The sequence below is a fragment of the Nonomuraea sp. NPDC049421 genome (assembly GCF_040677005.1).
GTDB lineage: Bacteria > Actinomycetota > Actinomycetes > Streptosporangiales > Streptosporangiaceae > Nonomuraea > Nonomuraea salmonea.
The window spans coordinates 56,296-144,483 of the sequence record NZ_JBFAQA010000031.1; the positions used below are offsets into that span (position 1 = coordinate 56,296).

Below are 88,188 nucleotides of genomic sequence, written 5' to 3' on the forward strand. Positions count from 1 at the left end.
CACCTCGATCGCCATCTTCCTCGGCCTCGCGTTCCTGGCCGTCGGCTGGGCGTACGGCAAGGCCGCCGGCACCGTCACCCGCAGCGGCGACATCCCCGGCTTCATGGTGCACGGCGTACGCGAGATGGCGCCGATCCTCGTGCTGTTCTTCGCGATCTCGCAGTTCCTCGCCTACTTCAAGTGGACCGGCATCGGCCAGATCCTCGCCATCGACGGCGCCGGGCTGCTGAAGTCGGCGGGGGTGAGCGGGCCGGTCGTCTTCCTCGGCATCCTGCTCGTGGTCACCGTGATCAACCTGGTGGTGACCAGCGGGTCGGCCCAGTGGGCGCTCGTCGGCCCGGTGTTCGTGCCGATGCTGATGCTGCTGGACATCCCGCCCGAGTACACCCAGGCCCTCTACCGCATCGCCGACTCCTGCACCAACGCGATCACCCCGATGAGCCCCTATTTCGTGATGGCGCTCGGCTTCCTGCAGCGTTACCGCCGCTCGGCCGGCATCGGCACGCTGGCCTCGATGACGATCCCGCTCGCGCTCACCCTGCTCGTCGTCTGGACGCTGCTGTTCTACGTCTTCTGGTGGCTGGGCGTGCCGCTCGGCCCCGGAGCCCCCGTCCCCTAGTACACCCGTTGGAAGGATTCTCGTGCTGATCACCGACTGGACCCGGCAGGCCCTGCCGGCCATGCTCGACGACCTCAGGGCCGTGGTGGAGCTGGAGACCAACAGCTACGACAAGGCCATGCTGGTCAAGGGGCTGCGGGCGATCAGGGCGCGGGTGGTCGGCCACCTGGGGACACCGGACGACGAGATCCTGCACGAGGGCGGCCAGCACGGCGACATCCTTGAGCTGTTCTACGAGGGCACCGCGCCCGGCACGATCCTCATGCTCAGCCACTATGACACGGTCTGGCCCACCGGCACGCTCAAGAGCTGGCCGTTCACCGTCGTCGAGGGCAAGGCCACCGGGCCCGGCGTGTTCGACATGAAGACCGGGCTCGTGCAGTCGATCTGGGCGCTGCGCGGCCTGCGCGAGCTGGGCCTGCCGCACCCGAGCGTGCGCTTCCTGTTCAACGGCGACGAGGAGATCGGCAGCCCGGCCTCCCGCGAGCACATCGAGGCGGCCAGCGAGGACGCGCTGGCCACCCTCGTCTTCGAGGCGTCGCTGGACGGGGCGCTCAAGACCGCGCGCAAGGGCGTCGGGCTGTTCAACGTGAGCGTCACCGGGGTGGAGGCGCACGCGGGGCTGGATCCGTACGCGGGGGCCAACGCCGTCCACGCGCTCGCCGAGCTGGTCACCACGCTCGCCGGGGCCGGCTCGCGCGAGCGCGGCACGACCGTGAACGTCGGCCTCATCAGCGGCGGCACCGGCCGCAACGTCACCGCGGGCCGCGCCACGTGCGGCATCGACGTCCGCGTGACCGACCCGGCCGAGATGGGCCGCATCGACGACGTGTTCGCCGGGCTGCGCGCCTCCGACTCGCGCGTCACGATCTCCGCCACCGGCGAGTGGAACCGGCCTCCGATGGTCCAGAACGCCGCCTCGCAGCGGCTGTTCAAGGAGGCGCAGGGGGTGGCGAACGGCTTCGGCTGGGCCCTCGACCAGGCGTCGGTGGGCGGGGCCAGCGACGGCAACTTCGTCTCGGCCCTGGGCCGCCCGGTCCTCGACGGCATGGGCGCGGTCGGCGACGGGGCCCACGCGCGGCACGAGCACGTCCTGGTCGAGCACATCCCGGAGCGCACCGCCCTCACCATGGGCCTGATCACCGCCCTGGCGTAGGTCCCCTCTTCGCGGCAGGTCCGCTGGAAGCCCCTGTGATACGCTCCCAAGCGAGCGCTTGGTTTTCCGTTGAGGGGCGGCCGCCGTATGAAGTTCTCGACCTTCCACCTCTTCCACCGCTTCGACGGGCAGAGCTTCAAGGACGTCTACGACTACCACCTGGAGCTCATCGAGCTGGCCGAGGAGCTGGGGTTCGACGGGGTGCGGCTGGCCGAGCACCACTTCCGCGACTACGGCGTGGCGCCCAACCTGTTCACCGTGCTCGCCCACGCCGCCGCCCGCACCGAGCGGCTGCGGCTCGGCACCGGGATCGTGGTGCTGCCGCTGCACAATCCCGTGCACGTCGCCGAGGAGGCGGCGCAGGTGGACGTGCTGTCCGGCGGCCGGCTCGAACTCGGGATCGGGCGGGGGTACCAGAGCTACGAGTTCGAAGGGTTCGGGGTCGACCTGGCGGAGGCGCGGGACCGGTTCAACGAGGCGCTGGAGGTCGTCGTCGGGCTCTGGACGCGGGAGTCGTACCAGCACGAGGGGAAGTTCTACCGGACCGGCACCGAGGTGTCGCTGGTGCCGCGCCCGCTGCAGGACCCGCACCCGCCGCTGCACGTGGCGGCCGTCTCTCCGGAGACCGTCACCATGTACGCCGAGCGCGGCCTGCCCATCCTGGCCGACCCCGCGGCCCCGTTCCGTAAGGTCGTCAAGGCGGCCGGGACCTGGCGGGAGACGGCCGCGCGGGCCGGGCATCCGGTGGCGGAGGCCGAGCTGGTGGTGGCGCGCAGCGTGTACGTCGCCCCCACCCTGGAGCAGGCCCGCGCCGACCAGGAGAGGTTCGAGGCGTCGTTCGACCGCTCGCGCATCTTCAATGAGCGCAGCGCCCCCATCGACCCGCGCACCGGACGGGCCGCGCAGGGCTTCGAGTACTACCAGGACCGCTACCTCAAGGGCGGCACCGTCTCGCCGGACTTCCGCTGGGAGCAGCTGGAGGTGATCGGCGACCCGGCCCGGGTGATCGAGCAGATCGCGCTGCTGCGCGACGCCGGGTTCGGCAACCTCCTGTGCGACTTCGGCAGCACCCGGCCGATGCCGCTGGAGGACATGAAGCGGGTCATGCGCTTCTTCGCGACCGAAGTCATGCCGGCCTTTGGAGGCGGACGATGATCCACAGCCTGACCCTGTCCGACGTCCTCGCCGAGCACGCCCGCAGCAGGCCGCAGGTCACGGCGGTGGTGGACGGCGAGGTCCGGCTCACCTACCCGGAGCTGGACGAGCGCGTCTCCCGGCTGGCGGCGGCGCTCGACGGTCTCGGCGTCGGGGCCGGTGACCGGGTGGTGTGGCTCGGGCAGAACGCGTACGCGGTGCTGGAGCTGCTGCTCGCCTGCTCCCGGCTGGGCGCGGTGCTGTGCCCGGCGAACTGGCGTCAGTCGCTCGACGAGCTGCGGTTCGTGCTCGGCGACCTGGCGGCGGCCGCGGTCGTGTGGGAGCCGTCGGACGTCACCACGGCGCTGCGCGACGAGGCGGGCGGCGCGTGGGTGCGCGCGGGCGAGGAGTACGAGCGGCTGATCGCGGGCGCCGAGCCGAGGGAGTTCGGGCAGGTCGGTGACACCGAGCCGGTCCTGGCCCTCTACACGGCGGCCTTCTCAGGACGTCCGAGCGCCGCCCTGCTCAGCAGCGCCGCGCTGCTCGCGCACGCCACCACCCTGCTCGTGGTCCGGCGGATGGAGCCCGGCTTCACCTTCCTCAACAACGGGCCGCTCTTCCACGTCGGGACGATGATGTTCTGCCTGGCCACGTTCCAGATCGGCGGCACGAACGTCTTCGCCCCCGCCTTCGACCCCGAGGAGGTGTGCCGGTTGGTCGACGCCGAGCGGGTGACGCAGGCGTTCCTGTTCGGGCCGATGATCGACGCCGTCGCGAAGGCGAACGCGGGCGGCAAGTACGACCTGTCCTCGCTGCGCTTCGTCGCGCACTCCGCCGAGTGGGACGACATGATCACCGTGGACGACTCGCCGTGGTGCCGGTCGAAGATGGGCGGGTACGGGCAGACCGAGGTGGGCGGGATGCTGACGTTCCTCGGGCTGGCGGAGGGCGGGGCCGGGCTCGCGGGGCGTCCTTCGCCGCTGGCGCAGGTGCGGATTTTGGCGCCGGACGGGAGCGAGGTGCCGGTCGGGGAGGTCGGGGAGATCTGCGCCCGCGGCAAGACCCTCTTTACCGGATATTTCGCCCGGCCCGACTTAAATGCGGAAAAGTCGCGGTACGGCTGGCACCACACCGGCGACCTCGGCCGCCGCGAACCCGACGGCACCCTCACCTTCATCGGCCCCAAGCTGCGCATGATCAAGTCGGGCGCCGAGAACATCTACCCCGCCGAGGTCGAACGCGCGCTAAAGACCCACCCCGCCGTGGCCGACGCCGCCGTCATCGGCGTCCCCGACCCCGACTGGCACCAGACGGTCAAGGCCGTCGTGTCCCTGAAGCCGGACGCCACCGCCACGGAGGACGACCTGATCGCGCACGTCAGGGGACTGCTGGCGGCGTACAAGCGCCCGCGCCATGTGGCGTTCGCGGACACGATCCCCAAACGCGGCTTCACCCCCGACTACGACACTCTGGACGAGGCACACGGCGGCGGCAACTACCCGGGCACCTGACGTTCACCCGGCGGGCCGGGGTAGCGGGAGGCCGGCTTCGAGGTGGGAGAGGGCGCGGTCGAGTTCGGTGGTCGCGTCCATGGAGGGGTCGTTGACCCACTCCAGCCAGACGCCCATGATGACCCCGACGATCGCGCCCGTGACGTCGCGCAGCTCGGGGTCGTCGGCGGGGCGGCCCTCGCGTTCCGCGAGCGCGTCGCGCAGCTTCTTGAGCACGCCGGTGACGTTGCCGAGGGTGGCCGCCCACAGCTCGGGCACGGTGAGCATGAGCCGCTCGCGTTCGAGGCCGTCGATGCGCTCCTCGGCCGTCTGCCCCTCCAGGACGGCCCGCATCGCCAGCCGTACGGCGGCCACCGGCCCGGCCTCCGGCGGCACCCCGCGCAGCGCCTCCATGAACGGCGGGAACTGGTCGACCATCACCAGCTCCTCCTTGGTGGCGAAGTAGCGGAAGACCGTGCTGGTCGCCACCTCGGCCGCCGCGGCGACCTGCTCGACGGTGGTCGCCGCGTAGCCCTGCTCGCGGAACAGCCGCAGCGCCTCCTTCTGGATGAGCGCCCGCGTCCTGGCCTTCTTCCGCTCGCGCAGCCCCGGTCGGTCGGTCATGACTCCGCATTCTCGACGATCTCGGCATCCCGCGTCCAATTGATAGCGAACTATCAAATGAGAGCGTACTCTCAAAATATGCGACTTCCCCTCGAACGAGACCCGCAGCACCCCTTCGACCCGCCCGCCGGGCTGCGCGGCCTGCCCCCGATGACCAGGCTGGAGCTGGCGGACGGCCACCTGGGCTGGCTGGCCACCACGCATGAGGCGGCCAGGACGGTGCTGGCCGACCCGCGCTTCAGCGCCCGCCAGGACCTGCGGCGCGCCGCTGTGAGAGCCACCATGCCCCCGGGAGCCACGCCGCCCCCGGGCTTCTTCGTGGCGATGGACCCGCCTGCGCACACCCGTTACCGCCGCCTGCTCACCGGCCGGTTCACCGTGCGCAGGATGCGGCTGCTGGAGCCGCGCATCGAGCGCATCGCCGCCGACCATCTGGACGCGATGGCCGCCGCGGGGCCGCCGGCCGACCTGGTGCCGGCGTACGCGCTGCCGATCCCGTCGCTGGTCATCTGCGAGCTGCTCGGGGTGCCGTACGCCGACCACGACTTCTTCCAGGACCGCAGCACCCGCATAGCGCTGCCGGACAGGGACGCGCAGGGCGCGATGGCCGACCTGGCCGCCTACCTCGCCGACCTGGTCGGCCGCAAGCGCAAGGAGCCGGGCGACGACCTGCTCAGCGAGCTGACCGGGGAGCTGACCGACGAGGAGCTGACGAACGTGGCGCTGATCCTGCTCGTCGCCGGACACGAGACCACCGCGAACATGATCGCCCTCGGCGTGTTCGCGCTGCTGCACGAGGGCCTGGCCTACGAGGAGGGCGCCGAGGAGGAGCTGCTGCGCTGGCTCTCGGTGGTGCACCTCGGCGCCCCGGCGCGCGCGGCGCTGGAGGACGTCGAGGTGGCCGGCGTGACCGTGCGGAAGGGCGAGACGGTCGCGCTGTCGCTGCCGGCGATCAACCGGGATCCTGCGATGTTCGAGGACCCGGAGGCGCTGCGGCTCGACCGGGCGCAGGCGCGGCGGCATCTGGCGTTCGGGCACGGGGTGCACCAGTGCCTGGGCCAGCAGCTCGCCAGGATCGAGATGCGGATCGGCTACCGGGCGCTGTTCGCGAGGTTCCCCGATCTGCGGCTGGCCGTGCCCGCCACCGAGGTGCCGCTGCGCACCGACGCGGCCGTGTACGGCGTCGCGAGCCTGCCCGTCACCTGGGTCACAGGATCGCCAGCGGGCTGAGCGGGCTGCCGGTGCCGCCCTCGATCCGCAGCGGCGCCGCGACGAACACGAAGTCCGTACGTCCCCTCGCCGCCAGCTCCTCCAGCCACACCATCTCGATCAGGTGGATGCCGTGCCGGTGCAGGAGCAGCAGGTGCAGGTCGTCCTCGACGGGCTCCTGCGACATGCCGCGCCCGTCGAGCCCGCCGACGGCGGCGTTGTCGCAGGCCACGGCGGCCACGTCGTGCCCGGCCAGCCAGCGGCCCGCCTCGGCGGACAAACCTGGCTGTCCCGACCAGTACTCCTCGCGCGACCGCTCCCACACCAGCGGCCACCCCGTACGCACCACCGCCACGTCACCGGGGCGCGGCGTGGCGATGGCGGCCAGTTCGGCGGCCGAGACGCGGTGCCCGGCGGGCAGGTGGCCCAGCCCGAGGTGACCGGGCACGTCGAAGAGCACGCCCCTCGCCACCACGCCGCCCGCGTGCTCGATGCCGCACCTCGTGGCGCCGTACGAGCGGACGCGGGCGGCCGGGTGGCCGTTGTAGAGCTCGTCGCCCGACCACATGTGGCACAGCGCGTCCATGTGGGTGGTCGTGCCGTGGTGGCTGACGAGCAGGGCGTCGTCGGCCACCCGCAGGCCGGGGCCGACGGGGCGGGCGCCGGCCGCGTAGTCGCCGCCGTCCACGCTCATGAAGTGCTGCGGCAGCGGGCGGCCCGGCAGGTGCGGGACGGTGCCGGGCGCGGGCGACGAGGTGGCGCCCCTGATGGGCAGGGCCAGGTTCAGCACCTCGCCGGTGGTGGCGCTGCGCAGGGCGTCGAGCACCACGGACGGGGTGAGCAGATTCAGGGTGCCGCGCTGATCGTCTGGGCCGAATCGTCCCCAATTGTTAGGCTCGTGGATCACGTAAGCACTCCCTTTCCCCGCTGGAGGTCCGATGTACTGCGACCCGCGCTTCGCCCGCGTACGCGAGGTGTTCGAGCGGCACTTCGCCGACGGCGAGGAGCTGGGCGCGGCCTTCGCCGTCTATCTGAACGGCGAGCCGGTGGTGGACCTGTGGGACGGCGTCGCCGACCGGCACACCGGGCGTCCCTGGGAGCGCGACACCCCCGTCTTCGCCTACTCCTGCACCAAGGCGGTCACCGCGGCCGTGCTGCTGCGGCTGGCCGAGCAGGGCCGCCTCGACCTGGCCGCGCCGGTCGCGGACGTGTGGCCCGGGTTCGCCGCCGAGGGCAAGGGGTCCGTGACGGTCGAGCACCTGCTCAGCCACCAGGCCGGGCTGCCGGTGGTGGAGGAGGAGGTGCCGGTGGAGGAGTTCGAGGACCAGCCGGCGATCGCGGCGCGGCTGGCCGGGCAGCGGCCGCTGTGGGAGCCGGGGACGGCGCACGGGTATCACGCGCTGACGTACGGGTTCCTGCTCGGCGAGGTGGTCGGGCGGGTGACGGGTGAGTCCGTGGGCGAGCTGGTGGCGGCCGAGATCGCGGGGCCGCTGGACCTGGAGCTGTGGGTGGGCGCGCCCGATGCGGTGATCGAGCGTACGGCGCGGCTCAAGGCCGGCGAACGCCCCCGCCGCGACCCCGCCGAGCAGCCCACTGAGCAGCCCACTGAGCGGCCCGCGCAGACCGGGCCTGCCGCACAGCCCGGGCCCAGGACCGGGATGCAGATCGTCGAGACCGGGAAACGGACGCAGGACGTGCTGGCCGAGGTGCAGCGGGCCGCGCTCGACCCCGCGAGCCTGATGAACAGGGCGCTCGGCAACCCCGCCATGCACCGGCTCAAGGGCGGCGCGAACCATCCGGTGATCCTGCGCGCGGGCTGGCCGGCGGCGGGGCTCGTCACGACCGCGCGGGGCCTGGCCGGGTTCTACCGGGGGCTGATCGCCGGTGACCTGCTGCGCCCCGAGACGCTGCGGGACGCGCTGCGCCCCCGCGTGCACGGCCCCGACAAGGTGCTGCTGCTGAACACGTCGTTCGGACTCGGGTTCATGCGGCCGTCGCTGACGTTCCTGATGCCGTCGAAGACCGCGTTCGGCCACTCCGGGATGGGCGGCGCGATCGGGCTCGGCGACCCCGAGCGCGGCCTCGCGATCGGCTACGTGATGAACAGGATGGCCGACGCCCTGACCGGCAACCTGCGCGGGATGCGGCTGGTGCAGGCCGTCTACGACGCGGTGTAGGCGCATGGCGGGGTCAGTGCATGGTCACGCCGCCGCTCACCGACAGGATCTGCCCGGTGATGTACGCGGCGCGTTCCGTGCACAGGTAGGCGACCAGCCCGGCGACGTCGGCGGGGGTGCCGAGGCGGCGCAGCGGGATGCCGCGGGCGATCTTGTCGACCAGGCCGGGCTCCGCCTCCGCCACCCGGCGCAGCATGGGGGTGTCGGTGGGGCCCGGGCAGACCACGTTGGAGGTGACGTTCGCCCTGGCGGCCTCCCTGGCCAGCGTCTTGGCCAGGCCGAACAGCCCGGCCTTGGTGGCCGCGTACGCGCCCTCGCCGCCCGAGCCGGCCCGCGCGCCGTCGGAGGAGACGAACACCAGCCGCCCCCATCCCCCCGCCGTCATGCCCGGCAGCAGCAGCCTGGTCAGCAGCATCGGGCCGCGCAGGTTGACCCGCCACATGAGCTCCCAGTCGGCGGGGTCGCTCTCGGTGAACGGCCGCACGATCGACACCCCGGCGTTGTGCACGAGGACGTGCACCTCCCCCACCGCCGCCGCGAACGCGGAGACCGACTCGGGCACGGCCAGGTCCACGCGGAGCGCCCGCGCGTCCGGCAGCCCGGCGGCCGCCTTCGACGCCCCCGGCAGGTCCACGTCGGCCAGCACCACGCGGGCGCCGAGCGCGGCCAGGTCGGCGCCGATGGCCGCGCCGATCGCCCCCGCCCCGCCGGTGACGACCGCGACCCGCCCGTCCAGCCGCAGCCCCTCCATCACGTCCACGCCTCGACCAGGTCGGCGGTCGTCGTCCGGGTGGCCAGCAGGCTGATCGTGTGCTTTAGCACCGCCCGCGCGTACTCCTCCGGGACGCCCGCGACCGCGTCGGTCACCACGCGCACCCGGTAGCCCAGGTTGACCGCCTCCAGCGCCAGCCCGGGGATGCCCAGGTTGAGCGAGACGCCGACCGCGACCACCTCGGAGACGCCCAGCGAGCGCAGCGTCATGTCCAGGGAGGTCCCGGTGAACGGGGAGAAGCCGTGGTGGCGGCGGCTCTCCAGGTCGCCGGGGTCGAGCAGCTCGGGCAGCACCTCGGTGGCGGGGGCGCCGTCCAGCATGTGGGCCGGGTCCTTGAGCAGGGAGACGATGAACGGGCAGTTGCCGGTGTGGGAGCCGGCCCGGTCGGGGCGGAACGCGGCGGTGCAGTGGATCACCGGCAAGCCGGCCCGGCGGGCCGTCTGGAGCAGGCGGGCGGCGTTGGCGATCACGTCGTGCCGGTCGCATGCCGCCACCAGGTCCGGAAATTTCGTGAGATCGCCGACGACGCCCCGCTGCATCTCCATCACCAGCACCGCCACGCGCTCCACCGGCGACCTCCACCTGTTGTTAGCCGAGCGCTTGCTTGGTACGCCGCTCAGCATAACACCGGCACATCCCTCCATCTCTGATTAACGCGGGGCGAAATATCTCCGGTCGTGACAACCCGAACCCCGGGTGAGACCGTCAAATCGAAGACGGCCGTCTGATGGGGGTAGGACTTGGTCCCTGGGTACCGCGAAGTACGGCAGCTCGGCGCCGGCCGCACCGGCCGCGTGTTCCTCGCCACCTATCAAGAGACCGGCGCGTACGTGGCCATCAAGTACCTGAACGCCACCCTGCGCAGGGACACCGCGTTCATGGACCGCTTCCGGTCGGACACCCACCGCCTCGTCGAGATCGACTCCCCCGACGTGGTGCGCCTGTACGAGTACGTCGAGACCGCCACCAGGGCCGCCCTCGTCATGGAGCTGGTGGACGGCGTGTCCCTGCGCACGCTGCTGGCCGAGCACGGCAGGATCACCCCCGAGGCGGCGCTGGCCGTGGTCAAGAGCACGCTGCTGGCCCTCGCCGCCGTCCACGAGCGCGGGGTGGCGCACCGGGACGTCACGCCGGGCAACATCCTGGTCCAGGCCGACGGCACGACCAAGCTGACCGACTTCGGCGTCGTGGTGCACGCCGAGGAGCCCGGGGTGCCCGCCGGCAGCCCGCCGTACATGGCGCCCGAGTTATGGACGCAGGGGCGCGACGGGCCGCCGGCCGACGTGTACGCGGCCGCGTGCGTGCTGTTCGAGGCGGTCAGGGGGCGGCCGCCGTACCGGGCGGAGAACGGCGACGGCGAGCAGGACGTGCCCGCGCTGCGCGACAGGCACCTCGTGGAGCCGGTGCCGGTGGAGGTCGCCCCCGACACGCTGCGCGACCTGCTCAGGCGCGGGATGGCCAAGGACCCGGCCGTCAGGTACGCCTCCGCCCGGCAGTTCGCGGCCGAGCTGGAGGAGGACGCCGCCGCCGGGTACGGCCCCGACTGGGAGAAACGCGGACGGCGGCACCTGGCGGAGCTGGCCACCCTGCTGGCGTTACGTTTCCCGCTGGCGCGCACCTCCCCCGCTCCCTCGAACGGCCTGCGGTCCCGGCTGCCCAGGCTGCCGCCCCAGCTCTGGATCGCGGGCGGCGCGGTGGTCGCGGCGGTGGTCGCGATCCTGGTGTCCGGCGGCGGGGTGCCACCCGGCCCGGGGACGATCCTGCTGCCGCCGCCCGAGGTCCGCGACGAGCCGGCTCCTGCCACCACGAGCCCCACGCCCACCCGGTCGAGCCCCGCGCCCCGGCGGACGGCCGCCTCTCCGGCCCCGTCCGCCGCCCGGACCGCCGCCCCTCCCTCCTCCCGTCCCACCCGCAGCGGGCAACCCGGCACGTCCGCGCCCATGGCCTCCGTGCGGGCGGCCACGATCCTGCGGTGGAACGGCACGGCAGGGACGATCGGGGTCTCGGCGGGCGGCAGGGGGGCGGTGCGGCTGCGGATCGCGTACACGAGGAGGGACGGCGACGGCGGGGCGGCGCGGACCGTCCGGCAGGAGAGCCGCACCCTGCGCGGCCGCACCTCCTACACCAGCGCCGTCACCCACGACCCTGGACGGGTGCCGTGCGGGGAGCAGGCGCACGTCGGGATCCTCGTGATGACCGAGCCGGCGGCGGGGAACGGGCCGCAGGTCAGCGAGGTCGCGCTGACCGGCCCCGACTGCCCCGCGCCACCCACCCCCACAGCCACCCGCCCGCCCCCGCCCACCACGGAGCCGCCACCCAGCCCCTCGGCCCCACCTGCCGCCCCACCCTCCAACGGCCCAAAGGCCCGCTCCTCAGCCGACCCACCCACGGTCGGCCCCGAGGCCCGCTCGCCCGCCGATCCGGAGGCCGGCCTCGCCACGCCGACCCTCTTCCGCAACGCGCCGGAGCCTGGTTTCGAGTCGCCGGCCGATGCCAGGGCGGGGGCTGAGCGGTACCGCTGATCGGGCCTTGCCGGGCAACCAAGCGTGCGCTAGCTTGGCAGGCACGATGAGCGGTGACACCTCTGCCTACCGGGCCGCCTGCGCGCGCGGCGAGCTGGTCATCCAGCGCTGTACGGCCTGCGACCGCCGCATCCACCTCCCCGAGCCGGTCTGCCCCTGGTGCGGCGGCCGGCAACTGGTGTTCGACCCCGTCTCGGGCGACGGCGTCGTGCACACCTACACGGTCGTGCACCGCTCCTTCTCCCCCGCCTACCAGGGCCGCGAGCCGTACGTGATGGCCTGGGTCGACCTGCCGGAGGGCGTGCGCGCGTTCGGGCACGTGATCGGCTGCGAGCCCGGGCAGGTGCGCATCGGCCTCCCCGTACGCGTGACCTTCCACGACGACCTGCCCCACTGGAGGCCCGCGTGAAGCTGGGCAACGTGCTGATCCCCGTCGCCGACCTCGACGCGGCGATCGCGTTCTACGGCCTGCCGGTGAAGTTCCGCGACGGCGACAAGTTCGCCGCGCTCGACGGCGGCGGGGTGACCGTGGCGCTGGCGGGGCCGGAGGAGCACGTCGCCGGGTCGGTCGCGGTGTCGTACAAGGTGGCGGACGTCGATCGCGAGGTGGGTGAGCTGGTCGCGCGCGGCGCCGAGGTGGTGCGGGAGCCCGAGGCAGGGCCGCACGAGAGGCGGGCCGTGCTGCGCGACCCCTCGGGCAACGTCTTCGTGCTTTATTCGCCCCTCTGAGATGGAGGCACCCCCCATGGCACGACCGGCACGATCGCCGTACGGCAACTACGGGCACGCGATCCTGACCGCGAGCGCGATGCGCACGCCCGACCAGGTGGCGCTGACGTACTGCGGGGAGCGCAGCTTCACCTACGACCAGCTCAACAGGAACGTCAACCGCCGCGCCAACGCCCTCATCGCCGCCGGGGTCACCCCGGGCACGCGGGTGGCGGCGCTGCTCAACGAGACGTTGCAGGTGGCCGAGGTCTATCTGGCGCAGGCGAAGATCGGGGCGGTGACGGCGGCGCTGAACCCGTACTGGCCGGTCGAGACGCTGCGCGACGTGGTGGCCGCCTCGGGGTGCACGGCCTTCGTGCACGACGCCACCGTGGCCCCCGTGGTCGAGGCCATCAGGCCGGAGCTGCCGCGGGTGACGACCTGGATCGACGTACGGGAGCTGCCGGAGGCGTCCGACGCGGAGCCGCCGCTCGGCGGGTCCTACGACGACCCGCTCGCGCTCTACTACACCTCGGGCACCACCGGCCTGCCCAAGGCGGTCGTGCACACCCACGCCTCGTCGCTGGCCACCGCCCAGATCTGGCTGGACGTGCCGCGCGGCCCCGACGCGGTGTTCGGCACCGGGGCGATCATCTGGGGCATCGGCTTCCCGGCCATCGTCGGCCCGGCCCTGTACGCGGGCATGCGTCTGGTGCTGGAGCAGGACTGGGGGCCGGAGAACTTCCTGCGCGTGGTCCCGCGCGAGCGCGTCACGCACGTGTCGCAGATCCCGTCGTTCTACGCGGCCCTGCTGGCCTCGCCCGCGCACGAGGAGGTGGACCTGTCGTCGATCCGGGTGATCATGCTGGGCGGTGAGCCGCTGACGGCGTCCATGCTCGACCGCATCAAGGCCAGGCTGCCGCAGGCGGGCATCTACTCCTATTACGGGCAGACCGAGGCGCCATACACGTGCATGGGGCGGGTGGACGACGGCTCCACGCCGCTCGGCTCGTCCGGCCGGGCCCGTACCGGGAACGCCGTGCGCGTCACCGGCCCCCAGGGCCACCGGGTGATCGACGAGGTCGGCGAGATCAACCTGGCCGGGCCGCACCGGATGGCCGGCTACGACGGGCTGCCCGACCGCACGGCGGAGGTGCTGCGCGGCGAGTGGTACGTCGGCGGTGACCTCGGCACGCTCTCCCCCGACGGCGTGCTGCGGGTGCTGGGGCGGCGCGAGGACTCCATACTCAAGGGTGGCGTCTGGACGCAGCCGACCGTCATCGAGGACGCCGCCTGCGCGCTGGACGGCGTGGCCGAGGCGGGCGCGGTGGGGACCCCTGAGGGGGCCGCCGAGCAGGAGGTGCTGCTGGCCGTGGTGCCGCGCGCCGGGCACACGCTGGACCCGTCCAAGCTGGCGCCGGCCCTGGCCGACGCGCTGCCCGCGCATCAGCGGCCCGACCGCATCGTGGTGACCGGCGAGCTGCCCCACACCCAGGACGCCTCCGGCGGGCCGGGCAAGCTGCTGCGCAGGAAGATCCGCGAGCTGCCCGGGCTGCGCGGGTAGAGCGTGGACGAGCACGAGGTCAAGGCGCTGATCCGGGAGGCCGGGGTGCCGGTGCCGCGCGGGGTCGTGGTGACCGGCGACGACTTCTCGGCGGCCGGGGAGCTGGCCGAGCCGCTGGTGCTGAAGGCGTTCGGTCCCGGGCTGACGCACAAGACCGAGGCGGGGGCGGTGGTGCTGGGCCTGCGCCACGCCGGCCTGGCCCCTGCGGCCCGCCGGCTGCGCGAACGGCTGCGGCCTGCCGGTTTCCTGGTCGAGGAGCAGGTCCCCGCCGGGGTCGAGCTGATCGTCGGGCTGGTGCGCGACCCCGCGTTCGGGCCCGTGCTGCTCGCCGGGCTCGGCGGGGTGTGGACGGAGGCGCTGCGCGACACCGCCGTACGGCTCTGCCCGATCTCCGAGGAGGACGCCCACCGCATGCCCGCCTCCCTGCGCGGCGCCGCCGTGCTCCGCGGCTGGCGCGGCGCCCCGCCCGTGGACGAGGACGCCGTCGTCAAGCTCCTCATGGCGGTGGGCGGGCCCGGCGGATTGTGGGAGCGGCTGGACCTGGGCGAGTTCGAGTTGAACCCGGTCATAGCAGGCCCGTCAGGCGTGGTGGCCGTCGATGCCCGCTACCTCCCCGTGTCCCCCGCCCCGCCGATCCCGGCAGCCCCCACGACCGACTTCCTGCCGCTCTTCGAGCCCAGGGCCGTGGCCGTGGTGGGGGCGTCCACGGGCAGGCCGAACTTCGGGAACATGTTCCTCGGGTTCTACCGGGGGACGGGCGTCCCGCTGGTCGCGGTGCATCCGAGCGCGGAGGAGGTCGCGGGAGTGCCGGCCGTGCCGTCGCTCGACCGCGCCGACGTGGACTACGCGCTGGTGGCGGTGCCCGCCGAGCGTTGTGCCGAGGTCGTGCGGCAGGCGGCGGGAGTCCCGTTCGTGCAGGTGATGAGCGGCGGGTTCGGCGAGGCGGGACGGCCTGAGCTGGAGGCCGAGCTGGTGGCGGCGGCGCGCGCGGCCGGCGCCCGGCTGCTCGGGCCGAACTGCATGGGCGTGTACTGCCCCCGAGGCGGTCAGACGTTCGTCGGCGGCGGCACGGGCCCGGCGGGCTCCGTCGCGCTCATCTCGCAGAGCGGCGGCCTGGCCGGCGAGGTGATCAAGGTCGGGGAGCGGCGCGGGCTGGCGTTCAGCCGGGTCGTCACGGCCGGGAACGCCGCCGACGTCACCCCGGCCGAGCTGCTGCGCTGGCTCGCCGAGGACCCCGAGACGCGGGCGGCGGGGCTGTACCTGGAGGACCCGAGGAACGGCCGCGAGCTGTACGAGGCGCTGCGCGACGCGGACCTGCCCGTGGTGCTGCTGGTCGGCGGACGTACCGGGCAGGGCAGGCAGGCCGCCGCCTCCCACACCGGCGGCCTGGTGAGCGACGAGCGGATCTGGGCGGCGGTGGCCGAGCAGGCGGGCGTGACGCTGGTGACGTCCCAGGAGGACCTGATCGGGGTGCTGGCGTTCTTCCAGGCGCACGGCGGTCGCGCGGTCGAGGGCGACAGGACCCTGGTGGTCGGGCCGAGCGGGGGCGCGAGCGTGCTCGCCGCGGACGCGTTCGACCGGGCCGGCGTCCGCCTCGAACCGCTGCCCGCCGACCGCCTGGCCGCGCTGCGCGGACTCGGGGTGGTGACGGCGGGCAACCCGCTCGAAGTGCCTGTGGGTCCGATGGGCAGGCCCGGTCTCGTGGCCGACGTGATCGACGCGCTCGCGGGGCCGTACCGGGACGTGGTGGCGCACGTGAACGTCACGGCCTTCTTCACGTACGGGGACGCCGCCGAACCCCTGTACGCCTACGCGCAGGCCCTGGCGGGGGCCCAGGCCGCGCACCCGCACACCAGGATCACGCTCGTCATCAGGAACGCCGAGTGCGCGCCTCCGGGCGTGACGGACGAGGTCGGGCGGATCGCGGCGGCGGCCGGGATCCCCGTCTACCGCACGATGGAGGCGGCCGCCGTGGCCGTCGCGGCAGGAGGACGCCATGGGGCTGCTTGACGGCAAGGTCGCGCTGATCACCGGCGGTGCGCGGGGCATGGGCGCGGCCCATGTGCGGCTGTTCCTGGCCGAGGGCGCGCGGGTGGTGTTCGGGGACGTGCTGGAGGAGGAGGGCAAGGCGCTGGCGGCGGAGACGGGCGCGGTGTACGTGCGGCACGACGTGACCCGTCCTGAGGAGTGGGAGGCGGCCGTGGGGGCGGCCTTGGAGGCGTACGGGCGGCTGGACGTGCTGGTGAACAACGCCGGGATTCTGAAATTTCGGCGTATCGCCGACATGTCGCTCGAAGACTTCGATCAGGTGATCGGCGTGAACCTCAGGGGCACCTGGCTCGGCATCAAGTCGGTCATCGAGCCCATGAAGGCCGCCGGGCGCGGCTCGATCGTGAACATCTCCTCCATCGAGGGGTACGTCGGCGCGGAGGGGCTGTCGGCGTACTCGGCCTCGAAGTTCGGCGTGCGCGGCGTGACGAAGTCGGCGGCGCGGGAGCTGGCGAAGTTCAAGATCAGGGTGAACTCGGTGCACCCTGGAGCGATCAACACCTCCATGGTCATGGACCCTGAGCTGGTCGGCGAGGTGGACGCGGAGGCGTTCGTCAAGTCCATGGTCATCAAGCGGTTCGCCAAGCCGGTGGAGGTCTCGCACGTGGTGGCGTTCCTGGCCTCGGACCGGGCCAGCTACTGCACGGGGAGCGAGTTCACCGTGGACGGCGGGCTGCTGACCGGCGCAGGATACTAAGATCTCACCACAAGGTAGATCTTTTAGTGTTAAACCACCTAGGGTCGGACATTTCTGGCAACGTTACTGACCTGCTGGTTTCTACCCCGTGAGGGCCCTTGCCCCCAGGGTGCGTGCTTGAGCTAAGGTCACGACACGATAACCTCACTCATCACGGAAGACGACAGGCCTCCGGTTTTGTCACACCAGTCCCGGGTTACCCCCTTTACCCATGGCTGGTGGGTCAAACCCGGTCTTGCCCGGAAGGTTCCCCCACACTTCCATGACGCCAGAGATCCAGAAGTTCATAGAACTGCTCGAGAGCCAGATCGGCTACTCCGAGAAGTCGGGCTCGTACACCAAGTTCGGCGCCTGGTACGGCAAGAACATCGAGTTCGACGCCGACTACAGTTCCGCGCCGTGGTGCGACATGTACCTCTCATGGGCCGCGCACAAGCTCGGCTACGAGGACTGGGTCGGCCAGTTCGCCTGGACCGTCGAGCACGCGAAGTGGTTCAAGAAGCAGGGCGCGTGGGGGAAGAAGCCCGAGGTCGGGGCGCTGGTCTTCTACGACTGGAGCGGCTCGGACGACATCGACAGGATCGACCACGTCGGGGTCGTGACCAAAGTCGCGGGCGGCCGGATCCACACCATCGAGGGCAACATCGACGGCGGCGTCGCCAAGCGCAAGGAACGCGACACGAGCAAGGTCGTCGGTTACGGCTACCCGCACCGGGTCAAGGAACGGCTCGACAAGAAGGCCAGGAAGAAGGCGCAGAAAGAGGCCCAGGAGGCGCTCAAGGAGGCCGGGAAACCGGGAAGCGAGGTTGGCACGATCCAGCTTCCCGAGCAGTCGCTCACCTCGCAGATCCCCCGGGGCGACGACGGCCGCTCCGCTCAGGTGCCGCTGTCCGGTGACCGCATCCAGTCCCTGACGCCGGGCCAGACCGACGAGGGAGCGACCGGCCAGACCGAGGGCCAGACCCCGGAGCAGGCCCAGTCCGACCCCCACGGCGCTCCGCGCTCCTCGTCCTCGTCCTCGGACGCGCACGCGGACGCCCCGGCGAAGACGTCCAAGTCCTCCTCGAAGGAGACGGCCAAGTCCCGTACGGGAACGGGCGACTCCGCCGCCCGCCCCGCCCCCACCGCGTCGGCCCCGGCCGAACCCCAGGTCGGCGCCTCCACCGGCGCCGCCAACGGAGCCCCCGCGAAGAAGGGCAAGCACGCCAAGCCCACCACGGCCGACACCGAGGCGGCGACCAGCGAGCCCCTCCCGTCCCACACCGACGCCTCCGCCACCGGGCCGCTGCCCGTCGTCAACACCCCGACGCTGGTCGGCTCGACGCTGATCGCCGCGCTGACACTGCTCGCCGTGGCCAAGACCCGCCGCCAGCGCTCGGCCGCCGCCGCGGCCGCCGCACCGGCCAGGCCGCCCCGCCCGTCCCGCGCGAAGGGCCGCCGCCGGCGCGGCAGGACGGCCCCCGTCCTGGCGACGGCCGACCGCCGCACCACCGTGGACCTCCGGGAGACCCCGGAACGCCTCGCCACCGCCGCCGCCCTCCGCACCCTCACCCCCGCAACGGCCTCCACCGCCACCCCGGCGACCGCAAGCGCGGCCTCGACCACGATGGCCTGGCCCCTCCCGGAATCCACCGACCCCACGGCCAGGCCGGCCACCGGCCGCGCCACCTTCGGTCCCCGGTCGATCTCCTTCGACGGCACCCCCTGGCCCGACGCTTTCGACGCCCCCTCCTCCGGCGTGCGCGCCGGCTTCGGCTCGGACGGCCACTCCGCGGACACCGGCCTGCACGGTGGTTCGGCGGCCGCCGGGGACGCGTGGGACGGTTCCCGCCGAACGGGGGCAAAGAACGCGGGGGACGGTTCCCGCCGTCCGGCCGGCAGGGACTCGGCCCGGCACGCCGCCTCCAGAGGCAGGGCCCGCCATGCGGCCTCCAGGAACGCCGCCCGCCACGCCGCAGCGAAGGACGCCGCCGCACGCGAGGCCGCCCACCACGCCGCCGCAAGAGAAGCGGCCGCCAAGGAAGCCGCCCAGCACGCCGCCGCCCGGGAAGCCGCCCGCCGCATCGCCGCACGCGAGGCCACCGCACGCGAGGCCACCGCAAACGAAACGGCCGGCCACGAGGCGACCGCCCACGAGCTGGACGCGCGTCAGGCCGGCGCACGTGAGGCCGGGGCACGTGAGGCCGGCGCACGCGAAGCAGCCGCACGTGAGGCCGGCGCACGCGAAGCAGCCGCACGTGAGGCTGCGGCCAGGGAAGCGGCCGTCCGTGAGGCTGCGGCCCGAGAAGCCGCCGCACGTGAGGCCGCGCAGCGGGCCGCCGCGAGGGAACTCGCCGCCCGGCAGGCCGCGCGCCACGCCGCTACCAAGGAGGCCGCCGCGCGGGAGGCCGCCCGCCATGCCGCCGCCAGGGAAGCCGCCGCGAGGGAGGCGGCCCGCGACACGCTGAGGCACGGCGCCCGCCACGCCAGGCACCGCAGGCTCCCCTTGGAGATCCGCCCCTTCGACCTGACCACCGACACCACCCCGCACGGCCCGGCCACCGCCCAGGGCTCCCACGACCACCGCGCCCCGACCGTCTGGGGAGCCGACGAGCCCCGTAGCGCCCCGCACGGGTTCCAGGACCGCCGCAACGCCGCCGCTTGGGGAGCCGACGAGCCCCGTAGCGCCCCGCACGGGTTCCAGGACCGCCGTGACGCCGCCGCTGCGGGGCCGCGCGAGTCCCGCAGCACCACCGGGTGGGGACCTTACGATCCCCACGGCACCGCAGCCCGCGAGTCCCACGACGCGGCCCCTTACGAGCCCGCCTTCCTGGCCCCGCCCTACGAGCCGGACTTCGACAGGTCCCGCTACCGGTTCACGGACGACACGGGTCCGCTGGAGGTCGTGCTCGACACCGGCCCCCTGGACCGGGTGGTCGACACGAGCCCGTTCGAGCGCATCGTCATCCCCGGCGCGACCAGCACGTTCGACGCCTTCGCGCCGCCCGCGCGGTCCGGCGGCCTGCTCACCGTCTCGGAGCCCGCGACCACCTACCGTGGCCGCCGCCGTCGCCGCTCATCGGACGAGCACCCGGCGTTCCCCTACACCGACGCCCCGCCCAGGGGCCGCCGCCACCGCCGCACCCGCCCGGAGGACGAGCTGACCGCCGGCACCGCCGGCCGTCACCGCGCCTGACCACCCCATGCGGGCGGTCAGGCCGAACCGACGGGCGCGTGAGGCCAAAGCTGGTGGCGGTCAGGTCGGGGGCGGCGGGCGTGTGAGGCCGTAGGCGGTGGCGAACCGCGTCAGGTGGGCAACCGCGTCGCGGCTGCGGGTCCAGGGACGTACGATGAGCCGCTCGACCCCGAGCCCCGCCCACTCGGCGACCTCGTCAGGAGACCCCAGCTCGTACGCATGAGCCGTCACCGGCACCCCTTCACGCAGCCGCGCGAGGGCGGCGAGGCGGGGCCGGATCGAGGCGGGCGTGTGCGGCATGCTGATCCACCCGTCGCACAGCAGCGCCGCCCGCCGCAAAGCAGCGTCCGACTCCCCGCCGGCGAGCACGGGCAGGCGCGGCTGCACGGGCTTGGGCTCGAAGGCGACCTCGGGAAAGGAGTAGAACCTCCCGCTATGGGCGACCACCGGCTCGCTCCACAACCGCCGTACGACCTCGATGGCCTCGTCCAGCCGCGCCCCCCTGCTCTCGAACGGCACCCCCGCCGCGTCCCACTCCCCCCGATACCAGCCCGCCCCGACCCCGCAGACGGCCCGCCCGGCGGAGACCACGTCCAAGGTGGCGAAGGCGCGGGCGGAGGCGAAGGGGTGGCGCAGGGCGAGCAGCTGCACGGCGGTGCCGAGCTTGACGTGCGAGGTGAGGGCGGCCAGCCAGCACAGGTACGCGGGCGCGTCGAACAGCGGCGTCCCCGGCTTGATCCCCGGCGAGGTGGCGCCCGGGTAGTGAGCGGTGGACAGGTCGGTGGTGAAGACGAGGTGCTCGGGCAGCCACACCGACTCGAACCCCAGCTCGTCGGCCGCCACCGCCACGTCCTTCCACGCGGCGGGATGCAGCAGCCCGAGCGGGACGCCGAACTTCACGGGTACCTCCGAGGGGAGCCGTCGACGATGGCGGCGCGCAGGCGTTCGCGGTGGTGGGCGGTGGTGCCGTACGCACTGGACAGGGACCACGCGCGGGCCAGCCAGAACCGCAGGTCCAGCTCGTCGGTGTAGCCGATCGCGCCGTGCACCTGCAGCGCCGTCCTGGCCGCGAGCGTGGCGGCCGCACCCGCGGCGGCCTTGGCGGCGCTCGCGTCCCGGTCCGCGCTCGGCAGCGCCTTGTCCGCCGTCACCGCCGCCCGCCACACCAGCGGTGCGGCGAACTCGACCGCCACCGCCACGTCGGCGAGCTGGTGCTTGACGGCCTGGAACGACCCGATCGGAGCCCCGAACTGGGTGCGGGCCCCGGCGTAGTCGACGGTGGTGGACAACAGATGCCTGGCCACCCCGACGAGCTGCGCGGCGGTCGCCACGACACCGGCACGCAGCGCCGCCCGCACGTCTCCGCCGAGCGGCTCACCCGGCGTCCCGGTGGTCACCTCGAACAGCGGCCGGCCCGGATCGGGCCCGGGACGTGGGCTGAGGCACACGGACGCGGCGGGAAACGACCGGGCCGCGCCGTCCCGCACGACCACGATCAGATCGGCGAGATCGGCATCAGCCGCGTAAGCCTGCCCGGGCGGCAGCACCGCCACGGTCACCGGCTCAGCGCCGCCCAGCAGGTACGCCCCCACCACGGCGGTCTCCACGACCGGCCCCGGCAGGCAGGCCCGCCCGGTCTCCTCAAGCGCGGGCACCACGTCGATCAGCCGCAGCCCCAGCCCGCCGGCCTCCTCGGGCGACAACACCTGGAAGAACCCCAGCCCGGCGAGCTGCTTCCACCCGGGCCGCCGCTCGCTGCGCAGCGCGGCGGGCGGGCAGTGCGCACGCAGCACATCCCGTACGTTCGCGGCCAGAGCGAGCTGATCGGCGCTGAAAGCGGCATCCATCATCTTCGAGGGAGTCCGAGGAGGCGTTCTGCGACGATCGTGCGCTGGATCTCGTTCGTGCCCGCGTAGATCGGCCCCGCCTGCGCGAACAGGAACCCGTCGAGCCACCCCTCCGCCCCCGCCCGGTCGCCGAGCAGGTCGAGTGCGAGGGCGTGCATGCGCAGGTCGAGCTCGGACCAGAAGAGCTTGCCCAGGCTGGCCTCGGCCCCGATCTCCTCTCCTGCCGCGATCCTGCGCGCGGTCGCGTACGTGTGCAGCCGGTACGCCTCCGCCTCCACCCAGCACCGCGCGGCCCTGTCGGCGAGCGCCGGGTCGGCGCCGGCGGCGAGGGCGACGAGCCGGTCGGCGGTGGCGAGGAAGCGGCCAGGGCTGCGCAGGGTGAGGCCGCGTTCCGACGAGGTGGTGGCCATGGCGATGCGCCAGCCGTCGCCTGGCCGGCCGAGCACGAGGGAGCCGGGCACGTACACGCCGTCGAAGTGCAGCTCGGCGAAGCCCGGCAGGCCGTCGAGCTGGGCGATGGGCCGGACGGCGACGTCGGGCAGGGGGAACAGGAAGTAGGTGAGGCCGCGGTGGCGTTCGCCCGAGGTGCGGAAGAGGCCGAACCCGTGGGTGGCGTACGCGGCGCGCGAGCTCCACGTCTTGTGTCCGTACAGGCGCCAGCCGCCGGGCACGGGCTCGGCCCTGGAGGTGAGCGCGGCCAGGTCGCTGCCCGCCTCGGGCTCCGACCACGCCTGGGCCCACACCTGCTCGCCGGAGGCCATGCCGGGCAGCCAGCGCCGCCGCTGCTCCCCGGTGCCGAACCGCATGAGCGAAGGGCCCAGGAGGAAGATGCCGTTCTGGGTGACGCGGGCGGGGGCGCCGGCGGCCCAGTACTCCTCCTCGAAGATCAGCCATTCGACGAGGGAGGCGCCCCTGCCGCCGTACTCCTCGGGCCAGGAGACGACGGACAGCCGGGCGGCGGCCAGCTCCGCCTCCCAGGCCCGGTGGGCGGCGAAGCCCTCGGGGGTGTCCATGGACGGGAGGCGATCGGGGACGTGCGCGCTCAGCCACTCGCGAACCTCGGCGCGGAAGTCCCGCTCGGCCGGGGAGAAGTCGAGATCCACGCTAACCAACCTAGCGCACGCTTGGTACACTGGCCAGGCTAGGCTGACGTCGTGCAGGGACTGCTGCTGCGCCTGTCCACGCTCGACGCCGACGCCGAGAGCGCGGTGCGCGTCATCAGGGGCGCGGCGGCGGCCCTGCACCCGCACCACAGCTCGCTGGCCGCCAGGGTGGCACGGGCGGAGAGCGTGCTGGGCTTCTCGCCCGCCGACCCGCCCGGCCGCCTGCGCGCCCACCTGGCCCTTGCCCTGGTCCGCCTGCTCGCCGACGCCGGAGCCGCCCCGGGCTGAGGCAGGCCGCTCAGTCCGGGATGAGCGCGTCCCTGGGACCGCCGTAGACGGGGTTCTTGTCCAGCCGGTGCTCGGTCACGAGCAGCCGGATCATCCCCTTGGCGTTCTCCTCGGCCTCCCAGACCACCCAGTCGTCGCCGACAGGCTCCTCCTGGGTGCGCACGATGCCGTACCCTCCGGGGTTCCCCGGCGGCACGGAGATGACCGCGAAGACGACCTTCTTGCCGCGCCTGCGCAGCTCGGGGAGGACCTCGCCGACGGTCTTCTCGTCCACGCGCAGGCCCTCCAGGGAGCGGCCCTTGTCGGTGGCGACGCGGAACTCCGGCTCCCTGTACGAGGGCGTGGGCGCGGGGACGGGCTCGCAGGGCGCGATCGGGCCCTCCATCAGGTACGTGGTGGTCGTGCCGCCCTTGCCGCTGATGCTCCACACGAGCGTCTGGCCTGGCCGGAACAGCTTCGTGTTGATCCGCATCTGCCAGCCCTCCCGCTCACCGGGGATGTTCTCCGGCAGGCTGTAGATGCCACGGGGGATGTTCTCCACGTACTTGCCACGCGGTTCCCGGCACATCATGCCCTGGGGGACGAAGTCCACCATCGCGGGCACGTCCAGCTCGCGCAACCGCCGCTCCAGACCGGCGGCGTCGTCGAAGTCGCGGATCTGGATCGTCACCATCCCGTCCTGCATGTCCACGGCGTACGAGCTGGGCGCACCACCGCGCAGCACGCTCGGCACCACGACGACACCCGCGGCGAGCGCGACGGCCGCCGCCAGGCCGAGCAACGGCCGCTTGAACGAGCGCGGGGGTCGCCGCACCGGGTCCGGCTCCCGCGCGGTGATCTCGGCCAGCAGCGCCCGCGCCCCCGCACCGGACGGCTCACCACCGAGGGCACCGGGTGCGACCCTGGCCAGCGGCTTGATCGCCTCGATCTCGTCGATGTTCCTCACAGCGCTCCTCCCTGCGACCGTTCCACCAGAGCGAGCCGGCCTTCCACGTGCACGCCGGCATCGGCGAGTGCCCGGGACAGCCGTTTGCGGGCCCGGTACACCCGGATCCGTACGGCGTTGCGGGACAGCCCCAGCGCCCGCGCGATCTCCTCGCGCTCCAGGCCCTCCCAGGCGACCAGGGCCAGCAGCTCCCTGTCGTCGTCTGGCAGGCTCCTGAAGGCCCGCCCGATCGCGTCCAGCTCGACCTCGGTGTCCGGGGAGTGCCCGTAGAGGTCGGCGAGCTCGGCGTCCAGCACGGCGGTGCGGGCCCGGCGGCGGTTGTCGCCGCGGAAGTGGTTGGCCAGCACCTTGCGCGCCACGCCGTACAGCCAGGGCACGACCTCGGGGCCGTCCGGCAGCTCCGACACCCGCCGCCAGGCGATGGTGAACGTCTCCGCCACGACGTCGGCGGCGTCCTGAGGGGAGTCGCAGCGGCGTACGGCGTAGGCGGTGATCTTGCCGTACGCCAGGTCATAGGCGGCCTCGAACCGGGCCAGCCGCTCGTCATCCACAGGCGGTCCCCATGGCAGATCTCCTCAGCAGACGATTGACACGGACACCTACCTCTATGTACGCCCAGCCACCATCATTTCCACACAAAGGGGCACCCGCCGGAAGACCAGGCAGGTGCCCCTTCAAGAAGACGTGGTCAGATACCGAAGGCGCGCTTGAGCGCCGCCCCCCTGGCCGCCCGCGCCCGCCGGCTCAGCTCGGCGTCCGGCACCATCATGTCGAACCCGTGGAAGGCCCCGGGAAACAGGTGGAACTCGGTCGAGACCCCGGCCTGGGCCAGCCGCTGCGCGTAGTCGATGCACTCGTCCCTGAACACCTCGAGCTCCCCCACGTCCACGAACGCCGGCGGCAGCCCGGACAGGTCGGTGGCGCGGGCGGGAGCGGCGTAAGGGGGCACGTCGTCGGTGCCCGCCCGGTCGCCGAGCAGCGCCTTCCAGCCGTACAGGTTGGCCGACCTGGGCCACACCACGGCGTCGGCGAAGGCGTGGCTGGACGGCGTGACGTTGCGGTCGTCGAGCATGGGGCAGATCAGCAGCTGGAAGGCGATGTCGGGGCCGCCGCGGTCCCTGGCCAGCAGCACGGTGGCGGCGGCCAGCCCGCCGCCCGCGCTGGCCCCGCCCACGGCCAGGCGGGCCGGGTCGATGCCCAGCTCGGCGGCGTTCTTGGCGGTCCAGGCGAGGCCCGCGTAGCAGTCCTCGACGGGCGCGGGGTGGGGGTGTTCGGGGGCGAGCCGGTAGTCGACGGAGACGGCGACCAGGCCGAGCCGTTCGACGTAGCGGACGATCATCTCGTCGTCCATCTCGGGCCTGCCGATGATCATGCCGCCGCCGTGGATCCAGTAGAGCGCGGGCCGGCTCTCGCCCGCCCCGGCGGGCCGGTAGACGCGCACTCGTACGTCCGGCGCTCCCGCGGGTCCCGGCACCATCCTGTCCTCGATGGAGACCTCCGTCTCCGGCCTCGGCGCCGCGGCCAGCATGGCGTTGAGCTCGGCCCGATGCTCGGCCAGCGCCTCGTACGTCAGCGAAGCGAAGTCGATCGACGGCATCTGCGCGGCCTGCTCGACCCCGGCACGCAGCTCGGCGTCCAGGTTGGGGTGATGCGCCATGGGCTGTTCCTTCCGCAGCGGTGCTGTCTCTGCTGACATCGTGGAATTCCCGGTCATCGTCGCACAACCGCCATGCGGCGGAGATTGCCCCCCGCGTCCCCGCCGTTCGGCGAACGGCCGCCCCGGGTGCGCGACGAAGCCGCCGCCGTCCGGCATGCTGATCATCATGTGCCACTCCACCGACAGCAGGCCGCCCGCCCCACCCGTGCGGGGCGAGGTGGCCGCGCACGAGCAGATCGAGCTGACCGCCGCCGACGGCAACCGCTTCCTCGCCTACCGGGCCGAACCCGCCGAGCCGAACGGCCGCGGCATGGTGATCCTGCCGGACATCCGCGGGCTGCACCCCTACTACCGGGACCTCACGGTCCGGTTCGCCGAGGCGGGGTTCCGGACGATCGCGATCGACTACTTCGGCCGCACGGCGGGCCTCGGCGACCGCGGCGACGACTTCACGTTCCGTCCCCACGTCGACCAGCTCACCAGCGACCACGTCAGGGCCGACGCGCTGGCGGCCACGCAGGCGCTGGACGGGCCGGTGTTCACCGTGGGGTTCTGTCTGGGCGGCGCGCAGTCGTTGCGGCAGGCCGCCGAGGGCAACGGACTGGCGGGCGGCATCGGCTTCTACCCCACCCTGCGCTTCGTGGAGCCGCCCGAGTCGGGGCCAGGCTCGCCGCTGCTCATGCTGCTGGGCGGCGCCGACCGGGCCACGTCGCGCGAGCAGTCCGCCGCGTACGAGGCCGCGCTCGACCGGACCGGCACCCCGTACGAGAAGCACGTCTATCCGGGCGCGCCGCACTCGTACTTCGACCGCTCGTACACGGAGTGGACCGAGGTCTGCCAGGACTCCTGGCGGCGCATCCTCGACTTCACCGAGCGCCACTCCTGAGTCATCCCAGGTAGGCCACCCGGACGACGGGGTCCTCGCGGATCTCGGCGGGCGGCCCAGCGGCGATGACCCGGCCGAGGTCGAGCACGACGATCCGGTCGCAGACGTCCATGACGAACCCCATGTCGTGCTCGACCAGCAGCACCGTGGTCTCCAGGCTCCTGACGACCTCGGCCAGGCGGGCGGTCTGGGCGGCGTCGAGCCCGGAGGTGGGCTCGTCGAGCAGCAGCAGCCTGGGCCGGTCGGCCAGCGCCCTGGCCAGCTCGACCAGGCGCCGCCCGCCGACGGGCAGCGCGGCGGCGTACGCGGCGCGCTGCCCGGCGAGCCCGCACAGCTCCAGCACCTCGGCGACGCGCTCGCGCCGGTCGCGTTCGAGCCGCCGCCGGGCCGGCAGGCCGACGAGGTCGGCGGCCAGCCCGCCACCGCCGCCGTGCCAGTCGAGCGCGGCCAGCACGTTGTCCTCGACCGTGAGCCGGCCGAACACCTGCGTGCGCTGGAACGTGCGGCGTACCCCCGCCCTGGCCCGCCGGACCGGCGGCAGCCCGGTCACGTCCCGCCCATCGACGCGGACCCGGCCCTCGACCGGCCTGCGCAGCCCGGACACGACGTCGAACAGGGTGGTCTTGCCGGCCCCGTTCGGCCCGATCACGCCGCACACGACCCCCTCGTCGACCTCGAACGACACCTGGTCCAGCGCCTTGACGCCGCCGAAGGCGACCGACACCCCGTCCACCGCCAGCATGATCAGCGCACCCCCAGGTAGGCGGCGGTGAGCCGCTCGCCGTCCACCTCGGCTCGCGGTCCCGACCAGGTGACGCGGCCGAGCCGCATGAACGCCACCCGGTCGGCGATCGCCAGCGCCTCGGTGGCCTTCTCCTCGACCAGCAGCAGCGCGACCCCGCGCGCCCGCAACTCGGCGAAGACCTCGAATACCTGCCGCACCACCATGGGCGCGAGCCCCAGCGACGGCTCGTCGGCGACGAGCACGCGCGGCGGCCTGATGAGCGCGGGAGCGAGCGTGAGCAGCTGCTGCTCGCCGCCGGACAGGGCGCCGGCCGGAACGTGGCGGCGCTCGCCGAGGTGCGGCAGCCGCGCGAAGACCGGCTCGGGGTCGGGCAGCCAGGTGCGCAGGTTCTCCTCCACGGTCAGCCCGGGGAAGACGCCCCTGCCCTCGGGCGCGAGCAGGATCCCCGCGCGGGCCCTGCGATGGGCGGGCCAGGCGGTGACGTCACGGCCGTCGAGCAGCACCCGGCCCGCGCTCACGGGCAGGTCGCCGGCCGCGACGGCGCAGGTGGTGGACTTGCCCGCGCCGTTCGCGCCGAGCAGCGCGACCACCTCGCCGGGTCCGACCGTCAGGTCCACGCCGCGCAGCACGGTGGTGTCGGCGTATCCGGCGACGACGCCTTCCAGCGTGAACAGCCGCCGCTTTCGCACGGCCGGCTCGGCCCGTATCGCGGGCTCGGGGCGCTCCCGTCTCCTGTGCCGCAGCCCGGCCATCTGGGTGAGCACGCCGTCGGGGTGCTTGGCCAGGATGACGCCGCCGAGCCCGAACAGGATCGCGCCGACGTGCGCGGACAGGTCCCAGACGGCCAGCAGCTCGGGCACGGCGACGGCGACGAGCCCGCCCAGCACGGCGCCGCCGATCCGCCGCACGCCCTGCAGGACGACGATGGCCAGCCAGACGAACCCGGAGAAGGCCGGCAGGTCGGTCGCCGTGATGGAGCCCTTGGAGATCGCGAACAGCACCCCGCCCAGCCCCGCGACCGCCGACGCCAGCACGAACAGCACGATCTTGGTACGCGGCGCCGACAGCCCCGACGTGACGGCCGCGGCGGGAGCCGAGCGCACGGCCAGGATCGCCCGCCCCGACGCCGACCGTTCGAGGTTGCGGACCAGCAGCGCCACGGCCCCGATGAGCGCGAGCAGCAGCACCACCCGCACGCGCGGATCCGAGGTGTCGGCGAAGCCGAACCCGAGCGCCGGCAGCGCCCAGCCGATCGTGCCGTTGCTGAACGCGTCCACCTGGAACAGCACCTGGTCGGCCAGCAGCGCCATGGCCAGCGTCGCCAGCGTCAGCACCCGGCCGCCGAGCCGCAGCGCGGGCAGCGCCACCAGCATCCCGGCCGCCGCCGCTGCCAGCACGCCGAGCACGATCGCGGCGGCGAACGGCAGCCCAGAGGTGAACGCCCAGCCGCAGGTCAGCGCGGCCATGGCGGCGAAGGCGGCCTGGGCCAGGCTCACCATGCCGCCGATGCCGGTGACGATCACGAACGAGCAGAAGATCAGCGCCAGCACCAGGCCCTGCGCGGCCACGCTCACGTAGTAGACGGGACCCGCGAAGGCGAAGACGGCCAGCGCGAGCGCGCCCAGCGCCCACGGCAGGCGGCGCCGCCACGGCGGCAGCCCGGCCAGGTGGTCGGGCGGCGGCGCGTCCTCGGCCGCGCTGCCCGCGACCCGGTCACGGGCCCTGTTGAGCAGCACGAGCCCGGCGAACAGCAGGATCACCGGCACCGCCGTACGCAGCCCGGTCACCTCTTCGAGGAAATCGGTGTAGCCGGCCACCAGGTTCTGGATCACGCCGAGAGCCAGCCCGGCCGCGAACGTCCACGGGATCGAACGCAGCCGCCCGAACACCGCCGCCGTCGCCGAGGCGAACAGCAGCACCGTGTACGCCGTCGCGTCCAGCCCCAGCACCGGCACCGCCAGCACCCCGGCCAGCCCGGCGAGCCCTGAGGAGAGCGTCCAAGCCAGCGTCGATGCCGCGCCGGCGTCGATGCCGCGCAGCGTGGCCAGCCGCCGCCGGTCCACGCAGGCGCGCATGCGCAGCCCGTACGGGGTGTGCCGCATGAACGCCCACAACCCGGCCGCCGCCAGCGCCGAGCACAGGAACGTGATGAGCTGGTCGCTGTCCAGCCGCACGGCGAACACCTCGACGTCCACGGCCGGGTGCGGCCCGACGCCGCGCGGCAGGGCGGTCGCGTCGGCGGAGGGCAGCCCGGCCACGTCCACCACCAGCAGGCCCGCCGCGGGCAAGGCGATCGTGAGGCCGATGGTGGCCACGATCTGCGCGGTCTCCCCCGCCTGGGCGAGACCCCTGAACATGGCCTTGTGCAGGGCGTATCCGAGCGCGGGCGCGAACAGCGCCACCGCCACCAGGGCCGACGGCAGCGCGGGCACGCCGGCCTGGGTCAGCTCGTAGAACAGCAGGGCGGTCAGGAAGCCGATGGCACCGTGGGCGAAGTTGAACACGCCGGTGGCGGCGTACGAGAGCGTCAGGCCCGCCCCCATGACCGCGAAGACCGCGCCGGTGACCAGGCCGCTGAGGACGTAGGCGATCATTTCAGCGGCACGTTGTCGAAGCAGCGCATGTTCCTCGCCACCTGGAAGGCGCCGCCCTCCAGCTTGACCAGGGCGCCGCAGCCGTTGGGCTCGCTGTGGTCCTTCGGATACTCGATGCGGCCGAAACCGGGGTTCTCGTAGACGTAGGAGCCGTTGGCGGTGGCGAGGAAGCGTTCCCTGGTCAGCTCCTTGCCGGTCTTGTCCAGCAGGTCGAGGAAGATGTCGGCGGCCCAGTAGCCGATGGCGAGGTGCTGGGTCAGCTCGGCGCCCGGCGCGACCTTCTCGACGTCCTGCCGGAGCCTTGCGACCTCGGGGGCGTCCGACTCGAAGGGCTCGAACATGGGCGCCGCGATCACGCCCTCCAGGGCCTTCGCGCTGGCGGGGTCCTTGAGTATGGCGGCGTCGTAGCTGGTGGCGTCGGTGAGCACGCCCTGGTAGCCGGCCCGCTTGAGCGCCGAGTACAGGCCGACGTTGAACTTGGTGCCGGCGATCACCGACACCACGACGTCGGGCGGCCCGCCGTCGTCCGAGGTCATGATCTTGTTGACGTACGGGAGCCAGTCGGGCGGGGGTGCGGCGGCCGGCAGGCCCGAGTTCACGCCGGCCAGCGCGAACCCGGCCGCGGTGAACGACTGGGAGATGGTCGTGCCGCCGTACTTGCTGCCGCTGGAGTCGGAGGTCTGGACGTACACGCTCTTGCCCTCGGCGCCGCCGAGCAGGTCGGCCATCTGGCGGCCCCACCACGTCTGGGAGCCCGCGCCCTGCTTGGGCGCCAGGCAGCCGTTGTAGCCGAATCCGGTCTTCGTGCCGCACCACTGCGGGCCCGTCGCCCAGCCGAACCACGGCACGCCCTGCCGCTCAAGGAAGGCGGCCCCGCCGAAGTTGGGCGCATGCACGGGAACGAGGGCGAACACCGAGTCCTTCTGCACGAGCTTTTTGGCCGCCGCGTCCCCCTTGGCGGCGTCCTGACCGTCGTCCTCCGCGCCGAGGAACTCGATCGTGCGGCCGTGCACCCCGCCCTCCGCGTTGGCCCGCTCGAACCTGGCCTTGGCGCCCAGCTCGGCGTCCTTGGTGGAGTACCCGCTGGCGCTGGTCTTGGTCAGCACGCCACCGACCGTGATCGTCGTGTCCGTCACACCGGCCGCGCCCCCGCCCGCGGCGCCGCCCTGCTGCTGGGCCGCACATCCGGTGGCGAACAGCACCAGCACCAGGGCTGCCGACCTCACTCGCACCATGAACGGCCTCCCACCGCGCCTCGGCCTAGCGCTCGCTTGGTTCCGTCCGAGCGTAGATTCGCCTTAGGGCGCCGTCAACGGACCTACCGAGCAACCGCTTGCTAACAGACGCGCGACGGTGGCCGTCACGGGGTGGCCGAGGCGCCGAAGACGCGGTCGCGGGCCAGGTCGAGTGCGGTCAGCACGGCGCCCTGGAGCACGGGGTTGCCCGTGACCGTGCTGGCGCGCACCTCGGTGGGGGCGGGCGCCAGGTCGCGCAGCCGGGCGGCCACCTCCTCGGCCAGCTCGGCGCCCCCTTCCATCCCGCACTCGCCGCCGAGCACGACGAGGCCGGGGTCGAGCAGCGTGACGAAGGCGGCGGCGCCCTTGGCGATGCGGGTGGCGAACTCCGTACGGGCCAGGCCGCGCGCGACGGACGAGGTCACCACGTTGCAGAACGCGGTCCCGTCCACCTCCAGGAACCCGATCTCGCCCGCGCCCCCCGACGCCCCCCGGCGCAACCGCCCGCCGAGCACGACCGCCGCCCCGACCCCGTCGCCCAGCCAGAGCAGGACGAAGTCCTCGGCGTCCTGCGCCACCCCGTCCCGCGACTCGGCGACGGCGGCCAGGTTCGCCTCGTTCTCCAGCACCACCGGGACGCCGCCGAGCCGCTCCCGCCAGGACGTCACCAGCCCGGGACGCCACCCCGGCACGTCGTTGGACGACACCAGCTCGCCGTTGCGCGGCGCGACCAGGCCCGGCGCCCCGACCACGACGGCGTCGAGGCTCCGCCGCCCCGCCGCCTCCGCCAGGACTCCTTCGACGAGATCCACCAGGTCACCGCCGACCGGCCGGGCGGCCGAGCCGACGGTACGGCCCGTGAGGTCGGCGACGGTGACGTGGACGGTGTCACGCCGCAGGTCGACCCCCGCGACGTGGGCCCGGCCGGCCACCAGCCCGTAGAGGCGCGCGTTGGGCCCGCGCCTGTCCTCGCCCGACTCTCCCGCGACCTCGATCAGCCCGCCGCCGATGAGGCGCTCGATCAGGTCGGACACGGTGGGCCTGGACAGCCCCGTCAGCGAGCGGAGCTGGGGAGCGCTCAGCGGGCCCCGTTCCAGCAGCAGGTCCAGCGCCAGCCGGTCGTTGATGGCTCGAGCCGTGGAAGGGGTCGCGGTCTTCATGCTCGCCATAATAATCAGGCACCCTACCTGAAAGCTCTTTTCATCAGGAACCCTGCCTGATAGTTTCCGATCCATGAGCCCTCATCGCGCCATCGCCTCGGTCTTCCTCATTCACGGAGCCGTGGCCGGCAGCCTGTCCACCCGCATCCCCTGGCTCCAGGAGCACTTCGGCCTCGACCCCCAAGTCCTCGGCCTGGTGCTCCTCTGCACGCCCATCGGCGCCTTCGTCGGCATGCCGATGGCCGGGCGCCTGGCCTACCGGATCGGCGCCCGCACCGCCACCCGCTTACTCATCGCCCTGTGGTGCGCGGCCCTCGCACTGCCCGCCCTCTCACCCTCCACCGCCTGCCTGTTCCTCGCGTTCCTGCTGTTCGGCGTCGCGGCGGGCATGTCCGACGTCACCATGAACGCCCACGCCGTCGTCCTCGAACGCCGCCTCGACCGGCCGATCATGTCCGGGCTGCACGGCATGTGGGCCGTCGGCAGCCTCGCCGCGGCCGGTCTCGGCGCCCTGGCCGCGCAGGCCGGCATCGACGCCCGCGCGCACCTCGCGACGGTCGCCGCCGCCCTGCTCCTGACCGGCGCCCGCACCGGCCGCGGTTTGCTCGCCGACGAGCGCGGTCCGGCCACCGGCCCCGCGCCGCGCCGCTTCGCGCTGCCCACCCGCGGGATCGCCCTCATCGGCGTCGTCGGCTTCTGCGCCACCTTCGCCGAGGGAGCCAGCGCGAACTGGTCGGCCGTCTACATCACCGCCGTCACCGGCGCGGGGCCGGGCATGGGCGCCGCCTCTTACATGGTCTTGATGTTCTGCATGGCCGGCACCCGCCTGCTCGGCGACCGCGTCATCCGTCTGCTCGGCCCGGTGCGGACGGTGCGGGCCGGCGGGGCGGTCGCCGCGCTCGGGGGCCTGATCGTGGTCCTGTCCCGCACGCCTGCCCTCGCCGTCACCGGCTTCGCGCTGCTCGGACTGGGCGTGGCGGTGATCGTGCCGCTGGCGATCGCGGCGGCGGGCAACAAGGGCGCGACGCCGGGCGAGGGCGTGGCCGGGGTGGCCACGATCACGTACCTCTCGGGGCTCGTCGCCCCGGCGGTGACGGGGTGGGTGGCGGGCGGGCTGTCCTATCCCGCGGCCTTCGCCGTGATCACCGGTGTGGTGGTGCTGCTGACGCTGCTCGCCCCGGCCGTGCGGCCATCCTCCCCGGCCACCGCCGGCACGCCCGCAGGGAACGGACGCCTCGCGCGTGCGCGGGACTGACGAGCCAGCCGAGCAACCGCTTGCTCGCATGACGGGGCGCGGCTACCGTGAGGCCCATGCGGATGCGCGCGGCCGTGCTGACCGAGTTCCACGCCCCCATGGAGCTGCGTGAGGTCGAGATCGCCGACCCTGGGCCCGGTGAGGTGCGGGTGCGGGTCAAGGCGTCCGGCGTGTGCGGCTCCGACCTCAAGGCCATCGACGGCAAGAGCCCGGTGGCGGGCCGCCTGCCGTTCATCCTCGGCCACGAGAGCGCCGGCGTGGTGGAGCGCACCGGTACGGGAGTCACCACCGTCGAGGAAGGCGACCCCGTCATCATCGCCATGAACGGCCCCTGCGCCCGCTGCCGTCCCTGCCAGGCCGGGCACTTCCACCTGTGCGCGAGCCCCGGCCGGCCGCCGATCATCATGGGCGGCCTCCCCCGCGTCACGTTGGACGGCGCCGAGGTGCGCAGGTTCATCGGCATCGGCTCGTTCGCCGAGTACGCCGTCGTCCCCGAGGCCATGTGCGTGAAGCTCGCCCCGGGGCTGCCGTTCGACGCGATGTCGCTGCTGGCCTGCGGCGTCGTCACCGGCGTCGGCGCGGTGCTGAACGTCGCGCGGGTGCGGCCGGGCGCGACGGTGCTGGTCGTCGGCTGCGGCGGCGTCGGGCTCAACGTCGTGCAGGGCGCGGTGCTGGCCGGCGCGACCACGATCGTGGCCGCCGACGTGGCCGAGGGCAAGCTCAAGCTCGCCGAGCGCTTCGGCGCCACGCATTCCCTGCTGGTCACCGACCTGCCCCGCCAGGTGGACGAACTGGTCAGGGGCGGCGTCGATCACGCCTTCGACGCGACGGGCGCGCCGGGCGTGCTGGCCAAGGCGTTCGCCGCGACCCGGCCAGGCGGCACCACCGTCATGGTCGGCAGCCCGCCCCAGGGCCATCCGATGGAGCTGGACACCGGCCTGCTGTTCGCCTCGCGCCGCCTCATGGGCACCCAGGGCGGCGACGCCGCGCCGCACCGCGACCTGCCCATGCTGGCCGAGCAGTACGTGCGCGGCCGCCTCGACCTCAACGGCCTGATCACCGAGCGGCTGCCGCTCGATCGCATCGACGAGGCCGTCGCCCACGTCCGCGCGGGCACGGTGGCGCGTACCGTCATCACGTTCTGACGCGCGGCGGAACTGGAAGCGGGTGCGCATCGGCTGCGCGGTGTTCGTCAGCGTGCAGCACCAGCCGCTCCAGCTCGCCAAGAGCCTGAGCACGCTCGACCAGCTCAGCCGGGGCCGCCTCGAGGTGGGCTTCGGGCTGGGCGGCAGGCGGGCGCTGGAATCGTTCGGGGTGCCGGGCGAGGGGCTGGTGACGCGGTTCACCGAGGGCATCGAGCTGATGAAGGCGTGCTGGACGGAGCAGAAGGTGTCGTTCCAGGGGCGGTTCTTCCAGGTGGAGGCGGCCATGGAGCCGAAGACGTACCAGAAGCCGCATCCGCCGATCTGACCTCGTGCTGATCGATCCGATGGTCGGCGAAGCCGGGCAGCTCGACTGGCTGGCGGAGGACATCCTTCCTGCGCTATTCTAAGGATCATTAGAACTCTAGAGGAGGCCCCCATGTCCTACCCCGAGCCCCGCTACCACGCCGAGCACGGCGAGCCGAGCGGCGTGTTCCACCTGGCCGGGCAGGCGCCCGACCTGAGCATGGGCGGCCCGGGCGGCACCCAGGTCCACTACCTCGCCACGGGCGGCAGCACGGGCGGCGCGTTCGGCCTCTACCGCTACGAGATGCCCGCCAAGCCGTCCGGCCCGAGCCCCCACTTCCACCGCACGATGACCGAGTCCTTCTACGTCCTCGACGGCACCATCCGGCTCTACAACGGCGACAAGTGGGCCGACGGCAAGCCGGGCGACTTCCTGTTCGTGCCCGAAGGCGGCATCCACGCCTTCCGCAACGAGTCGGGCGAGCCGGCCACGATGCTCATCCTGTTCACGCCGGGCGCGCCGCGCGAGGGCTACTTCGAGGAGCTGGCCGAGATCGCCGCCACCGGCCGGCAGCTCTCCCCCGACGAGTGGACCGAGCTCTACCTGCGCCACGACCAGTACATGGTCTGATGTTCGCGGAAGAGCCGATCTACGAGCAGCTCGCCCGCATCGGCAAGGCGCTGTCGGGCCCCGTCCGGCTGCGCCTGCTCGACGTGCTCGACCAGCGCGAGCGCACGGTCGAGGAGCTGGCGCGGGCGGCCGGCGTGCCGCTCAAGAACACCTCGGCGCAGCTCCAGCAGCTGCGCGCGGCCCACCTGGTGACCAGCCGCAGGGACGGCACCCGGGTCTACTACCGGCTGGCCGACGAGAGTGTGTCGCGCTTCCTCGGCGCGTTCCAGGCGTTCGCCGGCGAACGGCTCGCCGACCTGCGCGGCGCGGTCAGCGACCGGCTCGGCGACCTGGAGGGCGTGACGGCCGACGAGCTCGCCGCGCGGCTGGCCGACCCGTCCACGCTCGTGCTCGACGTGCGCTCGGCGGCCGACTACGCGGCCGGGCACGTGCCGGGCGCGGTCTCGGTGCCCATGGCCGAGCTGCGCGACCGGCTGGGCGAGCTGCCGGCGTCGGCGGAGATCGTGGCGTACTGCGGGGGGCCGTACTGCGTGGTCTCGCCCGAGGCCGTACGCGTGCTGCGCGCCCACGGCCGCTCCGCCCGCCCGCTCGACGGCGGCTACCTCGCCTGGCGGCGCGACGGCAAGCCGCTGGAACACTGAGCGACCATGCCACTACGCTGAGCGGCGTGCGCTTCGGACCGATGGCCCTGGCCGCGCTGCTCGCCGTGCCGGCGCTGAGCGCCAGGCCCGCCTACGACTTCGCGGCCCCCGGCGTCGCCATCCGGGCCGAGCCCGCGGCGGGGGCCCGGGTACACGGGTTCGGGCAGCCGGGCGAGGGGTTCGCGTCCAACCGGGAGGAGGAGCACGAGGCGTACGCGTGCGGCCCGTACGAGACCACGCTGTGGCACCACGGCCACAACGCGAGCACCGGCGTCATCGGCTGGGTGCCCGCCTGCGACCTGCTCGACTCCGACTGAGCCCTACCCGACGCGCTATCAGACGCCCGCGCCGACCGGTTCCCGCCGCTCGGCCACCGGCTCGTCCTCGTCCTCCTCGTGGCCCTCCACCGACAGGTTCGGCAGCAGCCGGTCGAGCCAGCGCGGGCACCACCAGTTGAGCCGTCCCAGCAGCACCATCGTGGCCGGCACCAGGAAGCCACGGATGATCGTGGCGTCCACCGCGATCGCCACCGCGAGCCCCACGCCGAACGTCTTGACCAGCGAGTCCGGGTAGGCGATGAACGCGGTGAACACCGCCACCATGATCAGCGCCGCCGACGTGATGACCCGCCCGGTCGAGCCGAGCCCCTCGGCCACCGCCCGCGCGTTGCGCCCGTGCCGCTGGTACGACTGCCGCACCGCCGTCAGCAGGAACACCTCGTAGTCCATCGACAGCCCGAACAGCACCGCGAACAGCATCAGCGGCACGTAACTCTCGATGGGCACCGAGAAGAAGATCGTCTGCACGTACGACGAACTGGCCGGCGGGTCCAGGCCGACCAGGCCGGTGCCGAGGCCGATCGAGAACACCAGCGCCAGCGCGCCGAACGCGGCGCCCAGCGACACCAGGTTCATCACCGCCGCCTTGATCGCCACGATCGGCGCGCGGAAGGCCAGCAGCAGGAGCAGCGCGCTGAGCAGCACCACGACGCCGATGACCAGCGGGGTGCGCTCGGCCATCCGGTCGCCTGCGTCGGTCAGCCCGGCGACCTTGCCGCCCACGTGCACCTGCACGCCCGGCAGCGCGATCGCCCTGACGTCCTCGACGACCTCGGCGGTGCGCTCGTCGCTCGGGGCGTACTCGGGGATGGCCTGCACCAGCACCGAGCGGCCGTCCTCGTTGACCTTGGGGTCGCTGACGTACTTGACGCCCTCGACGTCCTCCACCTCGCCGACCAGCTTCTTGACGAGCGGGTCCTTGGCGCCTGGCACCTTCTCGGGCAGCTCGGCGACCACGATGAGCGGGCCGTTGAAGCCGGGGCCGAAGCCGGTGGCCATCAGCTCGTACGCCCGGCGCGGCTCCGAGCCCTTGTCGCCGTACCCCTCGTCGATCGGCCCCAGCCTCAGCGCCAGCGCGGGCGCGGCGAGCGCGCCGAGCACGATCGTGCTGGCCAGCAGCACCCGCCACGGGCGGCGCGCCACCCACGAACCGAGCCCCGCCCAGCCGGTGCCGGACGAGCCCGAGCCGCGCAGGAACGGCACCTTGAGCGCGTTGACGCGGTGGCCGAGCAGCCCGAGCAGGGCGGGGACCAGCGTGACGGAGGTCAGCACGGCGGCCACGACCGAGATGCCGGTCACCCAGCCGAGCGTGGCCAGCAGCGGGAATCCGGCCAGCATCAGCGCGCTCAACGCGATGATCACCGTGCCGCCCGCGAACACCACCGCGCCGCCCGAGCTGGACACCGTCCTGCGCACCGACTCCACCACCGGCACGCCCTGCGCGAGCAGCCGCCGGTGCCGCGACAGCAGGAACAGCGCGTAGTCGATGCCGACGCCGAGCCCGATCATCGTGGCCATGATGCCGGCCTGCTTGGGCATGTCCACGACCCAGCCGAGCAGCCCGATCACGCCGAGCCCCGAGGCCACGCTGACCAGCGCGGCGAAGATCGCCACGATGGCGGCGACCAGCGTCCCGAACGCGAACACCAGCACCAGCAGCGCGCACACCACGCCGATGACCTCGCTGGGGCCGGTCTTGATCTCCTTGTCCGCGGGGTTCGAGCTGTCGGCGGGCACGACCTCGAGCCCGGCCTCGCGCGCCGGATCGGCGGCCTTGGACAGCTCCTGGGTGGTCTGGGCGATCTTGTCGGAGTCGTTGCCCTCCATCTTGATCGTGATGAGGCCGATCTGCAGGTTGGAGGAGATGCCGCCGACGCGGAACGGGGTGTCCACGGAGGTGACGTGCGGCATCGTCTCCAGCCGGTCCACGGCCCGCTCGACGGCCTGCTTGCGCTTCTCCTCCAGCAGCGGCCCGTCGGCGGAGTAGACGAGGAGCTGGACGGTGCCGCCCTGGGCGTACCCGGCGCCGAAGCCCTCCTTCATCAGGTCGTGGGCCCGCTGCGCGTCCGTGCCGGGGATGCTCGCGTCGTTGTTGGTGGGACTGGGGAAGGCGAGGCTGCCGCCCATCAGCGCCGCGGCGGCGATCACCCATGTGACGAGCACGATCCAGCCGTGCCGCGCGCACCAGCCGCCCAGCCGTCCCAGCAACCGCGTCATCGCTTCAGCCCCCACTCGACGACCGTCCTGTACGGTCGTACAGCGACATACGATAAAACGGAACATATGAGGAAGGCCGTCTCCACAGGGAAATGAGACGATGACCACATCCGGGACCACAGCCGGGACCACAGCCGGGACCACAGCCGACGACACCCGATCGCGGATCCTGGCCGCCGCCAGAGAGCTGTTCGCCGAACGCGGCTACGCGGCGACCTCGCTGGCCGACATCGCCGCCGCCGTCGGCCTCACCAAGACGGCCGTCGCCTACCACTTCCACCCCAAAGACCGCCTCGCCGCCGAGCTGCTCGACCCCGTCGCGGCCGACATGCTGACGCTGCTCGACACCGCGTACGACAGCCGCGACGCCTTCGTCGAGGCCCTCGTCGCGTTCGCGGTGCGCTACCGCTCGGTCATCCGGCTGTTCATGGAGGACCTCGCCGCCGACGACGCCGGCGCCGTGCCCGGCTCGGAGCGCGACACCATCAGGACCTTCAGGGACGAGATCTACGCCAAGCTCGCCGGGCCCGACCCCACCCCTGAGGCCAGGCTCAAGAGCTGGGCGCTGCTGGGGGCGTTGCAGTGGGGCGCGGTCAAGACCATGGACCTGCCGGAGGAGCAGGTACGCGCCGCCCTGCTCGAAGCGGCACGCGCGTACTGACCGCTTGTGCACAACGGCTCACGACGGCGGGCCTGAAGGGCGATACTGGGACGCCAGATCCCCTTTTTCGCACCGGCAGGGAGAACGGTCTTGCGTACCTGGTTCGAGCCGGAGGAGGCGGAGGAGTTCGAGGCGGCGAAGGCCGTGCTGCTGCGGCGCTGCCTCGCCTGGGCCGACGAGCACGGCCGCCCGGCGGACGATTTTCTCATCGGCGCCGCCATCGACGCCCGCCACCACAGCCGCGACGGCCGGCTCGCCTATTGGGACGAGCCGCAGATCCGCCGCTATCTGCTGGCCTGGATTCCCAAATACGTCGTCGCGCCGCGCGAGATCCTCGACATCGCCCCCGACATCCTGCGCACCTACCTCGCCTACCTCGCCGCGACGGGCCTGCGCGACCCGCGCGGCGCCACCTTGTCCGAGGCCGACGCCGCCATCGCCCGCGCCACCCCGGAGTTCAGGAAGTCCCTCGACGACCCGCACCTGCAGGGGCTGGCCAAGTTCTGGGCCCAGACCGCGCTCGACCACGGCGTCGACCTGACCGACCCCGGCGGGCTCGACGACTTCAAACAGGACCTCGACGCCGGCCGCGTCCACTACGACCAGGACATCCTCGACCACCTCACCCAGGCCCGCCTGCTGGGCGCGGAGCTGGACCTGGCGGAGGAACGCGCCCCCCTCCAACCCCCCATCGCCCTGCCCCCCGCCCCAGGCCTCACGACCGCCGCCATGGGAAGCCGGACGGTCCAACGCCTGACGGCCCTGGCGGCCTGGGCCGGCAAGGACGGCCGCCCCCTCACCGAGCTCGGCGCCTCGCCTGACACCGACGGGGACCCCGACCTCCTCCTGGCGTGGGCCAAGCGGGTGCGGCTGGTGCGGGTCGCCAAGGGCCGCGTCCATGCGGTGGCCAAGGCCGCCCCCTTGCTGCGCGACCCGGAAGCCCTGTGGCAGCGCGCCTTCGACGTCCTGCCCGAGCTGGGCCGCCCCATCACCGGCCGCACCGACGGCGCGCCCTTCACGCTCTTCTTCGACGAGCTGCTGCCCGACCTCCTCAACACCCTCTACGGCATGGACGACATGCCCGTGGCGCGGCTGGAGGAGACGGTGTGGCTGGCCTGCCACGAATACGAGGACTACTTCGCCGGGGACCGCCACACCTCCTCCACCCTGCTGCGACGCCGGCTCGGCGACGACCTCGTCCGTACCTTCGACGTCCTCGCCGACCTGGGTGCCGTCGAGCTGAGCCGCGGCCCGGCCGACGAGCTCTACCTCGCCGACCTCGATCACGAGGCCCAGGAGCTCCCGCCCGAGTCCGTCGAACGCCTCCGTACCCGCCTCGCCGAGCCCGACCTGCTCCTCGTCAGGCTCACCCCGCTCGGGCAGCGCGCCGTACGCGCCCGCCTGCTCGCCGAGGGCCGCGACGCCCCGCTCATCGGCGAACTCGCCGACGCCGACCCCGCCGAACTGCTCGGCGTCCTCACCCAGCACTACCCGCCGTACGACGCCGCCGCCGAGCTGCACGGCTGGCTCGCCCAGCCGGGCCACGGCATAGAGCCGCTGCTGGAGGCGGTACGCCGGTGCCCGTTCCGCACCCGGGCCGGCGCCATGCTCAACGTGCTCGCCGAAGCCCTGCCCGACGGCCGCGCCCTCCTCCACGGCCTGCGCCGCGACCCCGTGCTCGGCCCGGCCGCGCTGACGTACCTGGTGGACGTGGGCGAGCTCGACCCGTCCGCGATCGGCCAGGGCGAGCACCTGCTGCTGGCCGCCGAGAACTTCCTCACCCTGCTGGAGCTGGGCGGCCCTCAAACCCTGATCGAGCAGCTCAAGGCGATGGCGGGGCGGGAGGCGTACGAGCTGGTCGCCGCCGTCCTCGACGCCGGCCACCACGACACGGCCGGCCTGGAGGAGATCCGCACGCTGGTCGCCGAACCCCTCCGCACCACCCACCACCGCCCCCTGCGCCTCATCCCCGGCACCGGCCCCGGCACCCGCACCGCACGAAACAAACGCCACGAACGCTGACCCGAAGACGTCAGAATGTGACCATGCGACTACCCCGCGCGAAGTTCTTCAACACCACGGGCCCGTGCGACCCGACGCGCCACTACATGCTGCCCCCCACGCCACGCATCCCCGAGGCCCGCACCCTCGTCGAGATGGACCGCTACTTCGTCCTTCACGCCCCTCGCCAGACCGGCAAGACCACCGCGCTGCGCACCCTCGCCTCCGAACTGACCGCAGCAGGCGACGTCGCCGCCCTGATGTTCTCCTGCGAGCGCGCCAAGGCAGCCGGCCACGACTACGCCGCGGCGGAGTCGATGCTGCTGGGTTCCCTTCGTCAAGCCGTCTTGCGATCGGGATGGCCGAAGAAGCTCCTGCCACCTGACCCGTGGCCGCAGGCCGCCCCGGGCAGTCGCTTCTTCGATGCGCTGAGCGAGTGGTGCCGCCGATGTCCGCGCCGGGTGGTGCTCCTTTTCGACGAGTTCGACGCCCTGCAGGGCACCAGCATGAGCAGCATCCTCGGTCAGCTCCGCGACGGTCATAACGCGCGGCCGGAGGGCCAGCCGTTCCCCGCGTCCATCGTCCTGTGCGGATTGCGGGACGTGCGTGATTACAAGGTCGCGGTGGGCAGCGACCCGAATCGGTTCAACCCGGCGAGCCCGTTCAACATCATCGCCAAGTCGCTGCGCCTGGGTGACTTCACCATCGACCAGATCGCCGAGCTGTACGGCCAGCACACCGACGCGACCGGCCAGGAGTTCACCAAGGACGCGGTCGAGCGGGTCTTCGAGCTGACCCAGGGCCAGCCATGGCTGGTCAACGCTCTCGCCTACGAGATCACCCAGGAGATGGGGGTGACCGGCACCGTCTCCGTGGCGCGGGTGGAGGAAGCCAAGGAACGGCTGATCCGAACACACGCCATGCACCTGGAGTCACTGACGGCTCGGCTGCAGGAGCCCCGGGTGGCCCGGGTCATCGAACCGATCCTGGCGGGCACCTGGCCCGACATGGACATGGCCTTCAGCAGGGACGCCCGCTATGTCCATGACCTGGGCCTCATCCGCAGCACGAGAGACCTGGAAATCGCCAACCCGATCTACCGGGAGGTCCTGCTCCGGGTTCTGGGCGAGCAGGCCGAGGTCCGCGTCCGCGCCGACCCGCACAGCTTCGTACTGCCCGACGGCCGCTTCGACCTGACACGCCTCCTGGAGGAGTTCGTCGTCTTCTGGCGGGAACACGGCGAGGTCCTCATCCAGCAGGAGGGCTACCACGAGGCGGCCTGTCAGATCATCCTCATGGCCTTCCTGCACCGGCTCGTCAACGGCGGCGGCCGGCTCGACCGCGAGTACGCCGCCGGCACCAAGCGCCTCGACGTCCTGATGTGCTGGCCCTACCAGGGGCCGGACGGCGAACGGCTCGTCCAGCGCGAGGCCATGGAGCTCAAGGTGTGGCGCGCGGGCGAGAGCGACCCCGCGCCCCACGGCCTCGCCCAGCTCGACCGCTATCTCGACCGGCTCACCCTGTCCACCGGCAGACTCGTCATCTTCGACCGCCGCCCAGAAGCGCCGCCGTGGCAGGAACGCGGCGCGTTCGAGGAGGCCACCACCCCCTCTGGCCGCCCGGTCACCATCCTGCGCGTGTGACGACCGGCGACGGATCAGGGCTGGGCGGCCCTGACGTCCTCGTGTGTGGTGCTGGTGTGCTGGGGGACGTTGTGCTGGGCCTCGCGCTCGGCGCGGCGGCGCTTGCGGCGGCGGCCGAGGAACCAGCCGACGCCCAGGGCGGCTATCCCGAGGGGGGTGGTGGCCATCTTGCGGGCCACCAGAAGCTTCAGGAGTTTCTTCATACGCCCCCAACTGCCCCAGGACGGTAGGCACACGCATGAGCCCTACCGGACCTGGCGGTGGAGGTCGCTGCGCAACTCCTCTCGGATCCGGTGGGTGGGGTTACTCGGGTTCGGGCTCGTTGGTGGTGGGTTCGAGGGATTCGCCGGGGTCGGGACCCGTCTGGGCGGCCAGGCCGACGGTGATGGTGATCTGGGCGCCGGGTCTGGCGCAGGTGCCCGGGTCGATGCCTTGTGCCAGGACAGTGCCTGCCTGGGACTCGTCGTCCACCAACTGTTCCTTCGTTCCCACGGTGAAACCCGCCGCCGTCAGGGCTGTGCGGGCCGCCTCGCGGGAGCGGCCGACGACCGGGGGGACGGTGGCGCCGTTCCGGGACACGGTGAGTGCTACCGCTGTGCCGCCCTTCACGCGGCTGCCTGCCTTGGGGCGGGTGGACAGAACCTGGCCTGACGGCTCCTGGGAGCAGGCGCGGGTGATGGCGCCCACCTTGAGGTCCGCGCCGGTCAGGGCCGCTTCTGCGGGGCCGCGTCGCATGCCCGTCACCTCCGGTACGGGCAGGCCCGCCGACACTCGCAGGGACACCTTGGCTCCCCGGTCCACGGCGGTTCCCGCGGCGGGGGTGCTGGCGAGGACCTGGCCGATCGCGCGGGATGAGTCCTGCCGGGTGACGCGGCCGAGGGTGAGGCCGGCGCGTTCGACGGCCTTGGCGGCGGCTGCCTTGTCCAGGCCGGTCAGGGGCGGGATCGTCACCGTCGGCGGACGTACGATCGCGGGCGGGTCGTAGGCGGGGCGGCGGTCGTCCTGGGCCTGCCGGGCCTCCGCGGTCTTCGTGGGTGTCGCCTTGGCGGGCGACTCGCGGGTGGTCTCGGGTGCGGGCGTGACGGGCGGCGGTGAGGCGAGAGGTCCGCCCGCCTGGGGTCCCGCCTGCCCGGCCGGGCTCTGGGTGAGCGCCGGTACGACCACGGCCAGCAGCACCACGGCCGTCACCAGCAGCGCCGCACACACCGCGACCGCCGCCCGCGGCCACTGTCTCCGGTCCGTACGCCCTTCCCCGCCCGGGGCGGAATCCCCGGGTAACGCTCCCCCGCCATCCGCACCCCGCTGCGGCGCCCCGGCTGCCGGGTGGGCGGCCTGGGGGCCGGAGGTCCCGGGAGGGAGGTGGTAAGCGTCCATGGCTCCCATGCCCCCGGTGGCCTCGGGCTCGGCCAGCGGGGTGAACCAGAAGCCGGGCGAAGCATCGGCAGGTCCGGCTGGAACACCGGTGGGGCCGGAGTGGGCGTCCGGCGTGCGCTGGCCCGGTACAAGGGTTGTCGGCGGCGTGCGGAGGATGGGCGGCGGAGGTGAGCGCAGCACGTCCGCAGCACCCTCCCCAGAACCCGACGCAGGTGACTCTCCCAGCAGTTCGAACAGCAGCTCCCTGCTGCTCGGCCGGTTGCGGGCGTCCTTGTCCAGGCAGGCCGCGACCAGCGTACGCAGCCGCCCGTCGAGCAGCCCCAGCTCGGGCGGCGCCGTGAGGATGCGGTGCAGGACGGGCGCGACGGAGTCCTGGCCGAAGGGGGCGGTGGCGTTGGCCGCGAAGCACATGGTGGCGCCCCACGAGAACACGTCGGCGGCCCCTGTGACGGCCGAGGCGGTGATCTGCTCGGGCGCCATGTACGCCGGCGTCCCCACCCCCCGCCCGCTCACGGTGGCGGCCGCGTCGAGCGCCCGAGCCAGGCCGAAGTCGATGACGCGCGGCCCGTCGGAGCCGAGCAGCACGTTCTGGGGCTTGAAGTCGCGGTGCACGATCCCGGCCCGGTGGATGGCGACGAGCGCGGTGGCGGTGCCGACGGCGAGGCGTTCGAGCGCGCCGCCCCTGCGGGGCCCGGTGAGCGCGACCTCGCGGGCCAGGGAGTGCCCGTCGACGTACTCGCTGACGATGTACGGCCGCCCCTCGTCGAACCCGGCGTCGATCACCTGCGCCGTGCAGAACCTGGCGACGTGCTTGGCCAGCTCGACCTCCCGCAGGAACGCCGCCCGCTCGTCACCGACGGGCCCGTGCAGGAGCTTGACCGCGTACGTCTCTCCGCCCCTGGAACCGAGGAACACCGCGCCCTGGCCACCTTCACCCAGCCGCCCGGTGAGCTCGTAGTCGCCGAGTCGCCGAGGGTCCCCCGTTCTGAGCGGCTGTGCCGTTGGCACGGGGCGCCTCCCCTCGCCGCGCCACCCCTTCTGCCTCCTACTGAAGGCAAGGGGCCGCGAACAGTCAACGGTGCGCAGGGCAATCGCATCCGGACCGTGACACAGCCGGTCAGGACGTACGCGCAACCCTGCCGGAATACGTCACTTCGTCCTTACCTGCACGAGTGACCTTGATGTCCATCTGGTTCACATCGGAGGTGGGATACATGCGGAGCGTGCCCGGGTAGCACTCCTGCCCGCCGACGTCGCGGAGGGTGAAGACCATGCCGCCGCCGTCGCGCGAGAGCCGCCCGGTGCAGTGCAGGTCGGCTCCCCACCGCATGTGTCCCGAGCCTTCGTGGTCCAGGACGAGCTCGACGGGGAAGACGCGCTCGGCGGTGAAGTGCTCGGCGGAGCCGGTCCAGTCGCCGGCCAGCCCTTCGCCCTGGGCGCTCTGGAGGTAGAGCACGAACCCGGCGATGCCCATGAGCAGCCCGGCCAGCGCGACGCCGATCTGCCAGGGCCGCACCCGCCGCCGCCCGGCCCGCGCCACCTGGGTGCGGGTGATGGCGGGGAAGCTGGTGGTGGGGTCGGGGTCGGTGATGACGCCGGGCTCGGCCTCGGCGGCGCCGACTCCGACGACGGCGCCGGGAGCGCGGGTGACGGGCCTGCTCGGGCGGACGAGCGTGCCGATGCCGTTGCCGCCGACGGCGGCCATGGCGCCGGTCGTCAGCACGTCACCCCCGTCGCCCTCCTGGCCGAGCAGCAGGCGCAGCGCCTCTTCCGCGTCGGGCCGGTCGGCGGGCTCGGTCGCCAGGCAGGCTTCGACGATCTCGCGCAGCCGCCCGTCGAGGTCGCCGAGGTCGGGCGTGCCGTAGAGGACGCGGGCCAGCACCTCGTTGTGGGTCTCGGCGGTGTACGCGGGCCGCCCGTTGGCGGTGTAGGCCACGGTGAGCGCCCAGGCCCACATGTCGGCCGGCGGTCCGGCCGGCTCGCCCTTCATGCGTTCCGGCGCCATGTAGGCGGGCGTCCCCATGGGCATGTGGCTGGTGGTGACGGTGGTGTCGACGAGCCGGGACACGCCGAAGTCGATCACGCGGGGCCCGTCGATGCCGAGCAGCACGTTGCCGGGCTTGAAGTCGCGGTGCACGACCCCGGCGCGGTGGATCGCGCCCAGGGCGGTGGCGGTGCCGATGGCCAGGCGTTCGAGCGACCCGCCCGTACGCGGCCCCTCCTTCTCCACGTGCTCGCGCAGCGAGGGGCCGTGGACGTACTCGCTCACCAGGTAAGGACGGTCGCCTTCGAGGTCGGCGTCCAGGAGCTGGGCCGTGCAGAACGCGGCGACCCGGCGCACCGCCTCGACCTCGCCGAGGAAGCGGCGGCGGGCGTCGGCGGTGCCGGAGAGGCTGGCGTGCAGCAGCTTGATGGCGACCCTGCCGCGTTGCGGGGATTCGCCCAGGTAGACCACTCCCTGGCCACCCTGACCGAGCCTGCGTGTCAGCCGATAGGACCCCAACTGCCGGGGGTCGTCGGCACGTAGCTCGGACATATACCGCCATTATGCCTGGCCGGGGCAAGCGAGCGCCCAGAACAAGCTACGGGAGCAGCGCAGCGTACCGGTCGAGGACGGGCAGCACCTCGTCGGCGGGCCCGCTGGGCAGCGTCGCCACGGCCTCCTCGATGCCCAGCTCGGCGAAGTAGTCGAGCTTCTCCCTGGTGGCCAGCGTGGCGAACGGGATGACGCGGGCCATCGGCCGTCCCGCCTTCTCGCACGCCTCGCGCAGGGCGGGCAGCGCCGCCTTGATGCCGCGCCCGCCGATGGGCATCCAGCCGTCGGCGTACTCGGCGACGTGGGCGAACAGCTTCGGCCCCGCCGCCCCGCCGACATGGACGGGCGGCAGGTTGACCGGCTTGGGCCAGGACCAGGTCGGCTCGACGCCCTCGAAGGAGGCCACCTCGTCGCGCCACAGCGCCTGCATGGCCATGACGTGGTGCCGGGCGATCTCGCGGCGCCGCCCGTACGGGACCGCGTGGTTCTCGATCTCCTCGACGTTCCAGCCGAAGCCGACGCCGACCACCACGCGACCGCCCGACAGCAGGTCGAGCGAGGCGATGGCCTTGGCGGTGACGATGGGGTCGCGCTGGGCGGCGAGCAGGATGCCGGTGCCGAGCCGCAGGCGGGTGGTCGCGGCGGCGGCGAAGGACAGGGCGACGAGGGGGTCGAGCGTGCGCTTGTACTCCTCGGGCAGCTCGCCGTCCGCCGCCCCCGGGTACGGCGTGCGCCGCGAGACCGGGATGTGGGTGTGCTCGGGCAGGTAGAGCGAGTCGAGCCCGCGTTCCTCCGCCGCCTTCGCGAGCTCCTGCACGGGCATCGCCAGGTCGGTCGCGAACATCGTGACGCCGAGCCTCATCACACCCCCATACCGGCAAACCAAGCGATTGCTCGGTTAAGATTTCCAGAGTACCTTGCGAAGGACCGTCCCGCGGAGAGAGGTTCCCGGTGAAGTTTTCGATCTTCCTGAATCCGCAGATCCCAGGCTCGGGCTACGCGGCCGAGGAGAACGCCAGGGCGAAGCGCCCGATCGGCCGCGACACCGAGTCGTACCAGCGGCTGCTGCACGAGGTACGCGAGATCGCCGTGCACGCCGACCAGATCGGGTTCGACGCGCTGATGATGACCGAGCACCACTTCCACTCGGAAGGCATGGAGTTCTCGGTCAACCCGCTGATGTTCCTCACCGACCTCGCCGCGCGGACCGAGCGCATCCTGCTCGCCCCGCTCGGCCTCGTGCTGCCCGCCTGGGACCCGATCAGGGCGGCCGAGGACGTCGCGCTGCTCGACCAGTTCAGCAAGGGACGGCTGCGGCTGGGCGTGGCACGGGGCTACCAGAACCGCTGGATGAACGTGCTCGGCCAGCGCTGGCAGGCCGCCGCCGCCCGCTCCGACGGCTCGGCCACCGACACGCGGAACTTCGACGTCTTCGGCGAGGTGCTGAAGATCATGAAGCTGGCCTGGACGCAGGAGACGCTCCGCTACAAGTCGGACGTGCTGGACTACCAGGTGCCCTTCCCGTACGAGGGCATCGAGGGCTGGCCCGCCCAGGAGTGGACCCGCACGTTCGGCGCGCCCGGCGAGATCGACGACGACGGCGTGGTTCAGGCGGTGTCGGTCTGCCCGCGGCCGTACCAGAACCCGCATCCCGAGCTGTGGCAGCCGTTCACGATCTCCGACCGCTCGGTCATCAGGGCGGCGCAGGAGGACATCCTGCCGTGGATGTTCACCCCCAACCCCGACGACCACGCCCAGAAGGCCAGGCTCTACCAGGAGGAGTCGGCCAAGCACGGCCGCCACTACAAGCTGGGCGAGCACACCGGCATCCTCAAGATCGTCGGCATCGGCGACACCACCGAGCAGGCCATCGCCACCTTCGGCAGGAGCATCCCCAAGGACTTCGCCGCCTTCTTCGGCCCCTTCGGCTACCTGGAGGTGCTGCGCAAGAAGGAGGACGAGAAGCACAAGCCCATCTCACCGGAGAAGGGCGACGCCAAGCGCATGAGGGACGTCGAGATGGCGCTGTTCGGCACGCCCGACGACGTCAAGCGCGGCATCCAGCGCATGCTCGACAAGATGCCCGACCTGGAGTGGTTCGGCCTCTACATGCAGGGCCAGCAGGGCGTGCTGCCGCTCGACACGGTCAAGCGGAACCTGGAGCTGTTCGCCACCAAGGTCGCACCGGAGTTTCGATGAAGTTCTGGCTGGGCGCCTCTTTCTCCGACACCGATCAGTTCACCGAGCTGGCGCGGGCGGCCGAGCGGTGCGGGTTCGACACGCTGACGCTTTCCGACCACCTCTTCTACGCCGACTTCGCCTCGCCTTACCCGTACTCGCGGTCGGGGCGGCCGCGGTGGGACGCGCGTACGCACTGGCCCGACGTGTGGGTGACGATCGGGGCGATGGCCGCGGTCACCAGCACGCTGCGCTTCGCGCCGAACGTCTACATCGCGCCGGCCCGCGACCTGTTCACCGTGGCCAAGCAGGTGTCCACGGCGGCGGTGCTGTCGCGCGAGCGGGTCACGTTCGGGGTCGGGGTGGGCTGGTGCAAGGAGGAGTTCACGGCCACCGGCCAGGACTTCCACACCCGCGGCAAGCGCCTCGACGCGATGCTGCCCGCGCTGCGCGCGCTCTGGTCGGGCGAGACGGTCACCCTCGACGGCCTCCCGCCGCTGTCGATCTCCCCTGCCCCGTCAGGCCCGATCCCCGTGTACGTCGGCGGCGACAGCGAGGCGGCCCTGCGCCGCGCGGCCCGGCTCGGCGACGGCTGGATCGGCAACCGCATCTACACCGAAGAGCAGCTCGACGAGGTGCTCGACACCCTGCGCGGGCACCTGGAGGCCAACGGCAGGTCCATCGAGGAGTTCGAGATCATCGCGCCGCTGGCGGTGCTGCCCGAGGCGGAGACCTACCGCCACTTCGCCGCCAAGGGCGTGACGGGCACGCTGGCCGCCCCGTGGTGGCTGGCCACGCCGGAGGAGAAGTCCCGGTACGGCGAGGGCACCCTGGAGCTCAAGCTCGCCACCATGGAACGCTTCGCCGAAGAGGTGATCGCCAAGATGCCCGTGTGACGTCCTGAACGCCGCTTCCAGGGCGATAGCCTCATCTCGTGCTGGAAAAGATCGCAGCCACCCGTTACGTCACCCCGCTGCGGGAGGGCGGGTCGCTGCCCGGCGTGGTCGAGGCCGACGACCTCGGCACCTACGTCGTCAAGTTCCGCGAGGCCGGCCAGGGCCGGCGGGTGCTGGTCGCCGAGATCATCGCCGCCGAGCTGGGCCGGCGTCTCGGCTTCAGGACACCCGAGCTCAAGCTCATCGACCTCGACCCGCAGCTCGGCGTCAGGGAGCCGGACGAGGAGGTGCAGGACCTCCTCAAGGCCAGCACCGGGCTCAACCTGGCCGTCGACTTCCTGCCCGGCGCGCTCGGGTTCGACCCGCTGGCCTGGGTGCCCGACCCGGCGTTCGCCGCCAGGGTGGTGTGGTTCGACGGCCTGATCCACAACGTCGACCGCAGCTGGCGCAACCCCAACCTGCTCATCTGGCATCGCGACACGTGGCTGATCGACCACGGCGCCGCCCTGTGGTTCCACCACAACTGGCGCACCGCCGACCCGCAGCGGCCGTTCGACGCGGGCGACCACGTGCTGGCGCCGTTCGCGGGCGACGTGGGCCGCGCGGGCGCCGACCTGGCGGGGCGCATCGACCGCGAGCTGCTGGAGAGCGTGACCGCCTTGGTGCCCGACGAGTGGCTGGCGGACGAGCCGGGCTTCGACTCCCCCGCCGCCGTGCGGGCGGCGTACGTCGAGCATCTCCTGGAGCGGGCGCACGGCCCGCGCGGCTGGCTGGTGGCAGGCGAGCAGCAGGGCCGCAAGACGGCGGGCCCCGGCTCGGTCGGCGCGTTCTGGCGGGAGGGCGGGAGCCGATGAGCAGGGACGTCTACGAGTACGCGGTGATCCGCGTGGTGCCGAAGGTCGAGCGGGGCGAGCAGATCAACGCCGGCGTGCTGCTCTACTGCCAGCCGCGCGCCTACCTGTGCGCCAAGGTCGAGCTCGACCCCGGCCGGCTGCGGGCGCTCGACCCGGGGGCCGACGTCGAGGGGGTGCGGCGGGCGCTCGGCGCGTACGAGCTGGCCTGCGGCGACGAGCCTGGCCCGCTGGCCGGCGAGTCGCTCGGCGGGCGGTTCCGCTGGCTGACGGCGCCGCGCAGCACGATCGTCCAGGCGGGGCCGGTGCACGCGGGGCTGACCGCCGACCCGGGCACGGAGCTGGCCCGGCTCTTCGACAAGCTCGTACGCGTATAGCCGAGCCTGCGGTGATGGGGGTGGCTCCTGGGTAGGTTTCTCCGGGAGGAAGGAGATCGTCCATGAGCGTCCCGCACGGGCAGGCGCACGACCTCACCCTCGGGGGCGGGCGTCCTCTGAGGCTGCGCGACCTCAAGGACGCCGGCGCGTACGTGGTCGACGACCGCGGCCGAATCATCGAGGTCAACCCCAACGCCGAGCGCCTGCTCCTGCGGCGCGCCGGCGACCTGCTGGACCACGACGCCCACGACGCCCTGCACCGCGGCAGGCGCGGCGAGGCGCTGCCGCACAGCCGGTGCGTGATGCGCCACGCCCTCATCTCCGGCAGCACCGCCTCAGGCGACCAGGAGTGGATGGAGCGCGGCGACGGCACGCTGATCCGCGTGAGCTGGCTCGTCACCCCCTGCAGGGTCGACGAGTCCGCCACGGGCGCGCTGGTGATCTTCCACCCGGCCCCCGACACCGAGGACGGCGCCGCCGAGCCGCCCTGGCAGAACCCGTCGCTGTCGGAGCTCGAACGCCTGGCCCTGCTCGCCGAGACGACCGCCACGCTCACCTCCAGCCTCGACGTGGACGCGACGCTGCGCCACCTGGTGCGCCTGGTGGTGCCGCTGCTGGCCGACTGGGTGGTGGTCGACCTGCTCGACGAAGAAGGCACGATCTCCCGCGCCGTCGTGGTCCACTACGAGGACGGCACGCTGACCCACCGCGACGACCTGCAGCGGCAGCTGCCACCCGTCACCGAAGACTCCCCGATGCCGCTGTCGCGGGCGCTGCGCGGCGTCACCGCGACGCTCATCAGCCCGCAGAGCTACCAGATGCCGCCCGACACCGGCATCGCCGTCGCCCAGCAGGACCTGCTGGCGCAGACCGGCATCAAGTCCGCGTGCATCGCCCCGATCCGCGGCATCCGCGAGGTGATCGGCGCGCTGACCCTCGGGCGGTCCGAGCGGGCGCAACCGTACACCGCGGGCGACCTGCTGCTGGTCGAGGACATCGCCCGCCGTGCCGGGCTGGCGCTCGACAACGCCCGCCTGTACGAGCGTCAGCGCCGCGTCGCCGAGACCATGCAGCGCCATCTGCTGCCCCGCCTGCCGGTGGTGTCCGGCCTGGAGATGAGCGCCTGCTACGTGCCGGCCCCCGACGCCTCCCAGGTCGGCGGCGACTGGTACGACGCCTTCACCCAGGCGGGCGGCGCGCTGGGCCTGGTGATCGGCGACGTGGTGGGCCACGACCTCGACGCCGCCGCCGGCATGGCCCAGGTGTGCAACATGCTGCGGGCGTACGCGGGAGAGATGGACAGCCTGCCCAGCGCCGTCGTCGGCCGGCTCGACCAGGCGGTCTCGCGCATGGCCGAGGCCACGATGGCCACCGTCGTCTTCGCCCGCGCCGAGCCCGTGGACGGCGGCTGGCGGCTGCGCTGGACCAACGCGGGCCACCCGCCGCCGCTGCTCGTCGAGCGCGACGGCGCCACCCGGTTCCTGGAGGAAGGTGGGGGCCTGCTGCTCGGCACCGGCATCTGCGTGCCCCGCGAGGACGCGGTCGTCGACCTGCCGCCGCACTCGAGCGTGGTGTTCTACACCGACGGGCTCATCGAGTCACCCAGCCACAGCCTGGACGACGGCCTCGAACGGCTGCGCAGGGAGGCGTCGGCGCTCGGCGGGCACAAGCTCGACGGCTTCTGCGACCGGCTGCTGCGCAGGGTGCGCCCCGACGACAACGACGACGACGTGGCGCTGCTGACCCTGCGCGTGCCCGGCTAGAACAGCACCGACATGAACGTGTCCACCTCGTGGAAGCCCACCTTGCGGTAGACCGCGCGCGCCGAGTGGTTGTAGTCGTTGACGTAGAGGGTGACCACGGGGGCGAAGCAGCTCATCGCCGCCTCCACCACGGCCGCCATCCCGGCCACCGCGTGACCCTTGCCGCGCAGCTCGGGATCGACCCAGACGCCCTGGATCTGGCAGGCCTGCGGGGTGACCGCCCCGATCTCGGCCTTGAACACCACCCGGCCGCCGTCGATCCGCGCGTACGAGCGGCCGATCCTGATCAGCTCCGCCACCCGCGTACGGTAGAGCGCGCCGCCGTCACCGAGGTTGGGCGAGACGCCGACCTCTTCGGTGAACATGGCCACGCACGCCGGCAGCACGATGTCGAACTCCTCGGGCCGCACCCTGCGCACGAGCGGGTCGGCCGGCACCGGCGGCCTGCTGGAGATGGCCATGACCGGCTGCGCCCAGCGGATCGCCCGCGCCCGCCCCCAGTGCGGCTCCAGCCGCTCCCACAGCAGGCTGACCGCGTCGACCGGGCCCACGATGGACGAGCAGCGCCGCCCCTGCTTGCGGGCACGGTCGGCGAACGCGTGCACGGCCTCGGGACCGGCGTTGACCGGCACCATGTTGGCGCCGGCGTAACAGAGTGACACGAGGCCACCGCGCGTGCCGAAGCCCCACATCTGCCCGCCCAGCCGCGCCGGGTTGAGACCGACGGCCCGCACCCGCGAGGAGACGAAGACGTTGGCGACCGGATCGGCGTCGAGCAGGGCGAGGACCTCGTCCCGGTCGTTGTCGTCGAGCACGCGCGACGCCGATGTACGCAGCATCACAATGGTCAGACTACGCGAAGGGTTACCGAATAGCTCATCCGGAAATGCCCACGGTAACCCTTTCTTGACGTCCGACCTGTCCGCGGCCCGCCCGGTGCGTCAGCGGGCGCCCTTCAGCAGGTTCAGCGCCCCGAGGAGACCCAGCAGGTCAGGGGCGCGCGAGCTGCCCGACGCCATGTGCGCGGCCGGCTTCGGGTCCGCCGCCGCGGCGCAGGCCGCGCCGGTCCTCGGCAGCGTCCCGTCCCGCAGGTACGTCACCAGGTGCCGGTCCATGCAGGTGTTGCCCGACAGTGTCACCCCGTGGTTGCCGCCCTGGTCCACCACCAGCTTGGCGCGCGGGAACCGCTCGGCCATCTCCAGCGCCCCCTGGTACGGCGTCGCCGCGTCGTCCTTGGACTGCAGGATGAGGAACGGCGGCAGCTTCGGCGAGTCGTGCACCTGCACCGGCGTGCCGCCCCGCACCGGCCAGAACGCGCACGGGGCGTTGTACCAGGCGTTCGGCCAGGTCAGGAACGGCGCCTTGCGGTGCATCCTGGTCATGTCGGTCCGCCACTTGTCCCACTTGCGCGGCCAGCGCGCGTCGCTGCACTCCACGCCCAGGTAGACGGCGTAGCCGTTCTCGTCGGCCGCGTCGTTCTTGCCGTGCCTGGTGTAGACGTCGGTCAGGCCCGTGACGTCGCCGTCGCGCACGTACGACGACCACGCCTGCGCGAACGACGGCCACACCTTGTCCGTGTAACCGGCCAGCGTGAACGTGTCGTCCAGCTCGCTCGGGCCCACCACGCCGCCCGCCGGGTGCGAGCGCAGCCGGTCGCGCATCGCGTAGAAGGCGAACGACGTCTGCTTGACCGTGGAGCCCAGCTTGTAGACGTCGTTGTGGCGGGCCGTCCAGGCCAGGAACTGGCGGTGGCGGCGCTCGAACGAGCGGTCCTGCTTGAGGTTGGAGGCGTACCAGACACCGCCTGGATCGACCGTGCTGTCCATGACCAGGCGCTTGATCCGGCTCGGGAACAGGGTGGCGTAGACGGCGCCGAGGTAGGTGCCGTACGAATAGCCGAAGTAGCTGATCTTCTCCTCGCCGAGCGCGGCGCGGATACGGTCCATGTCCCTGGCGGAGTTCTCCGTCGTCAGGTGCGGCAGCAGCCACGACCACTGGTCGCCGCAGCGCTTCGCGTAGCCGGCGGCGCGGGCCAGCAGCGCCTTCTCGTGCGCCCTGTTGCGCGGGATCTGGTCGAGCCGCGGCGCCTTGTAGTACGTCTCGGCGTCCACGCAGTGCACGGCGGGCTCGCTGCCGCCGACGCCGCGCGGGTCGAATCCGACGATGTCGTAACGCTCGGACACCTCGGCGGGCAGGGACGTGGCGACGTACTCGGTCAGGGCCCGCCCCGGCGACCCTGGCCCGCCCGGGTTGATCAGGAGCGTCCCCAGATGACCGCCGCCCCTGGGCACCTTGGCCTTGATCCGGTTGAGCGCCAGCTTGATCGACTGACCCCTCGGCCGCTTGTGGTCGAGCGGCACGCGTACGGTGGCGCACTCCAGCGTCACCGACGCCGCCTTGCCCGCCACCTTGGGACAGGCCGCCCAGGCGACGGCCGCCTGCGCCTGCCTCACCCCGGCCGACGTCGTTTCCCCGGCCACCGCCCCCGCGGTCCCACTCGCACTCCCGACCCCGGCGACGAGCACCGCCACTCCGGCGACAACCCCAGCTACCCGCTTCACCCGGCCCCCTTCCTGTCATAGGCCCTGCGATGCTCCCGCGAGCGACCAGGCGACCACGAAGGGTATGGGGAAAAGCTTGCCAACCTGTAATGCCTCCATTGCCCCGCGTAACCGAGCAACCTCGGCCCTGACCGGCCCGCACTCAGCCGAGCAGGCCGGTCACACAGGGATGAGGGTCAGCTGACGGTGACGGTGGGACCGGTGGTGTCGTCGTCGAGGTCGACCTCGACGCCCATCTCCTCGGCGAGGCGCAGCGCCTCCTCGATGAGGGTCTCGACGATCTGCGACTCCGGCACCGTCTTGATGACCTCGCCCTTGACGAAGATCTGGCCCTTGCCGTTGCCGGAGGCGACGCCCAGGTCGGCCTCGCGGGCCTCGCCAGGGCCGTTGACGACGCAGCCCATGACGGCCACCCGCAGCGGCACCTTCATCCCCTCAAGGCCCGCCTGGACCTGGTCGGCGAGGGTGTAGACGTCGACCTGTGCCCGCCCGCACGACGGGCAGGAGACGATCTCCAGGCCGCGCTCGCGCAGCCCCAGCGACTCGAGGATCTGGGCGCCGACCTTGACCTCCTCGACGGGAGGAGCCGACAGGGAGACCCTGATGGTGTCGCCGATGCCCTCGGCGAGCAGCGCGCCGAAGGCCACGGCCGACTTGATCGTGCCCTGGAAGGCGGGCCCGGCCTCGGTGACACCGAGGTGGAGCGGGTAGTCGCACTGAGCGGCCAGCAGCCGGTACGCGTTGATCATCACGACCGGGTCGTTGTGCTTGACCGAGATCTTGATGTCGCGGAAGCCGTGCTCCTCGAACAGCGAGCACTCCCACAACGCGGACTCCACCAGCGCCTCCGGCGTCGCCTTGCCGTACTTCTGGAGCAGGCGGGGGTCGAGGGAGCCGGCGTTGACGCCGATGCGGATGGGCACGCCGGCGTCGGAGGCCGCGCGGGCGATCTCGCCCACCTTGTCGTCGAACTTCTTGATGTTGCCGGGGTTGACCCGGACGGCCGCGCACCCGGCGTCGATGGCGGCGAAGACGTATTTCGGCTGGAAGTGGATGTCGGCGATCACGGGGATCTGCGACTTCTTCGCGATCAGCGGCAGCGCGTCGGCGTCGTCCTGGGACGGCACCGCCACGCGGACGATCTGGCAGCCCGACGCCGTGAGCTCGGCGATCTGCTGGAGGGTGGCGTTGACGTCGGCGGTCACCGTCGTCGTCATCGACTGCACCGAGACGGGGGCGTCGCCGCCCACGGGCACGCTGCCGACCATGAGTTGCCGGGAGTGGCGGCGTTCGGCGAGCGGCTTGGGGCGGACCGTCGGGATGCCGAGAGCTACAGGAGACATTTCAACCCTTACTGTGACGACGCTTTCCAGTCTAGGTAGCTAGCGGGACTGCCCGGCTGTGAGTTCGGCCGCACGGGCCCGCGCCCAGGCGTCGGCGGCGAGCACCTCATCGACGGAGCCGGCCGGGGTGACCTGGTGTTCTTCGACGACCTTGGCCACGGTGTCGACGATGCCGAGGAACGGCAGATCGCCGCGCAGGAACGCGTCGAGGCACACTTCGTTGGCGGCGTTGTAGACGGCGGGCGCGGTGCCGCCCTCGCCGCCGACGTGCCTGGCCAGCGCGACCGCGGGAAAGGCCACGTCGTCGAGCGGCTCGAACGTCCAGGTGTGGGCCTTGGTCCAGTCGATGGGCCGCGCGGCGCCCGCGACGCGGCGGGGGTGGGCGAGCGCGAGCGCGATCGGCAGCCGCATGTCGGGCGGGCTGGCCTGGGCGATGGTGGAGCCGTCGACGTATTCGACCATGGAGTGGATGATCGACTGGGGGTGGACGACGACCTCGATGCGGTCGAACGGCAGGTCGAACAGCAGATGGGCCTCGATCACCTCAAGGCCCTTGTTGACCAGGGTGGCGGAGTTGATCGTGATGTAGGGGCCCATCGACCAGGTCGGGTGGGCCAGCGCCATCTCCGGCGTGACGTCGGCCATCTCCTCGCGCTTCATGCCGCGGAACGGCCCTCCGCTGGCCGTGACCACCAGTTGCTTGACGCGGGAGGGGTCGTGGCCGTCGGGACCCGCGGCCCACAGGCACTGCTGCAGGGCGGAGTGCTCGGAGTCGACGGGCAGGATCTGGCCCGGCGCGGCCAGCCGCTTGACCAGCGGCCCGCCGATGATCAGGGACTCTTTGTTGGCCAGCGCGAGCAGGCGGCCCGCCTTGAGGGCGACCAAGGTGGAGGCCAGGCCGAGCGCGCCGGTGATGCCGTTGAGCACCATGTCGCACTCCCAGCCCGCCACCTCGGCCACCCCGTCGGGGCCGCCGAGCACGACCGGCTTGACGCCGTGGGCCTCCAGCGCCTCGCGCAGCGCGGGCACGGCCGCCGGATCGGCCACCGCCACCGCCTCGACGCCGAACTCCGCCGCCTGCCTGGCCAGCAGGTCGACCCTGCCGCCTCCTGCCGCCAGCGCCGCGACGCGGAAACCGCCGGGGTTGGCGGCGATGACGTCGAGGGCCTGCGTGCCGACTGAACCGGTGGAGCCGAGGATGACGACGGAGCGGAGGGTCTCTGCATGCACAGACCCATTCTCCCCGCTGTGCCGGGCGCTCAGGCACGACGGGACGGCCGGGCCAAAATTCGCCGCCTTATGTGACACGAGATAACCCAGTTCATTTATGTCGGAATATCGTCATATCGGAATGCGCGAATCTTGAGAAATCCGGATATTGCGGCGGCTACGTTCCAACCCCGAGTCCGCTTTAGGGAGGTACGTAATGCACCGCAAAATCGCCCTGCTTTCCGCCGCCACGCTCACCGGCACCTTGCTCGCCACCGCACTCCCCGCCGTGGCGGCCCAGGCTGCGCCCTCAACCGGGCCCTCAACCGGGTCCTCAGCCGGGTCCTCAGCCGGGTCCTCAGCCGGGTCCTCGGCTGCGCCCCCGACCGGGTCCCAAGCCGGGTCCCGGATTGCGCGCCGCCCGAAGCCGGCGCAGCACGCCGCCGCCGGCACGGCGTCCGAGCGGCGGCAGGCCATGACGTACTGGACCGAGCGGCGCATGGAGGCCGCCCAGCCGCTGGACGTCCCCGACCCCAAGGTGGCGCCCAATGCGGCGGAACCCCGCCAGGGCACGGCGTGGACCGCTCCACCCACCCGCGGCGGGTCGGGCGCCACCACGCAGGCGGCGCGCAGCTCGGGCGCGGCGTGGACCAAGGGCGGCGCGGTCGCGCGTACGACCGGGCGGATCTTCTTCACCACCCAGGGACGCAACGCCTCCTGCTCGGGCACCGCCGTCACCAGCGCCAACAAGAGCGTGGTGCTGACCGCCGGCCACTGCGTGAAGATGTCCGGCGCCTTCCACACGAACTGGGTCTTCGTCCCCGGCTACGACAAAGGTCAGCGCCCCTTCGGCACCTGGCCCGCCACCCGGCTGCTCACCACCCCGCAGTGGAACTCGGGCGAGGACATCAACTTCGACGTGGCCGCCGCCGTGGTCGCGCCGGTGAACGGCAAGACGCTCGTCGACACCGTCGGCGGCCAGGGCGTGGCCTTCAACCAGCCGCGCAGGCAGCAGATGTACGCCTTCGGCTACCCGGCGGCGGCCCCGTACGACGGCTCGAAGCTCGTCTACTGCGGCGGCCGGACGTTCGACGACTTCCTGGCCAGCCGCGGCCTCGGCCTGACCTGCGACATGACCGGCGGTTCGAGCGGCGGTCCCTGGATGCTGAATTTCACCGAGTCGACCGGGCTGGGCACCCAGAATTCCGTCAACAGTTTCAAATACAACTTCGCCCCCAACTGGATGTTCGGCCCCTATTTCGGGACCGAGGCCCAGGCCGTCTACCAAGCGGCGCAAACCACCAACGCAGCCTGAGGAATTCACCGAAAGTAGTCACAAGAACACATCTCGTGGGGCACACTCGGGGGCCATGACCTTGAGCACCCCCCTGCTTGCGGCCGCCTCGCTCATGGCGGGGCTGATCGGCCCCGCGCTCGCCGGCGCGGCACCCGTCCGCCAGCAGGCCGACACCCAGGCCGGGACCCAGACCGGGACCCAGACCGGGACCCAGACCGGGACCCAGGCCGGGAACCAGGCCGTCGTCTCCGCGAGTTTCGCGGAGCACGGTGATATCCGCGGTGACATCCGCGGTGACATCCGCGGTGACATCCGCGGTGACATCCGCGGTGACATCCGCGGTGACATCCGCGGTGACATCCGCGGTGACATCGTCGAGCACGTGGCCGCCAGGACGGCCGCCGACCAGCGGCGCGTGCTCGCGTACTGGACGCCGGAACGCATGGCGAAGGCCCTGCCGATCGACGTGCTCGGCCTCGTCGAACGCGGCCTCACCGGCGGCCTGAGCGGCATCACGAAGGGCCTCACGAGCAGCGCGGCCCCCGCGAACAGCGGCCCCGCGAACGGGGAGTCGGCGTTGCCGTCGCCGCGTGAGCTCATGGCGGCCGCCCGCCCCCTCGCGCCGGCCAGGCCCGCGAAGCCGGCCACCAGCACGGTCGGGTCCCGCTGGATCACCGGCGGCCAGGTGGCGAGGACGACGGGCCGGGTGTTCCTGACCGTGGCGGGCGCCGACTTCGTCTGCTCGGCGAGCACGGTCAAGAGCGCCAACAGGGACGTCGTGGTCACCGCCGGCCACTGCGTGAAGGACGGCTCCGGCGAGTGGGCGGCGAACTGGACGTTCGTCCCGGGGTACGACACGGCCGACGAGCACCCGTACGGCCAGTACACCGCCCGCCGCATGTTCGTCGCCGGCCCTTGGTCGCGCAGCGGCGACGACGACTACGACGTCGGCATGGTCGCCCTGGCCACCTCAAGGGGCCGCCACGTGACGGACGTCGTCGGAGCCCAGAACATCGCCTTCAACACCGGCCGCGGCGGCCAGGCGTTCGGCTTCGGCTACCCGGCGGACCCGCCGTACGACGGCTCGCACCTGGTCTACTGCGCGGGCCGGCTCAAGAACGACCCGCACGGCCAGACCCGCGACCAGGGCCTCGGCTGCGACATGACGGCGGGCGCCAGCGGCGGCCCGTGGATGACGTCGTTCGACATCGCGACGGGCAGGGGCACGATAACGTCGCTGAGCAGCTTCAAGTACAGCGACGACCACCGCACCATGTACGGCCCGTACTTCGGCGACACGATCAAATCCCTCTTCCGCACGGCCGAACGCGCCTAGGAAGAGGGGATCAGGACGGGCGGGGTGACGGGCGCGCCGCGTCACCCCGCCGCGGGCCCTACAGCGACAGCCCGGTCAGGACCATGACCTTCTCGTACGTCAGGTCCTCCATGGCCGAGTGCAGCCCCTCGCGCCCGATGCCGGAGTCCTTGACCCCGCCGTACGGCATCTGGTCGGCCCGGTACGACGGCACGTCCCCGATGATCACACCGCCCACCTCCAGCTCCCGGTTGGCGCGGAAGGCGGCGTCGAGCGACCGGGTGAACACACCGGCCTGCAGCCCGTACTTGGAGTCGTTGACCATCGCGTAAGCCTCGTCGATGGACGCGGCCGGCTGCAGGATCATGACGGGCCCGAAGACCTCCTCGCAGGCGACCTTGGCGTCGTGGGGCACGCTGCCCAGCACGGTCGGCTCGACGGTGGCGCCGTCGCGCCCGCCGCCCGCGAGCAGGGTGGCGCCGGCGTCGACCGCCTCGCGCACCCACTGCTCGACCCGCTCGGCGGCGGCCTCGGAGACGAGCGGCCCGACCTGGGTCTTCTCGTCGGCGGGGTCGCCGGTGACGAGCGCGTTGACGGCGGGCAGCAGCCGCTCGGCGAACGCGTCGTAGACGGACTGCTCGACGATCACCCGCTGGACGGCGATGCAGCTCTGCCCGGCCTGGTAGTTGGAGTAGAGGGCGATGCGCTGGGCGGCCCAGTCGAGGTCGGCGTCGGCGAGCACGACGGCGGCGGCGTTGCCGCCCAGCTCCAGCGTCACGTGCTTGCGCGGCACCTGGTCGGCGATGGCGTAGCCGACGGGCGCCGAGCCGGTGAACGACACGACGGGCAGCCGGGAGTCGGTCACGAGGGCGGAGGCGCGCTCGTTCTCGATGGGCAGCACCGAGAACATGCCGGCGGGCAGGTCGGTCTCGGCCAGGATCTCACCGAGCAGCAGCGAGGACAGCGGGGTGGCGGGCGCGGGCTTGACGATGACGGGCGCGCCGACGGCGATGGCGGGGGCGACCTTGTGGGCGACCAGGTTCAGCGGGAAGTTGAACGGGGTGATCGCCAGCACGGGGCCCTTGGGCACGCGCGAGACGTAGGCGAGGCGCCCGGCCGCGGCGGGCTCGCTGTCGAGCCGCTGCACGCCGCCGGACCAGCGGCGGGTCTCCTCGGCGGCGAAGCGGAAGGTGGCGACGGCCCTGCTCACCTCGCCGCGCGCCCACATGATGGGCTTGCCGTTCTCGGCGGTGATGAGGTGGGCGATCTCGTCGGCCCGCTCGGCGAGGCGGCGCGAGACGTGGGCGAGCGCCTCGGCGCGTACGTGCACGGGCAGCGCGGCGGCCTGGCCGGCGACCGCGGCGGCGGCCTCGACGGCCTCCTCCACCTGGTCGTCGGTGGGCACCCAGTGCCGCGCGACCGCGCGGCCGTCGTGGGGGTTGGTGACAGTGAGCTCGGTCTCCCCGGTCGCGGCGCGGCCGGCCAGCCAGAAGGTACGCACGTCCATACCCCGACGTTATGCCACGCGTGCGCGGGGGATTTACACCACGATGCACAAGACTCACACGAGGGCTCACCGTTAAGTACAAGCCCTGTTGTATACCCATGATGTAACAGAAGTAGACCCAATTCGGGATGTTTACCATGCGGAGTGGTTTGAGGGATCTCCGCCATGGCTAAGTCATCGGGTGCGGGTCTCCAGCGCGGTGGGCCCCCGATCAGAAAGGCGTGGGCCCCGTGACCGAACGACGTGAGGTCACAAGGACGCATAGCTCCTTGGCCACAAGGGAGGTCTCATGACCTCGACGCCTCTGGGACTGCAGGGCGCCTACCTCCTGGGCGAGCGCGCCACCCACGACGAACTCCGCTCGCGTCTCCTCGACGTGGCCGTCAACCTGCTCCAGAGCGACGGGCCCGACAGCCTCACCATGCGCAGGATCGCCGCGGAAGCCGGCTGCACGACGACCGTCATCTACACGATGTTCGGCAACAGGGAAGGGCTGGCGGAGGCGCTCTATCTGGAGGGGTTCGAGCGCTTCCGCCGCTATCTGGAGGCCGTGCCGCAGCGGCGCAACCCGTACGAGCACCTGACCGCGCTCGGCCCCGCCTACCGGCAGGCGTGCCTGTCGGAGCCCGGCTACTACAGCCTCATGTTCGAGCGCGCGATCCCCGGCTTCGAGCCCAGCGAACGCGCCCGCACCCTCGCCCGCGCCGCCCTGAACATCCTCGACCGCGTCATCGCCGACTGCATCTCGGCCGGCTACCTCATCCCGACGCAGCCCCGCAAGATCGCCGACGCGCTCTGGGCGGCCGCTCAGGGCGCGATCAGCCTGGAGCGGGCCGGGCACCTGCGCGACGGGCGCACGTACGAGGCCGTGACGACCGCGATCATCTGCTGTTACCAGGTCGAGAAGCCGGAGTAGCGCGGCTGCGCAGCGGCGGGCGGCCGGCCGCCTCCAGGGCGAGCCACAGCTCCGCGCGCACGCCGGGGTCCTCCAGGTCGCGGCCCAGCAGCTCCGCGACGCGTCTCATGCGGTAGCGCAGCGTGTGGCGGTGCACGCCGAGCCGCTGCGCCGCGGCGTCCCAGTGGCCGTTGCTCTCCAGGTACGCCCGCAGCGACTCCATGAGGTCGGCGCGGGAGCCGTACGCGGTGAGCGGGGCCAGCACCGCCGTCGAGAACGCGTGGGCGGCGGCCGGGTCGAGCAGCGCGAGCAGCCCCTGCCCCGCGAGCTCGCCGAACCCGACGACCGGGCCCCTGCGCGTGTCCAGGGCCGCCTCCAGGGCCCGTCTGGCCTGGTCGAGCGCGTCGCGCAGGGTGCCGTAGCCGGTGGGCAGGCTCGCCCCGACCGGCGTGCCCGCGCTCAGCGCCACCTCATCCGCCTCCGGCTCGGGGACGAGCGCGACGACGTCCGGAACGCCGGTCAGCGCGGTGAACGTCACCGCCTCCAGCGCGTCCAGCGCGTCGGGGCCCGCCGCGAGCACCACCACGGGTGCGGCGGGCAGCCGGCCGCCCAGCCGGCCCAGCACCGCCCTGGCCCGCTCCTCCTCCCCCGCCAGCAGCAGCTCCAGCACGGCGGCCCGCAGGCTGCGCTCGGCCGCGCGCTGCGCTCTGCCCTGCTCCATGGACAGGGTGAGCAGCGAGCCTGCGGCGTTGATCACGGTCTGCGTGACGGGCGTGAACGCGTGCCCGGCCCCGACGGCGAAGAACCCCCGCGGCCGCCCGCCACCACCCAGCGGCTGCACCACGATGTGCTCACCGGGCGCGGAGAGCGCCAGACTCGCCGGCATCCGCGCCTCGGCCCGCCCCGGCCGAGCACCGGGCGACAGCCCCCCGTCGCCCGCTCCGCGCCCTTCGGCCGCGTCGGAGGGGCCCGCGCCGGAGGACCGGAGGGTGTCCAGGGGGCGGCCGCGACGGCGGGAGAGCTCGGCGGCGACCGCGTCCGTCCTGGCCCCCTGCGTGGCGTGGCGGACCTCGCCCGACTCGTCCAGCAGCGCCGCCCATCCGCCGACCTCCTTGGCGAGCCGGTCGATGACGGCGTGCAGGCCCTCGGGCCGCAGCGCCGCCCGCGTCAGCCGGCCCTGGGCGGCGAAGGCGCGGCTGATCTCCTCGTACTGCTCGGCCGCGAGCAGCTCGCTCACGACCTTGCCGATGGCGATGAACGGCGTCTCGCGCGGCACCTCGAGCAGCGGCAGCCCCGCTGCCTCGGCGGCCTCGACGAGGGCGGGCGGCGTCTCCGCGTGCGAGACCCCGACGCCGAATCCGAGCCCGGCCACCCCGCGCCTGACGAGGCGGGCGACGTAGCAGGTCAGGTCGCCGTCCATGCGCAGGCCGGTGGTGAGCAGGAGCTCGCCGCCCTCCAGGTAGGGTGTCGGGTCGGCCAGCTCGCTGACGGCGACCCAGCGGACGGCCGCGTCCAGCACGCCGGGCCCCGAGGTGCCGGCCAGCGGCCTCAGGTGCATGCGGCGCATGACGGTCTGCAGCGTAGGCGGCATGCGGAATTTGTCCATTTCGGCTAAGACGACCACTCCCAGTGTTACATATCGACGTATCGGCGCAGGTGAAAGCCCGCCATAACGTCGAAGCATGAGCATTCCCCAGGAGCGGCGCGTCGTGACCGCCATCCCAGGCCCGAAGTCGCAGGAGTTGCTGGCCCGCAAGCAGGCCGCCGTCCCACCCGGCATCGGCACGACCCTGCCGGTCTTCGTCACCCGCGCGGGCGGCGGGGTGGTGCAGGACGCCGACGGGAACTCGCTGATCGACTTCGGCTCCGGCATCGCCGTGACGAACGTGGGCAACGCCGCGCCCAAGGTCGTCGAGCGGGTGCGGAAGCAGGTCGCCGAGTTCACCCACACCTGCTTCATGGTCACCCCGTACGAGTCGTACGTGCAGGTGTGCGAGAAGCTCAACGAGCTGACGCCGGGCGAGCACGAGAAGCGTACGTTCCTGGTCAACTCGGGCGCCGAGGCCGTGGAGAACGCGGTCAAGATCGCCCGGCACGCGACGGGCCGCCCGGGGGTCGTCGTGTTCGACCACGGCTACCACGGCCGCACGCTGCTGACGATGACGCTGACGGCCAAGAACATGCCGTACAAGCAGGGGTTCGGGCCGTTCGCGCCGGAGGTCTACCGGGTGCCGCTGGCCTACCCGTTCCGCTGGCCGACGGGCCCTGACAACTGCGCGGATGAGGCGGCCGAGCAGGCCATCGACCTCATCACCAAGCAGATCGGCGCGCAGAACGTGGCCGCCGTGGTGATCGAGCCGATCGCCGGCGAGGGCGGCTTCATCGTGCCGGCCAGGGGTTTCCTGCCGCGCATCGCGGAGTTCTGCCGCGAGAACGGCATCGTGTTCGTGGCCGACGAGGTGCAGACCGGCTTCGCGCGTACGGGGACGCTGTTCGCCTGCGAGGACGAGGGCGTCGTGCCGGACATCATCACCACGGCCAAGGGCATCGCGGGCGGCCTGCCGCTGGCGGCGGTGACCGGGCGCGCGGAGATCATGGACAAGGTGCACGCGGGCGGGCTCGGCGGCACGTACGGCGGCAACCCGCTCGCCTGCGAGGCCGCGCTGGGCGTGCTGGAGACGATCGAGTCCGACGACCTGGTGGCCAGGGCCAGGCGGATCGGCGAGATCATGCTGCCCCGCCTGGAGGCGCTCAAGGAGCGCTTCGGCGTGATCGGGGACGTCAGGGGCCGGGGCGCGATGATCGCGATCGAGCTGGTCGAGCCGGGCACCAAGGAGCCGAACCCGGCGGCCGTCGCGGAGGTCGTCAAGCGCTGCCACGCGGAGGGCCTGCTGGTGCTGACGGCCGGCACGTACGGCAACGTGCTGCGCTTCCTGCCACCGCTGGTCATCCCCGAGCACCTGCTGGAGGAGGGCCTCGGCATCCTGGAGAAGGCCATCGCCGACCTCTAGACGAAACCCTACGAAACGGGCACCCAGCTTGCGGCTGGTTGCCCGTTTTTGTGGTGTAAAAGGCGTCGCTCGGGTAGAGAATTCACCCTGACTTGACGCTCAGCAGGACGCTCACGGCCACGGTCAGGGTTATAACGGTTGCGACATGCGGAGAGTCCCATGGGCGGTGGGAGCGTGATGAGCTGGGGTGCGACCAGAACGGCGCAGGACATGTTGACGTTCGACCCTGAGGGCCTGACCTGGGCCCAGCGCGACGGCGACGCCTGCGTCGTCTGCCACAAGCGATGGCCGCGCCCGCGCGTGCGCGTGGGCCGCCTGCCCGACGACGGACCGGTCCTCGCGTGCGCCGACTGCGCCGAGGCCCTCGTGCCGGCGCCCATGGCCACCGTGGTGGCCTTCCCGTCCCGCTGACGCACGACGAGCGCGGCGAGACGCCCCGGGACAGAGGGGAAGGCCCGGGGCGCCTCAGAGCGAGCCCGCCCAGGGGGGAGAAGGGCGAGCCCGCGGCACATTCGGGTGGGGGCGGCCACCAGTTACTTCATGAGCTCCTGCCACCGCTTGGCCCAGGTGGCGTAGTCAGTGCATTCCCCGTCGTCCGCGCGGCAATCGCCGGGCGGCCGCACCGCGAAGTGCACCTTGCCGAGCCGCTTGTCGTCGCCCATCCCGTACGTCCGGCACATCGCCCTGGCCCGCCCCTTGCACGCCTTGCCGTTGGCGGGCGCCATGCCCGTCCAGGCGGCGGCGTCGCGCTGCGCGTCCGTCGCGGTCACCCAGTTGAGCCAGCGGTAGGCGCAGGTGGCGTCGGGGACGTTCGCGCTGAGCATCCAGGAGTCGAGCCAGCCGAGCGTGGCCCGCGTCTTCACGGTCTCAAGGGGCACCCCCGCCTTCTGCAGGAGCAGCCGGTAGTAGGGGGTGAGCTGGGCATAGTCGAGCGCGCCCGTCGCGAAGCCCTTGACGAGGTCGACGGGGTTGCGCCAGTAGGTGCGGTCCTTGTTGCGGTCGAGCAGCGCCATCGCCTTGTCGAGGTCGGCCTCGCTCAGCTCGTACGGCTCCTTCGCCCCCTCGGCCAGCGCCGCGGCGGCGATCGTCAGCGGGCTGTCCCTGAGCGCCGCCCGCGTCGAGGAGAACACCTGATCGAGGTCGCCGCCCGTGTTCCGGTCGCGGACGAACTCGTCGTACGCCCACAGGTACGGCACCCCGTACGGCTTGCCCGACACGGTGGTCATGTCGCGGAACCGCTTGTCGAGGTCGGTGTAGCCGCTCACCTTGGCCGGGTCGACCGGCTGCGCCCACTTGCGCTGGATCAGGTCGGCCGCCAGCACGGGACCGGCCGTGACGACGTCGTAGGGCCGGTCGTCCACCCGCGCGGCCAGCTCCTCCGCGGTCTGCGCGATGTCGAGCCTGGCGATGCGGCAGCCGGTCTCCTTCTCGAACGAGCCGACCCAGTTGACGCGGGAGCTGACGCCGCCGTACTCGGCGTAGCCGCGGTAGGTGAGGATCTGCAGCGTGCCGTCGAGCTGGGTGGCGCTCGGCGTGGGCGTGGGGGTCGCGCTGGGCTTGGCCGTGGGCGTCGGCTTGGGCCGCACGCCGTTAGGCCCGGGAACAGCCGCCGCCCCCATGCCCGCTACCAGCGCCGTCGCGGCGAGCGCCAGGGCATAAGTACGACGACCGTTCACGATGTCCCCCCTTGTCCGTCGTGCTGGAGCTTACCGGGGACGGGAGCGGGAGGAACGGTCGTTCCTCCCGCCCGTGAGCGCCGCTTACCCGTTCGTGGGGAAGCCCAGGTTCACGCCGCCGTGCGAGGGGTCGAGCCAGCGGGAGGTGACGACCTTGCCGCGGGTGTAGAAGTGCACGCCCTCGGTGCCGTGCACGTGGGTGTCGCCGAACAACGACGACTTCCAGCCGCCGAAGCTGTAGAACGCCATGGGCACCGGGATCGGCACGTTGATCCCGATCATGCCGACCTCGACCTCGTTCTGGAAGCGCCTGGCCGCGCCGCCGTCGTTGGTGAAGATGGCGGTGCCGTTGCCGTACAGGCCGTTGTTGATGACCTCCAGGCCCTCCTCGTACGAGGAGACGCGCACGATCGACAGCACCGGGCCGAAGATCTCGTCGGTGTGCGTGCGCGACCCGACCGGCACGTGGTCGAGCACGGTCGGCCCGAGCCAGAAGCCGGGCGTCCCGGCCGCCTTGCCGCCGCCCAGCACGGGCGTCTCGCGGCCGTCCACGACCAGCTTGGCACCCTCCTCGACGCCGAGGTCGAGGTAGGAGGCGACCTTGTCGCGGTGCGGCCCGGTGACGAGCGGCCCCATCTCGGACTTGGTGTCGTCGCCCGGGCCGACCACGAGCCTGCCGACCCGCTCGACGATCTTGCCCACCAGCTCGTCGCCGATCGGGTCCACGGCCAGCACGACGGAGATCGCCATGCACCGCTCCCCCGCCGAGCCGAACCCGGCCGAGACCGCCGAGTCGGCCACCAGGTCGAGGTCGGCGTCGGGCAGCACCAGCATGTGGTTCTTGGCGCCGCCGAGCGCCTGGACGCGCTTGCCGTGGGCGGTGCCGGTCTCGTAGACGTACTTGGCGATCGGGGTGGAGCCGACGAACGACACCGCGCGCACGTCGGGGTGCTCGAGCAGCCGGTCCACGCTCACCTTGTCGCCCTGCACGACGCTGAACACGCCGTCCGGCAGCCCCGCCTCCTGCCACAGCCGCGCCATGAGCAGCGAGGCCGACGGGTCGCGCTCCGACGGCTTCAGCACGAACGCGTTGCCGCAGGCGATCGCGACCGGGTACATCCACATCGGCACCATGGCCGGGAAGTTGAACGGCGTGATGCCGGCCACCACGCCCAGCGGCTGGCGGATCGAGTAGGAGTCGACCCGGGTCGAGACGCCCTCGGAGAAGCCGCCCTTGAGCAGGTGCGGGATCCCGCAGGCGAACTCGACGACCTCCAGGCCGCGGGCCACCTCGCCGAGCGCGTCGGAGTGCACCTTGCCGTGCTCGGCCGAGATGAGGGCGGCCAGCTCGTCGCGGTGGGCGTACATCAGCTCGCGGAAGCGGAACAGCACCTGCGTACGCTTGGTGAGCGAGGCGTCCCGCCAGGCGGGGTAGGCCGCGACGGCCGCCGCGACGGCGGCGTCCACGTCGGCGGCCGAGGCGAGCGCGACGTGGCCGCTCACCTCGCCGGTGGCCGGGTTGAAGATCTCCGCGGTACGCGCGGAGTCACCGTCGGCGAGTGCGCCGCCGATCCAGTGCTTGACGGACTTCACTGGGCCGCTGCCTCCGCGTCGATGGTCTCCAGGGCGGTCACGATGATGCCGAGCCCCTCGGTGGCCTCGTCCACGCTGAGGGTGAGCGGCGGCGCCATGCGGATGGCGGTGCCGTACAGGCCGCCCTTGCCGGCCAGCAGGCCCGCCCGCTTGGTCAGCTCCATGAAGCGGCCCGCCTGGGCGGGGCTCTCCAGCTCGACGGCGAACATCAGGCCCTTGCCGCGCACGTCCTTCACCACGGACAGGCGCTGCGCCGCGGCCTTGAGCCCGCTGATGATGATCTCCCCGGTACGGGCCGCGTTGGCCTGGAGGTCGTGGTCGAGCACGTAGTCGAGGGTGGCGTTGGCGGCGGCCATGGCGATGGGGTTGCCGCCGAAGGTGGACAGGCCCACCGCGTGCGGCGCGTCCATGAGGTCGCCGCGCGCGACGACGCCGCCCACCGCGAACCCGTTGCCGAGCCCCTTGGCGAAGGTCATCATGTCGGGCGTCACGCCGTGGTCGCCGATGCCGAAGAACGAGCCGCCGGTGCGGCCCCAGCCGGTCTGCACCTCGTCGGAGATGAACAGGATGCCCTGCTCGTCCAGCACCTCCTTGTAGGCGGCGAACAGCCCGTCGGGGGCCATCGTGAACCCGCCCACGCCCTGGATCGGCTCGGCGATGAGCGCTGCCACGTCGTTGGAGACGGAGGTGGCCAGGACGTGGCGCAGGTCGTCCACGCACGCCTTGATGTAGTCGGCGTCCGACAGGCCCTTGAACTGGGTCAGGTGCCGGTCGGCGCCGTGCAGGAAGTGCACGTTGAGCGGGGAGAGCGAGTTGTTCTTCCACGACCGGTTGGCGGTGACGCTGATCGCGCCGAAGCTGCGGCCGTGGTAGCTCTGCCGCATGGCCAGCACCTGGTCGCTCTTCCGCGCGTACGTCGCCAGCAGCAGCGCGGTCTCGTTGGCCTCGGTGCCCGAGTTGGTGAAGAACACCTTGGCGTCGGGGATGCCGGACACCCGCGCGATCTTCTCGGCCAGCTCGATCTGCCCCCGCAGCAGGTAGACCGTGCTGGTGTGGACGACGCCGGTGGCGAGCTGGCGCTCGACGGCCTCGCGCACCTCCGGCACGTCATACCCGATCATGTTGGTCAGGATCCCGGCGAAGAAGTCGAGGTAGCTCTTGCCGTCCGCGTCGATGACGCGGTTGCCCTTGCCGCTGACGATCTCGATGGGCTCGTTGTAGTTGAGTGCCAGCCAGTTGGGCAGCACTGCCCGGTGGCGCGCGAGTAGGTCCGACATGTTATCGAGTATCCCTTTCCGGTCGGGTGCCCTCCTACGTGCAACGTGTCGACGCGGCGGGAAAATGCCTTACACAGTGGAAACCCGTCACACGGGGCTGCCCTCCGGTGCGGGCGCGGGAGCGGCGGCGGGCGCCGGCGGGCGCAGCACGCTGACGGCCAGCAGCGCGGCGGCCACGCAGAAGGCGCCGCCCACCCACGAGCCGAGGTGCATGGCCGAGGTGAACGCCTCGTTGGCGACGTCGGCGAGCCCGAGCCCGTGCGCGCCGCCGATCGACTCCCTGGCGGCGGCCGGCAGATCGGCCGGCATCTCCGAGGTGTAGCGCCCGGCCAGCACGCTGCCGAGCACCGCGATGCTGAGCGCCATGCCCACCTGCTGCACGGTGTCGTTGAGCGCGGAGCCGACCCCGGCGTGATCGATGGGGATGGCGCCCATCAGCGAGGCGTACGCCGACGGCCCCGCCAGCCCGCCGCCCATGCCCATGATCACCAGGCCGGTCAGCAGCGGCAGATAGCCGGTGGTCAGCGCCATCACCACGAAGCCGCCCGCCATGAGCAGCAGCCCGGCGCCGACCAGCACCCGGTTGCTCAGTCGCCGCCCGAGCCCGGCGCCCACGCCGTTGAAGATCGCGGCGGCCACGGCGTACGGCAGCATGGCGAGCCCCGCCTGCATCTCCCCGTAGCCCAGCACGAACTGCAGGTACTGGGTCAGCATGAGCATCACGGCGCCGGCGCCGAACGACATGAGCAGAATCGAGAACGAGGCCCCGCTGAAGTTGCGGTTGGCGAACAGGTGCAGCGGCAGCATCGGCTGCTCCTGCCTGCGCTCCCAGATGACGAACGCGGCCAGCGCGAGCACCGCGAGCGCGATGATCGGAAGGTTCCACTCCCGCTCGATGATCACGTAGACGCCCGCGGTCAGGCCGACGATCGACAGCACCACGCCGACCGGGTCGATCCTGCGCGCCGGGCTGCGGCTCTCGGGCATCAGGACGACGGCGGCCACGATGGCGATCGCCGCCACCGGCACGTTCAGCAGGAAGACCGAGCCCCACCAGTAGTGCTCCAGCAGGAAGCCGCCGAGCGTGGGCCCCGACACCATGCCGACCAGGGCCACCGCGCTCCAGCCCGCCATCGCCTTGCGCCGCTCGTCGGCGTCGAAGACGGTCATCAGGATCGACAGCGTGGACGGCATCACCAGCGAGCCGCCGACGCCCATGAGGAAGCGGGCGGCGATCAGCTGCCAGGGCTCGGTGACGACCAGGGCCAGCAGGGACGCGCCGCCGAAGAACGCCAGCCCGACGATGAGGAAGCGGCGGCGGCCGTACTTGTCGGACAGGCTGCCCGCGGTCAGCAGCAGGCCGGCGAAGGCCAGCACGTACGCGTCGAGGATCCATTGGATGTCCGACGGCGTCGCGCCCAGCTCCTGGTTGAGCGACGGGATGGCCAGGTTGAGGACGGTGTTGTCGATGACCAGCACCAGCAATGCCAGGCAGAGGGCGGCCAGGATCCACCATCGGCGCGGGTCTCGTACGGTGTTCGAGTTCACTCGCACACCGTACGACACTCTCGCACAGTGTGCGAGTGGTTTTATCCTGGGGGCATGAGCAGCAAGCCGTTCTCCTCCGTCTGGGTCCGCGAGCCCCGCAAGAGCGCCGCCCCCGGCCGCAGCAGGGAGGAGATCGTCGCCGCCGCCGTCGAACTGCTCGACCAGGAGGGGCTGAGCGGCCTCAGCATGCGCAAGCTCGGCGCCAAGCTGGGCGCCGGCGCCACCAGCCTCTACTGGTACGTCGCTCACAAGGACGAGCTGCTCGAACTCGCCTACGACGAGGTGTGGGCGGAGATGACCGTGCCCGACCCCGACGAGGTGGGCTGGCGCGACGCCACGTCCGTGCTGGCCTACAGCATGCGCGAGGTGGTCCTGCGCCACCCCTGGTCGGGCGACCTGATCGGCCGCCTGCCCGCGCTCGGGCCCAACGCGATGCGGGTCGCCGACCGGATGCGCCGGATGCTCAAGGCCGCCGGGTTCAAGGGCTTCGACGTCGACTTCGCCGGCTCCACGCTCACCGCGTACGTGTTCGGCATGACGATCCCCGAGATCGCCTGGAACGCCACGATGGGCGACCGCGACTACGACGCCGACGAGATGCGCGCCACCGTCCGCAAGGCCGCCGCGGACCACCCCGAGATGCTGGAGAGCATCGACATGGACGTCTACGACGATCCCGCCGCCATCCGGGCGCTGTGTTTCGACTTCGGTCTCGTGTCGCTGCTCGACGGTCTTGAGCGGCGGCTCGCGCCGTAGCAGGATCCCGGGCATGAGCGATTTCCGTGCCGCCCGCGACTTCCTCCTCGACGCCGGCCCCGGCACCGCCAGGCGCGACTTCCGCTGGCCCAGACCGGCCGAGTTCAACTGGGCGCTCGACTGGTTCGACGGGGTGCTGGCCGCCGATACCCCCGAGGCCGTCGCTCTCAAGATCGTCGGCGAGAGCAGCGCCTCCTACACCTTCGCCGAGCTGTCGGCCCGCTCCAACCAGGTCGCCAACTGGCTGCACGAGCAGGGCGTGCGGCGGGGCGAGCGGATCCTGCTCATGCTGGGCAACCAGGCCGAGCTGTGGGAGGCGCTGCTCGCCGCGATGAAGCTGGGCGCGGTCATCATCCCCGCCACCACGCTGCTGACCGCGAAGGACGTCACCGAGCGCATCCAGCGCGGCGGGGTGTCCCACGTCATCGCGAACGCGGCCGACGCCGGCAAGTTCGGAGCCGGCGAGTACACGAAGATCGCCGTGGGCGACGCGTTCGGCTGGCTGCCCTTCCACGAGGCGTACGAGGCGGGCACGTTCTTCACCCCCGACGCGCCGACCAGGGCCGACGACACGCTGCTGCTCTACTTCACCTCCGGCACGACCTCCCAGCCGAAGCTGGTCGAGCACACCCACGCCTCCTACCCGACCGGCCACCTGTCCACGATGTTCTGGATCGGGATCAGGCCGGGCGACGTGCACCTCAACGTCTCATCGCCGGGCTGGGCCAAGCACGCCTGGAGCAACGTCTTCGCCCCCTGGAACGCCGGGGCGACCGTGCTGATCCACGACTACCGGCGCTTCTCCGCGCCCGCGCTGCTGGAGGTGCTGCGCGACGAGCGGGTGACCACGTTCTGCGCGCCGCCCACGGTGTGGCGGATGCTCATCCAGGAGGACCTCACCGCCTGGAGGCTGCCCCTGCGCACGGCCGTCGCCGCCGGCGAGCCGCTCAACCCCGAGATCATCGACCAGGTCGCCAAGGCGTGGGGCATCACGATCAGGGACGGCTACGGGCAGACCGAGACGACGGCGCAGATCGGCAACGCGCCGGGCGAGCAGGTCAGGCCGGGGTCGATGGGGCGCCCGCTGCCCGGTTACGAAGTCGTGCTGATCGACCCGGTCACCGGCGAGCAGGGGGACGACGGGGAGATCTGCCTGCCGCTGGACGACCGCCGCCCCCTCGGCCTCATGTCCGGATATGTCGGCGGATCGGGCGACGCGATGCGCGGCGGCTTCTACCACACCGGCGACGTCGCCACCCGCGACCAGGACGGCTACATCACCTACGTGGGCAGGACCGACGACGTCTTCAAGGCCTCCGACTACCGCATCTCGCCGTTCGAGCTGGAGAGCGTGCTGCTGGAGCACCCGGCCGTGGCCGAGGCCGCCGTGGTGCCCGCCCCCGACCCGGTACGCCTGGCGGTGCCGAAGGCGTACGTGCTGCTGGCTCCCGGCTTCGAACCCGGCGAGGACACCGCGAGGTCGATCTTCGAGCACTGCCGCAGGGAGCTGGCGCCGTACAAGCGGGTGCGGCGCATCGAATTCGACGACCTGCCGAAGACGATCTCCGGCAAGATTCGCCGCGTCGAGCTGCGCGTTCGCGAACCCCGCCGGGAATATCGCGAAGAGGATCTCAACCCATGACATGTCCGACAACGTGTCATTCACCCCGTGGGCGTTCTTACAGGTTGATCGGCTAGGCTCTGCCCCGTGCTCCCCACCATCGCCGACGTCCTCGCCCTGGAGACCGTGCGCCGCGGCAGCCCGCGTGTGGTCGCGGGCGCGGACCGGCTGGACACCAAGGTGCGGTGGGTGCACGTCGGCGAGATCGCCGACATCGCTCACCTCCTGCGCGGCGGGGAGCTCGTGCTCACCACGGGCGTCGCCCTGCCCGAGGACCCCGAGAAACTCGCCGACTACATCGGCGAGCTCTCCTCCGTCGGGGCGTCGGGGCTGGTCGTGGAGCTGGGCCGCAGGTTCGTCCGCGAGCTGCCGCGCGCGGTGACCAAGGCCGCCGAGGAGCACGGCCTACCGGTCATCGTGCTGACCAGGGAGACCCCGTTCGTCCAGATCACCGAATCGGTGCACTCCCGGATCATCGACATCCAGCTCGAAGAGCTGCGCGCCTCCGAGCAGCTGCACGAGGTCTTCACCGAGCTGTCGGTCGAGGGCGCGTCACCCGCCGAGGTGCTGGCGCAGGTGGCCCGGCTGTCCGGCCGGCCCGTGCTGCTGGAGAACCTCGCCCACCAGGTGCTGGCCTGCGAGTCCGCGGGGCGCGACGCGGGCGCCCTGCTCGCCGGGTGGGAGACCAGGTCGCGGGCGGTCGCGCCGGCCGAGCGCACGGCGTACGATCCGGCCTCCGGCTGGCTGGTCACCACCGTCGGGGCGCGCGGGCAGGACTGGGGGCGGCTCATCCTGCTCTGCGACAGCAAGCCGTCACCGCGCGACATGGTGCTCGCCGAGCGGGCCGCCACCACGCTCGCCCTGGGCCGCCTGCTGGAGCGCCACCAGGAGTCGCTCGAACGCCAGGCCCACGGCACCATCCTCACCGGCATACTCACCCACGCCTACGCCGACCCCGACGAGGCCGCCGCCCGTGCCCGCGCGGTGGGCGTGCCGCTCACCGGGCGGCGGCTCATCAGCGTGGTCATCCGGCCCACCGAGCACATCGACCAGGCGCTCGACGGGCAGGCGCAGCTCGGGGAGCTGGCCGAGTGCACCGCCGCCGCCTGCCGCGATGCCCGCCTGCCCGCCCTGGTGGGCGCGCTCGACCAGGAGCGCGTGGGCGTGCTGCTGCCGCTCCCCCCGCGCACCCAGGCAGAGCCCGCGCTGACCGTGCTCGCCGAGCGGCTGCGCGGCCTGTGCGGGGCCGCGTTCGTGCTGGCGGCCGGCTCGGTCGTCGAGTCCATCAAGGACGTACGCCGCAGCTTCCTCGAAGCCGAGCAGGTCGCCGAGGTGGCGGTCCGCCAGCCCGACGGCCGCGCCTACTACCGCCTGCCAGACCTGCGCCTGCGCGGCCTGCTCCACCTGCTGCGCGACGACGCGCGGCTGCAGACGTTCGCCGAGCGGGAGCTGGGCCCGCTGCTGGCCCACGACGCGCAGCGCGGCGGCGACCTGACCCGCATCCTGCGCATCTACCTCGACTGCGGGCGCAACAAGGCGGTCGCCGCCCAGAAGGCCCACCTGTCCAGGCCCGCCTTCTACGACCGGCTGCGCCGCCTTGAGCGCATCCTCGACACCGACCTCGATGACGTCGAGTCCTGCCTGTCCCTGCATGTGGCGTTACTGGCGCTGGAGTCCTTCCGCAGGGAGAACCGCTGACGCGGGCGTTCGTCAGGCGCGCGGGCGAACGCTCGTTCCCGGCGGCGTTCAGCCGAATCTGGCGTGGAACCCCGGGCGTTTACGCCTGGGAGGAAACGACGGCGCCGGGGGTCTCCAGGCCTGAGCGGTGGCGTGACGGCTGGTTCGGGTGGGCGGATCAGCCTGGCCGTGTCTGGTTCTCGATGTACTCCTTGATGATGTTCGAGGGCGCACCGCCGCAGGAGGCGGCGAAGTGCTGGGCGACCAGAAGTGCCCGCCCCACAGATGGCGCCGGGCGGAAACGCCTTTGAGTGAGGTGACCAGCGTCGAGAGCGTGACCTTGGGAGGGTGGTGGACCAGCAGGTGGACATGGTCGTGCTCGCCGTTGAACTCGACCAGGTCGGCGCCGAAGCTGTCGCATACCTCGATCATGATTTCGTCACAGCGACGCAGGAGTTCGTCGGTGAACACCCCGCGCCGGTACGTGGATGTGAAGACCGAATGGGCATGCAGCGTGGAGACGACGGTTCGCCCTGTGCGGATATCGGGGTTTGGGTTCCCATCGCGGCGACAGGGACCAAACGATAGTGTGTTCGACTGTGAAACTGGTGGTGCAGGTGAAGCTCCTGCCGACGCCGCAGCAGGCGTCGGCGCTGGAAGCCACCCTGGACGCCGTCAACCGAGCGGCGAATCTGGTCGCGGCACTGGCGTTCCAGCACCGCTGTTTCCGCACCTTCGACCTGCGCAAGCACACCTACGACCGGGTCAAGGCCGAGTTCGGGCTGGCCGCCCAGGCCGCCCAGCATGTGATCAAGAAGGTGTGCGACGCCTATCGCACCCTGCACGCCAACCTGGCCGCCGGGAACCTGGGCAGGCTGGGCTCATCACGCCGGGCCGGCATCGAGGCCCGGCCGATCTCTTTCCGATCGTCGGCGGCGCAGCCGTATGACGATCGGTGCCTGTCCTGGCAGCATGATGCGCGGACGGTGTCGATCTGGACGACCGCCGGGCGGCTGAAAGGGGTGGCCTTCACCGGCTCGGCGCGGCAACTGGCGCTGCTGGCCGCCCATCGACGCGGTGAGTCGGATCTGGTCTGCCGGGATGGGATGTGGTTCTTGCATGCCACGGTCGAGGTGGCCGAGCAGCCGCTGTCGGAACCGGACGGCTTCGTCGGGGTGGATCTGGGTATCGCCAACATCGCCACCACCTCCGATGGGGTCCGTCATTGCGGCAAGGGACTGAACGCGGTCCGCCACCGTCATCGCCGGCTTCGCCGCCGCCTGCAGGCCAGGCGGACCAAATCCGCCAAGCGGCTGCTGAAACGGCGGCGTCGTCGAGAGGCGCGGTTCGCCGCGCAGGTCAACCACGTCATCGCCAAAAGCATCGTGACCGAGGCAGAACGCACCGGGCGCGGGATCGCTCTGGAGGATCTCCAGGGCATCCGCAAGCGGGTACGGCTTCGCAAGCCCCAGCGGGTCACGCTGCACTCCTGGAGTTTCCATCAGCTCGGAGCTTTCATCGCCTACAAGGCGGTCCGGGCAGGAGTGGCGGTGATCGCCGTGGATGCGGCCCATACCTCACAGCAGTGCTCGCACTGCGGGCATGTGGACAAGCGCAACCGGCCTGACCAGGCCACCTTCTCGTGTACGTCGTGCGGTTTCGCTGAGCACGCCGACGTCAACGCAGCCCGGAACATCGCCTCACGCGGTGCGACGGGCTGGGCAGTGAGTCACGCTGCCTGACGCGGACCGGACCGTCGAAGCCATCGACGGCGAGGAGCTGCAAGCTCGGTCGTTCACGACCGAGAAGCTGACAAGCCTATGGCCTGCTGCACCTCCTCCAGCGTCAGCACCGCCCGCTCGCGCGCCCGCACGTTCCCCTCGGCCAGGATCCGGCGCACGTCGCCCTCGCCCAGCTCGGCCCGCCGCTTCCTGATCGGCCGCAGGAACTCGTTGACCGCCTCCGTCGTCACCCGCTTGAGCGTCGCCGCGCCGCCGTCGCCGATCTCCTCGGCCAGCTCGCGCGGCGACCGGCCGAGGCACAGCCCGGCCAGCGTGAGCAGGTTGGCCACCTCGGGGCGGCGCTCCTCGTCGAAGGTGATGTGCCGCTCGGCATCGGTGCGGGCCTTCCTGATGAGGGCGGCGGTCTCGTCCTCGGTGGCCGACAGGGCGATGGCGTTGCCCCTGCTCTTGCTCATCTTGCCGCCGTCGAGTCCCTTGAGCAGCGGCTGCTCCCCCATCATGGCCTCGGGCAGCGGGAACACCGGGCCGTAACGCTCGTTGAAGCGCCGCGCCACCAGCCGCGTCACCTCCACGTGCGGCAACTGGTCCTTGCCCACCGGCACCAGCGTGCCCTTGCAGAACAGGATGTCGGCCGCCTGGTGCACCGGATAGGTGAACATCAGCCCGCTCACCGCCCGCTGCGAGCTGTGCGCGATCTCGTCCTTCACCGTGGGGTTGCGCCGCAGCTCCGCCACCGACACGAGGCTCAGGAAGGGCAGCAGGAGCTGGTTCAGCTCGGGGATCGCGCTGTGCTGGAAGATCACGGCCCGCGCCGGGTCGATGCCGACCGCGAGGTAGTCGAGCACGAGGTCCGTGGTGTTACGCCGGATCTCGCCCGGCGTGTCGCGGTCGGTGATCACTTGGTAGTCGGCGACCAGCACGTACATCGGATATCGGCCCTGCAGCTCGACCCGGTTGGCCAGGGAGCCGAAGTAGTGGCCGAGATGCAGCGGCCCGGTCGGGCGGTCACCGGTCAGGACGACGTCGTTCATGGGATCTCTCCTGGGTCTCGTGCCGCCCCGGAGAGGACCTCGCATGATGTGAAGGGCCGTCTCTGGGACGGCCCCCGCATGGGCGAATCAGCGGCCGTCTGCCGGCCGCCACCACATGCGGATACAAGTCATATACGCATGGTACTGGAGGGCGATGTCAATCTCGTAACCTCTTTACCCAGTTGGCGCGTTCTCCTGCCCCGGGGTCCTTGATCTCGCCACTATGGTGCGGTCCCTTGCACCGCCCTATGGAGAGTTCATGTCTCGACGCACGATCGCCGGCGGCCTGGCCATAGCCGCGGCGCTCGCCCTCACGGCGCTGCCCGCGACCGCGGAACAGCGCACGGTACGGTTCCCGTCGGCGAAGTTCCCGCTGGGCGCGCGACCCGTGCCGACCAAGACGATGACCACCGTCACGCAGGGCATCGACCTGTACGACGTGCAGGCGGGCTCCGCCACCGACGGCTACACGCTGACCGTCTTGATGCCCAGCGGCCGCGACTACGGGATGCAGCACACCGCAGAGGCCAAGGCCGCCGAAGTGGAGGCCGCCGGCGAGACGCCCAGCGTCCAGAAGGTGGTCAGGCCGGGCGTCGCCGACGCTCCCTCGCAGACCGTCTACATGGTCCGCGTCGGCATGTGGCCGCTGAAGGACAAGAAGAAGGCCGAGAAGGCCGCCAAGAAGCTGAAGGAAGCGGGCCTGAAGGTCAAGGTCGACTATCTCGGCGACGACGGGCTCAAGACCACCGGCCCGTGGAGCGCCAAGGTCGTCATGGTCGACTCGCGGGTGTTCCGCGGCTCGTACGCCGCCTCCCTCGGCCGCAGCGTGGCCAAGCGCGAGACCGTCTCCTCGATGGTGAAGGCGGGCAAGGCGCTGGTCGGCGTCAACGGCGGCTTCTTCAACATCCACACCTCCAAGGCGCTGCGCGGTGAGCCGGTCGGCGCCTCCGTGGTCGGTGGCCGGCTGCTGAGCGAGGCCGTGCCCGGGCGCTCCGCCGTCGTGCTCAAGGGCCGTACAGCGAAGATCACCGAGCTGAGGACCGACGTCACCGCCGTCTCCCAGGACGGCACCAAGGTCGAGGTCAACGGCGTCAACCGGGCCGCCACCACCGACGAGCTGGTCCTCTACACCGAGGAGTGGGGCGCCAAGACCCCCTCCGGCGGCACCGACGCCGTCCTCGACGCCAACGGCAAGGTCGTCGGCCTGCGCGCGTCCGGCGCCGCCGTCGCCGCCGGGATGCGCGTGCTGCACGGCAACGGCCTGGCCGCCGACTGGATCAACGAGCACGCCTGGCAGGGCTGGACCGTCAAGATCGTGACGAAGGTCGTGGACCTGCGTACCAAGCGGGCGCTCAAGCTCGCCCCCGACCTGCACGTCATCTCCGGCGGCGTGGGGCTGGTCCGCAACGGCAAGGTGAAGATCACCGCCAAGCGGGACGGGCACGACTCGATCAACATGATCCTCCGCCGCCACCCCCGCACCCTCCTCGGCACGACCCGCAACGGCAGCCTCATCCTGGCCACCATCGACGGCCGCCGCCCCGGCGAGACCGTCGGCGCGAACTTCGTGGAGGCCGCCCAGTTCATGCGCTGGCTGGGCGCCACCCAGGCGATCAACCTGGACGGCGGCGGCTCCACGGCCATGGTGGTCGGCAAGAAGGTCGTCAACCGCCCCTCGGACGGCGCGGAGCGCACAGTGGGCGATGCCCTCCTGGTCCTCCCCAAGTAGCTTTCCGAAGCACCCAAGGGCCCCGCACCACCACGTGCGGGCCCTCACCCCCCACGCAGAGGGACCCACACCACCCGATGCGAGTCCCTCACCCCACACAAACACAGAGGGACCCGCACCACCACGTATGGATCCCTCACCCCACACACAAAGGGACCCGCACCACCACGTGCGAGTCCCTTTTGGGCGTCCGGGTCGTCGCCTTTGGTCAGTCCTCGTCCTGGTGGACGAGGAGGACGAAGGTGCGGGCGTAGGAGAAGCCGCGCTCCGGGCGCGGCCAGCCGAGCTCGGCCAGCGCCTCCGAGGCCGCGTCGTGGCAGACGCCGCCGACGCGGACCTCCGCGACCTCCGAGCCCTGGCCGCCGCCGAAGAACAGCTTGACCCCCACCAGCTGCTCGCGATCGAACGCGCCCTTCAGCGAAGACGCCAGGGGAGGCAGCAGGGCGTGCTGCACGGCCCACCGCTGGACGGCGTCGTGCTCGTCACCCACGCCCCAGCCGTTGATGCCGCCGTGAATGGCATGCCAGCCGGGCAGCCCGTCGGGGTCGCCGGGGGCGAAGTGGGCGGCGTGGGAGCCGTCCTGCACGAGGAGTTCGAGCAAGGCGCTGCCGGTCGTGTCCAGCCACATCCGTACGGCCTGGGCGGCGACCTGCTCGGGGGTGGAGCCGTATCCGGTCACGCAGTCGGAGATCGTGGTCTCGTGCGGCCGGTCGACGTTGAGCACGAAGTCGAGGTCAAGGTGGGAGGGGCGGCCGGTGTGGTCGGCACCGAGCACGACCGCGAGGGTGCCGGGCCCCTTGGCCATGCCGTCACGCACCTCCCAGGGCGCGCCCATGGCTGCGCCGAGCTGGTCGGCGACCATGCCGAGCAGCACATCGTCCGCCGGTCGTCCACCGTCCATGCGCTGTCCCTCCTGCCGTGTCCGCCTGATCGGCAGCCAGGCTAGCGGACGTGACAATCTTTCTGTCATTGCAGTAATGACTGCAATGACCGTAATATGGCGGCATGGACGACGCCCCCACCGACGCCGAGCTGGACTTCGTCGACGACGTCGCGAGCTTCTTCGCCAAGGAGGGCATGCCGCTGATCGCCGGCCGCGTGATCGGCTGGCTGCTCATCAGCGACCCGCCCGAGCAGAGCGCCGCCCGGCTCTCCGAGGTGCTGGGCGTCAGCCGCAGCTCGATCAGCAGCGCGACCAGGCTCCTGACACCCAGCGGACTGGTCGAGGGCGTGCGGCGCAGGGGCGAGCGGCAGGAGTACTTCCGCATCGCGCCCGACGGGTGGAGCCGCATGCTGGCCGCCCGCTACGCCAAGACGGCCGCCTTCCGCGAGATCACCGAGGCCGGCCTGCGCGTGCTGGCCGGCGGCTCGCCCGAGCGCCGCAGGCGCCTGGACAACGTCAACGAGCTCTACCGCTTCCTGGAGAGCGAGCTGCCGGCGCTGTGGCAGCGCTGGGAAGCTCACCGCGCCGCGAACGGGGGCGGCGGATGAGCGAGCCGCGCGGCACGTACCTGACCTTCCCCGAGGGCCGCCTGCACGTCCACGTCGCGGGCGACCCCGAGGCGCCGCCGGTGGTGCTGCTCAGCGGCGCCGGCGTCGACAACGCGCTGCTGAGCTGGCGACGTCTCATCCCCGTCCTCGCGCCGGACCACTTCGTCCTCGCGCCCGACTGGCCGAAGCAGGGCAAGAGCCGCCCGTGGCAGGGCCGGGCCACCCACGAGCGCATGCTGCGCTGCGTCACCGACGTACTCGATCACTTCGGCCTCGGCTCGGCCGCCCTGGTCGGCCTGTCGCAGGGCGGCGCGCTCGCGCTCGCCACCGCCATCGAGCATCCGCGCCGCGTGGACCGGCTAGTGGCGCTCGCCCCGGCCGGCATCCTGGCGTTCCCGCCCGTCGTGCACCAGCTCCTCTGGCTCACCGCCAAGCTGCCGCTGCTCAACAGGACGCTGCCGGGCGCGCTGCTCAGGACGCGCGCGCAGGTGGCGTCGTTCGCCCGCCGGGCGCTGTTCGCGGGGCCTGTCCCGGACTTCGACGAGATCGTGGACGAGATCCTCGACGAGGTACGGGCGGGCGGCGCGGGCTCGTCCGACTGGCAGAACGGCTCCATCGGTCCCCTCCGCATGCGCGTCGACCTGCGCCCGCGCCTGCCCGAGATCACCTGCCCCGTCCTGCTCGTCCAGGGCGACAAGGACATCGGCGTGCCCCAGGCCCGTACGAGAGCCGCCGCCGCACTCATCCCCGGCGCCCGCTTCGAGCTGCTGGAAGGCGTCGGCCACTGGTCGAACCGGCAGTGCCCTGAGCGGGTGAACGCGCTCGTCTCGGCGTTCCTCGCCCCGGACGCCGAGCGTGCGACGAGCATGGACGACGTTGATCCTTTGGGCTAGTTTGCCCGGCATGAGGCTTCGTTGCGCATGGTGCGCGCTGTCGGCGGCTCTCGTCCTGGCCGCCCCGCTGCTCGTCCCGCTGCTCGTCTCGCCGCCCGCCCAGGCAGGCCCGCCCCGGCTCGGCTGGGAGCTCAAGGAGACCGGGGTGACCGCGCGCCTGCGCGGCCTGGCTCCCATCAGCAGGGACGTGGTGTGGGCCTCCGGCTCGGAGGGCGTCGTGCTGCGCACCGTGAACGGCGGCCGTACCTGGCGGAACGTCTCCCCGCCCGGCACCGAGGCGCTGCAGTTCCGCGACATCGAGGCGTTCGACGCGGACCGGGCCGTGGCGCTGTCCATCGGCGAGGGCACCGACTCGCGCGTCTACCGCACCGAGGACGGCGGGCGCACCTGGACGGAGACGTACCGGAACGACGAGCCGCGCGCCTTCTACGACTGCCTCGCCTTCTTCGACCGGCGGCACGGCCTCGCGATGAGCGACCCCGTGGACGGCCGCTTCCGCATCCTCGCCACCGACGACGGCGGGCGGAGCTGGCAGGTCCTGTCCCCGGACGGCATGCCGCCGGCGCTGCCCGGCGAGGCGGGGTTCGCGGCGAGCGGGCAGTGCCTGACCGTGGCCGGCGCGCGGGACGTCTGGCTGGCCACCGGCGGAGCCGACCGCTCCCGCGTGTTCCACTCGGCCGACCGTGGCCGTACGTGGACGGTCGCCGACACCCCGATCCCGGCCGCCGACCCGGCACGCGGCGTCTTCGCCCTGGCCTTCCGCGACCGGCACCGGGGCATCGCGGTCGGCGGCGACTACCGCCCGGAAGAGGCGTCACCCCACGCCGCCGCGATCACCCGGGACGGCGGCGCCTCCTGGCAGCCCGCCACCACGCCCCCACCCGCCTACCGATCGGGCGTCGCCTGGCTGCCCCCCTGCCCTTCGCCGCCATCGCCGTAGGCCCGTCCGGCAGCGACGTCTCCTGGTCGGCCGGCCGGACCTGGCAGACCTTCGACACCGGCTCGTTCGACACGGTGAGCTGCACCCGCGACCTGGCCTGCTGGGCCTCCGGCGAATCCGGCCGCATCGCCCGCCTGACGCTGCGATGAGCAGCCCCGCCACCTAACCTGTTCGGCGCTGAGACGGCGAGGCGGCGCTAGGCCCGTTCCGTCCAATAGGCGAGCTGCTCCCTCGTCGACCGCGTCACCGGATGGCCGGGGCCGAGCACGCGTTCCCTGACCGGGAGCAGCGCCGCGTACCGATCCCTGGCGCCCGCCGCGTCCCCCGCCTGCCCGGTCCAATAGGCCAGGTTGGCGCGGACGGTCAGCGTGTCGGGGTGCTCGGGCCCGGAGGCTCGTTCGCGCAGCGGGAGCAGCGCGAGGTAGGCGTCCCTTGCCGCCGCCGGGTCGCCCAGCTCGCCGGTCCACCGGGCCAGCTCGTGCCGGACGGTCAGCGTGTCGGGATGTTCGGGGCCGAGCACCCGCTCGCAGATCGGCAGCAACGCCGCATACAGGTCGCGCGCCGCCTCCGCGTCCCCCGCCTGCCCCGTCCAGTACGCCAGGTTGTGCCACGTCGTCAGGGCGTCAGGATGGTGAGCGCCGAGCACCCGTTCCCTCACCGGCAGAAGGGCCGCACACAGGGCCCGCGCGGTCTCCGGGTCGCCCGCCTGCCCGGTCCAGAAGGCCAGGTTGTGCCGGGTCGTCAGCGTGTCGGGGTGTTCGGCGCCGAAGGCGTGCTCGTGGCGTACCAGCAGCGCCGCGTACTGGTCGCGGGCCGAGACCGCGTCGCCCAGCTCGCCCGTCCAGCGGGCCAGCTCGTGCCGGGTGAGCAGGGTGGCGGGGTGCTGGGGGCCGAGCACGCGTTCCCTGACGGGCAGCAGCGCCGCGCAGTGGTCGCGGGCCTGCGCCGGGTCGCCCGCCTCGCCGGTCCACAACGCCAGGTTCGCCCAGGCGGCCAGCGTGTCGGGGTGGTCGCGCCCCTGGACGCGTTCGCGCATGGGCAGCAGCGCCGCGTACATGTCCCTGGCCGCCGCCGCGTCCCCCAGCTCACCTGTCCACCTCGCCAGCTCATGCCGGATGGTCAGCGCGTCGGGATGGTCGGCGCCGGACACCCGCTCCCGTACGACGAGCAGCGCCGCGTACATGTCCCTGGCCGCCACCGCATCGCCCAGCTCACCCGTCCACCGCGCCAGCTCGTGCCGGGTGATCAGCGTGGCCGGATGCTCGGCTCCCTGCACCCGTTCGCGAACCGGCAGCAACGCCGCATACCGGTCGCGCGCCGCCGCCGGGTCACCCGCCTCGCCGGTCCACAACGCCAGGTTCGCCCGAGCCGCGAGCGTGTCGGGGTGCTCGGCGCCCTGCACCCGCTCCCGGATCGGCACGAGTTCGGCGTACATGTCCCTGGCCGCCGCCGCGTCCCCCAGCTCACCCGTCCACCGCGCCAGCTCGTGCCGGATGGTCAGCGTGTCGGGATGCTCCGCTCCCTGCACCCGTTCCCCGATCGGCAGCAGCTTCGCGTACTGCCACCGCGCCGACGCCGCGTCCCCCAGCTCACCGGTCCACCGTGCCAGCTCGTGCCGGATGGCCAGCGTGTCCGGATGCGTGGCCCCGAGCTCCAGCACCCGCAGCGGCAGCAGTTCCGCGTACATGTCCCTGGCCGCCGCCGCGTCCCCCAGCTCACCCGTCCACCGCGCCAGCTCGTGCCGGGCGGTCAGCGTGGACGGATGCTCAGGCCCCAGCCGGGCCGCGAGCGCCGCGCAGATCTCCTCATACAGCGCCCGCGCCGTCCGGTAGTCGCCGCTCGCCCCCAGGTACTGCGCCGTCTTGTCCATGCCGGCCGACACCGGCGTGAGCACCGTCAGGATGTGCGGCAGCAGCTCGGCGTACCGGGGCCAGGCGGCGGCGTCGAGCGGGTCCGCCGGCAGCACCGACTCCAGGAGCACGACCGCGACGTCCCGCCACCGCTGCTGCTCGGGCGGCGGGAGCTGGTCGAGGGTGACGGCCTGCACCAGCCGGTGCACCGAGACCAGGCCGTCCGCGGGATGGCTGATCAGGCTGTGCCCGCGCAGCGCGCTCACCGCCGCGTTCACCGCCAGCGGGTCGCGCGGCAGCTCCTGGAGCACCATCACCGCACTCAGCCAGGGCCGCACCTCACGTACCCGCCGCAGCCGCGCGCTCGGCAGCCGTCCGTACGCCCGCTGCCTGCGCAGGTCCGCCGCCAGCACCTCACGCGGCGCCCGCCCTTCGAGCGGCGACAGCAGCAGCTGGTACGGAATCGGCTCGTGCGAGCAGCACGCCAGCACCCGCAGCAGCGCGATCGCCTCCGGGCTGGTGCGCTCCAGGTTGCTGAACGACAGCTGCCACGTCGTCGTGACCCGCTCCCGATGCCCCCACGGCTGCCCCTGATCCAGCAGCTCGGCCCGCTGGTCGTGCAGCAGCTCCAGGTACTCGGCCGGCCGCAGCCCCGTCTCCGCCATGAACGCCGCCGCCTGCTCCAGTGCCAGCGGCAACGCGCCCAGCTCCGCCACCACCGCCGCGGCGGTCACCGCGTCCTCCTGCCCCGACCTCGCCAGCACCAGCTCCGCCCCCGGGTCCGGGTCCAGCACCGGCACCTCCAGCCCCTGCTCCGGCGGCCAGCTCCCCGACCTGCTGGTGACCACCACATGCCCGGGCCCCGCCGGCGGCAGATACCGCCGCACCGTCCCGGCATCCGGCGCGTTGTCGAAAATCAGCAGCCAGGATTCCGTACGCGCGGCCAGCGCCGCATGCACCTGATCCACCGGATCGGCCGCGTCGGCCGTCTCCCGCAACCCCAGCAACGCCGCCAACCGCGCAAAAGCCGCCGACAACACCGCAGAATCGTGCGCCGGCAGTTGCCAGACGAGCTGATAGTCACTCTGATACCGATGGGCGTACTCAACGGCCACACTCGTCTTCCCCACACCACCGAGCCCGTGCAACGCCACCACACTCGGCCGCCCAGGCCCCCGCCGCAACCGCTCCCTGACCTCGCCGATCACCTCCTCTCTGCCCAGCAGCAGCGGCGGCCGCGGCGCAAGCTGAACCGGCCGCGTCGGCACCTGCGCCCGCGACTCCAGCCGCACGTCCCCGGCCACATCCACCCGCCCCACATTGACGGCCGTCGCCCCATCACCCGTCATGGCCACTCCCGGATTCCCCTCTCCAACGGATATGGAACGCTCCAATTGCCCTGCTTCGCCACCGTCTCCCGCACGCGGCGGCACCACCGGCGTCCGTATGACCATCACCGTCACCACCACCAATCCCACACCCCCGACAGCGATGCTGATCAAGCTGTCCGCCTCATCCAGCACAGCGAGCACCGACCCCGGCACCCCGAACATCTCAGCGACGATGTCCACAACCCCCGCCAGCACCAGCGTGCACGCAACCGGCGCAACCGTCCACGCAAGGACCCGCAATCGCCGGCGCCGCCGTCTCACCTGCACCGACGCCTGCCCTGAAGTATGAGAACCCGTCACACTCCCAGAGTGACCCGCCCACCACCCCACCGCCACCAGAACTTCACCATGCCCGAAAAGCCCCCAGCTCCCACGCTCTAATCCCGCCCAGCAAGATCGCCTGAATGCAACGAAAGAGCACAAGTCACCCCAGAACCCCCGACCTCAACCTTCCAAGCCTGGGAACACTCCGAAAAGACCCTCGGCCATGCGAAGACGACCCGATGACCCCGGCCATGCGGGAAAAAGGGGTCCGGACATGCGGAAAGGGCCCCAACACCAGAACCTGGCGTCGAGACCCTTCCCTTGAAAGATTGTGCGGCGGTGACCTACTCTCCCACACCCTCCCGAGTGCAGTACCATCGGCGCAGGGAAGCTTAACTTCCGGG

Annotated in this window: 75 protein-coding genes and 1 pseudogene (1 of these 76 only partly in view); 43 read left to right on the top strand and 33 right to left on the bottom strand. The window is 72.3% G+C overall.

Annotation, left to right across the window (positions count from 1 at the left end; translation table 11 throughout):
- The 4 genes from AB0K18_RS39460 to AB0K18_RS39475 form a co-directional block, all read left to right on the top strand.
- On the top strand, positions 1-619 hold the 3' end of the coding sequence (locus tag AB0K18_RS39460) for an AbgT family transporter (protein WP_364925675.1). Its footprint begins 908 nt before the window's first position; 619 of the gene's 1,527 nt are visible here — the last part of the coding sequence; its start codon lies beyond the left edge, outside the window; it ends in the stop codon at positions 617-619.
- Positions 620-641: 22 nt separating this feature from the next.
- Positions 642-1,775 (top strand): M20 family metallopeptidase, encoded by a 1,134-nt coding sequence (locus tag AB0K18_RS39465; RefSeq protein WP_364925492.1) that lies wholly within the window; start codon positions 642-644, stop codon positions 1,773-1,775.
- 87 nt (positions 1,776-1,862) lie between these two features.
- Positions 1,863-2,930, top strand: coding sequence for an LLM class flavin-dependent oxidoreductase (locus AB0K18_RS39470; RefSeq protein ID WP_364925495.1), 1,068 nt, complete (start codon positions 1,863-1,865; stop codon positions 2,928-2,930).
- Positions 2,927-4,420, top strand: a complete 1,494-nt coding sequence (locus tag AB0K18_RS39475; protein WP_364925498.1) for an AMP-binding protein — start codon at positions 2,927-2,929, stop codon at positions 4,418-4,420. The genes AB0K18_RS39470 and AB0K18_RS39475 overlap by 4 nt, the downstream gene beginning before the upstream one ends.
- Positions 4,421-4,423: 3 nt before the next feature.
- Here AB0K18_RS39475 and AB0K18_RS39480 read toward each other — a convergent pair whose 3' ends face one another.
- Entirely contained in the window at positions 4,424-5,023 is a 600-nt protein-coding gene (locus AB0K18_RS39480) for a TetR family transcriptional regulator (RefSeq protein ID WP_345398397.1), read from the bottom strand.
- Positions 5,024-5,101: 78 nt separating this feature from the next.
- Here AB0K18_RS39480 and AB0K18_RS39485 point away from each other — a divergent pair, with 78 nt between their 5' ends.
- Positions 5,102-6,253, top strand: a complete 1,152-nt coding sequence (locus AB0K18_RS39485) for a cytochrome P450 (protein ID WP_364925501.1) — start codon at positions 5,102-5,104, stop codon at positions 6,251-6,253.
- Here AB0K18_RS39485 and AB0K18_RS39490 read toward each other — a convergent pair.
- Positions 6,231-7,139, bottom strand: coding sequence for a cyclase family protein (locus AB0K18_RS39490; RefSeq protein WP_364925504.1), 909 nt, complete (start codon positions 7,137-7,139; stop codon positions 6,231-6,233). The genes AB0K18_RS39485 and AB0K18_RS39490 overlap by 23 nt on opposite strands.
- 31 nt (positions 7,140-7,170) lie before the next feature.
- On the opposite strand from AB0K18_RS39490, the gene AB0K18_RS39495 reads away from it, so the two are divergent.
- Positions 7,171-8,409 carry a serine hydrolase domain-containing protein gene (locus AB0K18_RS39495; RefSeq protein ID WP_364925507.1) on the top strand — a complete coding sequence of 413 codons (1,239 nt, stop codon included), beginning with the start codon at positions 7,171-7,173 and terminating at the stop codon, positions 8,407-8,409.
- Positions 8,410-8,422: 13 nt separating this feature from the next.
- Here AB0K18_RS39495 and AB0K18_RS39500 read toward each other — a convergent pair whose 3' ends face one another.
- Together AB0K18_RS39500 and AB0K18_RS39505 are read right to left on the bottom strand one after the other, a co-directional pair.
- On the bottom strand, positions 8,423-9,160 hold the full coding sequence (locus tag AB0K18_RS39500) for an SDR family NAD(P)-dependent oxidoreductase (RefSeq protein WP_364380598.1): 738 nt from the start codon (positions 9,158-9,160) through the stop codon (positions 8,423-8,425).
- Positions 9,160-9,750: an isochorismatase family cysteine hydrolase gene (locus AB0K18_RS39505; protein WP_364925510.1), complete on the bottom strand. Its 591-nt coding sequence runs from the start codon at positions 9,748-9,750 to the stop codon at positions 9,160-9,162. Before AB0K18_RS39505 ends, AB0K18_RS39500 begins: the two co-directional genes overlap by 1 nt.
- 171 nt (positions 9,751-9,921) lie before the next feature.
- On the opposite strand from AB0K18_RS39505, the gene AB0K18_RS39510 reads away from it, so the two are divergent.
- From AB0K18_RS39510 to AB0K18_RS39540, 7 genes are all read left to right on the top strand, one after another.
- Positions 9,922-11,703 carry a serine/threonine-protein kinase gene (locus AB0K18_RS39510; RefSeq protein WP_364925513.1) on the top strand — a complete coding sequence of 594 codons (1,782 nt, stop codon included), beginning with the start codon at positions 9,922-9,924 and terminating at the stop codon, positions 11,701-11,703.
- Positions 11,704-11,749: 46 nt separating this feature from the next.
- Positions 11,750-12,112, top strand: coding sequence for an OB-fold domain-containing protein (locus AB0K18_RS39515; RefSeq protein WP_364925516.1), 363 nt, complete (start codon positions 11,750-11,752; stop codon positions 12,110-12,112).
- A complete protein-coding gene (locus AB0K18_RS39520; protein ID WP_364925519.1) occupies positions 12,109-12,432 on the top strand; it encodes a VOC family protein in 324 nt (107 codons plus the stop codon). The genes AB0K18_RS39515 and AB0K18_RS39520 overlap by 4 nt, the downstream gene beginning before the upstream one ends.
- 16 nt (positions 12,433-12,448) lie before the next feature.
- On the top strand, positions 12,449-13,975 hold the full coding sequence (locus AB0K18_RS39525) for a class I adenylate-forming enzyme family protein (protein ID WP_364925522.1): 1,527 nt from the start codon (positions 12,449-12,451) through the stop codon (positions 13,973-13,975).
- A gap of 3 nt (positions 13,976-13,978) precedes the next feature.
- Entirely contained in the window at positions 13,979-15,985 is a 2,007-nt protein-coding gene (locus AB0K18_RS39530; protein ID WP_364925524.1) for an acetate--CoA ligase family protein, read from the top strand.
- Complete coding sequence (locus tag AB0K18_RS39535; protein WP_364925526.1) at positions 15,972-16,721, top strand: glucose 1-dehydrogenase; 750 nt, start codon at positions 15,972-15,974, stop codon at positions 16,719-16,721. The genes AB0K18_RS39530 and AB0K18_RS39535 overlap by 14 nt, the downstream gene beginning before the upstream one ends.
- A gap of 262 nt (positions 16,722-16,983) precedes the next feature.
- Positions 16,984-19,896: a CHAP domain-containing protein gene (locus tag AB0K18_RS39540; protein WP_364925529.1), complete on the top strand. Its 2,913-nt coding sequence runs from the start codon at positions 16,984-16,986 to the stop codon at positions 19,894-19,896.
- A gap of 60 nt (positions 19,897-19,956) precedes the next feature.
- On the opposite strand, the gene AB0K18_RS39545 is transcribed toward AB0K18_RS39540, so the two are convergent.
- The 3 genes from AB0K18_RS39545 to AB0K18_RS39555 are packed head-to-tail and all read right to left on the bottom strand — an operon-like array spanning position 19,957 to position 22,846.
- A complete protein-coding gene (locus AB0K18_RS39545) occupies positions 19,957-20,796 on the bottom strand; it encodes a TIGR03619 family F420-dependent LLM class oxidoreductase (protein ID WP_364925531.1) in 840 nt (279 codons plus the stop codon).
- Positions 20,793-21,746 carry an acyl-CoA dehydrogenase gene (locus AB0K18_RS39550; RefSeq protein WP_364925534.1) on the bottom strand — a complete coding sequence of 318 codons (954 nt, stop codon included), beginning with the start codon at positions 21,744-21,746 and terminating at the stop codon, positions 20,793-20,795. Before AB0K18_RS39550 ends, AB0K18_RS39545 begins: the two co-directional genes overlap by 4 nt.
- On the bottom strand, positions 21,743-22,846 hold the full coding sequence (locus AB0K18_RS39555) for an acyl-CoA dehydrogenase family protein (protein ID WP_364925538.1): 1,104 nt from the start codon (positions 22,844-22,846) through the stop codon (positions 21,743-21,745). The genes AB0K18_RS39550 and AB0K18_RS39555 overlap by 4 nt, the downstream gene beginning before the upstream one ends.
- Before the next feature lie 51 nt (positions 22,847-22,897).
- On the opposite strand from AB0K18_RS39555, the gene AB0K18_RS39560 reads away from it, so the two are divergent.
- Positions 22,898-23,134, top strand: a complete 237-nt coding sequence (locus AB0K18_RS39560) for a helix-turn-helix domain-containing protein (RefSeq protein ID WP_364925541.1) — start codon at positions 22,898-22,900, stop codon at positions 23,132-23,134.
- A gap of 10 nt (positions 23,135-23,144) precedes the next feature.
- On the opposite strand, the gene AB0K18_RS39565 is transcribed toward AB0K18_RS39560, so the two are convergent.
- The 3 genes from AB0K18_RS39565 to AB0K18_RS39575 all read right to left on the bottom strand — a co-directional run bounded on the left by AB0K18_RS39565 (position 23,145) and on the right by AB0K18_RS39575 (position 25,737).
- The gene (locus AB0K18_RS39565; protein ID WP_364925544.1) at positions 23,145-24,080 is read right to left on the bottom strand and encodes a hypothetical protein; all 936 of its coding nucleotides are present in this window, start codon (positions 24,078-24,080) and stop codon (positions 23,145-23,147) included.
- The gene (locus tag AB0K18_RS39570) at positions 24,077-24,631 is read right to left on the bottom strand and encodes an RNA polymerase sigma factor (RefSeq protein WP_364925547.1); all 555 of its coding nucleotides are present in this window, start codon (positions 24,629-24,631) and stop codon (positions 24,077-24,079) included. The genes AB0K18_RS39565 and AB0K18_RS39570 overlap by 4 nt, the downstream gene beginning before the upstream one ends.
- A 137-nt stretch (positions 24,632-24,768) precedes the next feature.
- A complete protein-coding gene (locus AB0K18_RS39575) occupies positions 24,769-25,737 on the bottom strand; it encodes an alpha/beta hydrolase (RefSeq protein WP_364925550.1) in 969 nt (322 codons plus the stop codon).
- A gap of 166 nt (positions 25,738-25,903) precedes the next feature.
- Here AB0K18_RS39575 and AB0K18_RS39580 point away from each other — a divergent pair, with 166 nt between their 5' ends.
- A complete protein-coding gene (locus tag AB0K18_RS39580; RefSeq protein ID WP_364925553.1) occupies positions 25,904-26,623 on the top strand; it encodes a dienelactone hydrolase family protein in 720 nt (239 codons plus the stop codon).
- Position 26,624: 1 nt separating this feature from the next.
- Here AB0K18_RS39580 and AB0K18_RS39585 read toward each other — a convergent pair whose 3' ends face one another.
- From AB0K18_RS39585 to AB0K18_RS39600, 4 genes are all read right to left on the bottom strand, one after another.
- Positions 26,625-27,365 carry an ABC transporter ATP-binding protein gene (locus AB0K18_RS39585; protein WP_364925556.1) on the bottom strand — a complete coding sequence of 247 codons (741 nt, stop codon included), beginning with the start codon at positions 27,363-27,365 and terminating at the stop codon, positions 26,625-26,627.
- Positions 27,366-27,367: 2 nt separating this feature from the next.
- Entirely contained in the window at positions 27,368-29,962 is a 2,595-nt protein-coding gene (locus tag AB0K18_RS39590; protein WP_364925558.1) for an ATP-binding cassette domain-containing protein, read from the bottom strand.
- Complete coding sequence (locus AB0K18_RS39595; RefSeq protein WP_364925561.1) at positions 29,959-31,197, bottom strand: ABC transporter substrate-binding protein; 1,239 nt, start codon at positions 31,195-31,197, stop codon at positions 29,959-29,961. Before AB0K18_RS39595 ends, AB0K18_RS39590 begins: the two co-directional genes overlap by 4 nt.
- Positions 31,198-31,322: 125 nt before the next feature.
- Positions 31,323-32,357, bottom strand: a complete 1,035-nt coding sequence (locus AB0K18_RS39600; protein ID WP_364925564.1) for an ROK family transcriptional regulator — start codon at positions 32,355-32,357, stop codon at positions 31,323-31,325.
- Between the two features lie 73 nt (positions 32,358-32,430).
- On the opposite strand from AB0K18_RS39600, the gene AB0K18_RS39605 reads away from it, so the two are divergent.
- The 6 genes from AB0K18_RS39605 (at position 32,431) to AB0K18_RS39630 (ending at position 36,649) form a co-directional block, all read left to right on the top strand.
- Complete coding sequence (locus AB0K18_RS39605; RefSeq protein ID WP_364925566.1) at positions 32,431-33,612, top strand: MFS transporter; 1,182 nt, start codon at positions 32,431-32,433, stop codon at positions 33,610-33,612.
- A 56-nt stretch (positions 33,613-33,668) separates the two neighbouring features.
- Positions 33,669-34,757: an alcohol dehydrogenase catalytic domain-containing protein gene (locus AB0K18_RS39610; RefSeq protein ID WP_364925569.1), complete on the top strand. Its 1,089-nt coding sequence runs from the start codon at positions 33,669-33,671 to the stop codon at positions 34,755-34,757.
- Between the two features lie 22 nt (positions 34,758-34,779).
- A complete protein-coding gene (locus tag AB0K18_RS39615) occupies positions 34,780-35,082 on the top strand; it encodes an LLM class flavin-dependent oxidoreductase (RefSeq protein WP_364925572.1) in 303 nt (100 codons plus the stop codon).
- Positions 35,083-35,193: 111 nt separating this feature from the next.
- Positions 35,194-35,691 carry a cupin domain-containing protein gene (locus AB0K18_RS39620; RefSeq protein WP_364925574.1) on the top strand — a complete coding sequence of 166 codons (498 nt, stop codon included), beginning with the start codon at positions 35,194-35,196 and terminating at the stop codon, positions 35,689-35,691.
- A complete protein-coding gene (locus tag AB0K18_RS39625; RefSeq protein ID WP_364925577.1) occupies positions 35,691-36,332 on the top strand; it encodes a metalloregulator ArsR/SmtB family transcription factor in 642 nt (213 codons plus the stop codon). Before AB0K18_RS39620 ends, AB0K18_RS39625 begins: the two co-directional genes overlap by 1 nt.
- A gap of 26 nt (positions 36,333-36,358) precedes the next feature.
- Entirely contained in the window at positions 36,359-36,649 is a 291-nt protein-coding gene (locus tag AB0K18_RS39630) for a hypothetical protein (protein WP_364925580.1), read from the top strand.
- Positions 36,650-36,667: 18 nt separating this feature from the next.
- Here the strand turns inward: AB0K18_RS39630 and AB0K18_RS39635 are convergent, their stop codons facing one another.
- The gene (locus AB0K18_RS39635) at positions 36,668-38,887 is read right to left on the bottom strand and encodes an MMPL family transporter (protein ID WP_364925583.1); all 2,220 of its coding nucleotides are present in this window, start codon (positions 38,885-38,887) and stop codon (positions 36,668-36,670) included.
- A gap of 100 nt (positions 38,888-38,987) precedes the next feature.
- Here AB0K18_RS39635 and AB0K18_RS39640 point away from each other — a divergent pair, with 100 nt between their 5' ends.
- From AB0K18_RS39640 to AB0K18_RS39650, 3 genes are all read left to right on the top strand, one after another.
- Positions 38,988-39,548 (top strand): helix-turn-helix domain-containing protein, encoded by a 561-nt coding sequence (locus AB0K18_RS39640; protein WP_364925585.1) that lies wholly within the window; start codon positions 38,988-38,990, stop codon positions 39,546-39,548.
- Between the two features lie 90 nt (positions 39,549-39,638).
- On the top strand, positions 39,639-41,570 hold the full coding sequence (locus AB0K18_RS39645) for a hypothetical protein (RefSeq protein WP_364925588.1): 1,932 nt from the start codon (positions 39,639-39,641) through the stop codon (positions 41,568-41,570).
- Positions 41,571-41,593: 23 nt separating this feature from the next.
- Positions 41,594-43,192 carry an AAA family ATPase gene (locus AB0K18_RS39650; protein ID WP_364925590.1) on the top strand — a complete coding sequence of 533 codons (1,599 nt, stop codon included), beginning with the start codon at positions 41,594-41,596 and terminating at the stop codon, positions 43,190-43,192.
- A gap of 14 nt (positions 43,193-43,206) precedes the next feature.
- Here the strand turns inward: AB0K18_RS39650 and AB0K18_RS39655 are convergent, their stop codons facing one another.
- From AB0K18_RS39655 to AB0K18_RS39670, 4 genes are all read right to left on the bottom strand, one after another.
- Positions 43,207-43,395, bottom strand: coding sequence for a DUF6203 family protein (locus AB0K18_RS39655; protein WP_355425886.1), 189 nt, complete (start codon positions 43,393-43,395; stop codon positions 43,207-43,209).
- Positions 43,396-43,495: 100 nt separating this feature from the next.
- Entirely contained in the window at positions 43,496-45,574 is a 2,079-nt protein-coding gene (locus tag AB0K18_RS39660) for a PASTA domain-containing protein (RefSeq protein ID WP_364925595.1), read from the bottom strand.
- A 109-nt stretch (positions 45,575-45,683) separates the two neighbouring features.
- Positions 45,684-47,102, bottom strand: coding sequence for a serine/threonine-protein kinase (locus AB0K18_RS39665; protein WP_364925598.1), 1,419 nt, complete (start codon positions 47,100-47,102; stop codon positions 45,684-45,686).
- Between the two features lie 46 nt (positions 47,103-47,148).
- Complete coding sequence (locus AB0K18_RS39670; RefSeq protein ID WP_364925600.1) at positions 47,149-47,964, bottom strand: TIGR03619 family F420-dependent LLM class oxidoreductase; 816 nt, start codon at positions 47,962-47,964, stop codon at positions 47,149-47,151.
- Positions 47,965-48,053: 89 nt separating this feature from the next.
- Between AB0K18_RS39670 and AB0K18_RS39675 the strand changes: the two genes are divergently transcribed.
- The 5 genes from AB0K18_RS39675 (at position 48,054) to AB0K18_RS39695 (ending at position 53,167) form a co-directional block, all read left to right on the top strand.
- Complete coding sequence (locus AB0K18_RS39675; RefSeq protein WP_364925602.1) at positions 48,054-49,301, top strand: LLM class flavin-dependent oxidoreductase; 1,248 nt, start codon at positions 48,054-48,056, stop codon at positions 49,299-49,301.
- A complete protein-coding gene (locus AB0K18_RS39680) occupies positions 49,298-50,176 on the top strand; it encodes a TIGR03619 family F420-dependent LLM class oxidoreductase (protein WP_364925605.1) in 879 nt (292 codons plus the stop codon). The genes AB0K18_RS39675 and AB0K18_RS39680 overlap by 4 nt, the downstream gene beginning before the upstream one ends.
- A gap of 38 nt (positions 50,177-50,214) precedes the next feature.
- Complete coding sequence (locus tag AB0K18_RS39685; protein ID WP_364925609.1) at positions 50,215-51,030, top strand: HipA family kinase; 816 nt, start codon at positions 50,215-50,217, stop codon at positions 51,028-51,030.
- Complete coding sequence (locus AB0K18_RS39690) at positions 51,027-51,404, top strand: DUF3037 domain-containing protein (protein WP_364925612.1); 378 nt, start codon at positions 51,027-51,029, stop codon at positions 51,402-51,404. Before AB0K18_RS39685 ends, AB0K18_RS39690 begins: the two co-directional genes overlap by 4 nt.
- Positions 51,405-51,466: 62 nt before the next feature.
- Positions 51,467-53,167, top strand: coding sequence for a SpoIIE family protein phosphatase (locus tag AB0K18_RS39695; protein WP_364925615.1), 1,701 nt, complete (start codon positions 51,467-51,469; stop codon positions 53,165-53,167).
- On the opposite strand, the gene AB0K18_RS39700 is transcribed toward AB0K18_RS39695, so the two are convergent.
- The 4 genes from AB0K18_RS39700 to dxr all read right to left on the bottom strand — a co-directional run bounded on the left by AB0K18_RS39700 (position 53,164) and on the right by dxr (position 58,301).
- Positions 53,164-54,006, bottom strand: a complete 843-nt coding sequence (locus AB0K18_RS39700) for a GNAT family N-acetyltransferase (RefSeq protein WP_364925676.1) — start codon at positions 54,004-54,006, stop codon at positions 53,164-53,166. The two genes, AB0K18_RS39695 and AB0K18_RS39700, sit on opposite strands and share 4 nt — an antisense overlap.
- 102 nt (positions 54,007-54,108) lie before the next feature.
- Positions 54,109-55,728, bottom strand: a complete 1,620-nt coding sequence (locus AB0K18_RS39705; protein ID WP_364925618.1) for an alpha/beta hydrolase — start codon at positions 55,726-55,728, stop codon at positions 54,109-54,111.
- Between the two features lie 176 nt (positions 55,729-55,904).
- Positions 55,905-57,071 carry a flavodoxin-dependent (E)-4-hydroxy-3-methylbut-2-enyl-diphosphate synthase gene (ispG, locus tag AB0K18_RS39710; RefSeq protein WP_364380355.1) on the bottom strand — a complete coding sequence of 389 codons (1,167 nt, stop codon included), beginning with the start codon at positions 57,069-57,071 and terminating at the stop codon, positions 55,905-55,907.
- Between the two features lie 39 nt (positions 57,072-57,110).
- Positions 57,111-58,301, bottom strand: a complete 1,191-nt coding sequence (gene dxr, locus AB0K18_RS39715) for a 1-deoxy-D-xylulose-5-phosphate reductoisomerase (protein WP_364925621.1) — start codon at positions 58,299-58,301, stop codon at positions 57,111-57,113.
- 454 nt (positions 58,302-58,755) lie between these two features.
- Here dxr and AB0K18_RS39720 point away from each other — a divergent pair, with 454 nt between their 5' ends.
- Together AB0K18_RS39720 and AB0K18_RS39725 are read left to right on the top strand one after the other, a co-directional pair.
- Positions 58,756-59,595, top strand: coding sequence for a peptidase (locus AB0K18_RS39720; protein WP_364925624.1), 840 nt, complete (start codon positions 58,756-58,758; stop codon positions 59,593-59,595).
- 55 nt (positions 59,596-59,650) lie between these two features.
- Positions 59,651-60,913, top strand: coding sequence for a trypsin-like serine protease (locus tag AB0K18_RS39725; protein WP_364925627.1), 1,263 nt, complete (start codon positions 59,651-59,653; stop codon positions 60,911-60,913).
- Between the two features lie 58 nt (positions 60,914-60,971).
- Here AB0K18_RS39725 and AB0K18_RS39730 read toward each other — a convergent pair whose 3' ends face one another.
- Positions 60,972-62,399, bottom strand: a complete 1,428-nt coding sequence (locus AB0K18_RS39730) for an aldehyde dehydrogenase family protein (RefSeq protein ID WP_364925630.1) — start codon at positions 62,397-62,399, stop codon at positions 60,972-60,974.
- Between the two features lie 289 nt (positions 62,400-62,688).
- Here AB0K18_RS39730 and AB0K18_RS39735 point away from each other — a divergent pair, with 289 nt between their 5' ends.
- Positions 62,689-63,315, top strand: a complete 627-nt coding sequence (locus tag AB0K18_RS39735; RefSeq protein WP_364925633.1) for a TetR/AcrR family transcriptional regulator — start codon at positions 62,689-62,691, stop codon at positions 63,313-63,315.
- Here AB0K18_RS39735 and AB0K18_RS39740 read toward each other — a convergent pair.
- Complete coding sequence (locus tag AB0K18_RS39740) at positions 63,281-64,885, bottom strand: PucR family transcriptional regulator (protein ID WP_364925636.1); 1,605 nt, start codon at positions 64,883-64,885, stop codon at positions 63,281-63,283. The genes AB0K18_RS39735 and AB0K18_RS39740 overlap by 35 nt on opposite strands.
- 91 nt (positions 64,886-64,976) lie before the next feature.
- Between AB0K18_RS39740 and gabT the strand changes: the two genes are divergently transcribed.
- Positions 64,977-66,305, top strand: coding sequence for a 4-aminobutyrate--2-oxoglutarate transaminase (gabT, locus tag AB0K18_RS39745; RefSeq protein ID WP_364925639.1), 1,329 nt, complete (start codon positions 64,977-64,979; stop codon positions 66,303-66,305).
- Positions 66,306-66,464: 159 nt separating this feature from the next.
- Positions 66,465-66,716 carry a hypothetical protein gene (locus AB0K18_RS39750; RefSeq protein ID WP_364925642.1) on the top strand — a complete coding sequence of 84 codons (252 nt, stop codon included), beginning with the start codon at positions 66,465-66,467 and terminating at the stop codon, positions 66,714-66,716.
- A 122-nt stretch (positions 66,717-66,838) separates the two neighbouring features.
- Here the strand turns inward: AB0K18_RS39750 and AB0K18_RS39755 are convergent, their stop codons facing one another.
- The 4 genes from AB0K18_RS39755 to AB0K18_RS39770 all read right to left on the bottom strand — a co-directional run bounded on the left by AB0K18_RS39755 (position 66,839) and on the right by AB0K18_RS39770 (position 72,399).
- Entirely contained in the window at positions 66,839-67,981 is a 1,143-nt protein-coding gene (locus AB0K18_RS39755; protein ID WP_364925644.1) for an extracellular solute-binding protein, read from the bottom strand.
- Positions 67,982-68,065: 84 nt separating this feature from the next.
- The gene (locus tag AB0K18_RS39760; RefSeq protein WP_364925646.1) at positions 68,066-69,574 is read right to left on the bottom strand and encodes a CoA-acylating methylmalonate-semialdehyde dehydrogenase; all 1,509 of its coding nucleotides are present in this window, start codon (positions 69,572-69,574) and stop codon (positions 68,066-68,068) included.
- Positions 69,571-70,851, bottom strand: a complete 1,281-nt coding sequence (locus AB0K18_RS39765; protein WP_364925648.1) for an aspartate aminotransferase family protein — start codon at positions 70,849-70,851, stop codon at positions 69,571-69,573. The genes AB0K18_RS39760 and AB0K18_RS39765 overlap by 4 nt, the downstream gene beginning before the upstream one ends.
- An 87-nt stretch (positions 70,852-70,938) precedes the next feature.
- Complete coding sequence (locus tag AB0K18_RS39770) at positions 70,939-72,399, bottom strand: MFS transporter (RefSeq protein WP_364925650.1); 1,461 nt, start codon at positions 72,397-72,399, stop codon at positions 70,939-70,941.
- A gap of 54 nt (positions 72,400-72,453) precedes the next feature.
- Here AB0K18_RS39770 and AB0K18_RS39775 point away from each other — a divergent pair, with 54 nt between their 5' ends.
- The 3 genes from AB0K18_RS39775 (at position 72,454) to AB0K18_RS39785 (ending at position 76,474) form a co-directional block, all read left to right on the top strand.
- The gene (locus AB0K18_RS39775; RefSeq protein WP_364925652.1) at positions 72,454-73,155 is read left to right on the top strand and encodes a TetR/AcrR family transcriptional regulator; all 702 of its coding nucleotides are present in this window, start codon (positions 72,454-72,456) and stop codon (positions 73,153-73,155) included.
- 13 nt (positions 73,156-73,168) lie between these two features.
- Positions 73,169-74,797: an AMP-binding protein gene (locus AB0K18_RS39780; RefSeq protein ID WP_364925654.1), complete on the top strand. Its 1,629-nt coding sequence runs from the start codon at positions 73,169-73,171 to the stop codon at positions 74,795-74,797.
- A 66-nt stretch (positions 74,798-74,863) separates the two neighbouring features.
- Positions 74,864-76,474 (top strand): PucR family transcriptional regulator ligand-binding domain-containing protein, encoded by a 1,611-nt coding sequence (locus AB0K18_RS39785; protein WP_364925656.1) that lies wholly within the window; start codon positions 74,864-74,866, stop codon positions 76,472-76,474.
- A 157-nt stretch (positions 76,475-76,631) separates the two neighbouring features.
- Here the strand turns inward: AB0K18_RS39785 and tnpA are convergent.
- Positions 76,632-76,996 (bottom strand): annotated as a pseudogene (gene tnpA, locus AB0K18_RS39790) (IS200/IS605 family transposase).
- 56 nt (positions 76,997-77,052) lie between these two features.
- Between tnpA and AB0K18_RS39795 the strand changes: the two are divergent.
- Entirely contained in the window at positions 77,053-78,195 is a 1,143-nt protein-coding gene (locus AB0K18_RS39795) for a transposase (protein WP_364925658.1), read from the top strand.
- 53 nt (positions 78,196-78,248) lie between these two features.
- On the opposite strand, the gene trpS is transcribed toward AB0K18_RS39795, so the two are convergent.
- The gene (gene trpS, locus AB0K18_RS39800) at positions 78,249-79,226 is read right to left on the bottom strand and encodes a tryptophan--tRNA ligase (protein WP_364925660.1); all 978 of its coding nucleotides are present in this window, start codon (positions 79,224-79,226) and stop codon (positions 78,249-78,251) included.
- 259 nt (positions 79,227-79,485) lie between these two features.
- On the opposite strand from trpS, the gene AB0K18_RS39805 reads away from it, so the two are divergent.
- Positions 79,486-80,955 carry a phosphodiester glycosidase family protein gene (locus tag AB0K18_RS39805; RefSeq protein ID WP_364925662.1) on the top strand — a complete coding sequence of 490 codons (1,470 nt, stop codon included), beginning with the start codon at positions 79,486-79,488 and terminating at the stop codon, positions 80,953-80,955.
- A 208-nt stretch (positions 80,956-81,163) separates the two neighbouring features.
- Here the strand turns inward: AB0K18_RS39805 and AB0K18_RS39810 are convergent, their stop codons facing one another.
- Positions 81,164-81,856 carry a DUF6348 family protein gene (locus tag AB0K18_RS39810; protein ID WP_364925664.1) on the bottom strand — a complete coding sequence of 231 codons (693 nt, stop codon included), beginning with the start codon at positions 81,854-81,856 and terminating at the stop codon, positions 81,164-81,166.
- Positions 81,857-81,960: 104 nt separating this feature from the next.
- Here AB0K18_RS39810 and AB0K18_RS39815 point away from each other — a divergent pair, with 104 nt between their 5' ends.
- Genes AB0K18_RS39815 through AB0K18_RS39825 form a run of 3 tightly spaced genes read left to right on the top strand, consistent with a single transcriptional unit; the run spans position 81,961 to position 84,279 of the window.
- Positions 81,961-82,446, top strand: a complete 486-nt coding sequence (locus AB0K18_RS39815; protein ID WP_364925666.1) for a MarR family transcriptional regulator — start codon at positions 81,961-81,963, stop codon at positions 82,444-82,446.
- Entirely contained in the window at positions 82,443-83,339 is an 897-nt protein-coding gene (locus tag AB0K18_RS39820; protein ID WP_364925667.1) for an alpha/beta hydrolase, read from the top strand. Before AB0K18_RS39815 ends, AB0K18_RS39820 begins: the two co-directional genes overlap by 4 nt.
- A gap of 10 nt (positions 83,340-83,349) precedes the next feature.
- A complete protein-coding gene (locus tag AB0K18_RS39825; protein ID WP_364925669.1) occupies positions 83,350-84,279 on the top strand; it encodes an oxidoreductase in 930 nt (309 codons plus the stop codon).
- 196 nt (positions 84,280-84,475) lie between these two features.
- Here the strand turns inward: AB0K18_RS39825 and fxsT are convergent, their stop codons facing one another.
- Positions 84,476-87,478, bottom strand: coding sequence for an FxSxx-COOH system tetratricopeptide repeat protein (gene fxsT, locus AB0K18_RS39830; protein ID WP_364925670.1), 3,003 nt, complete (start codon positions 87,476-87,478; stop codon positions 84,476-84,478).
- Positions 87,479-87,575: 97 nt separating this feature from the next.
- Here fxsT and AB0K18_RS39835 point away from each other — a divergent pair, with 97 nt between their 5' ends.
- A complete protein-coding gene (locus AB0K18_RS39835) occupies positions 87,576-87,809 on the top strand; it encodes a hypothetical protein (RefSeq protein ID WP_364925671.1) in 234 nt (77 codons plus the stop codon).
- The last annotated feature ends 379 nt before the right edge of the window (positions 87,810-88,188 follow it).

Coding starts and splice junctions, on each gene's coding strand:
- AB0K18_RS39470 (WP_364925495.1), top strand. CDS start 1,863: ATGAAGTTCTCGACCTTCCACCTCTTCCACCGCTTCGACGGGCAGAGC.
- AB0K18_RS39475 (WP_364925498.1), top strand. CDS start 2,927: ATGATCCACAGCCTGACCCTGTCCGACGTCCTCGCCGAGCACGCCCGC.
- AB0K18_RS39480 (WP_345398397.1), bottom strand. CDS start 5,023: ATGACCGACCGACCGGGGCTGCGCGAGCGGAAGAAGGCCAGGACGCGG.
- AB0K18_RS39485 (WP_364925501.1), top strand. CDS start 5,102: ATGCGACTTCCCCTCGAACGAGACCCGCAGCACCCCTTCGACCCGCCC.
- AB0K18_RS39495 (WP_364925507.1), top strand. CDS start 7,171: ATGTACTGCGACCCGCGCTTCGCCCGCGTACGCGAGGTGTTCGAGCGG.
- AB0K18_RS39500 (WP_364380598.1), bottom strand. CDS start 9,160: ATGGAGGGGCTGCGGCTGGACGGGCGGGTCGCGGTCGTCACCGGCGGG.
- AB0K18_RS39515 (WP_364925516.1), top strand. CDS start 11,750: ATGAGCGGTGACACCTCTGCCTACCGGGCCGCCTGCGCGCGCGGCGAG.
- AB0K18_RS39525 (WP_364925522.1), top strand. CDS start 12,449: ATGGCACGACCGGCACGATCGCCGTACGGCAACTACGGGCACGCGATC.
- AB0K18_RS39535 (WP_364925526.1), top strand. CDS start 15,972: ATGGGGCTGCTTGACGGCAAGGTCGCGCTGATCACCGGCGGTGCGCGG.
- AB0K18_RS39540 (WP_364925529.1), top strand. CDS start 16,984: ATGACGCCAGAGATCCAGAAGTTCATAGAACTGCTCGAGAGCCAGATC.
- AB0K18_RS39550 (WP_364925534.1), bottom strand. CDS start 21,746: ATGATGGATGCCGCTTTCAGCGCCGATCAGCTCGCTCTGGCCGCGAAC.
- AB0K18_RS39575 (WP_364925550.1), bottom strand. CDS start 25,737: ATGGCGCATCACCCCAACCTGGACGCCGAGCTGCGTGCCGGGGTCGAG.
- AB0K18_RS39580 (WP_364925553.1), top strand. CDS start 25,904: ATGTGCCACTCCACCGACAGCAGGCCGCCCGCCCCACCCGTGCGGGGC.
- AB0K18_RS39585 (WP_364925556.1), bottom strand. CDS start 27,365: ATGCTGGCGGTGGACGGGGTGTCGGTCGCCTTCGGCGGCGTCAAGGCG.
- AB0K18_RS39590 (WP_364925558.1), bottom strand. CDS start 29,962: ATGATCGCCTACGTCCTCAGCGGCCTGGTCACCGGCGCGGTCTTCGCG.
- AB0K18_RS39595 (WP_364925561.1), bottom strand. CDS start 31,197: ATGGTGCGAGTGAGGTCGGCAGCCCTGGTGCTGGTGCTGTTCGCCACC.
- AB0K18_RS39600 (WP_364925564.1), bottom strand. CDS start 32,357: ATGAAGACCGCGACCCCTTCCACGGCTCGAGCCATCAACGACCGGCTG.
- AB0K18_RS39605 (WP_364925566.1), top strand. CDS start 32,431: ATGAGCCCTCATCGCGCCATCGCCTCGGTCTTCCTCATTCACGGAGCC.
- AB0K18_RS39610 (WP_364925569.1), top strand. CDS start 33,669: ATGCGGATGCGCGCGGCCGTGCTGACCGAGTTCCACGCCCCCATGGAG.
- AB0K18_RS39620 (WP_364925574.1), top strand. CDS start 35,194: ATGTCCTACCCCGAGCCCCGCTACCACGCCGAGCACGGCGAGCCGAGC.
- AB0K18_RS39625 (WP_364925577.1), top strand. CDS start 35,691: ATGTTCGCGGAAGAGCCGATCTACGAGCAGCTCGCCCGCATCGGCAAG.
- AB0K18_RS39635 (WP_364925583.1), bottom strand. CDS start 38,887: ATGACGCGGTTGCTGGGACGGCTGGGCGGCTGGTGCGCGCGGCACGGC.
- AB0K18_RS39640 (WP_364925585.1), top strand. CDS start 38,988: ATGACCACATCCGGGACCACAGCCGGGACCACAGCCGGGACCACAGCC.
- AB0K18_RS39650 (WP_364925590.1), top strand. CDS start 41,594: ATGCGACTACCCCGCGCGAAGTTCTTCAACACCACGGGCCCGTGCGAC.
- AB0K18_RS39655 (WP_355425886.1), bottom strand. CDS start 43,395: ATGAAGAAACTCCTGAAGCTTCTGGTGGCCCGCAAGATGGCCACCACC.
- AB0K18_RS39665 (WP_364925598.1), bottom strand. CDS start 47,102: ATGTCCGAGCTACGTGCCGACGACCCCCGGCAGTTGGGGTCCTATCGG.
- AB0K18_RS39670 (WP_364925600.1), bottom strand. CDS start 47,964: ATGAGGCTCGGCGTCACGATGTTCGCGACCGACCTGGCGATGCCCGTG.
- AB0K18_RS39680 (WP_364925605.1), top strand. CDS start 49,298: ATGAAGTTCTGGCTGGGCGCCTCTTTCTCCGACACCGATCAGTTCACC.
- AB0K18_RS39690 (WP_364925612.1), top strand. CDS start 51,027: ATGAGCAGGGACGTCTACGAGTACGCGGTGATCCGCGTGGTGCCGAAG.
- AB0K18_RS39695 (WP_364925615.1), top strand. CDS start 51,467: ATGAGCGTCCCGCACGGGCAGGCGCACGACCTCACCCTCGGGGGCGGG.
- AB0K18_RS39700 (WP_364925676.1), bottom strand. CDS start 54,006: ATGCTGCGTACATCGGCGTCGCGCGTGCTCGACGACAACGACCGGGAC.
- ispG (WP_364380355.1), bottom strand. CDS start 57,071: ATGTCTCCTGTAGCTCTCGGCATCCCGACGGTCCGCCCCAAGCCGCTC.
- AB0K18_RS39720 (WP_364925624.1), top strand. CDS start 58,756: ATGACGTACTGGACCGAGCGGCGCATGGAGGCCGCCCAGCCGCTGGAC.
- AB0K18_RS39725 (WP_364925627.1), top strand. CDS start 59,651: ATGACCTTGAGCACCCCCCTGCTTGCGGCCGCCTCGCTCATGGCGGGG.
- AB0K18_RS39730 (WP_364925630.1), bottom strand. CDS start 62,399: ATGGACGTGCGTACCTTCTGGCTGGCCGGCCGCGCCGCGACCGGGGAG.
- AB0K18_RS39735 (WP_364925633.1), top strand. CDS start 62,689: ATGACCTCGACGCCTCTGGGACTGCAGGGCGCCTACCTCCTGGGCGAG.
- AB0K18_RS39740 (WP_364925636.1), bottom strand. CDS start 64,885: ATGCCGCCTACGCTGCAGACCGTCATGCGCCGCATGCACCTGAGGCCG.
- gabT (WP_364925639.1), top strand. CDS start 64,977: ATGAGCATTCCCCAGGAGCGGCGCGTCGTGACCGCCATCCCAGGCCCG.
- AB0K18_RS39750 (WP_364925642.1), top strand. CDS start 66,465: ATGGGCGGTGGGAGCGTGATGAGCTGGGGTGCGACCAGAACGGCGCAG.
- AB0K18_RS39765 (WP_364925648.1), bottom strand. CDS start 70,851: ATGTCGGACCTACTCGCGCGCCACCGGGCAGTGCTGCCCAACTGGCTG.
- AB0K18_RS39775 (WP_364925652.1), top strand. CDS start 72,454: ATGAGCAGCAAGCCGTTCTCCTCCGTCTGGGTCCGCGAGCCCCGCAAG.
- AB0K18_RS39780 (WP_364925654.1), top strand. CDS start 73,169: ATGAGCGATTTCCGTGCCGCCCGCGACTTCCTCCTCGACGCCGGCCCC.
- trpS (WP_364925660.1), bottom strand. CDS start 79,226: ATGAACGACGTCGTCCTGACCGGTGACCGCCCGACCGGGCCGCTGCAT.
- AB0K18_RS39805 (WP_364925662.1), top strand. CDS start 79,486: ATGTCTCGACGCACGATCGCCGGCGGCCTGGCCATAGCCGCGGCGCTC.
- AB0K18_RS39810 (WP_364925664.1), bottom strand. CDS start 81,856: ATGGACGGTGGACGACCGGCGGACGATGTGCTGCTCGGCATGGTCGCC.
- AB0K18_RS39815 (WP_364925666.1), top strand. CDS start 81,961: ATGGACGACGCCCCCACCGACGCCGAGCTGGACTTCGTCGACGACGTC.
- AB0K18_RS39820 (WP_364925667.1), top strand. CDS start 82,443: ATGAGCGAGCCGCGCGGCACGTACCTGACCTTCCCCGAGGGCCGCCTG.
- AB0K18_RS39825 (WP_364925669.1), top strand. CDS start 83,350: ATGAGGCTTCGTTGCGCATGGTGCGCGCTGTCGGCGGCTCTCGTCCTG.
- fxsT (WP_364925670.1), bottom strand. CDS start 87,478: ATGACGGGTGATGGGGCGACGGCCGTCAATGTGGGGCGGGTGGATGTG.
- AB0K18_RS39835 (WP_364925671.1), top strand. CDS start 87,576: ATGACCATCACCGTCACCACCACCAATCCCACACCCCCGACAGCGATG.